The sequence below is a fragment of the Treponema pedis genome (genome assembly GCF_017161325.1).
Lineage (GTDB): Bacteria > Spirochaetota > Spirochaetia > Treponematales > Treponemataceae > Treponema_B > Treponema_B pedis.
Genome location: NZ_CP045670.1, coordinates 115,343 through 230,685 on the forward strand (window position 1 = coordinate 115,343; position 115,343 = coordinate 230,685).

Genomic DNA, 115,343 nt, shown 5'->3' on the forward strand with positions numbered 1-115,343 from the left:
TACTTAAACAATAATAAAGCAATATATTATTATGAAGATTATGAAATAAAGACGGGCGGTATTTTTATCTATGATAAAAATTTAAGTGCAATTAAACAAATAAGTTCTTTTCCATGTATTTACGGTGATGTTTTAACTTTTTCTAATGATTTTTTCTATACTATAGAACGGTTTAATGAAGGGGTTTTAGGGCTGTTTTGTTATGATATATATAGCGGTAAAAATTTATGGAAAAAAGAATTACAATCGTTTAAAAAAAAATTTGTAGAAGAGTATGAGCTCTATAAAATATGGTATGATGAAAAAAATAAATTTTTATATGCTAATTATCATTCATTACCGCATAAGTATGAGGAGGTTAACGAAGTATGTCAAATTATTTCAGTTGATTCTGATGAAATATTATATTCATCAAAAGGAAATTTTTTAATGGCAGCCAGCAATAGTAATTTTGATACGGTGTATTTAAACCGTGATTATAATTTATACAAATTACAGGTAAAAAATGGCGGTATAAGTGGAGTATCAGAGCCTATACGTATTTGGGATAAGAAAAATATAAAAACCTTGAGAAAGAATCAAAGATATATATTTATTGCTCCCGTTAAAGATAAATATATAATCGGCATAGAAACTATAAAAATTAACCTGTTTGCAAAATTTTTATTTGGATTTGGATACCATTACGGAAAATATGAATATTTTATTTGTGATAAAATAAATAATGAGTTGCATATAAAATTAAAATTTAGTACGAAATTACGAATATCTGATGTTAGATAATACAATATTATGAAAACAGAACTTTACATTTATTCACACCCAAACTATCTCTTATTTCGGACAGCGATTGAAACGGTACATGCAGTGAGGCAAAGCCGAACTTCCAGCCTAATCCTTTTTGCGGTGTGCTTAAGCAAATGCGGTTTTTGGAGCGGCAGCGTAAACGCTTGCGTAAAAACACCGCTTGAAAAAGCCCCGAGCAGCAAAAAGATTGCAAGCGGTATTGGTGCAGCAAGCCGATAGGCGTAGCTTCGAGTTTTGCCATTCGGCAAAACATTGTGGGGTAAATTTTTAAATTTACTAAACAACCCCACTGACAGGACTTTTGAAAATAGGCCGATGAAAAAGGTTCAGCCTTGTACCTTTTTCATCTCAGAGTTTTGCTTACGCAAAACTCTCAAGGCTAAAACCGCCTCCATCTATGGCGGGGAGAGAGAAAACTTAACCGCAGGCATATCTGGTATACGTTGAGGACACTTTTTTGCCGTGCGACGCAGTAATTGTCCGCCGTTTCAAAAGAGGACTCGGGACTGTATTATTATGGAGCTAGGTACTTAGACCCGAAATACAGTAGGTGGCTGTCAGGTGACCCTGCACTGAATGATTACATACCTAAAGCTCCGATAGACGATGAGGCCAAAAAGCACAACGAGAATTTACCTGGAATGGGTGGCATATACAACACTGTAAACTTGCACGTGTACCACTATGCAGGGAATAATCCGATTAAGTATATTGACCCTGATGGAAGGGTTCTAGATACACCATAGGTATAGGTATCCTTAAAGTCTTTGGTATGGCTTTAGGCAAAGCCGGAAGTCATTATTTTGAATATGCGGAATCAGCTTTCAAACGTGCAAAACTTATTCCCAGAAGTATGGTCGTCGGTATGATTTTATCCGGAATTAGAAATAAGGAGTTAGGTACTTTTTTTAAAGCTATGTCTATGCTTGGAATAAGTGCTGATACTATAAAAACTTCTTATGAAGAATATAAGCAATGGCGTGAAAAAAATAAAAATTTTGAGGAAAAATAAATTCCAAGGAATATAGATAATTTTTTTACAATTTTGTCGGTCTTGCCCGGACTTTATTGGGTTATATTGTATATTCTTTTATTGTTATATGTAATTGCTTCATGGTTAGGAAGATTGAACAAAAAAATGAAAAATATTATATTTGATAGTCCGGCAGTTGATACATGGTTCCATATTTTTAGGTATACAATACAGCCTTCAATAATATTAATTATTTTTACGATAATTTTAGGTAAAAGGATATATTATGGTAATATGGATTATCATTATGGTTCTATAAAAATTTTAATAATATTTATTGTAGGAATAATTTGGTTTTTAGGAATGTGTATTATATCAAGTATACAAAAGAAACGTGCAGAAAATGGTGATTTGGGATTTGCTTATAAAATAACAGCAATATTATCATGTATTTTATTTCCTCTAGTTGCATTAATTATTGTATTTTTTTTAGTGAAACAATAATAATGAAATTGAGGAGTAATAGGTACTAAAAACTATATTTTTATAGATAGTCTTGAAAATGATGTATGTAATTTTATTTAGAGAGAGGTATTACATGATGAAAAAAATTATCTTATTTTGGTTTACTTTGTTAATATTGTTTTCTTGTAATGATGAGAAATCTAATATCGATTCTAAAGAACTTGTAAAAGAAAAACCGGATTCCGGTATTCTTGGAATGAGCGATAAAAATAATCAAGACTCTCTTGAAGTCGATGAAAAAAGCTCAAACAAGCTCAGACAACCTGATTATGATCTTACATTGTCTTTAGAAGGTACTACTTCTTTATTTCCCACCGAGTCTGATTATCTTAAAAACGGTCCTAAATATAAAAGTTTGATTTCTCGAAAAAAATAGGCAAGAAAAGGGATAGAAAGGCAAATAGAATCACTACCGGCAGATGGCGATAATTGGGGGCGGGTATATACTCTTGATGATGTAGGTAAGATGGAATTAAAGATTGCAAAGCTGTTTAATGAAAACGGACAGGTTTTGATAGAACTGGAAGATGTGCCGTATATAAATATTTATCCTTGGATTATTAATGAATATGATAAAAAAAACCGTATAATCCGCACTAATTATTCAACATTGAATGTTGATATACCGCCCTTTACAGAAAATTTTTATAAAGAATTGGAATCAAAAAAAAGCCGTGGATATAGATTGTACGAATATATAGAGATTGACGGTGTAGAAGATAGATTGCTATGTTCAATATACGACCATGATTCTAAAGATAAAAAACTGGTTGAAGAAAATAAGCTTGTATATAAATACTCTTCATTGGATAAGCTTATAGAAAAAATGAAAATCGGAGAAGCTGTAAATATTCCGGACTTAGATTCAACCTTTTTATTTTATTTTAATGAAAAAGGTTTGTTGCAAGAAATAAAACCTAATGAATATAGAGGCTGGTCATGTTCGAATATTGAATATGACGACAATGATAGAATACTTGGTGCTGTCTTTGATTTTGGAAATCCGAATTATATTGAGTGTTATGTATTTACAAAACATGATAGTTATGAAAATTGGCTTGAAGCTGATGTGTATGTTAACGATGATGAAGAAGTATCATATACCATATTAAGAGAAATAGAATATTATTAAGTTATAGTGTTATAATAAATTTTTAGACTATTAGGAATATTATATATCTTGGAATGGGACTTTTCCTGAAAAAATGATGATGGTTATGAGTTGGAAAAAAGATTGTATGATGATACTATAATGCGAAAAGCGGTTAAAAATATAACAGTGAAAGGATTGTTATATTCTCTTGTTAGGAGAAAACTCGGAAAACAGCTAAATAAAATTCTAAAAAAAACAGGTTATAAAGAGCTTGATTCTGCAATAATAAGTAGCGGTGACAAATTCAATTGTCAAGATTGGATAGGCGCCGTAAAAGCTGAATACGATAAAATCTTTAAATCTTTACCTAAAGAAGAGTAAGAGAAAATAAAAAAGAATTAAAACTTAAAGAAAAGGAGATGTTTAATTAATGAAAAGATATGTAGTATTTTTTTGCATTATTTTTATAGTTTTTGTTACGCTAATACTTGATATTAGTAAAAATGAAAAACTTATATTCTATAACACTAATATAAATACCGTATATTTTGATTCTATAAAATTAGATGTAAAAGGTTCATCAGAGAGTATTAGGTTAAATAAAAATGAATATGATAATTCTATTTGGGATATTGGTTTTAATGTTTTAGAAGAAAATCTACCTGCAGATTTTAAATATAATGGGATTTTAAAACTAATGGTTTTTGATGAAAAGAGTAATCTAATTATGCTTAAAGAAATCACAGCCTTGGAGCATATTGTGTTTTCTGATAAAGACCTCTCAAACATTAAAATCGCTGCTTTTTGTAGAGATGTATTTAAAATTTCAGGTGATTATGTTGATTTAGTTTTATTAGTGGAACAGGAAGATAAGCAGCTATCCAATTATTCTGTTCGATGTTTTCTCGGTTCTATTGTAACACCATGATGATTTTAAAAAATAGTAAAGGTTTTAGTATTTTTTAAAATAAATTTATGAAATGAATTATATTATGCAAATTAATTATATTTATTCACCGCCTAACTGTCTTACCTTTCGGACAGCGATATCGGTGCAGCAAGCGAGAAGCAAGCGCGGTGCCGATACTTGTTTACTTTTATATTTTGTGCAATAATAAAAGCTATAAGGAAGCTTCAGGATTCTTAAGGGCAAGGCGCTTGCACCGGCCCTTAAGAAGCAATTTTGACGATAGGAGGAGGTATGAGCGGTTTTGCAAAAAATAATACACATAATGCTCCATTTGGTAGTTATGATATACTGGATAAGATTGACACACATCAAGATTTTGATTTGTTTCATAGACTTGAACCTATATAGTATGGGAGATTAAGAGATGTTAAAGAAAAGTATATATATTCCGGTTATTCTGATGTTTTTGTCTTCATGCAGAATTTCCGATGAACATATTATTCAATTTACAAATATGCACTTAGATAGTTATTATTATGTAGATAAGACGACAAAAACATTGCAATGTTACGGAGCAAATGCAAATATTATAACCTGTTATGATTTAATTGGAAAAGAAAAATTATGGGAATTCCCATCTGATAAACTTGCATATGATAGACTGCGAACGGTCAATTATATGTATAATTCGTTTGATGGAAATATTTTAATGTCATTAAGCTATCGGGAATTGGAAGAAAAAAACTCTAATATATGTATCGTAAATGTTTTTTCGGGAAAAGTATTGAAAAAATTGGGGATAACGGGATATGTGTATTATACGATTAAAGAAGGAAATTCTCTTTATGCAGTAATAGGTGTGAATGATGTCGGAATTGATAGAAATGGAATATCGGATGATGTTTTAATTATAAGAATAGATTTACTTTCTTTGAAGTGGTCTATTATTTTCAAACTTTCCGATACTGGACAATCGATGAAATATAAGTCGGAATATTTAAATATACATTTACCGCTTGTTATTATCGACGATATGATATTATTTTATACTCATTATCCGTATTGTGCATATAATAAGCATTATTTATATTCAATAAATAAGAATAACGGAGATATTTATTGGAAAAAGAATGTGCTATCTAACTTTGCAGTTGATAAAATTAATTGTTTTGTTTATTTTGTCAATGATAATTTTGTTTTAATTAAGAAAAATATCGGAACTGATGAAGAATTTGTCATTGCTGAATTTAAAAAGGAATTAAACGATTCCATACTCAATTATAATATAATGATAAATAATAATATTATTTTTATATATGATTATAATTGTAGTGAAGGATATATATACAATGATATGATGAAAAAAATAACAACATTTTCTGAATTAAAATTAGCAAGGCAAAATATATCGTTATTTGATAGAATGCAATCTGCATACTACATTTTATATGATGATGAAAATATTATATATTGGGACCAAAAAAATAAATCAATAAAAAAATATAATTTTTTAAAAAATACTGAGGTGGAAATATTAAAATTAGGTAAAAATAAAGATGTGGGATATTTTGAAAAGTATGATAATGGTGTTGTTTTTATAATATCAAGTCCAAATATGTCTTATACATTTGGGGCGGGAAGTCACGATGCTGTATATACTGTTCTTTTACCGAAAGATTGTTATGAATAAAATAATTAATACTAATTTAAACTTATTTCCGTTAGGAGAGATAAGGTATAGATAAAATGTGTGTGCTAGATGGATGGAATAAGTATTATTTAATATAAAAACCGATTTAATTTACAAAAGAATTTCTGGGTGAGTAAAAATTATATCCCAAAAGAAAACAATAAACCTTTGGAGAGTGAATAAATGACGGAAGGAGAATATTTTATTACCAATTTAATAAAAAATAATATGATTCAATTGTTTGATATAAATGGTAAGGATATGGAATTTGATTTTCAGCGACATATATGTTACAGTATAGCTGACATTTCTCTTAAAATAGGCAATAAGAAAGAAAGAATTGGATTTAGTATCTATTCAGCATTATACTTAGCAAAAGTATGGAAAGTACACATCGAAAAGTCGCAATACAAAAAGAAATTTATTTTATTAGTGCAAGTTGAAAATGAGTGGATATTAGGTAAACGAAATTCTGCTCCACCTTATGTTATATTAAATACTTTTGCAAAAGATAAAATATATAATTATAGTATTTTTTCTCGAATGTATGATGAAGATTTTATTACTAATTATAATTTGGATAAAATATTGAATGATATAAATTATGAACTATTTATGTCGGTTAATGGAGATATTCGTATTCTTTTATGTTATAAATGAGAATAGAAGTAATTTTTAGTGAAAACAAAATTTTGCATTTATTTACAACCTCACTATCTCATTCCTCGGACAGCAATTGAGGCGGAAATCGTTTTTGCGGAAAAATGCTGGTATTACCGCAGTGACCGTCTTGGAAGTGCACAATTTGTAATGTACCGGAGGGTAAATGGAGCTGCTGGTGCTATATCCGGAGTTATACAAACTCCATTAGAATTTACAGAGAAACAAGTAAAACAAATACTAACTGTTCCTGATGGATATTTATATAAAACAAATATTCAAAGAGAGATGTTAAGAGATATTGGAGCTACAATTCGCGATGAAGGTATTAATAATATACTTAATAAATACATAAAGGACTAGGATATTAAAATGAAAAAAATATTTGATATTATTTTTGAATTTCATGATAAAATAAATGGGCTGGTAGTTATAAGTTATTTACTGCTACTATATATCTTCGGAAAATCTGATAAAGTAATAACATTTGTAGTTAATATTACTTTAAATTTAAAATTAGATGTACCTATAAGGACAAAAGGTGTATATGTTTCAATATTTCTGATGTTTGGAACTTTATTTTTAATAGAGATATTAGTCGCTATTATAGCATTGTGCCGATATTTTATTAAGAATAGAGGGGAGATATAATACTGGGAATACATTGAAGCTGTGTTATTAAGGAAAAACGTTACTACTACCATAGTGACCATTTAGGAAGCGCACAATTCGTAACGGACTGGCGCGGTAAGCAATACGAATACATTGAATATACACCTTACGGGGAACTATGGACTTACAAGTCAAAAACAGCAAAGCTGTTTTTGACGACGTATAATAATTTCCTTGCAAAGCAGCCCGTAGGGCTGATAGAAGAGACTGCACCGGGAATAGATAAGTTACCGTTCAGGTTTACAGGGAAAGAGCTTGACGAAGAGACGGGACTGTATTATTATGGGGCTAGGTACCTTGACCCGAAGTATAGTAGGTGGTTGAGCGGCGACCCGTCGCTAAGCGACTATATACCGCAAGCACCGGTAAACGATGAAGCTAAAAAGCATAATGAAAATTTACCCGGAATGGGTGGTGTGTTTAATGTTGTAAACTTGCATGTATACCACTACGCGGGGAATAATCCGGTGAAATATATTGATCCGGATGGAAATTTTATTGCATCTTATTTTGCAAACACTAAATTAAATGATGCTTTTAGTTTTTTTATTGAGAAATATCAAAAAAAATTAAGTGCAATAAATAAGGCTAGTCAACTTTATCAGAAAATATATGATATACCTAAAAACACTGCTTTGGAAGATGCTATAGTATTTGATAAAGAACAAGCTGCCGATTATATTCCTGATGAAGCCGGAAAAAATGCAGAATAGATAGGATATGAAAAGAATTCTAAAGAATATAATAATTATGTAAAACAAGAAACAAAATTATATTCAAAACTTCAAGAGCTTGGAAAACAAAAGTATCCTGATGGTACTTATAAAAATGGACTTGTAGATAAGATATTAAATACGCCTTTGGATATATATAATAATAAATACCAAGAATGCATTTCGGAAGGCTTATCAAACAGTGAAGCTATGAAAAATGCTGATATTGCCGCAAATGAATATATAAATAACACTTTGGAGGATACCGGCTTATGATAAAAAGGTATATTTGTTTATTTTTTTGCATTATTTCTCTTCACATATGTATTTTCGGATAATGCATCAACAGGCTCCTGCGGTTTTCCTATAGATAAATATAAATATGGCAATGGAAATTTTAGAATTGATAATATAATGTCTTTAGCAGTAACTTATTGGATACAAGAAAATCCTTTCCCGAATTTAGATTATTCCAAATCGTATATTGTATTTACCCGGGAATTTATATTTCTTTCCGATTCTAAATTTCTCGTAATTGAAACTATGTGGACTGCATCATATTTGGAAACACTAAATGAATATATATTTGATCACTCCCTAAGCGGGGCTGTTAGGAGTATACTCTTATGAGCTAAATAAAGAAGGAAACATAGAAAATAAAGTTTATGTTATAAAGCTCAAAAATAATAAATTATTTGTATATGATAAAATAACGGAAAAAGAAACGGTGTATGTCTGTAGAGGTAAAGCATTTTTTTAGACAATGGGCGTATATATATTGAAGCGTAAGAAATATAAATTATAAATAAATAAGTTTATCCGTAATTAATGAAAGCATTTTCAAGTCGTGACTTATAAAAATATAGGCCTGATGATTTTTTTCTTTTATTTTCAATAAAAGCCGAATTATTTTTGCCTGTACGCTTGTATCAAGCATTGAGGTAGACTCATCGAAGATAATTATCGAAGGTTCCAACAAAAGGGTCCTTAATATTGAAAAACGTTGCAGCTGTCCGCCTGAAACTTCTTCAGGATAACGTTTAAGGAGATTGGTAGCCAATTGAAGCTCATTCATATTTTCAAGAATTTTTTTTTCAAATAATTTTTTTTCATGTGTTATCGGCATAAAATTTCTTATTTCATTTAAACTGTACGATAGCGTTTTGTTGGGGTCAAAAGAAGTTTCAGGATTTTGCATTACCAATTGAATACAGGTATGCAGTTTTTTATTTTGTTTTAAAATTTGAATGGACGTATTATTAAACAAAATAGTCCCGCTTTCCGGTTTTAAGAAACCTAAAATACACAGTGCTACCGTGCTCTTACCCGAACCGCTTTTTCCTGTGATACCGAGAATTTCGTTTTCGCGTAATTCAAAACTCATATCTTCGATTACCGGTTTTAATTTTTTATTATAACGGTAAGATATATTTTCAACCTTTAACATTCACAAACCCTCACAAAGTGATTATCATCTATTTTTATCATTTTTGACCGGTTGACTTCGGCAGTTTCTATTTCCCTCAGGTTTTGATTCAATAGAGAAAAACCGTCAAAGGCCTTCATTCCGTGAGAAGGAAGGGAGGCCAACAGATTTTTAAAATAAGGATGAAGGGGATTATTAAAAAGTTCTTTTGTCTTCCCCATTTCATAAATAAAACCTCCATGCATTACAATAAGCGTATCTGAAATTTCCTCCGCCAATTCCAAATCGTGAGTTACCAATACAATCGTCAATTTTTTTGTTTTATGGATATTTTGGATAAGCGCAATCGTGTCCTTGCGTAATGCATCGTCAAGGCCCTTAGTAGGCTCGTCAAGAAAAATGATTCCAGGAGAACCTATAATTCCCATGGCAATTAAAAATCTTTGTTTCATTCCGCCCGATAATTGAAAGGGATAGAGTTTAAGAATTTTTTGAGGAGGTTCCAATCTTACTTCTTTTAAAAGAGCACACAGGTTTTTATCGCTTACCTGCTTAGTTTTCCATGCGAGAAGAAGCTGCTGCTTGCAGGTAAGAAGAGGATTCAGAGCGGAGGCTGAATTTTGTAAAACAAAACCCATTTCATTTTTACGGATAGACCGCTTTTCCGCCTCTTTAAGTGCATAAAAATTTTCCCCCTTCCATGTTACCGTGCCTGAAATATGAGCATCAACCGGTAATAAACCGCTTATAGTATGCTCGGTAAGAGATTTGCCTGAACCCGTTTCACCGGTGATACAAAAAATTTCTCCTTTTTGGATAGTAAAGTTTAAATCCTTTAATATGGGTTCGGTTTGTGCGGAAAATCTTACAAAGACATTTTTAACTGTTATATATTCCATTTTTTTAATTTACAAAACAAGATGTTTTGCCCTCCTTTTTTCTCCGGCATATTTTATAGACTCGGACAATTGTGTAAACCAAAAAATGATACTGAATTGCAGTAACCCGGGACATAACACCGTCCATGGTGCAATATTCATATAGCGTATGGATTCCTGCATTATAAGCCCTATATCTGCATGGGGAGGCTTTACTCCGAAACCTAAAAACGAATATGCCGATATGGATAAGATAATATTTCCTAAAATCATACCGGTTTGCGGCAACATCAGCTTAAAACTTTGCGGTATTAAATGACAAAATATAATACGACTATTGCTTGAACCGAGTATTTTTAAATTTAAAATAAAATCGTTATTTTTAAATACAATAATTTCCGCCCGTATCAATCGGGTCAATGAAAAAGAACTTAAAACAATCATCATTATTACCATTGTTTCGGTCTTTGCACCGAAGACGGCGGCTAAAATAACAAGAGCTGTCATTATGGGAAAGCATAACAAAAAATTACTGATATGAAAAAATATTTCATCTGCAATACCTCCGTAATATGCCGCGGCGGTGCCGATATAAAGAGCAAGTATAAATGAAATGACAAAAATAGCCGACGCTAAAAAGAAAACGGAGATAAAACCTTGCACACTCCTTAAAAAAACATCACGTCCGAATTGGTCCGTTCCGAAAATGTGCTGCAATGAGGGGCTTTGAAATTGTATCTCCGGGTTGTATGCATTCGGGTCAAACTTCAAAGTTAAAATACCCATGATAACTAAGATTAAAATAGACAGAGATAACCGATATAGAAATTTTTTATTGTGCATATAGTTCATGGCATGCTCTCTTATCCATCTTTAAATAATAAATATCCGCAAGAAGATTTATCACAAGTACTATTGTGGCTGAAAATAACATTCCTCCCGACAGCAGAATATAGTCTTTATTGTTCGAGGCATTAAGCATTAAGAGGCCGAAGCCGGGTATCGAAAATATTCTTTCTATCAATACGGAGCCTCCTAAAAGTGCGATTACATTGATTGCCAAAACGGCAACACAGGGTGCGGAAATATTTTTTAACACATGTCCGAATAGAATTTTTTGTGAGGATAAGCCTTGAGCTTTGGCCAATTCTATATAGCCTTCCTGCAATATCAATGCGGTCTTACTCTTTACTATCTGTATAAAATATCCCGACCCCATTATGCCTAGTAAAACACCGGGGATTAGTAAGCTGTTCATTCCATGGTAACCTACTACAAAATGCAGCTTCAGTTTTGCAGTACATACCCATACAACAAGTAATGCAAGCCAAAAGAAAGGAATACTCATCGAACATATTCCCCAAACTTCAGTGAGCTTATTGAGGACGGGCTTGTTTTTCCATGCAGTATACATACCGCACGGAAAACTGAGACAAAGCTCCGTAAACAATGCGATAAAGCTGAGTAAAAGGGTTTTTGAAAAACTTGTTGTAATTTCGTTTACAACACTGTCCCCTGTGATAAGACTTTTTCCGAAATCTCCTCGGATAATTCCTTTTAACCAATTTAAATAGGCGTCCTTAAAAGGAAGGCTTAAATTCTGTTCGGCGGCATACTGTTCCGCTTGCGCTTCGCTTATAAATACACCGGATACCTTGTGTTTTAATATAATCATAGCCGTACTTTCTCCGGGTGCAAAGTACATCACGGAGAAAGAAAGGGCCGTAATTACCAATAAGTATGGGATAATAGTAACCAACTTTTTCAGTAAAAGCCGCCTCACTGCTATTTATCCCATTTGACGTCTGATAAATCTATTTTATACGCACTTTTTGAAAATTTAAAACCGCTTAACTCTTTTTTATAAAATGCCCTGCGTGTTTGCGTATAAACCGGAATAAAGAGATTCTCTTCCCATTGAATGTCCCAGTATTCGGCAGCTGCCGTTTTAAAGGTTTGTAAATCCGCCGCTTTCAATATCTTTTCGCCGGCCTTAACAGCATCGGAGTTAATACCGAATCCTATACCGAATTCGTTGTAGTCGGCATTAAGACCTCCGAAGTCCAACGAAGTTATTAAAGGCTCAAATAACGAGAGAGAAAAGCTCATATCCCATTCTCCTTTTTTCAGTTTTTCAACGGCAATGGGAGGATTTACCGCTTCGATATTTACTTCAATGCCTATTTCTTTTAAAGTATTTTGCACAAAAATGGCAATATCTTTTTGTTGCGGCTTCGTTGTCGAAACATAGGTTAGAGTAATTTTTTTACCGTCCTTTGTTAAAGCTCCGTTGTTCCAAGTATATCCCGCCTTTGTCAATATACTTTTTGCCTTTTCAAGGTCATATACAAAGGGCTTTTTGTTTTTAGGGCCGTCATCAAAGGCAGGATTAAAAAGATAACCGCAAGAATCCGCTTGTCCGAAAAAGAGTTCCTTTGTAAAGGCTTCTTTATTGATAACATACTGCAAGGCATGACGTAATGCTTTATCTTTTAAAAAGTCTTTTTTATAATTTAAACCTATTCCGAACACTATAGTATACGATTTAGGGTCTTGCAATAATTTTGTAAATTCTTTTGACTTACTGAGCTCATAGCTTACCGCCAGAGGAATAGTGCCTGCATAATGTTCCGTAATACCGATAACATCTACCTGTCCCGCTTGCAAAGCCAATTTACGGGCATCACCGTCCGGTATAACTTGCCAAATAAGAGTTTCTATCCTGTACGGCTTTTTATCCCAATAGTTAGGATTTTTAACCAGTACGGCTTTTACGTTTTTTTCATATTCTTTTTAAGAGGTAAGGACCGGAACCGATGTACTCCGTAATGGTACCGTCTTCCTGTAAGAATCTTGCAGGAATAAGTTGATTTTTTTCAAGTTCATCTAAAAGAAAAAGAAACGGTTCTTTCATTACAACCTTTACGGAAGTTGTATCTATAATATCGATTTTTTTCAGCTTGGATATATAACTTCTAAACTGCGTCTTGCCTATAACCTCAATTGATTTTTTTAAGTCCTCTGCGGTTGCCGCCGTACCGTCGGAGTAGGTAAGCCCTTTACGCAGATGAAGTACAAATTCGGTACTCTCTTTATTTACCGTCCAATTTTCAAGCGCCGCCGGCTGTACCTTTCTTTCCTCATCTAAAGTAACAAGAGTGTCGAAGATAAGGGTTCCTGCTTCTTGGTTTCCTTTAAAATCGGAAGCCGCCCCTAAAACAAGACGCTGTTCCCTCATTCCGAGGGAGCTTACATCGCTTTCTCCGCTTCCCATAGCAAAAACAGGCCATAAAAAAAAGCCGAACACAATACAATATACGATTAGTTTTTTCATTATATCCTCCAAAATATAAGTTAGATGCAGCTAATTTATATAAAAAGAATATGCCCGTCTAATCCGAATTTTGCGGAATAATCCGTTTTTTTACAAATTTATATTAAATTTATTTTTATACCTTGTAATTTACTTTACAGGAGCTTCCATTCTACGGAATTCTCCCGGAGAAAGCCCCATTGTTTTTTTAAAGGCTGCGGCAAATTTTCCGGGATTTTCATAACCTTGTTCGAGGGCTATGTCCAAGACGGTTCTGTCTGTATTTTTTAAAAGAGATGCCGCCTTATTCATTTTGTATTCTTGTCTGTAAAGGCTGGGAGAGATACCGTAAACCGATTTAAATATTTTTTGAAAAGAGTTGTAATTCATATTTGCCTGTAAAACGAGCTCGGTAATGGGAGCGGAAGTTTTCAGCATAGCGGCAGTTATTTTTTTTACGGTTTTAAGGGTGGTTTCAGCTATAAGCGTTTCGCATTTTTTAATTACACTTACTTCCGATGCCGCATAATAGATAAGTTCTAAAATTTTTAATTGCATGAGAGGTCGATTATTTCGGTCAAATAAATCATACAATTCCAAAAAAATTTTTTCCATTTTATTATTGGAATCTGCATAGTACCATTGTTCGTAAAGATTTAGCCGATAAATAATAAACTTAAAATCCATATCCCATGAGGCAAACAAGGCTTTAAGCCAGGCGTCAAATTTTTTATAAGAAAAAACAACGGATATACCCTCATACAGTTCGGCAGAAATTTCTGCCTCCGCAAGATTGCATAAAGACGAGGATAGTGTTATCTTTCCCATACCGCGGGAATAATATTTACCGTTTCCAAGCCGACCCTCAAACCTTCCGTACCTGCAATGATGTATCGACAGGTCTTCATTTACCGTATCGGCAGCGGAAGAATACTTCCATATCTTTCCGCCTTCGCAAAAATAATGTTCTATCATAACTCCGGGAAAAACTTCTATAATGTATTCGGAATAATTTTCCGTTTGATATTTTTTAATTTCAGTTGTCATAATGAGCTAACATTATATAAAAAAAATGAATGTTAGACAAGGAGATTGCAAAGACTCCGAATTTATTATAAGTTTTTAATGTACGGATAAAAATATCGCGAAATGAAAAAAATAATGTAATGCAATCTTAAAAATGTATAATGCGGCAATAAAATTATTACACCTTAAATTTTTTTACTTCAAATGCTAGATTTTCTATGTTTTGCTTATTTTTTTGTGTAATTTCGTTTATTTCTTGTACGGCATTGTTAATTTGAATTGCGCCTGTAGCCATTTCATTCATACTGTCTGTAATTGCCCGTGTTAAATCGCTTAATATCTGAGCCGCCTGTGCCGCATTTTTACCGCTTTTTAGCATTTCTCCCGAGCCTTCTTTTACTTCAAGAGTTACCGTATTTATATTTCGTATTGCAATAAGCATTTCATTGTTGCCGTTTTCCTGCTCATGCATTGCCGCGGTAATTTGTTCAATATGTTTTAACGCTTTTGCGGCCAACTCAAAAACTTCTACAAAAACATTTTCGGCCGCTCCTCCCGATTCGGTAAGATTTTCAATTATTTCGGTAGACTCTTTAAGCATTTCCGAAATTTGCTTTCCTTGCATATTCGATTCTTCCGCAAGTTTCCTGATTTCATCTGCTACTACCGCAAAACCTTTTCCCGTTTCACCTGCATGAGCGGCTTCAATAGCGGCGTTCATTGCCAAAAGATTTGTCTGACTTGCAATATTTTGAATTACTTGGCTTGCTTCCTGCAAAGCATTGGATTTTTCGGAAATTTTTGTAACATCTGCATTTGCGGCCGCAGCACCTTCCTTCCCTAAAATGGAGTGCTTATGCAAAGACTGCATTACCGATTTGTTTTCATCTAACATTTTTCCTATCGATGTAATATTTGCCGTCATTTCTTCTATAGAAGACGATGATTGTACAATACTTGCAGCTTGTGTTTCGATAGATGAATTCAATTGTTTTGTTGTGTACATCATTTTTTCTATTGAATCCGAAGTTTCACCTACACTTGCCGACTGCGCCAGAGCTTGCTGTTTTACGCCGTTTATGTTTGAATTTATTTGATGCATTGCGCTTGCCGTTTCCGTCATATTGGCGGCAAGTTGCTCTCCGAGGTTCGAGAGTACATCGCTGTTTTTTTGAATGGAGAAAATTAAATTCTTTATTTTTTCAAGCATAGCGTTAAAATTGCGTCCCATTTGTCCTATTTCATTTGAAGATTTTACTTCCATCTGATGCCTTAAATCTCCGTCACCCAGTTGTGAAAAAATTTGAGCCGTTTTTAAAATGGGACGTATTACGGAATTTGTTAAAAAGAATACAAAACATATTATGGAAATTGCCGTTGCACTTATAAAAATAGATGTAAGTAAAAGATATGTATCGGCTTCTTTATTTTCTTTTTCAATTATCGTCTTCATTCTTTCAGCAAGTTTATTACAAAAAGCGTTTATAAATCTCATAATTTTTTCCGTTTCCGATTGATATCCTTCATCATGCAAAATTCTTATTGCAAAGTCGTGATAAGACTCGTTTTCGTTTATACTTGCAGGACCTTTTACATATTTTTTTTGTTTTACCGTTTCGATTGCTTGTGTTTCAAAAGCTGCAAGCATATCTGAAAATTTTATAGCGGCATTAAGAAACGACAGTTCTTCTTCCGTACAGCCTAGTTCTCTAAATACATCATATTGATTTATCGTCTTTCCGGCATATAAAGAACATACGGCATTACCCGGTCGTTTAATTTTTCCGTTTCGCCAATTTATTATATCTATATATTCCAAGTTATATTTTTTTTCTCCGGTTACTGCGAACATGCGGCATAATCTTGTTAAGTCTTCCGATGACTGTTTAAGTTCATCTGCCGCTTCAAGCAAATTCTTTTCTTCAATCTGTATAGTCAATAAGGTCTTTTTTATGTGTTTGACCTCATTAAGCATAATTAGAGAGGCTGTAAGTAAACTTGCGATAATTAAAGCGAAGCCTATAAAAAGAGTTTTTATATTAACGGTTTTTAAAAATTTTCCATGGGGGGGGGGGTAATATACTTATTTTTTTTATCCATGTCAATAGGGCTCCTTTAAATTTCATATACTCATTATATATTATAAAACTGAAAAATGCAAGTGTAAAATCTTTTTATCTATAAAAAATTTTGAGTTTTATTACCTTTAAAGATAAAAACATGTCGGTTTTTATGAAATTTAAAAAAAAACGTTAAAAATCATAATTTACTCTTGACATAATATTATATTTTGAATAATATATAAATACTATAATATAGCCGATTAAATTATATTTTAGGAGGAATAATGCTTTTTTCTATAAATACGGGGCTTCTTGAAGCCTGCGTTTTAGCCCTGCTGAAAGTAGGGGATTCTTACGGATATAAACTTACACAGGACGTAAAAAGTTTGGTGCCCATTTCCGAATCTTCACTTTATCCCGTACTTAGGCGGCTTCAAACAAGCGGATATTTGGAAACTTACGATATTCAAGTGGACGGCAGAAACCGTAAGTATTATAAAATAACCCAAGCCGGTGTACGGCAATACGAACTTTTTACGGAAGAATGGAAATCCTATAAAAGTTTAATTGATAAAATTTTTAAGGGTACGGCCCTTTGATAAATAAGGAGAGTTTATGACGCGTGAACAATTTTTAACTGAGCTTGAAAAAAATCTATCTTCATTAAATAAGGAAGATAGAGAAAACACGATTCAATTTTATAAAGAATATTTTGAAGATGCCGGAAGTGAAAACGAACAAAACGTAATAGAAGAATTAGGCAGTCCTGAAAAACTCGCCGAAGAAATTTCGGCTTTTCATAAAGCCCCGTATACCGGCGGGAAAGCCCAAATTTGTAAAACCGTTGACGGTGTCGCCGAAGAAATGCAACTTGAGCTTACTTCTACAAATGTAGATATTTCGGAATCGGACGGTGATTTTATTGAATATAAAACCGAAAATATTTCCGAAGAAGATATAGCGGTAAGAATGGAAAACGGTAAATTATATATTGAAGAAAGGCCTCTTTTTTCTTTACATAAAAGAGCTTTTACCGAGTTTTTCAAAAACATTTCATTTAACAAGGTATACGATGAAACGGTAAAAAGAAGGCTTGAGATTTATGTTCCTAAAAAATTGTGTTTGGAAAAAGCGGAGCTTAATATCAAATTGGGGTCGGTAAAAATAAAAAATGTAAATTTCCGCCGTATAGAAGGATACATCGCTTGCGGCAGTCTTCAAGTTTTAAATGTTCCTTGCAGGAAAATTATTTTTAATGCCTCCGCGGGAGCCGTTATGCTTTCTTCTTTAAACCCTGAAGACATAAAAGTTCAATCTTCCGCCGGAAGCATTTCTTTAAAAAATGTAAAAGCTGAAAAAATTTCGGCTTCTACGGGAGCGGGGAGCATTCTGTTTAAGGACGTTTTTTCGGAACAAATATATGCAAACTCGGGAGCCGGAAGCATAAGTTCGTACAATCTGAAAACGAATAAGGGGAAATTTTCTACGGGTGCAGGAAAGATAAATTTTGAGGACACCGATTTAAAGAACGGCATTATAAGTACAGGTGCAGGCTCAATTGAATTTTGCGGTTCTTTAGAAGAACGTGCGGAGTTTCGTTCTTCCCTTGGAAAAATAGAGTTAAATTTAACGGACGGTTTGGACAATTATTTTATGAAAGTTTACTCAAGAACTTCTTTTACTTTAAACGGACAAACGGTTGAAATTCCGGATGATTTAAAATGTATTGGAAATCAGGATTCGGAAAACCGTATTAATGTTTATACAAATTTCGGAAAAATAAAAATAACGACAAAATAAGGAGATGATAAATGACACGAAATGAATTTATTTCCGAGTTAAGGGAGCGGTTAAAAAGATTGCCGGAACAAGACCGGTATGAGGCTGTAAAGTATTATGAAGAATACTTTGATGAAGCGGGGCCTGAACGGGAGAGGGAAGTAATTGAAGAACTGAGAAGTCCGGCACATCTTGCTTCGAAAATTCTTTCCGACTATGCGGTAAAAGAAGCTGCAATTGCAAAACATTCCGCAAAAGGAGGTATTCGTGCCCTATGGTTTACGATACTCGGAATATTTGCGGCCCCTATTGCAATTCCGTTTGCAATAGCTTTAACCCTTGTAGTTGTAATATTATGTATAGCCTTGTGCTTGGCTGTTTTTTCATTGATTTTAGGCGGAGGAGTTTTAGGTATTGTTGCAGCGGGTATGTTATTTGTCAGGCCCGCTTCGGCATTGATTCTTATAGGATTTCTTTTAATTGCAATAGGAATTACAAAGCTGTTATACCGCCTGATTACCGTAATTATTAACGGCATATCGTCGTTTGTAAAAAAGATATAATATTGGAGGCTTTATGATTACAGGACTTATAGTTTTCGGAATTATTTTTGCAATTGCAGGAATTATCTTGGGTGTTTTAGGCGGAATTATTGTGCTTGCATTTAAACTGGTGTTTGTTTTAATTCCGACTCTTTTTGTACTTGCAATCGTTATCGGAATTCCTGCCGTTGTTATCTTAGGAATTATAAAATTATTACGTTAATTTAATGGAGATGTTATTTATGAAAAAAAATTTTAAACCGTTTTTAATTATTGCTGTCGGAGCGTTTCTTATAGGCGCAGGTTATATATTGGGAGGAAGAATTAATTGCTTTATACATAAACCTGCACCGAATTCGCGTTTTGAAAGAGTGTGCAAAAACATACTGGGTAAAGACAGTTATGGAAATATTTTTGCAGATGAGGAGGAAGATATGGACGATTATGAGTATGGCGGTTATTTCGAAGGTAAAACGGAAAGTTTAAACGGTGTTACCGATGTATCTATTTATTTAAAGACTGCCGTAATTGAAGTGGATTTTGAATCGAATTTCGATTATGCGGAATATAAATTGGTAGATATGGAAAAAAAGTATTTTTCAATTAAAATTATAGACGGAAAAATAGAAATAGAAGATATGACTCCCCGGAACAAAAATTTATGGTTTAATTTCGGAATGAAAAAAAACTCACCCAAAATATTTTTGCATTTACCGAAAAAATTCGAATGTAAAAACTTTGTATTTAATGCAGGAGTTTCAAGGTCAAAATTATACGGAATAGCTGCCGATAATTTTGTTTTAAACAGCGGTGTAGGTGAAATTAAAATTAAAAATATGTATGCAAAGAAGTCTTGTATATTTAATACGGGTGTAGGCGAAGCTGAAATAGAAGAAAGTGAAATAAATAATCTTACTTTAAAAACCGGTGTCGGTGAAGTGTCGTTTTCAGGGAAGCTTTCGGGGAATACGGTTATCGAAGGCGGAATAGGAGAGATTAACTTTTCAATTAACGGCAGCGAAGATGACTACGATTTTGATTTAAGTGCAGGCTTGGGAGAGGTGCGCGTAAACGGACAAGGAGGTTCTTCATTTTTAGGCTCTCATAGAAGTAAGACAAGCTCCGCCGTTAATCATATTTCCGTAACGGGCGGTATCGGCGGCATATATTTAAAATTCAAAAATTAAAAATAATCTGTTTTTGTAAAATTTAAAGGCACGGCTAAAAGCCGTGCCTTTATAAGCCTGGTTTTAAATATTTATTACGGCAGCTCCCGTTTTTTTATCGTGCGGAAGCTGCTTTGTTTTTTCAGTATGTATTTTTACAAGAGTTCCGTCTTGATAAGTTTTAAGTTTTGCTTTAAACGAATTTTTTTCGGTTAAAAGTAAAAAGCCTTTTTCGGAACATGCATATCGTCCTATTTTCCCGTCTCGAAGTTTTATAATGTCGGAAGTTATTCTTGCTGTAAACCCGTCGCTGTCTTTTAAATTTTGACGGTATACGCTCTCTTCCCGTTTGTCTATTGTTTTATTAGGAGCTTTACAGTAAATAAAAGAAAGGCTCGCTCTTGATTTTTCCAAATTTGCCGTTTCCGAAGTCTTTACAAGGTTTAAAGGCGCTTCGTCCGTATAAAAAGAAAAGTGGCACCATTTATCAAAGGCAATAGGCATATTTTTATTTTCGGGTAAATATAATTTAGTTCCGGGGATAGGGCAAATGCCGTTATGCGGACAGGGAGTTTCAACATAAAATTTTTTTTCTAAAAAATTCTTACGCAGTTCCGAAATAAATTCTCCCGCAAGAGGAATGCCGGGTTCTATTATTAGAGCGGCACCTTTTTTATTAAGATAACGTAAAACGGTATTAACGGCTTTTTTTGCTTCTCCGTTAATTTTTGCCGAAGAATCCCAAAATATTTCGTTAAACATATTCGCGCTTACGAAAAAATCCATATCGGTTTTTAATGGAGTGCCGAAACTGCCTGTAACCTTTGTAATTTGCCACGGTGCGTATGGTATATCTTTGTCCTTTTCCGTGAATTCGCAAAGTGATTTAAAAATACTTTCTCCTGCGGAAAGGGCTTTTCCTGAAATATCCGCACAGTACCAATGAAGCCTCTTTTTTCTAAGCTCAGGTTTTGCAATCCAAAATGCACAGGCTAAGGTTAAAGGGCCTGACCCGAAATCGGCAATAATATTTCCGTCTTGTAAATCGAATTCCATATTTGAAATTAATTTTGAAATACGCACCAAATTCCACCACATATAATGATAAATATATGCGGTAAGTTTTACTGGATTATTTAAATAATTTACCTTACGCGAAGAGCGTTCATCAGTAAGCTCATGAAATAAACGTCTTATATCTTTCGGAATTAGAGCTTCCTGTTTTGAATTAAGTAAAAGCGCTTTTTTTACAATAATGCCGAAGGAATTTAAAAGATTCATTGTTTTATCGTCAAGAGGAGTAAATATCGATTTTTTTTCATTTTTTATTTTTGCAATAAATTCAGGCGTTTCCGTTTTTGTTTTATTAAAGCCTTCTTTTTTTTCGGATATTTTTTTTGTCTTATTTCCGTTTAAGGCGGATTCTTTTTTATTTTCCGTTTTTTTTATAAATTTTTCATAAAAAGGTTTTTTCTCCAATTCATTTGCCATATTTTCTTTCTCCTAAAATAAGTTGTAAGTTGTTTTAATATCTATCTTGTATATAAATATTCCAAGACCCGATAAATATCCGTTATTGTTTAAAAATATTTTTAAGTAAATTTTCGGTTTTATATTCCGAATTTTGAATTTTTTCGTATAAGTTTTTAAACATTTTGTTTATGTCTTCGATATTTTGTTGATTTACATCGGTATTTGCGAATTCAAAAAGGACTTCCAATAAAAGCGCATTTTCCGCACGCTCCTTATTAAACCAGCTTATTCCGTTCCATTCATTTACACAAAGATATTGTTTCATATTTTCATTTATAAACCAGTTTTGTATTATATCCGCCGGTTTTGTTTTTTTATGTCCGGCTCCGGCCTGACTGCAAAGTAAATCCTGTGTTGTTTCTTTTTCGGTTTTTTCTTTTAAAAAATGTAAAGAATGCAGGATAGATGTAATTTCGTAAAAATAAGAGGCGGTTTCGCTTAGATTTTCGTTATAAAAAATTTCGCCGATTTCTTCCGTAAGGCCTAAAGAAAAAATTGAATTGCCGGGAAGCGTTTTTAAAAGAGCCGCTTGGATAAGAGAAGCGAAATACGCCAAGGATACTCCGTTATTTGCGAAATCCGAAAGGTTTAAAGAGTTTTTAAAATTTAATGCTTCCTGAAAATAAAATAAAGAAATTCTTTGTAAGATTTTTAAAATTTTGTAAAACTTCATTTGCTTCTCTTTCGTATTCGCCGGATAAACTGTTTGCATAATGAATTGCCGATGTAAAAATATTTAAATACTCCGTTTCATTTTTATTTAAAAAACTTTGAATTAAATTCAGTTTTTCTTTTTGAGTTTTTGTTTTTTTACATTCGTTTTTAATTTTAATTAACCGTTCAAAATAATTTTTTGTAAAGAGTTTTTTTAAATCCGAGTATAAATCCTTTAATTTTATTTTTTGTAATCCGCGCCGAATATTTTGTATACCCTTTCCGTTCAGTGTTTTGTAAAGTTCCTCATAAGAACCGTCGATATCTTCCGTTTCGTAAATATTTAAAAAGACTTGAGTTTGATATCCGCTAAGCAAGGCAAAAAAACCGTTTAAGGCAATTTCGGAATTCTTACGTATAAAAAAAAGTTTTGAGCGTTGTTCCCGAAAGACGGTAAAATATTTTTCAGCATTTGTTAATTTTAAAGCATCTATCAATTCGCTCCGTATTAAGATTTTTTCGCCCTCTTCGGTTTTAAATGTAAATGCCGCTGAAGTTTTTATTGTGCCTGACGTACTTTCATAGGCATTGTTATAAAAGATAAGACTTCTTTCTCCGTTAAAAAAATTTGTCCATGCAAAAACATTTTCGTTTACTTTTCCGTTATTCCAAAAATCAAATAATCTGAAATTTTCCACACCTGAAAAAATACGGCGTTTGTGTAAAAGCGGAAAAATTTCTTCCTTATGCCTTTTAATGAGATAAGAGTTTTCTTCTTCGTTTTTGTATGCTTTTTTGAATTCCATTCCGTATTTTTCTTCAAAGCCTTCTATTTGGCCGTGCCCGAACATAGGTAAGCCAGGCATGGCACACATCATTGTGCATACGCCGAAGTATTTATCTCCCGAACCGAATTGCACTATTGCGGTTTCTTCATCGGGGTTATTCATAAAATTAACGTAGCGCTTTAAAACTTCGGGGTCGAATTCCAAAGTGTTTTTTACGGTTTCACGGTATTTTGCATTTTCTTCATTTTTAAGCATATTCATAAATGCGGAATTGTATACCCTGTGCATTCCGAGGGTTCGTACAAAGTACCCTTCCATCATCCAAAAGGCTTCCGCAAGTAATAGGGTTTCTGGAACTTCGTCGGCACAGCGGTCTACAACTTCGCGCCAAAATTCTTCAGGTATTTTTCTTTCAAATTCTTCAGGCTGCATGGAATACTCGGAGCGGCTTGCAATATCGCCTCCTTTTCCTGGTGCAGGATACCAAAGTCTGCGGATATGTTTTTTTGCTAAAACCATTGCCGCATCGAAGCGTATTATCGGGAAATTTTTTGCTACATAAATAATTTTTTGAATAACCGCTTCTCTGGCTTCGGCATTTAAAAAATCGATTTGCGCCGTATCATTCCAAGGCAGTCCCGTGCCGTCATTGCCGTGGTAGATATAGCTTACGGCTCCCGTATAATTGTCGATTCGCTTAAAAACTACGGAGCAATCCGTTTTGGAGTAATAGCCGTCTTCAAGGTAAACACTTATTCTTTTATCCTTTGAAAGATTTTCACCCGTAAAATTATAAGACGGAAAGGGAGGTTCGGCACATTGTAAAAAAAACTGAGGTTTTTCCGTTACCCATTTTGAATCAAGCCCCGTATGGTTGGGCACCATATCTGCGGCAAGTTTTATTCCGAAGCGGGCGGTTTGAGCTCTCAGTTTTTCCAAGGCTTCCCAACCGCCCAATTCTTTTGAAATGTTGTAATCATAAAGGCTGTATGCGCTTGCCGCCGCTTCTTTGTTACCGCAAATTTGTTTTATCCTTCGGCTTGCTTCCGAGCGCTCCCATATACCTATAAGCCAAAGAGCATTTATTCCCGCTTCCGCCAAAAATTTAAATTCTTTATCGGGAATTTGGTCAAGCCGTGTAATTGAAGCCGTATATTTTTTGCTTAATTGCCACAGCCAAACAAGTGTGCTTTTGGCAATTAAGACGGTATCGGGCATCCAATTTTTATCGGGTGTAAAGTGTTCATATTCATCTAAAAGGTTTTCAAAACTGTAAACGGGAATTTCAAAATTTTCAGATGGAGGTGCCCAGCCGCTTTTTTGTTCTTCACTTAATATGTCTTCGGCATTTAATATGTTTAAAAGAATATCTTTGATAAACGGGCTCCAATGTTGTTTTATAAATTCCAGCTGTCCTTTTAAACTGTAAGGTGCGTATTTTACGGGAGCTTCCAAAAACGAAATAAGGTCCGTTCCGTCTTCCGTAAACGGTTTATTTTTTTTTGACCGAATTTTCAATATTTTCCAAAAAGCGTTATATTCGGGTGTTTTTTTTAAGTTTCCGTCATAAGATAAAATCGAAAATTGACTGTTTGCAGGGTTTATGTTTATAAGGTTTAATAGTATAAGCTCTTCAAATGCCGTAAATTTATTTTTCAGGTGCGATACGGTATCGTTTTTTTTAAGCCGGTTTTTTGAAGTAAGTTCTTTTTTATAAACTTTTTCTGGAGAGAATTCCCGGCAAAAGGCTTCTAAAAGGCAATCCATGTTTTTAAGATTTTGTTTTTTAAATTCTTTATCTATAAATTTATATGTATTTGAAAAAAAATCTTTTTCCGTTTTTGTTATGTATAAATGTAAAATGTATTTAAAAATGCTTCTAAGCAAGACCGCCGCATTAAATTCTCCCGCATTTAAAACCTCTTTATCGCCGCCGAAAGAGCCGCTTTTTATAATATCGTTAAAATTAAATACAAACCGCCTTAATTCAAAAATATTTGCAAATTCTATATTTCCGGTTACGGAAATGTTTAGAGGTTTAAAAGTACATTTTTCCCGTGCGGTGCGGTTAACGGGATATTCCATTGTGTTTAAAAAGGCGGCTGCGCTCATAACGAAAATTATAACACGAAAAATAGACGGCGTCAAGCGGTAGGCCAAAAGTTTACCTTATTAAAACATATTTCAGCTTTGCCTACTTGACGACAGGTAATAGTTCAAGTAAACTGTAAATATGAGACGATTTCTACCCTTTATATTGTATGCTGCGGGGCTTGTTTGCGAAACCGCAAGAGCGGTTTTATCTGCATATTCACAAAAAAGTTTTTCTCCGGTTTTTTCCCTTTTTGATTTTACGGGGCTTGCTCTTATTTGTTTACCGGCAGTTTTTTTCTTTATGCTTTTAAGTAATGAAAAGGAATTTCATTCGCTGTTAAAAATAATCGCTCTCATTAAATTCTTTTGTATAATTGCAGCCTATTTATTTTTAATAAAAACCTCCGCAATGATAGGTTCGGATTCGGTTAAAATGGGGACTTTCAGATTTCAGTTTATTTTGACATGGATATTTTTACCGATTGATACCTTTATTTTGGTTTTCAGCCTATTGAGGGAGAGGTCGTTATGCAAATAATTCCGATAGCCAGCGGAAAAGGAGGCGTCGGAAAAAGCCTTTTTGCCGCAAATCTTGCAATTGCCTTAGGGCAGGCGGAAAAAAAAGTAGTGTTGGCCGATTTGGATTTGGGAGCTTCAAATCTTCATTTGGTTTTAGGCGTACAGGGGAAAAAAGACGGAATAGGCACATTTCTTACAAAATCTTCGGAATTTAAAGATATCATAATAGATACGGAATATGAAAATTTGCGCTTTATTCCCGGAGATTCCGAAATTCCCGGGTTTGCAGCTTTAAAAATTTATCAAAGAAACGCCTTGGTTAAAGAATTGCTGAAGCTTGAGACCGATTATCTTATTTTGGATTTGGGTGCAGGGACTCATCTCGGTATTTTAGACTTTTTTTTAATGTCTCCGAACGGAATTATTATTACCTCTCCGTCCGTAACTGCAACTTTGGACGCTTATGTATTTTTAAAAAATTCCGTTTTCAGAATGATGTGCGCTTCTTTTCCCGTTAAATCAAAGGGAGGTCTGTTTTTAGAAAATCTGAAAACGGACGCGAAAAGTATGCAGCGGCTTTATATTCCCTCCCTTACCGAAGAAGTTAATAAAATAGACCCGAAAAATACCGAAAAGTTTTTAAAAAAGTTTACCCGTTTTAAACCCCGTATAGTAATGAATATGATTGACGACCCTAAAGATGCGGAAAAGGCTTTAAAAATACGACGTTCGGCTAAACAGTATTTAAATATTGATATCGAACACTTAGGCATAATTTATAACGATTCCATTCAGGATACGGCTCTTTCTTCAAGACTTCCCGTGCTTGTATATAAACCGCAAGCAATGATTTCTCAAGCGATTTACCGGATTGCCGAAAAAATTCTTCAAGCGGAGGGCGATAACTATACCGAAGAAGAATTTGAAGAGTTCGCAAATTATTCTTTTTTATCTGCGGAAGCCGAAGCCGAAACCGACTTTAAATCCAAGATGAGTTATTTGGATGAGCTTATAGGCGGTGAGGTTTTATCTGCCGGCGAAATGAGCGAGATTATAAAATCACAGCAATTTGAAATTACGGCTTTAAAAAATGAAAATCTTTTATTAAAAAGTAAAATATTAAAGGCCGCTAAGGCGGGTTTTATCGTATAAGGTAAGAAATATGGGAATAAAAAATTGGGCAATACAAAAACATAAAAGTACGGGTAAATGGTTTTTAGTATTTTCGGAAAAGTTGATTTCTTCCGAAATGCCTTCTCCTGAAGAAATTTGTGAAGCTGCCGAAAAAGCTGGGCTTTCGCCGTATTCCATGATAGGAAAGGATGCGATATCGTCTTATTTGCAAAAAAATTCCGATTCGGCTGAAAAACCTATACCCCTTGCGCTTGAACTTTCTCCCGATTTTGATGCCAGGCTGATTGTCAACTCCGATAAGACGGAAGCAAAGTTGTATATAAGAAAGGCTGCAAATGCCGAACCTGCCGTAGACTTACAAATTATAAACAGGCTTCTTCAGCGCAGCAATATTATTAATCTTGATATGCAAAAAATAAAAAGCGGCATATCGGAATTTATAAATTCTCCGTCAATGGAGTTTTTACAAATAATTGCGGAAGGAACTCCTCCGAAGCGCGGTGCCGATAAAAAACTTGTAGCCCATTTTGAGCAAATTCCGCAGCATGAAGTTGTCCGTCTTGCCGACAGGTTAAAAAATCTTGAGCTGCGTTCTGCCGACGTTGAAAATCCTACAACCGACAAGGACTATCCCCTCTCCGAAGCGGAAACTCTTACAACCGTTCAAAAAGATGATTTACTCTATGAGCTTAAAGAATCCGATGCGGGAGAAGCCGGTTCCGATATTTACGGAAAAACTATTCCGGGCCTTCAGGGAAACGACCCTTTTTTGCTGGACCTTAGAAATATCGTACAATCCCATTCCGAATTAAGAGCTGGAGTTACGGGACTTTTACTGATTGCAAATACTGAAAGAGGCTTAAAATTGAGAATTGTTCCGTATAGGGACGCAAAAATCAGGGCTGTAGTAAGCATAGACAAAATGGAAGCCTCTCTAATTATAGAATCGGGACTGGGTGCAGGGGAGAGGCTTTCGATTATGGGTGTAAAAAAAGCCTTAAATGATGTAGGCCTTTTGGATACTATAACCGATGAAAAAATAACTGAAATTATCGAGGCTGCAAGAAAAAAAAGTGAAGAAGCGGAATTTGTTTTTTTACAGGGTATCCCTGCGGTAGCCGCAAATTCATATAAATTTGAATGGGCGGCGAATTTTGAAGAAGGGCAAAATACGGCGACTGTAGAAAAAGACGCTTTAATTTTAACGGCAACTCTTTCGGTAAAAGGGGAGGCGGGAAAAGATGTGTACGGTAAACCTATAGACCCTAAAAACGCTTATCCCGTTTTACTGCCTCAATATGACGATTCAATAAGATTTGTCGAAGAAGACGGCAAGGCTAAATTTTACGCCTCCGTTTCCGGGGAACTTACACGCTTTGATAATAAGCTCTTAATTTCCTCTTTAAAATCCATTCACAGCGACATTGATGAAAAAACGGGAGATATAATTTTTCCGGGTAATTTGATTATTACAGGCGATGTAAGGGACGGAAGAAAAATAAAGGCTTTAGGCGATTTAACCGTTACGGGGAATGCCGAAAAATCGCTTATTTACTCTGAAACTTCGGTTAATTTAAACGGAGGAATAAACGGAAAAGGCAGCGGTACCGTTTGGGCAAAAAACACGGCAAATCTTCATTATGCGGAAAATGCGAGGATTTTTTCAGGCAGCAATATAAAAATAGGAAATTATTGCTTTAAATGTCTTGTAAAAACAAACGGGAGCCTTTCGCTTACGGGTTCTCCGGGCGTACTTTTGGGCGGCAATATCCATGCGGCAAAGGGCTGCTCCGTAAAAGAATTGGGAGCAAAAAAAACCATACGTACAATAATTTCTTTCGGTCAGGATTATCTTATAAAAGATGAAATAGAAGTACGTGAAAAAGAAATGGCGGAAAATATTGCCGAGCTTAACGAAATCGATAAAAAATTAAAATCTTCTGAACCCAATTTAAATATAGAAGAACTTAGAACGCGTAAAGTAAAACTTATTAAGCGCAACAGTGCGCTTACAATCAGAATATTCAATTTAAAAGAAAATTTTGAAACTCATATTCCGTCCAAAATAGTAGTTTCAGGGGATGTTTATCCCGGAGTTGTTCTTGAAAGTCACGGAAGATATTTTGAAGTTATGGAAACTCATCATCATGTATTTTTTACGTTTGACGAAAAGACGGGACAAATTGTTTGTTCACCCCTGCATGACGAGTAAATAAAGTTTTTATGGGAGAAAAAAATGATTTTAGCAATTAAATATCCTCAGTGGCTTAAACCGGAAATTATACCCGGTTTTCCTTTGTTACGCTGGTACGGACTTATGTATCTTTTTGCATTTATGACGGCATACTTTTTATATCGTTATCAAGTGAAAAAAGGGGAATTTGAAAAATATTCAGGAAGCGTAAAAACAATGAGCCAAGAAGATGTGATAGATGTTTTCTTTTGGGGCATTGCGGGGCTCCTTTTGGGGGCAAGAATTTTCGGGACTCTTGTTTATAATTATGAAGAATACCTTCCGAGGCCGTGGCTTATTTTTTGGCCTTTTATGGAAGATGCTTCCGGTAAGTGGGTATTTACGGGCTTTCAGGGAATATCGTACCACGGCGGCTTTATAGGGGGCTTTTTAGGTGTTCTTTTATGGGCAAAAAAGAATAAATTCAATTTTGCCGCCGTTGCCGATTTAATGGCGGTATCAATACCCTTAGGCTATACCTTCGGCCGTTTCGGAAATTTTGCAAACGGAGAGCTTTACGGAAGAATTACTACAAGCGGGATAGGAATGATTTTTCCGCAGGTTCCCGAAAGCGATAAGTTTTTTTTAGGAGAAGAATGGGTTAGGGCCTTCGCCGAAAAAGCGGGGATTGCCGTTCAGGAAGGAGCTTCGATTATAAATTTACCGCGGCACCCGAGCCAGCTTTATGAAGCTTTTTTCGAAGGGATTGTTTTATGGGCTATTTTATGGTTTTTACGTAAAAAAAAGCCGTTTAACGGTTTTTTAGTTTGTGTTTATACGCTGGGCTACGGACTTTTTCGCTTTTTTATAGAATATTTTCGTCAACCGGATGCAAATATGGGTTATAAAATTTCCGCTTCGGGTTCTACAAATATTTATATTTATGAATCATGGAAAAACATTTCCACCGGTCAAATTTTTTGTTTTATAATGATTGCAGGCTCTATTATTGCAATGGCCGTTCTTGCGGTTTTAAATAAAAAGAGTAAAAATAATGGCTGAAAAAGTAAATTTCGATATTGAAGAATTGGGTTTTGTCAGAATTGCGGCGGCGTCTCCTTTTTGCACTGTTGCAGACATTGCAGTAAATACCGATGCCGTTTTATCGGAGATACGAAAGGCTGAGCAAAATAGAGTAAATATTATTTTATTTCCGCAATTGGTTTTAACCTCCGCTTCTTGCGGACACCTTTTTAAGCAAAAAAGCCTTCTTCAAGAGTCCTTTATAGCCGTTAAAACTATTGCGCGTAAAACCGCAGATTTAAAAATTATCGCCGTTGTAGGGTTTCCTATTTTGCATAAGGGAAACCTTTATTCTGCGGAAGCCGTAATACATAACGGACATATAGCTGCAATAGTTCCTATGCGGATTTCAAAAATGCTAACGCCTTTTTTTTCCGTACCGGATTTTCCCGATATGGATTATATCGGAGAAGAAAATATTCCGTTTTCATCGGGTTTTATATTTACTGCAAAACGGCTTTTTTCTTCTTTTTCTTTTACCGTAAACAGCTTGTATTATGAGGACGGCACGGAAGATACCTCCGTCCTCCCCCGAACGGATTTTATTTTAGCCCCGCTTGCCGAACCTTCTTATGCTTTTTCTTTTAAATTATTTAAAACAAAATATAAGGCCTTATCAAAACGAAAAAACATAGGTTTAATCGTTGCAAATTGCGGGGCGGGGGAGTCTACTACGGATTATGTTTTTGCGGGTGAAACGGGTATTTTTGAAGCCGGAAACGAATTGGAATCGGCTTCGGTTTTAACTGAACCTGCGGGAAATTTTTCCGTTTATTCCGTTTCCGATATGGATTTTGAATTTATCCGCAACTTGCAAACGGGAAACTCGAAACATCAAACACGAATAAAAACCGAACCCGGCCGCTTTATTCAATTTAATTTTGTAGAAATCAATGTAAAAGATTTAAATGCCGTAAGACGAAAAGAAAAAGTTAAGACTCTTTTGCGCAAAGTACATACAAATCCCGTTTTTGCCGGAATGCGATAAAGAGGACGAACCTGTTGTCTATAAAAATTACTGTTCTGAAATCATTGATTTTCAAGTTTTGTCATTGGCAAAGAGATTAAAGCATCTTAGCTGCACGAAATGCGTTTTAGGTATTTCAGGAGGCTCCGATTCCACTTTGGCTCTTCTTTCCGCATTAAAATGTTTTGACATATTAGGTATTCCGCATAAGAATTTATATGCCGTTAGTATGCCCTGTTTCGGTACTACGGAAAAAACAAAAAATAATGCTGTTGCCTTGGCCACTCTTTTGGATTGTACGGTTTTGGAAATCCCTATAAGAAAGGCGGTGGAACTGCATCTTGCCGATATCGGGCATAATGCGGAAAAACGGGATATAACTTATGAAAATGCGCAGGCAAGGGAACGTACGCAAGTTTTAATGGATAAGGCGAACCAAGTCGGAGGCATTATGTTGGGTACGGGAGACTTATCCGAAGCGGCTCTAGGTTGGACGACTTATAACGGAGACCATATTTCAATGTATGAGCTTAATTCTTCAATACCTAAAACTTTAATTAAGGTCTGTATTAATTTTTTTGCGGAAAATAAAATATTTTTTAAAGACGGAAAAAATGAAGAACTTTTAAAAAATATTCTTTCGGATATAATTTCAACACCGGTAAGCCCAGAGCTCCTTCCTCCGGAAGACGGAAAAATTTCACAAAAACCGAAAATATAATAGGAGCTTATGAGCTTCACGATTTTTTTCTTTATCATACGGTTAAAAACGCTTTTTCGGTTAAAAAAGTTTTTTTCTTGCAAGTACCGCTTTCAAGGATAAATATTCGCATCAGGAAATTTTAGACACTCTTAAAATTTTTATAAACGTTTTTTTCTCAGCAATTTAAGCGTTCATGTTCGGCCGACGGGGCTGATGTTATAGGTTTTAGCCTTTCACCGCGCAGCGCATGGGTTATGCCCTCCGATTCTTCTTCCGAAATATGGCTCGGAGAGCTTGAATTTTTAAGCAAAATAGTATAAAATTAAAATTATGCTTTTTGCAATCTTGAATTGGCTAGGTAACTATATAAGTTATTTTCCACTTGTCGTTTTTATAGGTCTTGTTTTGGGAGGTTTTAATCTTCCAATTCCCGAAGATGTATTGGTTATAATGTCTGCGGTTATGTGTCAACAGGAAAAAGCCTCCGTTCCTTCATTTTTAATTGCTCTTTACGCAGGTGCGGTTTTAAGCGATTATATGGTATATTTTTGGGGAAGGTTAATAGCCAAGGGTTCGTTTTCGATGGGGGTATTTTCTAAAGTCATTAAAAAAGATAATACTTACCGCCTTTTAGCCGCATTGCAAAAGTATGGAATTTTTACTTATATAATTTCGCGCTTTATACCTTTCGGAGTGCGTAATGTAGTTTCAATTACAAGCGGTTTTGTAAAATATCCTTTTTATAAATTTGCCGTTTACGATTTAATAGCCGCCTTATGTAATATTTCCGTTTTGTTCGGTCTTGTGTATTTTTTCGGTGCTACCGGAAGCCGTGTTATGAAGATTGCCGGTATTGTATTGTTTATAGTTTTTTTAGGTTTTGGAATTTATCTTATAAAGTCAGGAAAATTGTTTACTCTTGCCGATAAGAGATTGGAAAAGGCCGGAGGTAAAAAAGCAGTATAATTTTTGCGCGGAAAAAGTAAGATATGAATTAAGGAGGGTTAACCTGTGTCGGTTCTTTTACGTTTGATTTTTTCAGTATGTTTATTATTCCTATGTTTAGTATATGTGTTAATAAAACTTGCCGTAAACGGCAGGAAAATAAAAATATTGGAAAACGAGATAAAAAAGCTTAAGGTGCTGTACCGACAATTCAGCTCCGATTTAGGGAATTCCGCATATAATGAGCCTGCCGCCTGTAATACACGGGAGGAAAATGAAAAATTAAGTGCAAATAAGCGGACCGCCTTTGAAAACGATAAATCGAAGGTAAGTTATGAGGCTAATTCTTTTTATATGGGAAAAGAAAACTCAGAACCTGAAAAACGCCGTATTGAAAAAAAATCAAAAGCCGCTTCTTTTTTTAAAAATTTATTTTCAATAGAATCTATTATTTCCAAACTCGGAATTATCTTACTTTTAATCGGGATAGGTTATATTTTTAAACTCGGTTATAATAACGGCTATATTACGGAAAATGTAGCTTTAATGGCGGGTTGTGCAGGAGGAGCTCTTCTTGTTTCTTTGGGGTTATATGTAAACGGAAAAAAAAGAATAATTTTAAGTCAAGTCCTTTTAGGCGGAGGCATTGCGGTTTTTTATATTACGGCTTATGCCGCCTATTTACATTACGGAATATTGGGAGATGTTTGGGCCTTTGTATTTTTAAGCATTATTACGGCTTCGGCTTATTCGCTTTCAATGACTACCTCGTATCCCGCGATTGCAATTATAGCCCTTTCAGGAAGTTTAATTATACCCTTTGCAGTGGGATTAAACTTTTTAGGTTTAACCGGTTTCGGGTTTTATGTTTTTGCCGTTTCGGTTTTTTCTTCAATAATATATTTTTTTAAACGCTGGAGAATTTTACAGTTTTCATCGGTTGTTTCACTGTTTATAGCCTTATCAATACTTGTTATAAAATTTAATTTTAATATTGCGGAAGCAAGAATGTTTTTAACTCTTATTTGCGTTTTGTGGACAATAAATATTTTACCTGATTTTATTTTTCACTTATGCGGAAGCGAAAAACATTCGGATAAAATATATTCGGTTTTTGCAGCTGTTATAAATTATGTATTTACAATATTTTTCGTATTTAACCTTTCAAACTATAATCCCGTTCCGAACGGTATTGCATATTTTACGGCCGCCTCGGTTTATACGGCAACGGCATATATTTCAATAAATAAAAACCGCCTATCTAATTTAAGCTATACATATATTGCCCTTGCCTTAACTTCGGTTTATTGCGGCATATTGGATTGTTTGAGTTTCAGTATTCAGCCTGCCGCCGTTTTAGCGGTAAGTCTTTTTTTATATTGGCTTTGGAGAAAAAATCCGGAAAACAAATTGATGCTTCCGGTTCATATTATGTTTGCGGCAGGTTATACGGCGGCATTGATAAATTTACTGTGGAATTTTTATTCCGTTTCTTTTTCAAGATTGTTTTTTCAGTCGCTTTTATACTTTGTTCCTATGTTTTTAAGCGTGCCGTTTCAAAAAGAAAAATCTAAAAAACTTTTTCAAACTTTTGTTTTGCAAGTTTATATTTTTATTATAAGTTTACTTCACATTTATAATTCAGTAAAACCGAATAACTTTTTTATTTTCGGTTATGATATTTCAAAATATATGATATTGATATTTGCCGCTGTTACGGTTTTATTATTCGGCTTATATAATTTGCTTCATTATAAAACAAAAAATATATTTTATGAACAAAGTTTATATGCCTGTCCCATATCGGTAATATTTTTTTTATTGCTTGATATAAACAGATTAAACTTTTATTTTCAATATAATAATTTAACTCTTTCCGTTATACTTCAATTTATGATTGCTTTAGGAGTTATTTTGATTTCTTTATTTAAAGATAAAACATCTTTAAATAAATTTATGTATTTATTTTCATTTTATTTTATTGTATTAAAGTTTTTTTTATTCGATGTATTTAAGATAACTGGAGATGTGCGATACGGTATTTTACTTTCCGTACTGTTTATTTTGATAATCGATAAATTTTATAAGTTTAAAACAAATGAGGTATTGAAAACATTAAAGATAAGTAAAATTGCAGCTTTATTTTTGATTTCCGTATACTATGTATTTTTTTATTTTATCGGCATAAAAGAAGAGGAAGGAATAAATCTTTTTTCCGTATTACTTAATATTTGTAATTCCCTAATTTTTTTAAAGATAATTTTGGAATTTAAGATAAATAAAATCTTTTATTTTACTTCCGGAACTGTTATTTTTGTTTTTTTTAGTGTTATCGATATTTATCTTCCGTTACGAAACGGCGGCGTTCTTACCTTGCTTTGGGCTTTTTATTCCATATCGGTTTTTGTGTTTTATTTAGTAAGAGCCGATAAAAATATGGTGTACACCGCTCTTGTGCTTATAGTCATTGTAGCTGCAAAACTTATTTTTATCGATTTTTACACGATAAGCATATTTTTTAAAGTAATATCGTCTTTGATTTTCGGCTCCGCTCTTTTAGGGGTGAGCTATTTAATTCCGCCTTTAATTAAAAAGATTACAAAGCAGGAAAATGAAAAAGAAGATTAAGCATAAGGAGCCTTTTTAAGTTTAACTGAAGTTTTTAAAGATACCGATAAACTTAAAGCCGAAAATTATAGGCTCTTTTAAAATTTTCATAAATATTCATTTTAAATTCTTTAATTTCCGCTTCGGGAGGGGAAGCGGTTTTTAAACGTATTGTTGCGGCTTTTTTAACTACTTCTTTTATATCGGAGGGAAGAGAATAAGGTTCTCCCTTTAATGTCATATACGGGGAATCGGTTTCCGTAAGAAGTCTTTTTTGTTCGATATTGAGGCAGGCTTCCATTTGGGCTTTTTGTCCGCGTAATAATCCCTTTCCTATGCAAAAGTAAGCATTGACACCTTTTTTTAAAAAAGAAGCGGCTTCTATTTTTGAGCCTGCCCACCCGTGAAAAATCACCGATGATACCTTTTTTAAACCGGAGCATTCCTCGAAAAGAAGGTGCATGGCTTTACGGCAGTGAATAACCATAGGTAAGCCCGTTTTTTGTGCAAGTTTTAACTGTACCTTCCAAACTTTTATTTGAGATTGTACATTCGCCTTATATTTTTCTTCAAAAAAATCAAAACCGCATTCTCCTATGGCCGAAATACCTTTTTGTAAAATGAGCTCTTCCAAAAAAGGGATTTCTTCCGTAACCGGGTTTTGCGGGTGAATTCCGAAGGAAAGAATAAAATCGGAATTATTTTCACTGCAAATTTTTTTTTGAAGTTTAAACCGGCTTGCCGTATCGGCGGAAGCGCAAAATACGGAATCTTTACAAAAAACCGATTTTTCCGCATCCTTAATACCGCCGTTTATGAGCTGTTCAACCGTATCCAATATATGAATGTGAGCGTCCGTGTACATAACATTATTATATACTAAAGCTATTTTTTTGTATACCGAAAATGTATATAAGGAACCGCAAAAAAAAAGCGGATTTCTTTTAATACAATTTGCGGAGGCTACTATGAAATTATATGCAATAAAAAGCGCTCAAGGAGATTTTTCTTACTGTACAATTTTGCAGGAAAGCGAATCGGGATACATGATTAGAATTTGTATGGATAAAGCCGGGTATCAAAAGATAAGCGAAAACTTTATCGATAAGGAACTTTTTAACTTGTGTGTTAGAACGGGCTACATTAAAGAGCTTGCCGAAGAAGCCTCCGTTGTAGCATAGAAGTTTGATAAGGTTAAAATAAGCGGTTTAAATATCCGCCGCTTATTTTAACCTTAATTTTTTATTCTTTCCGTATATTTCCCGTATACTTCGGGAAACCGTCCGTTTCCGTTTATTCCTTTTTAAATAAGAGCTCTCTTATGATATGCCCCTTTTTTAAACCTTTTTGTTCAAATTTTGTTGTAGGCCGTATTTTTTGCGGTTCCGCAAAGTATTCATATTCCGATTTTAAATTCGGTGTATCCGAAAGCCGGCTGAATGCGTCATGTGCATAGTCTTCCCAATCGGTTACCATATAAATATAGCCGTTTTTCTTTAATTTTGAAGCAAGTAAATCCGTTCTGGGTCTTCTTATTAGGCGCCGTTTGTGATTGCGTTTTTTTTGCCAAGGGTCGGGAAAAAAGATATGAAACCCGGCTAAACTTTTATCGGGTATCATTTTTTCCAAAACTTCAATTGCATCGTGTTCTATAATGCGTAAATTTAAAAGTTTTTTGTTTTCTATTTCGCCCAATAATTTTCCGACTCCGGCTTTAAAGACTTCTATTCCGAGATAATTTTTATCCGGGTTTTCTTCCGCAATTTGTGAAGTTGCGCTTCCCATTCCGAAGCCTATTTCTATAATTACCGGATTGTCATTTTTAAATATGGAATTAAATTCTAAAAGTTTTTCATCGTAAGGCAAACACCATTTATCGTAAAATGCCGCATAATTTCGTTTTTGCGATTCTGTCATTCTGCCTGACCGCATTACAAAGGTTTTAATTGAACGGAATGTAAAGTCGCCTTCCGTCCGTTTATCGTTATTTAAATTGTTCATAATCAATATAGTTTATAAGGTTTTGTTAAATATGCAAAATTATTGTTTGCAAATTCCAGCATACATTGAATGTATCTTGCATCGCCGTATTCTTCTTTCAGCTGTAAAAGGTTACCGTTCATCTCGGCGGATAAATCAAGTTTTTTTGCGAATATAGGTTGTTTGTCGGCTCCGAGTAAAATAAGCGAAAACTCAAACAGTTCCGTATTTTCATGTGTTTGTACAGTCCAAGTGTTTTCCGTAATGTTAAAAGAGAAGGGTAAAGCTCTTTTTTCCTCCGTTTTATTTAAGCTAAAAGTTTTAATATCGCGATTTCCCGATAAATCTTCCGCAATTAGCGAGTATGTTCCTTCGGGAAAGCCTCCTGACGGCGGGGCTATTTTATTTGAGCCTGCATAAAGCTTTTTTTGTCCCGCATTTTCCGTGTTATCTACGGAAATAAAAAAAGAAGAATTGTTTCTGTTTAGTACCCAACTTAATCCGCTTTCAGTATGAATTACCGTAACGGAATTATAATCGTTTTTTCCGTCTTCGTCGGTATAAAGAGAAAATACGGAAAGGCGTTCCGCGAAATTTTCATTTTCGGTTTCCACCAATAAACGTTTGATTGAAAATTCCGAAATTACAGGCGGCTTAAACGAGCAGTTTATTTGTAAAAATATAAAAGCGATAAAGATAAAAAAAGAGTGATTTATTTTTTTCATATTCGATTAAAACATAAAAGACATATTCATAACCGTAAGGTCGGAATCTTCAAAACGACTTGCACTTGATTCAAAGCGGACGTTTACTTTTTCGCATGCATCGTTTAAGTAAGAAATATAATACATACCTAAGCCGGTATCTTCCGAACCTTCAGGTAGGGCCCTGTAAAAATCTATGAGCGAATTTTTATCTACATCTGCGGATTTGATATCATTAAAGTTTGCCCGTACGGCTTCGGATTTTTCATTTTTACTGTAAAGGGTTACCTGTATTTTTCCCTGAGTGCCTAAACCGGAGCCGCCTATTTTCCACGAAACGAATACAAGTTCCCGTTTGCGTTCAAGCTCGGCTACAAGTCTCCGCCTTATTGCAGGGTCAAAAAGGGCTTCCTGCGGGTCGCCCAATTCCGGAAATAAAATTTTCGCTTCCTTATGCAGGTTCATATTTTCAGCGCTTAAAATCAACTCCATAAGCATTAAAGCTATATATTCGGCAATTTTAGTTTTATCCATATATTCTACAAGACCTGTACGGATAGCCTTTAAAATTTGGTCGAAATCGGGGTTGGAGCGGAATTTGGTAATAATAAACCATGTAAATGGACGTAAATTGTTTAGAAATTTTTCACTTAAAAAAAGCTGGATATTTTTTTCTTCAGGAGAAAGAGAGTTGTTTTTCATTATAAAGGTAATAAGAGGATTAAGAATTTCATTTTTTGCATCATAAATTACTTTTTCATTTTTTTGTAAAATATTTGCTAAAAATCTTTCGTTAATATGAGTTTTTTCGTCCACAATACTTGCAGGGTTTTGCCTGTTCCATTTTTTTATGACGGGAGAAGCGAGAATTTGTTTAAAAATAAATTCGTCATATTGTTTGTATAAAACCGAATAAACAATGAGTTTTGAAAGGTCCATAACTTCTTGACGGGAAGAGACAAATTCAGGTTTTGAAATTTCTATTTTCGAGATATAGTCGGTTAAAAGAAGGCGTTGTATAGTTTCCGGAATAAATTTTTCGAGTGAAATACCGTATTCTTCAACATTACCCGCAAGTTTGAATTTTAACAGTTTTTTATTTCTTTTGATAAAAAATGTTGACCCTTCCTGCGTTAAAATGAGTTTCAGCGGTAATTCCAAGATACGCTTTTTTTCACCTGCGGCCATATTTTCTCCCTGCCTTAATAAGATACCGATGATAAAGTATAACATATATTAAAGATAAATGCTATAGGTATTGTGAATGGCCGATACGGCTATAAGACGGAATATTTTTATTGTGTCGGCTTAAGGGAATTAACACGAAAAAAAATGAAACGGTATGAAAAAATCTTTTAGGAACAGGGAGTTTAAAAGTTTCCGCCGCCGCTTAGTAATTTATTTTACCGTGAAACGGCGGAAACTTTTCGGAAAGCCTTACAGGCTGTATTCCTGCCCCGTTTATAAATTTAACGGTTTATGACTTATTTTTTATTTTTACGGTTATATTGCGTATGTTTTTCCACAACATAAAAACGATAAGTACCGCTCCGACATATCCGTTTATGACGTAAATAATGTTAATTAAAACTCTGAACGGGAGATAAAGACCGATAATCAAACCTAAAATGCCCAGTACGATTGTCAGTATTTTAAATTGATTTGACCCTTCTTTTGAAAAGCGCGCACACGGATTGTAAAGAAGGGGGACTGCTGTAGTGTAAATTCCTGCAAATACTACTACGGCAAATATTGAGGCAAACGGCTTCCATATATATTCTGCAAGAATTAAATTCGGTATATCGGCATTCCATACGAAAATATTTTTTGTATTTATACCTTCGGTATTTATATTTGCAATTTGTGCAAACATGATGACTATAATTGCAAGGCATATTGCCAGGGTGCCTATGTATATTCCGTACTCAATATCCTTTTTTTTATTTACTGCTCCAAGAGCGGCGGTAAAACTTGCAAACCATAACAATACAAAGCCCGCATAGGAAAGACCTGATATAATCCAATTGGGACCCGCATTTTTTATAGTTGAGTTTCCGGCTTCTGCAAAGTTTCCGTTTTTAAGAATTTCCAATCCTTCACCTATATTGACACCGTCTTTTATAATAGTTATACAGCCTATGGCAATACATAAAACTACTATAGCCGGGCCTACCAAACCTATTTTATCAACTAATGAGTTAAGCCCTCCTACAACGGTAACGATAGTAAGTACCGCAAGCAATACTCCGCCCGTCCATTTCGGGAATCCGTATTGTTGGTTAAGTGTGGAAGCGGCTCCGCCTACCATTACGAAAAACGACATGTAACAAAATAGTGTGGAGTAGTAATCCATAGCCGTTCCTATGTATTTTCCGCAATAAAATTTGTATATATCGTTTCCTTTTTCAAACTTTTCTTTTGCTCCTGCCGCGGCAAAATTGTAATTGTAATAAATAAAACATACGGCAAATAAAAGTACGGTAAGAAGCCCGTGTAATCCGTAGGCGGTGAAATATTGTATTATTTCCTGTCCCGTTGCAAAACCTGAACCTATAGTAAATGCTATAACGGCTCCTGCAAGTATAAATACACGTTTTAAACTAAAATCTTTACTCATATATTCCTCCTGACAGATATAAAATACGGCAAGTAAATTTACCTGCCGTATTATTTTTATATATCTTGAATTATTTTTCGAATACGGTTTGTCCGTCTACGGGTGTTTGAAGAGTTTTTAAAGCTCTTTTTACCATGGAAACCCTCAGTTTATAACTGTCCGTTTCGCCTTGTGGCGGGTCTCCGAGTGGATACGGTATTCCTATGCCGGGAATAATTCGGTTGGCCCCTATCGTAAGAGATATGGGAACTACCGTAGCCATATGAACAACCGGAATACCGTATTTTTCTATGCCTTTAACCATCGTTGCACCGCAACGCGTGCAAGTGCCTCACGTAGAAACAAGGATAACGGCGTCCACGTGCTCATCGATAAACATCTGACCGATTTCCTTTCCGAATTTTGCGGCTGAAGCGGTAGCCGTTCCCGTTCCCGTCGTGGAGCAAAAGTAATTTACCAACTCTCCGAATTCACCCGCTTTTTCAAGCTCTCTTAATGCGTCCAGAGGAACTACGACATTGGGATTTGCTATTGCGAATTGGCGGTCGTATCCTCCGTGAATGGAAGTAAACTTATCCGCCGAAAGTTTATCCATACCGCTGATATCGTACTTGCCCCATTTTGTTGCATTGGAAGATTCTATGTGATCCGGATTGCCGGTAGGTACAATACCTCCTGAAGTAACTATCGCTATCTTCGCCTTGCGTATATCTTTTACGGGGGCGGCGGGAGCAACCCTATCGAATTTGGGCATAGGCAGGTCGGTCTCAAACGGTTCGCCTTTTAATTTTTTAAGAAGCATTTTAATAGCTCTTTCGGAGCCTCTTTCTTCGGCAAAGTAATTTACCCGTATACCTCTTTCGATATAGCCTTCTTCTTTCGGCCCTAAAATTTCGGTTCCCGATACCAGTTTTTTACCTAAAGCCGCCATTACAGGTAATACTTTAGACATACCGGCTGCCGAGTTGGGGGTTTCCACTATAATTAAATCTTTACGGAACATATCCGTACCCGGATTTTCTACATACATACCGGTAACCGACGGTATGCCGAGCTGCTCTTCAACAGCTTTGCAAATTGTTCCGCAGGCAACTCCGTAGCGGCCCGCATTAAAAGCAGGCCCCGCTATGAAAAGTTGAGGGTTATATTTTTTTTACCATATCTATTACGGTTTTTGTAGCGGCTTCCAAATTTTCTCCGAAATAATTGTCGCCGCAAATTACGGTGGCGACGATTTCAAAATCGTTTCCGAGAGCGGTTTTAAGACCGGCTCCGGGGCCTACAATACCCTCTCGTATTTCGGGTAAATGGTCGGCTTTTTCTTCGCCGCCTATACCTGCAAAGAATTGATTGATATAATGAACTGCTTTATATTTAGCCATTTTAACCTCCCTTTTATCAATATCCTTTTGCCGCCAGCTTGTTAAAGCCGTTTGCAATTGTAGAAGCAATAATGATTTGAAGCTCCGCTTCAAAACTTCCGTCGGAGTTTACGCATCCGTCCCAACCGCCTATCTGCATTTCAATAAACTTTTGTGTTCCGATTACTTTTTTCATGGCGGGAAATTTAAGTGTTGCATTTCCCTGTCCGCATGAAGCCAGGGCATCGGCTTCTTCGCATATATCGGCAAGGGATTGCGATTTTCCGTCCTTACCGGGGAATTCGTCGGTTATAAGAACCACCTTGGTTCCCGCTTTTTCGACCTTTCGGCAATTCATCATCAAATCGGTATCGGGATTTCCGTATCCTTCTTCGGTGATAAGAACTCCGTCGAGTCCCATCCAGTTGCACAGTTTTGCAACCATATCGGAATGCCGCTCTTTATCTGCGAGAAAAACGTTTTCATTTGTCAATATAACGCCCATAAAATTAATGTCTTTTCCGTGATGTTTGTAGCAGTCTTCTATGACGGGATTGTGAAAGTGGTGATAGGTGGTAACCTTGTCGCAGGGAGCGACACAATTTCCTGAAACTATTGCTCCGTCCATAATTTCGGTAGGATACATAAATGTAGGAATGAACTGTTTTGCATCTACACCGTAATAATATGTGTCGTGCAGCAAGCCTTGCGATTGCAACATATGTATATATCCTATTTTCGGAAGATTGGGATACATAGCGGCCTGTTCAAATATAGGTTTGGTCTCGTATATTATAAGCTCATCAGGTTCCAAATTCCTTGCGGTTTCTCCCAGATATGCAGCTACTTTTAAACCTGCAATGCGGGCGGCTTTTTCATATACGTGAGTTTCAAGATTTTCCGCAGGTTCCACTACAACGCATAGGTTGACGGTTTTCGAAAACGGGCAGTATTCCGCAGCGGGTCCTGCCATATCGATAACACCTTCTTGGAATCCGACAATTTTACCTACGGTAACCACACAGCAGCCTTCCAGAACATGAGTTCTTCCCGAGCCTACTTGAGGACTTACCTTTCCGATAACTCCGGGAAATATTTCCCCTCCGGATATTTTTACTCTCGGCTCTATTACATCCTTAACGGGTGTAATTCTTGTTTGCTCACCCGGCGTCGCTATGTCAAGATGACAACCTATAAGTTTGTCATCTTCAAGTACAAGTTTTCTTACTTCATCTTGATTGACATATAAAATGCCGTTTTTTACGTGAGTTTTTTCGTCAAATCGGATATCTTTAATAAAGATTTTCCCCAATTCAAGCTTCATATCACATACCTCCATGATATATATTTATTTTTAATATGCGGTTTTTTCGGCATATCAGGAAAAGTTGTCGAAAAGAATCCGCATATATAAAAACCGACATAATGGCACAAATTTTTTATTCTATACTTTGAATTTTTTTACCTCGCTTACAAGATTTTCTATGCTTTGTTTATTTTTTTGACTTATTCCGTTTACTTCCTGTACGGCATTATTTATTTGTACCGCGCCGCAGGCCATTTCGTTCATACTTTCTGAGATAATACGGGTTAGTCCGTCGAGTTTACTCATTTCTTTTGCGACGTTTTCACCGCCTTTTAACATTTCTTCCGAGCCTGTTTTAACTTCCGCCGTTACGTTGTTGATATCGCGTATTGCGGTAAGTATTTCTTTACTGCCGTTTTGCTGCTCATACATAGCCTCCATAATTCGGCTGCTCATAGATTTAACATTTTCCGCTATGGAAAAAATAGCATTAAATTTTTCTTCAACCGTTTTGGAAGCGGCGGATAATATTTCTATTTCTCCGGATAAAGCTTTAAGTGTCGTAGTGATGGTTTTTCCCTGACTGCTGGATTCTTCCGCAAGTTTACGTATTTCGTCCGCAACAACGGCAAAGCCTTTTCCTGCTTCTCCCGCATGGGCAGCTTCAATAGCGGCATTCATTGCTAAAAGATTTGTTTGACTTGCAATATGTTGAATAACGCTTGAGGCTTCCAATAAACTTCCGGATTCTTCCGCAATTTTTTGTGTTACGCTGTTCGAGTTTAAAATAGTATCTTTTCCGTCCGCCGTAGCGGAAGTAAGCGTTTTAATAATTTCATCGGTTTTTTCCAGTGTTTGAGTAATGGACATTATATTTGCAGCCATTTGTTCAATTGCGGAAGAAGACTCCGCTACGCTTGATGCCTGCGTTTCTATACCTGAATTTAGTCTTTTAACCGTATTTATAATTTCTTCAATAGATAAAGCCGTTCCCGCAACACTTTCCGCTTGATTGAGTACTTGACGTTTTACGCTTTCGATGTTTGTACTTATTTGATGTATTGAACTTGCAGTTTCAGTCATATTGCTTGCAAGTTCATCTCCTATATTTTGCATAGAATCGGTATTATTGCTTACCGTTTGTATAGATGAACCTATTTTTTCGATTGTCTTATTAAAATATTCCGATAACTCGGTAATTTCATCGTTTCCGTTAATTATAAGTCTTGCCGTTAAGTCTCCTTCTCCCTCGGCTATATTTTTTAGCGCTTTAACGGCAATATTCAGAGGTTTTGTAATATGAAGTGCAAAAATTAAAGAAACGGTTAAAAATATAATTAATAATAAGATGCCTACGGTAAATATAGATTGTAAAACCTGATAGTATTCCGAAAAAACTTCGTCTTTTTCCATAAAAGCTATCAGCTTCCAGTTTAAAGTTTGTACTGTATATATTTCCGTAATCCATTTTTTACCGTCCATCTCTACGGTTATATTTCCCGAATCCGCTCCGCTTAAATCGCTAAAACCCTGAACATTTATTTCTTTTATATTTTTAAAATTAAAAGAGTTATTTTTGGGGTCCGCCAATATTGTTCCGTCGTTTTGTATCAGCATAATATAGCCCGTTTTTCCGATTGTAAGTTTTTTAAGCATTTCGGTTAATGTTTTTAAAGTTACTTCTATGCTTACGTTTCCGATGTGTTCATTTTGAAAAGAAAAGACGCTATGGGAAAGGCAGATTACCGTATCTCCCGCCGTGGAATTGTAAGCCTCGGTAATTATCGGTTTGTCGACGGACTTGGAAGCCGCTTCATACCATGGACGTTTTCTGGGGTCATACCCGCCGGATAGAGCCGTATCGCATGTTGATGTATATCCGCCCCATTCGGTACCCATAAAAACACACATATAATGAGGATAACTTTTATGTATATTTTTAAATAAATTAAATACTCTTTTTTCTTTTTCACTTTTTTCAATCGTATCTACATTGGATATTTCCGTCTTGGATATATACTTGTTAAAACTGTCATCGGCATTGCGCACGTCCGGGTGGTTCGACAGCATAGTCAGCATATATTTTGTATCATTAAAGAATATGTTTATTCCGTATTCTATTAATTTTATATTTTGCTGCATATTTTTACTGAAGCGTTCCATATCGGATTTTTTAATTTGAAATCCCAATACGGTAGAGATAAAAAATATAAGTGTTATAATGGAAACGGCAAAGATTGAAATTAACTTTTTTCTTATGGAAAATTTTATACGGTTTTTATTTTTTTGATTGGGGGGGGGGGGGGGGGATTGTATATACTTTATTCATTTTTGTCAATGCCTCCTGTTTTGCATAAATTACTGTAGCATACAACAAAAAAAAAGTCAATATAAATAAATGTTTGTTACGGATAAATTATAAATTTTAGGGTATAAAATCCGTTTTATTTAACATTTAACTTCAAATAAGGCTTTTTACTCTTATTTGCAACCGTACATGATACCGCCCCTCCTTTTTTTGCGGTACCGAACAAAATCATATCGGTAAGAGGCGTTACGAATTCATCTTCTACCAAACGAGCGGCATTTCTTGCTCCGAATTCCGGCGAATAACCTTTTTCCGCGAGCAACGGAATAACCTCATTTGAAAGCTCAAGTTCAATTTCTTTTTCGGCAAGGTGAGTTTTTATTTTTTCCACTTCTTTTTTAACGATTAAGCTCATTACCGGCATGGTAAGCGGACCGAATTTTATAACCGCATCGAGCCTGTTTCTGAATTCGGGTGTAAAAGTTTTTTCCACCGCTTCATCTATTGCGGATTCCGAAACGGTATCCCCTCCGAACCCGATAAGCGGTTTTCCGATTTCCGATGAACCCGCATTGCTTGTCATAATTAAAATAACATTATTAAAACTCGCTTTTCGGCCCTGGTTATCCGTAAGAGTGGCATAATCCATAATTTGTAAAAGAATATTATAAATATCCCTGTGAGCTTTTTCGATTTCGTCTAAAAGTAAAACGGAGTTGGGCTGTTTACGGACGGATTCGGTTAAAAGACCTCCGTCTTCAAAGCCGACATAGCCGGGCGGCGAACCTATTAGGCGGCTTACGGTATGTTTTTCCTGATACTCGCTCATATCAAAACGGAGAAGCGGAACACCGAGTTCTTCGGCAAGGGTTTTTGCAAGTTCCGTTTTGCCTACTCCGGTAGGTCCCACAAATAAAAAGTTTGCAACCGGTTTTTCTTTGGCCCTAAAGCCCGCTCTTGACCTTTTTACCGCCTTTGTTACGCCCGTAATTGCTTCCGCCTGTCCGAAAATCTTTTTGGAAAGAATTTCTTCAAAGTTTTTGAGCTTTTCCGTTTCGTTTACCGAAACCGCCTGTTCAGGGATTTTTGCGGTTTTTGCTACAATCTTATCTATATCCGAAACGCTTACTTGAGTAAAACCGTTTTCGGGGTTTACTGCTTCTTTCGCCTCCGTCTTTTGTAAAAGTTCTTCGGCGGTTTCCGTTTGCGGCACAGTTTTAAATCTTTCTTCCGACAGAGAATGCTCAAATTTATTTTTATCCGCCCTGATTTTTAAAAGAGCTCCCGCTTCATCTATTAAATCTATTGCCTTGTCCGGTAAAAATCTTTCGCGGATATGAAGTGCCGAAAGATGAACCGCAGCGCGCAAAACCTCATCGCTATAGCGTACGCGGTGAAAATCCTCATAAGAGCTGCGTAATCCTTGCAGAATTTTTAAAGCTTCGTCTTCCGACGGTTCTTCTATATCGACCTTTTGAAAGCGGCGTGCAAGGGCCTTATCTTTTAAAAAGTAACGTTCATATTCTTCATAAGTGGTAGCCCCTATACAGCGTATTTTTCCGCCGCTTAAAAGAGGTTTTAACAAATCCGGGGCTTCAATACCGCTGCCGCCGTTTGTATCTATTACAGTGTGAATTTCATCTATAAACATAATGGAATTTTTTTCAGCTGCAATTTCACGCGCTATATGTTTTAAGCGGTCTTCAAAATCTCCCCTAAATTTGGAACCTGCCATTAAATCGGACATACTTACAGCATAAATATTCGCATCTTTTAAAAAAGAAGGAACATTGCCTTCCGCAATTTTTTGAGCAAGACCTTCCGTTATTGCGGTTTTACCGACCCCCGCACTTCCCACATGAAGTACGTTATTTTTTTGCTTTCTGCATAAAATCTGAATCGTTCTTTCTATTTCTTCCGTTCTGCCTATAAGAGGAGAAAGTAATCCCTCTCTTGCTTTTTCCGTTAAATTTACGGTAAACCTTTCAAGAACCGTTTTAGTTTTTTTTCTTCCGCCGCTTTGTCTTGAAAAATTCATATCGTCATTTTTTCCGTTACTTTTACCGTTATTTTTTACTTGCCCTTGTATAAAATCCTGAAAGGCTCTTATACTGCGGTCGTTTTCGTGTATTCCTATACCGCCCTCTATAGTTTCAACTTCGACAAACAGCTGCCCTTCATTTTTTTGACTTGCACATTCAACATAGTTTACATCGGCTTCTCCGTCATCATAGAATTCATCCGTGCTTAAAAGCTGTAAAAGACGCAGGCGGTTTATTCCCCCCTGTCTCATAAAAAAAGAACAATGGTTTTTATCTTCGTCAAAGAGGCCTACGACAAGGTTGTTAAAACTTATTATTTTTTTCCCGGAATTTATACAATAATCCACGGCTCTGTCAAATACCGTTTGCAGCCCCAAACTTTGTACGGGCTCATCATTTTTATCTTGAGGAAAATAAGGGACTTTATTTTTAAGATAATCCATGGTGCTGTCATGCATATAACCTAAATCCGCACCCGAAAGAGTAAAAAGCTCCAATATTTTAGGGTGGAACATCATAGCCCACAACACATGTTCCGGCGTTACAAACTCATGTTTATGTTTTTTTGCTTCTAAAGTAGCTTCATTAAAAATGGTTTGAACCGTATCGCTTATCATTAATTTCATAGTTTTTCTATCCTGCATTGCAGCGGGAAGCCGTTATTTTTCGCCGCGGTTAATACTTGAAAGCATTTTGTGGTTGCTATATCGTAAACATAAACTCCTATAACGGCTTCTCCCGTGTTATGTACCTTCATCATAAGAATTTCCGCCTCTTCAGGAGATTTATTAAAAAGTTCTATAAGAATAGCTACTACAAAATCCATAGGTGTATAATCATCATTTATAAGAATGATTTTATAATTATCCGGTTCTTTTAATTTTTCCGAAATAATAGTACCTTTTTGAAGTTGTTTTTTTGCTTCCATACATATAAAGTACATCAAAAACGGATATTTTACAAGTAAAATTTAAAATTTATTTTAAAAAAAGTATGAAAAATATTGGATATTTTACTAAAACGTGATATAATGCTCCCTATGAAAGCTGTACAGCCTAATGTAAGCAAGCGCGAAAAAATTATTCCTCTAAGCATTAAAGAAAAAAATGCCGTTATGGAGCGTATTTTCGATATTATATTTTCCAAGCGTAATTTTTTACTTTTGGGGCACGAATACGCCGATGAGGATTGTATAGCCTCTCTTGTAGCCTTGGGGCTATTATTAAGGAAATTTTCTAAAGAAGTGTGTATATTTTTGGAAAAACCGATTCCGCCTCAGCTTAATTTTTTTGTAGGTATTTGTAATTATAACAAAATTAGAATTTTTACCGAAAAGCTGAAAAAAATAAAAATACCCGATGCCATTTTTATTTTGGATACTCCGAAGCCGGAAATGATTTCGGCCGGCGGGTACGGAAAGAAGCTTTTAGCTATGCCCGATATACCGAAAATAGAGTTGGACCATCATTTTACGGCAGATGCGGATTATTCGGGAGACCCCGATTATAGGCTGACTATGAGAGCCTCAAGTACATGTGAAATAATTGCCCAAATGTGTGTTAAATTGGAAGCCCGCCCTACAGTTTTAAAGCGATACGGAATTGAAAATCTTTATTCAAGAAATATTGTTCTTGCTATGCTTACGGGAATGATAGGAGATGCGAAATTCGGAAATTATCTTTCCGAACGGCGCGATAAGGCTTTTTACGATTATTTTTTAAAGAAATTCAATAAGATGTTATCCGATAAATTTTATAAAAACAGCGGTAATATAAGTTCCGTTGAAGAAATTTTAAAAGTTTTGGAGACCCTTTCTGCAGAAGAAAGCAAAATTTATAAAAAGATTATGGAGCTTTCTTATATTTTTAAAAATGTAGGTGTTATTGTTTTAAATAAAGAAAAATCTAATGATATAAATACCTTTATAGAATATACTCAGTTTGTCGGTGTCGTAAAAATGGCTACCGATGCCGTTGCCGATAAAGCTCACGGATTGGGGCTTTCGGTATATTTTGACCCTCCGGAAATTTCCGATAAAATTCAATTTAGGCTCAGAGCCTCGGAAGAAGTTAAGGGAATAGATTTACGACCGATTTTGACCGAATTGAAAATTATGGACGGAGGAGGGCACCCCGGAGCTATAGGCTTCAGGTTTTCGGTTTCCGAAATACCGGATTTGGATGCATATATTAAAGTTTTAACGGAAAAAGCCCAACTTCTTCTTTCAAATTCGCATATCAACAATGAACAATCAAAAAAATAATTTCGATAAGCAAATGCAAGACGTTATTTTAAATTTACCTCCGCGAGAAAACCCGTATTCCGTTCTTTTACATTCGTGCTGCGCTCCGTGCAGTTCTTCGGCTATATTGAAACTGGCCTGTTTTTTTAAAATAACGGTTTTTTATTATAACCCCAATATAGATACCGCCGAAGAATATTTTAAGCGGGCGGAAGAGCAAAAACATCTTATTTCGGTTTATAATAATGAAAAACAAATTTATAATAATAAATTTCCGATATCCGTAATTGAAGAAAAATATTTTCCCGAGGAATTTTTTGAAGTTTCAAAAGGCTTGGAAAATTGTGCCGAAGGAGGTGAAAGATGTATGCGCTGCTATTTTTTACGCATAAAAAAAACCGCAAAAAGAGCGGAGGCGGAAGGTTTTGACTTTTTTACTACAACTCTTTCTTTAAGCCCTTTAAAGAATGCCGAAAAAATAAATGCTATAGGTTTTTCTCTTTCAAGTGAAAAATCCCGTTGGCTTCCTTGCGATTTTAAAAAGCGTAACGGCTATCTTGATTCCGTTAAATTAAGTAAAGAACTAGGTTCTTTATCGTCAAGTATTATTGGCGGCTGTATTTACTTACCAAACCGCAAGAAAATTTTAAAGTGTGATTTTTATCGGAAAGCATTTGTAAGTATGGGAATTTTCCTCCTTCCATACTTATAATAAAAATTGGAAATATAAACGTATATACGGTTTATATATTTTTATAAAATGTTTAAAAACAATTATTATCTGAAATTTTGTATTCTCTTTTTCGTTGTATTATTTGCTGCGGGTTTTATAAAATCCTTTATTTTCGATGTAAAGCTCGTAAAAGGAAAGTCTATGGAGCCTGTTTTAAAAGACGGCGATTTTATTTTTATTTTTAAGGCCGCTTACGGAATAAAGTTGCCGTGGGGTAATTCTTATCTTTTGCGTTGGGCGGAACCCGCCATAAACGACCTTATTCTTTATGTAAAAGACGGTCATTTTACCGTCAAGCGTTGTGCGGGAACGGCCTATTTACCTATAGAATTTTATAAAGGTTTAGGGTATAATAACGAGCTTTTTTATACGGTAACTACGGGCGGGAAAACAATTGAGCTTACAGCCGTACAGTTCAGAAATTTAGGCGGTATGGCGGATAAGCAAAAGCAAGTTATTCCGAAAGGATATATTTTGGCGCTTGGCGATAATCTTGAAGCTTCTTACGATTCTCGGGATTACGGATTTATTTTTATCGGCAGCATTTACGGTAAGGTTTTATTATGGAAGTGAATAAATTTATTTCTAAGTACAGATTTTTATTTTTTATAACCTGTGTTGCTATTTTTATTGTGCTGCTTCTTTTTCAATTTGCAAAGTTTATGGTTATGCGGGAAGCTGAAACCGTTCTTCCTAAAATCATAACGGAGCGCGGAACAATTTACGACCGTAATCAAAAAATTCTTGCAGTGCAAACAACATTTTACAATCTTTATGCGGATAAAACTTTAATAAAAAATATTGCAGAATGTGCGGGTATTTTATCTCCCGTTTTACAACAACCTGAGTCCGACATTATAGATAAAATTCAAAACTCCAAATCAAATTTTTTATATTTGAAAAAACGTATGAGCGAAAGCGAAAAGGACGTGATAAAAACTGCCTTGGATTCCGCGAAAATCGAAGGACTCGGATTTGAGCCTTTGTTTAATCGTACTTATCCAGAAAATAAACTTGCTTCGACTGCGGTAGGTTTTTTGGGCGATGACGGCCGCGGAAAAACAGGCATTGAGTATTCGCTTCAAAATATCCTTTCTCCTCCTTCCGATACCGTAGGTTATACCGGTAAAGGCTATGATGTTTTTTTAAGCATAGACGGAAATATTCAATATATGCTTGAAAAAATTACGGCAAAAACTATGGAAGAAACCCGTGCCGAATCCGCTATGTTTATTGCTGCGGACGCAAAGACGGGAGAAATTCTTGCCTATGTTAATGAGCCTTCGGCTCCGCTTGCGACTTTTACCGAAAGTACGGCAACTGAAAGGTTTGACCGTCCTGCAAATTATGTATATGAGCCCGGCTCGGTTTTTAAGATTTTTCAATGGCGGCTTTTTTAGAATTAGGTTCGACTTATGACGGGGAACGTTTTACATGCGATGCCCGTTTTGAGTTTAATAAAGAAAATGTAAAGCCCATTACTTGTTTAAAAACACACGGTAATGTTACTCCGCGGGATATAATAAGTCTTTCATGTAATGACGGCACCGCTCAAATTGCTGATGTAACGGCTAAAGATGAGTTTTTCGGAAAAATACGCGAATTCGGTTTCGGCTCCAAAACGAATTTGGAGTTGCCCGGTGAAACTCAGGGCTTACTTTCCGAGCCTAAATATTGGTCCGTGCGTACAAAACATACTATAGCTATAGGGCAGGAAATAGGCGTTTCTTCATTGCAAATAGTAAAGGCTGCAACGGCTTTTACAAACGGAGGTTCCACCTTACAACTTTCCCTTATTTCCAAGATTACGGATAAAGAAGGAAATGCGGTTTATCTTCATAAACCTAAATATTTAAATAAGGTTATTTCGGAAAAAAATGCAAAACTTATTTTAAGTTATATGCAGACCGGCTCAATTGAAGGTATAGCATGGCGGGCATCGATTAACGGTGTTCCGATTGCGGTAAAAACCGGTACCGCCCAAATGGCAAATGAAAAAGGCGGAGGTTACAGTAAAACGGATTTTATTTCAAGCTGTATAGGTATATTTCCTGCCGATGACCCTAAAATAATTTTGTACGCCGTTATCGTAAAACCGGTAGGTCAAATTTACGGCTCTATTCTTGCCGCCCCTGCAATTTCTCAAGCTTCAAACGACATAATAGATTATTTGGGACTTGCACGCGAAAATGCTCCTACGGTAGAACATACGGGCCATGTTCCTATAAGCGAGACAAAACCTATAGTTTTAAAAGATTATATGCCCGATTTGATAGGAGTGCCGAAAAAGTTATTGTTGGATTTGGTTTTACAAACTCGGTATAACGTAAAAATAAACGGAGACGGTTATGTGGTTTCCCAAGACCCTCCCGCAGGAACTCCGCTTAAAAAAGGAATGAAAATAGAGCTTAACTTAAAATAAAAAATTTGCTATAATGTGCTTAAGTATTAAAACATGTAAGCCGAAAAGTATAAGGCATTTCCAAGCGGTAAAGACCGCTTATTTTACGGCGGATACAATCCGCTTTTAAAACTTTTTCAAGGAATAAACGTTTTCTTATAAAGGTTTTTATGGAGGATTTTTTATGAAATGTAAGTATTGCAATAAGGATGTAAAACCTGTAGGCAACAATTTGGAAACGGTAAACGGCGTGTATTGTGAAGCAAACACCACTCACAAACATGCTTTATTATCTGACGGTGTTCATTGTGTTTTTTGCGGACGTGAAACGAAAAAACTGGGAGACAGAATTGTTACTTCTTACGGAGTGCGCTGTCCGGCTTCTCCGTCCGGAAAACACGTTTTATAATTTTCCGCTGTAGAGATTACCCGCTTTGAAATTTTTATCGGCCGACTCGCATTTAAAAAAAAATCTTTTTGAAAACGCTTTTTTATTTTCAAAAAGATTTCCCGCGTTGGCAGATACTATGCATCTTAATTCCGAAAGCGGTATTGAAAACATAATTTCTCTTATTCCTGAAAATTATTCTTTACAAGAATCCAAACTTACTGTTCAAAACGGTCCCGTTTATACTGCATGTGTAAGCGGGAAATTTATTCACTCCAAATATAATCCCCTGCGGGAAGCCGAACAATCATTAGTTTCGGAGTTTTTTAAACATAAAGAAACGGAAACGTCTTGTGTTTTTTACGGATTGGGTTTAGGCTATCTTCCTGAAATTTATGCCGAACGAAGAAAGAATGCGGAGCTTGTTGTTATTGAACCGGATATATTTTTATTTTTGCTTTTTTTAGCGAGCCGACCTCTTACTTCTTTTTTTAATCATAAAAAACTTATTTTGATTATAGGTGCATATCCCAACGAAGTTGTAAATTTTTTTGAAAATTATTCAAACTCCCTCACTCCGGTTTTTATGCAATCTTCCGTTATGGAAGTAAATTCTTCATGGTTTTCGGAATTGGAAATTTTACAAAAACGTAATAAACAAAAAAATGAACTGAATAAAAATACGCTGAAAAAATTCGGAAAACTTTGGGCAAAAAATTTTTTTAAAAATTTACCGCAGCTTGAAAAATGTATAAACGTCTCGGAATTCAAAAACCGTTTTACGGATTGTTCGGCTTTAATTATTGCTGCTGGTCCCGGGTTAAACCGTATACTTGAGCTTATAAAAAAAAATGAAGATAAATTGCTCGTTATCGCCGCCGATACCGCCGTACGCGCATGTTTAAAGGCGGGTATTACTCCGGATTTTATTTTGCTCATGGACGGGCAATATTGGAACTATCTTCATCTTGCGGATATTGATATAAGTTCATCGATTTTGGTTACCGAACTTGCAGTTTATCCTGCGGTTTTTAGACTTAAAGTAAGGGCAACCGTTTTGGCAAGTTCGGTTTTCCCGCTTGCACAGCATATTGAAAAAGAAATAGGAAATATGGGAAAGATAATTACGGGAGGCTCCGTAGCTACGGCTTGTTGGGATTTTGCAAGAAATCTAGGCGTTAAAGAAATTATTTGTGCCGGACTGGACTTATCTTTTCCGGAATTTCAAACTCATTTTAAAGGAAGCCGTTTTGAAGAAGACAGCAATAAAAATTCCTTTAAATTAAAAACCGCAGAAGCGGCATCTCATTTTGCCGTTTATTCGGCAAAACCCGAATTAAATGAAGGTTATAACGGAAAAATTTTAACCGATATAAGAATGAAAATGTATGCATGGTGGTTTGAAAGTAAAATTGCGGAATTCCCTGAAATTAAAACCTTTAATCTTGCTCCTAAAGGTTTAAAAATTCCTAATATGCCCGCTATTTCAGAAAAAGAATTTTCCGAAAAAATTAAAACTTATCTTTGTTCTTTAAATTTAAAACAAAAAAGAATAGATAAGATTATACAAAGTGCAAGCTCCTTTGATGTTAAAGGTAAATTAAAAAATATTTTACGGAATTTACAAAATGAATTACTTGAAGTTGAGCATACGGTTTCCTGCGCTTCGTCACTTTATGCATTATGTACAAACGATTTGGAAAATAAAAAACACAATAATAATTCTAAAAATACGGATTCATATTTAAAAGAATTAAATTTGCTTAACGAAAAATTAAAAAATAACAAACTTAATAAGGTAATAGGTTTCGACCTTTTATTAAATGAAGGCGGTCAAAATGAAGTTTATTCGTATATTTTAGAAAGCATTAAAAATTTACAAAAAAGTTTAAAAGCGTTTTTCTAAAATAAAAAGATATTCCGATACGTGAATATCTCTTTGTCGTAAATTTCTGCTTCCTCTGAATGTGTTATACTCGATAGAAACCGTTTTTGTGTTACCGTATTTTTTAAGCATTAAAAGCATATCGTCGAAATCTATAAAACCTTCCGAATTGTATGAAATAATCAAATACTTTGAATCTATAGAAGAGACCGTTTTTTCCATAGCTTCCAAAGCGGTTTTCTTTTTATTAAAAACGGAACGGTTCCAATCTTCGGTTATACCGCTTACCTTACTGATAGGGGTATCCAATTTGTTTTTTAAAATTAAATTGAGCATAAAATAATTGGAACCGTAAGGATGCTGGTTATAAGGCGGGTCCAAATATGTAATGTCAATGTTCTTTAATTTTGGCGCCAATATAACGGTATCTTCGGTAAAAATTTCCGTTTCGGATTCAAAATTGCTGAACACCGGCTCTTTTAATTCTATTTTTCCCAAGATACGTGTAAGGGCATTTTTTCCCATTCCGCCGAAACAGCCTATTCCGGTTTTTTTGTCTTTATAAAAACCTTTAAAAACACCGCTTGTATTTACGTGTATTGACGCTTCGGTTATAAGAGGTGCTAAAAAAAATTTTTTTAAATTTTCTTCTGTAATGATTTCATCAATTAAATAACGGTAGGTATCCAATAAAAGAGCATTTTCTCTTGTATAAAACACCCTATCTTTTTCGGTAATTTTATCCGTTTGAGGTGCATAATTATTAGCTATAATTCCGGCAATCTTTTTTTCGCCGCATTTTTTTTCTATCAGTTTACGGTATTCCGTACATAAGCCGGCAGGATAATCTTTTTTATTTGTAAGATAGCACGCATTAAGCACAGCGGAATAATTTTCCAAATCGTTTACAATAAGTTTTTTACTGTGCTTTTTTAACATACGTGCAGTAATCCCCGAACCCGAAAAAATATCAGCGCAAATAATTTTTTTCTTATTAAGCAACGCCTTTATTTTTTCGACTTCGGGTTCGATATGATTTAATAACCGTCTTTTGTTTCCCAAATATGTAATTATCTGTTCGGTAAGAAATTGTTTATTTTCTAAAATCATATCGACTGAGAATCGGAAATTTTAAAAATTTATAAATTATTTTTTTATGGGCTCTTCTTTAGGGTGAGTAATGCTTACAAGTTCAATTTCAAAAATAAGCACCGCATTAGGCGGTATTATTTGTCTTGCTTGCTGTACAACCCCTTTTTCTCCGTAAGCGAGGTTTGCAGGCACATAAAATTTATATTTTGAACCTGTCGTCATTAGCTGTAAACCTTCCGCCCAGCCGGGAATAATACCTGAAAGAGGCATTTTTATGTGGCCGCCTGCTTGAGAAGAATCGTCAAATACTTCCCCGGAAAGTAAACTTCCCTTGTAATTTACCGATACGATATCGTCCTATCGTCGGATACACGGTACCGCTGCCTTTTTCTAAAATTTCATATTGCAACCCGGATTCCGTTACTGTAACGGTTTCCCGTTTTTTATTTTCTTCTAAAAATTTATTACCGGCTTCAAGGTTTTCAGCGGCTTTTTTGATATGAGCGTATTGCGAAGCCTGATTTAAAATCATTTGTGCATCGAGAAGCCCGCTTTTATCGAAATTGTCGGCACTGGCTTCATTAAAACCTTTCAGAATTTCTTTAGGATTTATCGGAAGGCCGGAATCCTTTACGGTTTGTGCGATAATAACACCGAAGGCATAGCCTACTTCTTCTCCGCTTACGATGTGCTCCGTTTCCTTTGTGTCTTCCGCTTTGGAATCGGTTCCGTCCGTCTTATTTTCGGTTCCGCTTTTTCCCTTACAACCTGCAAATAAAAACATAAACAGGATTGTACCGCAAATAAAAATTAATTTAATTTTTTTATTGTTTTTCATAAAGATTTCCTTATATTTAAATATGTAAAATAATTTTTTCGTTAAACCGCATAATTTAAGTTGACTACCCGCGGTTTTATAAAAAAACGGCTTTCGCATTATTTTGCAAAAGCCGCCCTTGCAAAAGAAACGCAAAATTATGCGTTTCTCGAATAGTATTCTACTACGTTTTGAATATTTCCGACAGGCTGAATATCTCCCGCGGCAGGTAAAATATTTACCTTTGCCGACAGTTTTTCATCGTCAATCGTAAGCCAAGCTCCTTTAACGGCTCTTGACGTACTTAGATTATGACGGATAAGGGATTCGATACCTTTTTTTGTTTTTGTCGTGATTACATCATTTACACTTATACACATCGAGGGAATATTTACGGGCTTTCCGTTTATAAAAAAATATGCGTGCGAAACCATCTGCCTTGCCTGAGCGCGGCTGATTGCAAAGCCCATTCGATAAATTGTATTGTCTAAACGCTGTTCCATTAAAGAAATCATGTTATCGCCTGTAACACCCGGCATTCTGCTTGCCTTTTTAAATAAATTTCTAAACTGGCGTTCGGAAATGCCGTAAGCAAACCTGAATTTTTGCTTTTCCTGTAATTGTTCGCCGTAAACAGACATCTTACCCCGTTTTCTTGCGCCGCGTTCTTTTCCGGGACTGTTAGGCTTTCTGTCCAAAAGCTTATCATACTTAGGATTCCCGTAAATGTTTAAACCGAGTCGTCTGACTGTTTTTCCCTTAGGCTGTCTAGTCGCCATCTTTCACCTCTTATTATAAAAATCAATATAAAAGTCTACCGCAACTTGTTTGTTTTGTCAAGTAAGCAAGACATTAAACTTGCGCCCGACACGATTCGAACGTGCGACCTGCGGATTCGAAGTCCGATGCTCTATCCAGCTGAGCTACAGGCGCAAAAGCAAAGAAAATTCGATAATCCTATAAAGATTATCGAATTTTAAGGGTGGGTGATGGGACTTGAACCCACGACAACCAGAACCACAATCTGGCGCTCTACCAACTGAACTACACCCACCGTGTTTTATAAAATGAAGCTGTATTATGCTGAAAAATACGAAAAATGTCAATAAGGTTAGGACTTTTTTTTAAAATTGAACGGCAATCGGCAGTGAAAACCGCCGATTACGGGTTTTTAAATTTATTCGATAATTGCGACTAAATCACTTGCTTTTAAAATCAAATGATCGGTACCGTCGATTTTGATTTGAGTTCCGGCATATTTGTCGTGAATAACTTTTTGCCCTACGGCAACTTTAATTTTTTCTTTATCATCGCCGATTGCAATTACAACACCTTGTTGCGTTTTTTCTTGTGCGGTATCGGGGATAATAATTCCTCCGGCAGTTTTTGTTTCAACTGCATCGGGTTTTACCAAAACTCTTTCTCCTAACGGTTTAACTTTCATCAAAAAACCTCCTGATAATTCTGTTTTTATGGAAAGAAGTTAAATTGTGCCGTTTTGGCACAGTTTTTTAATTTTTTTTACGGACTGTGTCATTTATGTACGACTTGTTCCGTATACGCTATAAATATACGAAAAACGGGGGATAAAGGCAAGCGGTGTCTTTTAATTTGATTATATATGTAAAAATCGGATAAGTCTATATTTTACAACCGGTTAGCGAATTTCATCTTGTTTTTTGAATAAAAAATAAATGATTTTTTTAGTTTGGCATAATTTTTGCTGGTATCTTATTAAGAGTTGCGGAGCAATTCTTAATTTACTGCAATTTAAAGAATCCGAGGATTTTATAATTTGCAATTTTATATGGGAGAACAGATATGTACAATAACAGAAAAAACCGTGATGCCGAAGCAAACACTTTGGCTACTTATTTAAAAGAAATAAATAAAATACCGCTTTTAACTCCCGAAGAAGAAACGGCCTATGCCGAACTTGCGGAAAAAGGCGATGAATATGCTAAAAGTATGCTTATAAATGCAAATTTACGCTTTGTTGTAAATGTTGCGAAAAAATACCAAAATCAGGGGCTCCCTCTTATGGATTTAATAAGCGAGGGCAATATAGGCCTTATGAATGCCGCCGACAGGTTTGACGCTTCAAAAGGATATAAATTTATTTCCTATGCTGTTTGGTGGATTAAACAATCGATTTTAAAGGCTATTTGCGAAAAATCGAGAATGATTAGACTGCCTCTTAACCGGGCCAACGAGCTGGTTCAAATTGAAAAAGCGAAAAAAGAAATTGAATTTACCGGCAACGAGAGTCGTGAATTGTCGGAAATTGCCGGTCTTTTAAATATGAACAATGATATGGTTAATACAATAGTAAATGCCGCACGAGAACCTATTTCAATAGATGCTCCGGTTTTTGATGAGCCCGGAAGTGCCAGCATAAATGATTTTTTACAGGACGAAACTCATCAAATGCCCGAGTCTTATGCTATGGATATGTGCTTGCGTGAAGAGGTTGATAAACTTTTAATGAATCTGAATGAAAGAGAAGCTGAAATTATTAAATATCGCTTCGGTTTGAACGGATATGAACAGCTTTCTTTAAAAGAAGTAGGCAGAATTTTTAATCTTACAAAAGAAAGAATAAGACAAATTGAAAAAAAAGCCATACAAACACTGCGTGTTCCGGCTGAAGCTCAAAAACTTTCGGCTTATGTCGCATAAATAATTTAAGGATTTACGGGGTAAACCGTAAATCCTTTTTTTATCGGTAGGTTATTGAAGCGGTTCTTGTAATTCTTTTTATCTTTCATTATAATCGGTTTATGAAGCATTCCGTTTTGACAAAGATACATTCCAATCTTTTAAGAATTTTTGCAAAGGCTGAAAAAACTTCCCCCTTAACGCTTTTGCTTGCGGTTTCGGGAGGAGCGGATTCTATCGGTATGCTTTATGCCGTTTCCGAATTACGGGAAAACTTAAATTGTAATCTTTTTGTCGTTACCGTAAACCATAATATACGCTCTAAAAATGAAAGTTTGGGTGATGTTCTGTTTGTATCCGATTTTTGTAAAAATTTAAAAATTCCTGTACAATGTTTTATTTCAGAATTTAAAGAAAATGAAGTTATGCTGACTGCAAGTATCAGAAATGGAGGCATTGAAGAAGCTGCAAGATTTTTACGTTATCGTGAATTTGAAAAGCTTTCGGAAAGGGTAGGAGCCGACTATATTTTGACGGCTCATAACAAAAACGATTATTATGAAACCGTATTAATGAGGCTTTTTCAAGGAGCCGATTCTCAATCGATTTCAGGTATTGCGGAAGAGAGAGGTAAATTTATACGGCCTATGCTGGATATAAGCCGAAGTGAAATTGAAGATTTTTTAAAATCAAACGGAATTGTTTGGCGTGAAGACCTTTCAAATTTTGACCAAGTTTATCTTCGCAATAGAATACGTCATAGCCTTATTCCGGCTCTTAACATGGTTTTTGACGGTTGGCAAACCGGACTCGGTACAACCTTAAAAAAATTAGATGAAGAAAGCCGATTTATTATGGCATGTTATGAGGAAAAAAAATCATCTTTAAATTCTTCATGGTCTTTTGAAAAAGAAAAAAATGAAGCCGTTGCCGATTTTTATTTTTTTAAAAATTTGGAAACCGTTTTTAAAATACGCTTTATCGAAGAAGGCCTTTTACTTGTCAAAGACACCGGAAGAATTCCATATGCGGTTATTAAAAAATTATCGGAAATAAATGAAACGGAAACGGAAATTTATTCAGGCGGATTTTACATCGAAAAAAAAGACTCAAAGATTAGGCTTTTAAAAAAATCGCAACCGAAAAAAGATAAAACGGTTCGTTCATATATGATTTGGATAGATAAGCCATGTACTTTTTTTTTACCTGAAATATCCGAAGAACCGTTTGAAATTTATTCAGAAAACGGAAAATTATTTTTAAGAAGCAATGCGGACGGAGGAAACAAAGTAGGTCCTTTTACACCGCCCTTTTGCATACGCTCAAGACAGGCTGGCGATGTAATAAAAACAAAGGGCGGCTCCGAAAAGCATATAAAAAAAATTCTTAATGATTGGCATATAGACTACGAAAAAAAGGACAGCTTGCCGATAATAGAAGAGAAAGGTGTTATACGCGGAATATACGGAGCCGTTATGGGTAAAAAAAATATGTATATTCCGGCAGATGAAAATTGATATTAGGCAGGTAGGCAATAATTATGATTTTTTTTAACAAAATTAAGACTTTTTTTATTTTCGGTTTATTTTTTTTATATTCTTTTTTTACAACGGCTCAGGACGTCCGGTCTGCCGAAACCTCTGCGGCAGGCTCGGTAAATATTGCAGCGGCAATTGCCTGCCTTAATAATTCTTCAAATTTATATTTTGAAGGAAAATGGGAAGAAGCCTTATTTGAAGCTCAACTCGGTGAAGTTTACGACCCGCAAACAGCCGATTTTTTATATATCGAGGCTCTTTGTGCTTTAAAACTGAATTACCCTTTTGCCGATGCCTTGGAAAAAGCCGAAGCCGCCTGTGCTTCCGGAATGGTCTGGAGGCTTTATGATTTAAATTCCGCACGTCTTTTATGTGCGGAAATAAACTGTAAAATAATGCGTTACGGTGAAGCCTTAAGTCTTATTAAACTTTTACCCTTTTCTTCCGCAAAAAGCGATTATATACGTGCCGCCGCATTTTACGGCTTCGGTAGAGATGAGGAGGCAAGGGCAGTTATAAACGAGGCGATGACAAGATGGACTTTTACGCCCGATTTTGCAAAGTTGTTTTTTATAATGGAGCGGGGGAAAAAAATTACAGGAGGAGCAAAACGTCTTGCAGAACACATAATAGAGCGCCTCTATATTTGGCAAGATGAAGACCCTTCTCTTTTAATTTTTGCAAGTCCTTTTGAAGCAAAGTCGGAAGAAAATATACGCCGCTTAAAAATTTACAGAAATATGTATTTGCCGTTTACAAGGCAGTACGGCTTGCAGGAATTGTATAACCATTCTTATTCAATCTTATTGTGCCTGCGTTACGGAATAATCGACGAGCAAACCGCCGTTACCGAATTTTTTAATTTAACATCTACATACTATAATCCCGTTTTAAAAACGGAAATAAAACTGCATACAATGTACGAAAGTCATTTGATAGAACTTATGCGCATTATCGGAAGTCCCGTCTTACGGGAAAAAATACGGGAAACTTTAAGTTCTTACGAAGGCTTACTTTTAGATGACGAAAACGGAGACCTTACGGTTGATTCAAAAATTTATTATAAAAACGGCAGGCCTCTTTATGCCGAATTTGATACCTTACAGGACGGATATCCTGAATACTCCGTAGAATGTGCTTTCGGCATACCGGTGAAAATTTACGGCAAACGTCGTGAATTTACGGTTACTTATGACGAGTATCCTTCGGTAAAAAATTTTGCTTCGGGAGAAAAACTTTATGTAATGCGTCCTCGAGATTTAAAATGGAAGCCGGTTCAATTAACGGAATTGAATTTACAGCTTTATAAAAAAAATGAAAAACAGGACGCTTTTTTTTCGCTTAAAATAAATAAAAGAACGGAAAAACTGCACGAACGTTATTTAACTTATTCTTCGGTTTATTCTGAAGAACCTTTCGCCTTAATTGAGGGCGGAATTAAAAAAGTTTTTTTTGATAAGGGCGTTCCTATAAAAGCTGAAATTACTTCAGGCGAAATTCTTTATTCCAAAACCGATTATAAAAAAGGTCTGCCGTTTCTTGAACTTATAGATAAAAACGGAGACGGTTATTTTGAAACCCTTTCCGACTATGATTCAAACGGAGAGTTGAGACAAATTTCCATTGATTCGGATAAAAACAAATTTTACGAATATATTGAAATATACAACAGAGATGATTCCGTCATAAAAACTTGGGACAGCGATGAAGACGGTAAAATAGAGATTACCCATATTCAATATAAGAACGGAAACAGCGTAACCTCGTGGATACACCCGCAGTCTAAGCAAAAAATATCCGTATATTTTGAAAACGGAATACCCGTTTCTCTTGAAGACGGAAGCATAAAACGCAAAATCGTAGTTTCAGGTGAGCAAAAGGTATATTGGCTTAAAAATATTCCGGACATTCCTCAAAATATAAATAAAAAAAATTGCCGAAATTTTTAACCAAAATGAACTTCCTGTAGTTTCATATATGTTTTCCGTGAACGAATTTGAAGTTTTTGCGGTAAGGTCCGGCGGTTTAATATTTGCAGAGATTACAGGTAACTGAAAAACGTTTTTTAACCTGTCTGAATTTTAAAATATATTTTTTTTTCAGTTTAAGTTATAAAATTAATTATATAGTTTTTATTTTCAACGGGAATGTTTTTGCTCCCTTTGTAAACACGCATTGACTAACCGTATAAGTTTTAGTAAAATGTTACAAAACCGTACTTAAGCGGTTTAATTGTATGAAATAATGGTAATAAGAGCATTATATTTTAATAAAGAAATAATTTTAAGATGAAAAAGTTTTATTTAAATTTTATAATTTCAGCCTGTTTTCTCTTTTTTTGTTGTAATACCGTACAACAGCCTCATTCATATGTGGATTACTCGAATATGTCGAGTATTTTATATCAAGTGGAATATGCGGAGCGTCTTTTGAATAAAGGCGAAATATCCGAAGCCCTGGTCCGTTCACGGATTTTGGACTTAAATACAAAAGACGTAAAAGAAGTTGCCGAGATAAAAAATAAATCGCTTGAAAAAGCGGAAGAAGCGTTTTTTTACAGCATAAAGGAAAAAGATTGGAATTCCGCTTTAAAATATTTCCGTTCGATTACCGCTTCAGGAAAAAGACTTGATGATTGGACGGAAGAGCGTATTTTTAATGAGCGTTCCGTATTATGGAAGACAAAGGGAGATACGCCTCTTTTAAATCTTGATGTGAAAAATACGGAGCATCTCGGAAAGTCCGATATGCAGGATATGATAAAAGGTACCGTTACCGTTTGGGTGGATAAGGGAACCAGAATTGAAAGGGGCTTGGGTTTTGCGGACGCATCTATAGGTTCAGGTTTTTTTATCGATAAAAGGGGCTATTTTATTACTAATTATCATGTTATTCAAAGCGAAGTGGACCCGAAATACGACGGATATTCAAAACTGTATATAAAATCCCCGAATGACCCTAATGTAAAAATTTCCGCCAAAGTAATAGGCTGGGACCCGCTTTTTGATTTGGCTCTGGTTAAGACGGAAATTTCGCCTGAAGCCGTTTTTAATTTAGGTTCTTCAAAGAATTTAAATGTGGGAAGTAAAATTTATGCAATGGGTTCTCCTGCGGGTTTGGATAAAACCTTAACTTCCGGTATTGTATCCGCCAAATACCGCCGCCTTTTTTCTATGGTAGATGTAATGCAAATAGATGCCGCAATAAACCACGGCAATTCCGGCGGGCCTATTGTAGATGAAGACGGGTTTGTTCAGGGTGTTGTTTTTGCCGGCCTTGAAAGAAACGAAGGTATAAATTTTGCAATTCCCGTTGAACTTTTAAAAGAGGTTCTTCCCGAGCTTTATGCGGGCGGAGAGGTAAAACACAGTTGGCTGGGCGGATACGGTAAAACCGAAAAAATAGATACAAAAACTTCAGGAGTAAAACTGGGATATATTCTTCCCGACGGCCCCTTATCCGTTTCAGGAGTTAAAGAAGGTTCCATTATAACCGAATTTAACGGAATGCCCGTAACTTCCGTGGAGGAAATACAGGCTCAGCTTTTGTCGGTTGCTCCGGATACTATAATTACGGTAAAAATAAAAGAGAAAGATTTTAACGGCTCTTATATTGCAAAGGAGCTTCCTGTTTTATGTAAAGCTCGTCCTATGTCGCCGGGCAGCATAGTTTTAAAAAAAGACAGCGATTGGAGAGCTGTGCTGCCGATTTTAGGCTTTTATCTGGAATTTTCAGGCAGAAGGAATTCTTATAGGGTAGCGGAAGTGATACCCGGCAGTACTGCCGATAAGGCAGGATTTACCGTAAATGATTATATAGAGTTTAACGGAAAATGGATAGATGACGATGATGAAGATATAGTTCACATCAGAATATATGCCAAAAAAGTAAAGGCGGGGTATGTGGACAGTTTTATGATTCTTTCGGCATACCTGGATAATCCGCAATTTTTTTAAAAACGGTATTTCGATAATTAAAAAATAAATTTTATATTGAATTTCAGACGGTATTATGAGAATTTAATAGATAAAATTTTATATTTTTCTCTCTAAAACGAACCTTTTTCGGATATAATATTGTAATTATTTCATGTTGTAATTGAAACTTTTCACCTATTGATTTTTTTTAAATTTTATGTATTATCAATGAAATAATATCAATTTGCGCATGAATTTGTTTCGGCAGTCTTGTTGCGGTTGGTATCTTATGTTTTTATTTTTAGTTTTTTGTAAAAAAGATACAAAAAGCTCGGGGTTGTTTTGCCTTTTTGAATTTTAAAGATAAAAATTAGGGGTGTGTATGAGGAAAAAACTTGAGTTTGTGTTATTTATATTTATTTTATTACGGGTTTATCCTAATGAAATTGAAATACCTGTAAAAGGAGGGAAGATATACGGGGAACTGTCCTTGCCTGAAGCGGCTAAAACTTTCCCCATTGTAATAATAGTTGCAGGGTCCGGGGCTACCGACCGCGATTGCAATAATCAGCCTTATCTTAAAACCGACGCTTATAAAAATACGGCGGAGCGGCTAAGTATTTCAGGAATTGCTTCTTTTCGTTACGATAAAAGAATGGTGGGAAAAAGTCAGTTTTCGGATTTTAAGGAAGATGATTTAAATTTTGAAATTTACGTTGACGACTTAATTCAAATTATAAGGTTTATAAAAAATATAAAAGGTGTATCCAAGGTATTTCTTTTAGGTCATAGCGAGGGTTCTCTTGTTTCAATTCTTGCTGCACAATCCGAAGAGGTTAACGGGTTAATTTCAGCGGCGGGGACAGGAAGAAACGCTGCCGATGTGCTTCAGGAGCAGATAAACAATAATCCAGATAGTCCGGAAATATTGCGTAAGGGTGTAGAGCGGGTTTTAAATGAGCTTCGTAACGGAAACAAGGTAAAAAATGCCGTAACAGCCTTATTGCCGGCGTTGTTTCGTCAAAGCGTTCAGCCGTATTTGATAAGCTGGTTTAAGTTTTCTCCGGATATTGAGATTCAAAAACTTTCGGTGCCGTGTTTAATTATACAGGGTTCCGCCGATATCCAAGTATCGGTTAATGACGCGAAATTGCTTTATTCAAAATGCAAATCGGGCGAGCTTTTAATTATAGAAAATATGACACATTCGTTAAAGGAAATAAGTTCGTCGGTCAGTCAAGAGGATACATATTCCAATCCGGATATTCCGGTTTCTAAAACATTTATAAATAATATAATCAGGTTTGCGGTAAAGTAAAGATTTGTATTAAATGTGAAATTTGTACGATATTAAGGAAGATTAAGATGAAACATAAGATTGCACTTATCGGTTGCGGGCGAATCAGTTTTAAACATATAGAAGCCTTTGTTTCTATGCAGGATACTGTAGAATTTGTTGCGGCTTGTGACCCCGTATCGGAGCGTGCTGAAGAAAAAAAATGTGAATATCAAAAATCGGTTGCCGACGCAAATGTAAAAGTGTTTGCCGATTACAAGGAGATGCTTAAGATTTGTAAACCTGAAATAGTTACTATTGCAACGGAATCCGGTAAACATAAAGATATCGCCGTGCATTGTTTAAAAAACGGTGCCCATGTGATTTGTGAAAAGCCTATGGCTCTTTCTACCGCCGATGCAAATGAGATGATTGATACGGCAAAGCAAAACGGAAAAAAACTTGCCGTGTGTTTTCAAAACCGCTTTAATGCTCCTGTGGTAAAGACCCGCGAAGCCTTGGAAAATGGCCGTTTCGGCAGAATGCTGCATGGAATGATTCAGATTCGCTGGAACCGTAATGAAAGTTATTATGAACAGGCAAAATGGCGCGGTACATGGGAGCAGGACGGCGGCACATTGATGAATCAATGTACACACGGTATTGACCTTTTGCAGTGGATGATGGGTGAAGATGCGGTGCGTGTACAGGCGCAAACAAGACGGTTTATGCGCCCGATTGAAGCTGAAGATTTCGGGTGTGCGATTGTTGAGTTTGCTTCCGGTGCTGTCGGTATAATTGAAGGAACTGCCGATATTTATCCTAAAAATTTAAATGAAACGTTAAGTCTTTTCGGAACCGACGGAAGTGTCGTTATAGGCGGTTTGGCGGTAAACAAAACGGAAACATGGCGTTTTGCCGATGCGGAAAAAATAGGTGATACGGAAGAAAAAATTTTAAATCCCAATGAAAAAGACCCCCCGACAGTTTACGGTTTCGGGCATACGGCCCTTTTTAGAGATTTTATAGTTGCCGTGGAGCAAAATCGTGAAGCGCTTGTATCGGGAGAAAAAGGTAAAAAAGCTTTGGAGATAATTTTAGCTATTTACAAATCGCAGAAAACGGGTATGCCGGTAGAACTTCCATGTAATTTTTCCACTCTGGAAATGGAAGGTGTTTTTAAATAAACTACAGGTTTTTTATAAATTAAATGGACAATTTAATTGTAGAAAAATTAAAATCTTTTTTTGACTTAAAGCCTGAAATTGTTTTGGTGATGCTTTACGGTTCATGTGCACGCGGAACGGAGCATAAAAACAGCGATGTGGATATTGCTGTCGCTGCACATGATGTTTTAACACTTGATGATAGATTGTCCCTGCAACTGGAGCTGTCAATCCTTTTAAAAAGAGAAATTGACCTTGTTGATATACGAAAAATTGACGGGCTGCTGCATTACAAAGTTTTTACGGAAGGTATTTGTATAAAGAAAATAAAAAAGCACGGTGAAGCGTTATTTCATAAAAATTTTATGAGTGCTTTATACTGGTACGAAGATTTTTATCCGATATATGAGCGCGGACGAAAATCTATTTTGGAGCATGCTTTCGGATAAATCTTTGCGGCAAATTAAAAATGGGTGTAGATAAAAACATAATTGCGGAAAAGTTAAAATCGCTTGAGCGTTGTTTGGAAAGAATAAAATTTCATACTCCGTTAAATGTCGATGGTTTAAAAAGCGATTTGGATAAACAAGATTTGATATGTCTTAATCTTCAAAGGGCTGTTCAGATTTCAGTGGATATTGCTTCTCATATTTTATCTGAAAAATTTCATGAACAGGCGGCAACCATGTCGGAAGTTTTTTTGGCACTTTCAAGAAAAGATATACTTGATGAGGCTTTAGCCGTAAGTTTAGCAAAATCTGTCGGATTTAGAAACATTGCCGTGCATGAATATAATGCGCTTGATATGGATATTGTATATTCAATTATTACAAACGAATTAAACTGTTTTTACAAATTTGCAAATACGGTTTTAAGTATAGTTAATAACCCGTAAATTTTTAAGGTGAGAAAATGAAAGTTCCTTTTTATACGTCAATTAGAGAATATAAAAATCTCAAATCCGAATTTGACTCTGCTGTGGCTTCCGTATTGGAAACCGGTGATTTTATTTTGGGAAAAGCCGTTTCCGAATTTGAAGAAGCCGTTAAGTATTATACGGGTGCAAAATATGCAGTAGGTGTTGCGAACGGCAGCGATGCTCTTGTGATTGCTTCGGATATTTTGGGCTTTAAGTCCGGTGCGGAAGTTTTAACGCCTGCTTTTACGTTTTTTGCTTCCGCTTCCTGTATTGCACGTTTGGGCGGAAGGCCTATATTTTGTGATGTCGATGAAGATACGTTTTGCATAAACATAAAAGATGCGGAAAATCGTATGACATCGAATACCGTCGGATTGCTTCCTGTTCATTTATTTTTGCAAACCTCCGATATGACGGCTTGTATGGATTTAGCTAAAAAACACAAACTCAAAGTATTGGAAGATGCCGCTGAGGCTTTCGGTATGAAAGATTTATATGACGGTGAATTGAAAACTGCCGGTACTATCGGAGATATGGGGGTTTACTCATTTTTTCCGACCAAAACCTTAGGCGGTTACGGAGACGGCGGTATGATTGTTACTGACAACGAGGATTACTATCTGAAAGCAAAGAGTCTTAGGGTTCACGGAGCTGTAAAAAAGTATCACCATGATTACATAGGATATAATTCCCGTTTGGATAGTTTGCAAGCTGCGGTTTTAAGTGTGAAGTTAAAATATATTGATAAGGCTATTCAAAAGCGGGCGGAGCATGCAAAACAGTATTGCAGTTTGCTTGAAAATATTAGCGAGGTCAGGGTGCCTCCGGTAAAAACAAAAGGTTTGCCTGTTTACTATGTATTTAATATACTTGCAGAAAATCGGGATGAACTTCAAAAATTTCTAACTGAAAAAGGGGTGGGTACTACCGTATACTATCCTAAGTGTTTACATGAACAAGAATGCTTTAAGTATCTCGGTTATAAGAAAGGTGATTTTCCGGTTGCGGAAAAACTTTGCGAGTCTGTACTTGCGTTGCCTATGTATCCTGAGCTTACTGCAGATGAGATAAATTACATTTGCGAATGTATTAAGGGCTTTTATAAGAAATAATATGCCGATTGTATCGACATATATATGTTGTTTTCATTAGCATATATATGTTGATTGTATTGACATATTTTAAAATATTGTTATAATTTAAAATATGTTAAAAGCAAGGCTGAAAGAAATATATTTAAGTCAAATAAAAGGTTTGGAGTTTGCCGATAACGGTGTATATCGTGATGCTTTAAACGATATGCCTAAGTTAAAGACGCATGCTCTCGTTATTAGCGGTGTGAGGCGTTGCGGAAAAAGTACGTTGCTTAGACAGTTTATAAAAAAGATAGGTTCTCCTTTTTTTTATTTGAATTTTGATGATTTGCGGCTTTTGGAATTTTCCGTTTCCGACTATGCTCTTTTAGACGAACTTATAGATGAAGCCGGCGTGCCGCTTATTTTTTTCGATGAAATTCAGGCTGCAAAAAATTGGGAGTTATATATACGACAAAAACTTGATGAAGGTTTTCAAGTTGTATTAACCGGTTCCAATGCATCGCTGTTAAGTCGAGAGCTTGGGACAAAACTTACGGGAAGACATATTGTAAAAGAGCTTTTTCCGTTTTCATATTCCGAATATTTGAGGTTTTCCAAGAGGAAAAATACTTATAAATCTTTTCAGGAGTACTTTCAATCGGGAGGGTTCCCTGAATATTTAAAACTGAAAGCTCCTGAAATTTTAACGCAGCTTCAAAAGGATATATTGTATCGTGATATAGCTGTGCGTTACGGTGTAAGCGATGAGCGTTCATTGCAAAGTCTTTATGTATTTCTTGCTTCAAATGTCGGCTCGCCGATTTCGCCGAGTAAACTTAAAACGGTAGCGGGGGTAAAATCGCACACTACGGTTCTTGAGTATTTTTCTTATTTTGAAAACTCGTATTTGCTTAGTATGGTGCCGAAATTTGCATGGTCGCAAAAGGCTCAAAGTTTAGCTCCAAAAAAGGTGTACTTAACTGATATAGGTTTTATACGGACGGCGGGTTTTTCATTTAGTGAAAATGCGGGTCATATTTTGGAAAATTTTGTTTTTAATGAATTGCGCAGAAAATACGGTGCTGCCGATGATAAGCAAATATATTATTTTACGGATAACGAATGCGAGTGCGATTTTGTAGTAAATCCTGCCTTTGCACCTCAGTGTATTCAGGTATGTGCAAAACTTGATAATGAAAACGGCGAGCGTGAAATATGCGGCGTGTTATGTGCAATGGAGTTTTTCGGTTTAACTGAAGGTCTTATACTTACCGAAAACTCTAACGACCTTTTTGTTCAAGATAAAAAGAAGGTGCGTATACTCCCCGTGTGGGAATATTTCGGGGTATAGGTGTTATTTATTACTGCGTTTTCAGATAAATTTGAAAGTGTAAAGTGATTTTATAAACATAAGGAATGTTTTAAGCTGCTATGAGTAATATATTTATACATGAATCAAGTTATGTTGATGAAGGTGCCGAAATAGGTGAAGGAACAAAAGTTTGGCACTTTAGCCACGTTATGAGCGGTGCGAAAGTCGGTTCAAAGTGTTCAATCGGGCAGAATGTAAATATAGGCGGTAAAGCTGTTATCGGTAACGGTGTAAAAATTCAAAACAATGTTTCATTGTATGATGATATAATAATAGAAGATGATGTGTTTTGCGGTCCTTCATGTGTTTTTACAAACGTAATAAACCCGCGTGCCTTTATTGAGCGTAAACACGAGTATAAAAAAACGATTGTAAAAAAAGGCGCTTCAATCGGAGCGAATGCAACAATTGTCTGCGGTGTAACAATCGGAGAATATGCCTTGATAGGAGCGGGGAGCGTGGTAACAAAAGACGTTCCGCCGTATGCTCTGGTGTATGGAAATCCTGCACGGGTACATGGTAAGGTAAATGAGGCGGGAGAGAAGGAGTGAAGAAGACAAAATCCGTTTCTTATGTTGCCGCGTGGAATATTACGGCTCGTTTTTTTTTGCAGGGAATTTCATTCTTATCGGCGCCTGTTTTTACTAGGCTTTTAACTACGGAAGATTATGGTAGAGTTGCTATTTATAGTGCATGGTTGGGAATATTGAATTTATTCATTGGATTGCAAACACACGGTTCAATTGCAAATGCAAGCATTAAATATGAGGGTAAAATGGATTCGTATCTCTCGTCAATTATGACTTTGTCATTTTTATCATTTGTATTTGTTCTTTGTGTGTTTGTAATTTTTCAAAAGTATTTATGTCGGTTGTTGGATATGCAGTGCTCTTTAATGTTTTTGCTGGTGGTGCATACATTTTTTTCTTTTGTTGTTAATTTTTATACGGCAAAATGGATTCAGTTTAGAGATGTTGAAAAGAATACAATAGTTTCAATTTTAATCAGCGGTGGAACTGTTGTTTTATCAATAATCTTTATATTATATCTTAATATTGAGAGTTATCGTGCAAAAATATATGGGATGGCTGTTCCTCAGATAATTTCTGGTTTTGTTTTTTTTATAATTTTATACTTTAAGGATAGGTGTTTTTATAATAATATTTATTGGAAATTTTGTTTGAAGTTAACGATACCGCTGATATTTCATTATGCTGGAGGAATTATACTTTCGCAAAGTGATAAAATTATGTTAAAAAAAATTGTGGGTTCAGATACAGCTGGGATATATAGTTTTGGATATACTGTAGCTCTTGTTATCTCTTCTATTTGGGCTGCATTTAATTCTACTTGGATACCTTTTTATTATGAATATAAGCGGGAGAACAAAAGAGAGGATATAATTATAAAATCAAATAATTATCTTTTTATTTTTTCAAGTATAACAATAGGTTTTATATTAGTTGTCCCAGAAGTATATAAAGTGTTGGCTCCTTCTAATTACTGGATTGGGATTCAATTAATGCCTCTAATTGCTTTGGCGTATTATTTTAACTTTTTATATTCTTTTCCGGGAAATCATGAGTTTTATAATGAAAAAACATTGTTTATTTCTATCGGTACATTAAGTGCTGCAGTTATTAATATTATTTGCAATTTATGGCTGATTCCTTTGTATGCAGGTATTGGTGCAGCTATTGCTACTGTTATTTCATATGTTTTTTTATTGGTATTTCATGATTTTATTGCACGATTTTTTGTAAAAAACTTTGAATATAATTTTGGATTTTATATAAAAGGCATGCTTCCTACAATGACAGTAGTTATTGCTTATTATTTTACTTTAAATTTTTGGCTTATAAGATGGTCGTTTGCTATGGTGGTAGGTTTTGTACTGTTAAGGCGAATTATCAGAAATAAAGCGTTATTTTAGTAAGGAGCCATATATGCAATTTAGTTTGGATGGATTTATTTCTAAATATGTAACGAAACGGCAGGACAGCCTTTTTTCGAGTGATGTTATTAACAATAAAAAAAAGTTATCGTCGATTATTAAAGATAACTCTATTCTCGTAATCGGCGGTGCTGGGAGCATAGGCAGTTCTTTTATTAAAGCGTGTTTGCCGTTTAAACCTAACTCATTGGTTGTGGTTGATATAAGCGAGAACGGTCTTGCTGAATTGACTCGCGATTTACGCAGCAGTTCTATTTTTATTCCGAATGATTATATTACGTATCCTATTAATTTTGCTGATACCGTTTTTGAAAAAATATTTAGAATAAGAGGCGGTTTTGATATTGTTGCAAATTTTTCCGCACATAAACATGTGCGGAGCGAAAAGGATGTTTTTTCGGTTGAAGCCCTTTTGCGAAATAATGTGCTTAATGCAAAAAAACTTTTGGATTTATTAAAAGAAATTCCACCGCAAACTTTTTTTTGCGTTTCAACGGATAAGGCGGCAAATCCTGTAAATGTAATGGGGGCAAGCAAGAAGATAATGGAAGACTTGATTTTTTCTTATTCGGATTATTTTCCAGTCAAAACAGCTCGTTTTGCAAATGTGGCGTTTTCAAACGGGTCTTTACCTGCAGGTTTTTTGGAACGAATTGCAAAATACCAGCCTATTTCCGCTCCTTTTGATGTAAAACGCTATTTTGTTTCTCCGAAAGAAAGCGGAGAGATATGTATGCTAGCCTGTATGTTAGGGAAAAATCGTGAAGTCTATTTTCCGAAATTGGAAAAAATTTCTACAATGACTTTTTCTGAAATTGCTGAGGCTCTTTTACACGAGTATGGGTATGAAGTTCTGCGGTGCGACTCGGAGGAGGAGGCTAAAAGCAAGGCTGCCGATTTATTTTTAGGTAGTAAAAAATATCCGGTTTATTTTTCTGCTTCTAATACAACTGGTGAGAAACCGTATGAAGAATTTTATACTGATTTTGAAACCGTTTCTATGAATCAGTTTGATTCGTTAGGAGTTATTACAAATATAGAAAAACGTCCTTATATTGAGATGATCGATTTTATGAAAAAATTGGATAGTTTATTTGATAAACCTTTTTGCGGAAAAGCTGATATTCTTCATTTATTAAAAGAATTTTTACCTAATTTTTATCATGAAGAAAAAAATCTTAATTTGGACGGTAAAATGTAATGAAAACGAAAGATATCATTTTGTTCATTAAGAATTTATATAAACAAGATTCAGTTCCTCTGCATGCACCTGTTTTTCTCGGTAATGAGAAGAAATATCTAAATGAATGTATTGACTCAACGTATGTTTCAAGTGTTGGTTCTTTTGTAGACCGCTTTGAACAAGATATTGCCGAATATACGGGGGTTAGCCGGGCTGTTGTTTGTGTGAACGGTACTAATGGGATTGCCGCCGCTTTAAGACTTGCCGGTGTCGAAATGCATGACGAGGTGATTACACAACCGCTTACTTTTATTGCAACGGCAAACGCAATTACCTATTGCAATGCACATCCCGTTTTTTTGGATGTGGATAAAGATACGATGGGGCTTTCACCGCAAAAGATGTCTGCTTGGCTGGATAAAAATGCGGTGCTGAACGGTGATGTTTGTATTAATAAAAAAACTAAGAGGAAAATCAAAGCCTGTGTTCCGATGCACTCTTTCGGACATCCGGTGAAAATAGACGAACTTTGTGAAGTATGCCGAAAGTGGAAGATTGAGTTAATTGAAGATGCTGCCGAAAGTATCGGCAGTTTTTATAAAGGTAAACACACCGGCTCATTCGGAAAAATCGGAGTATTAAGTTTTAACGGAAATAAAACAATTACCACGGGCGGTGGAGGAATGCTGTTGTTTCAGGATAAGCAATTGGGAGACTATGCAAAGCATTTGACAACGCAGGCAAAAATTCCTCACAGGTGGGAATTCCGCCACGATGAAATAGGTTATAATTACCGTATGCCGAATATAAATGCCGCATTGGGATGTGCTCAATTTGAATATATCGAAACAATTTTAAAAAACAAACGTGAGACTGCTATGCAGTATAAAGATTTTTTTAAAAACAGTGATATTCTTTTTTTTGATGAGCCTGAATACTCAAAATCGAATTTTTGGCTGAATGCTGTTATTTTTCCCGATCGAGAAAAACAGCAAGCTTTTTTACAAGAAACAAATGATGCAGGTGTAATGACGCGTCCGATATGGGAATTAATGAATCGGTTACCTATGTTTGTAAATTGTGAGTGCGGTGATTTAGCCAATGCCGAATGGTTTGCAGATAGGGTTGTCAATATTCCGAGCGGGGTGAGGATGTGAGGTGTTTCTTGTTTGTTAAGTCGGAGTTGAATTATGAAAAATTAAAGAGTAGCATCCTTATGTAAAATTACTTTGTTTTGGTTTAAATCTATAGAAAGCAATGCATATAAATTAAATTTGAAATTATCTGAGATAAATGTTGTTATCGGTGCAAACGGTTTAGGAAAGACAAATTTAATTTTGTTTTTAAACTGCTTAATAATATAATGATCGGTGCATTTCAAAATTATGTAGGTGTAAACGGTTCGGTTGAAAGTCTTTTGTATTTTGGATCAAAGCAAATATCTCTTATCAACTCTCGATTGGAATTCAAAACTGGATGCAATATTAATGTCTATGATATGAGTTTAGTAAAAGCTGTATTGTACTCTTTAATATTTTCAAAAGAGTCTATTGAGTGGAATGGAAAGGTATATGAATTTGTAAGCAGGCAAAAAGAAAGTTATTTGGTTTCAAATGATTTGAAATCTGTCAGTGAAAAAATTATCGGAATGATTTTATCAAACTGCAGGACATTTAAATTTCATGATACTTCTATGACTTCTCATATAAGAAGTTCTGCTCTGATCGATAATAATTGTTTTATTATGAGTGATGGTGGAAATATTGCAGCATATCTATATATGTTTAAAAATAGGTCTTCTGAATATAAAAAATATTATGAGAGAATTGTTGAATGGGCTCGGTTTGTTGTGTCACAGTTTTATGATTTTGTTCTTGAACCGCAGGTTCTTAATTCTCCATATATAAAGTTAGATTGGTTGGTAGTTGATAACAATGAATATATCTTTGATGCGGAACAATTTTCAGATGATTCAATTAGGTTTATTGCATTAGCAACACTATTCTTTCAGTCGCCTTAATTTTGCCGAATGTTATTATTGATGAACTTGAATTGGGCTTCACCCGCAAGCAAGTGATGTGCTGACTTCTATAATAAAAACAGCTGCCCGACATACTTAAATTATTGTTGCAGCACAGTCGGTTCGCCTAGTTGATAATTTCGATACATCGAAAATTATTGTTGCCGAATATGATTATCAAAATAGATTCAGCCTGTTTCAAAGATTTGATAACGATTATTTGAAAACATGGCTTGATGAATATTCTATTTCTGAGTTATGGGAGAGAAATATATTCGGAGGACAGTCGTGAAAAGCATCTTTGTAGTATGTGAGAGGCAGACTGAAGTTAGTTTTGTGAAAAATATACTTGTTCCTTATTGTTTATCACAAAACATGACTCTTATTCAGATAAGAATTCTTATAAAAAATGATAAAAGACTGGGGGGGATGTATAGAGGTGGTATGAGCAATTTTCAAAAAGCTGATTTTACGGTTAATGAATTTTTTGTCAAAGCAAAACATTAAGGTAATTTCGTTACAACGATGTTTGATTTTTATGGTCTCCCGAAAGATGTACCTACTATGACTAAAATAAATAATGTGAATAATCTCTATGAGAAAGTTGCTGTACTTGAAACAGCAATGCGAGATGAAAAAGATCATATAAAATATATATGTTCTATATATACAGTTGTATAAATTTGAAATACTTGTTTTTACCGATGTTATTGAAATTCAAAATGAATTTTTTGAATATGATATAACCTCAATTAAAGAGAGTACAGCAGTGTTTAAAAATTCTGAGTTTATTAATTGTGATATTGAAACATATCTGTCAAAGAGAGTCATTGCTTGTATCCCGGATTACGATAAAGTTATTTCAGATGTATCTATTTTGAAAAAATAGGAATGAATGTATTGTTATCTAAGTGTAAATATTTCTCTGAATGGATTTACAAGTTGGAAATATTATAGTATGAAAAAAACACATCTACATTATAACCGCTATGTATGAGAAATAGGCTGTTTTCGCAAAAATATGTATGCAAATAATAGGAGAGTAAAATTTTGAGAAAGATATGTGTTATTACAGGAACAAGAGCAGAATACGGTTTGTTGTACTGGATAATAAAAGAGATTGATACAGATCCTGAATTGGAATTGCAATTAATAGTTACCGGTATGCATCTGAGTAGTGAATTCGGTTTAACATATAAAGAAATAGAGAAGGAATTCAAAATTTCAAAAAAAATAGAAATTATTTTATCTTCGGATACTCCTGTTGGCATATCAAAATCAATGGGATTGGCAACTATATCATTTTCCGAAGCGTATGCAGAACTGTTTCCTGATATTATTGTTGTTCTTGGTGATAGATATGAAATATTTGCAGCAGTGAGTGCTGCTATGATTGCAAGAATACCTGTCGCTCATATTGCGGGGGGGGAAGCTACAGAGGGGCTTATTGATGAAGCAATTAGACATTGCCTTACAAAAATGAGTCAGTTGCATTTCACAGAAACGGAAGTGTATCGAAAAAGAGTTATTCAATTAGGAGAACAACCTAAAAATGTATTTTATGTTGGTGGTGCGATAACAGAAGCAAAAAAGCGATTACGCTTGCTTTCAAAGCAAGAACTTGAGCAACAGTTAAAATTCAAATTTTGGAATAGAACCATTTTGGTAACTTTTCATCCGCTAACTTTATCGTATACTACAAAAACAGAGTTTGAGAATTTGCTTTATATTTTAAATCAATATGGAGATTTGGGTATTATTTTTACAAAAGCAAATAGCGATACAGATGGTCGTGTCATAAATCAGTTAATTGACGAATATGTTTTTAACAATTCACATCGAGCTGTTGTTTTTGCTTCTTTAGGGCATTTGAGATATTTAAGTACACTCCAATATGTGGAAGCTGTTGTTGGTAACAGTTCTAGTGGGTTAACAGAAGTTCCGAGTTTTCAAATTGCGACCATAAATATTGGAGATCGGCAAAAAGGTCGTATAGCTGCAAGTAGTGTTATCAATTGCGATTCAAGTAGAGAAAGCATACAGGCTGCTTTCGATAAATTGAATAATGGTACTTTTAAAGAAACCTTAAAGTTGACTGTTAATCCATATGAAGGAGATTGTTTTCAAAGTAAGCAAATTATAAAAATATTAAAATCTGTCGATTTAGCGGATATAATAAAAAAACGATTTTATGATGCGGAGTTTTCAATATGAAAGTGCTTGTAATTGGAACTGTTCTTTTTTCATTAAGAGTATTAAATAAATTAATTGATTTAAATACAGATATAATCGGTGTTTGTACCAAAGAGGATTCTCATTATAACAGTGATTTTGCCGATTTAACTCCTTTGTGTATTGAAAAGAAAATTCCCTGTTTTTTGATTCAAAGTATTAACTCTCAAGACTGTATTGATTGGATAAAAAACTTACAACCGGATGTTATTTTATGTATTGGCTTATCCCAACTTATCGGGAAAGAAATTCTTTCTATACCTCCTCTTGGTGTAATTGGATATCATCCTACTTTATTACCAAAAAATCGAGGGCGACATCCCATTATTTGGGCATTGGCATTGGGATTGCCAGAGACGGGGTCTACATTTTTTTTTATGGATGAAGGAGCTGATAGTGGTGATATATTGTCACAAAAAGTAATTACAATTGATTATACAGATGATGCAAATACTTTATATACGAAATTGGAAGATTGTGCTTTGGAGCAAATTGAGAAATTTTTGCCGCAACTTTCAGATGGTTCGTATAAGCATGTTATTATAAAGCAAAAGGAGGCTGAATCGAATACATGGCGCAAGAGAGGAATTCTAGATGGGGTAGTAGATTTTAGAATGAGTTCTTTTGCTGTTTATAATTTGGTAAGAGCATTGACACATCCATATGTAGGTGCTCATATTTTATATAAGGATTCGATCGTTAAAATTTGGCGAGTAGAAGAAGTCGATTTAGAAGGTGAATTTTCAAATATTGAGCCGGGAAAAATTCTATTTGTTGCTCCCGATAAAATAATGGTAAAAACATACGATGGTGCTGTGAATATTTTGCAGCATGAATTTAAAATACTACCTAAAGTAGGTGAATATTTATGAAAGAAAACATATTAGTTATTGCAGTACATCCGGATGATGAAACATTGGGTTGTGGCGGAACCCTATTAAAGTATAAGTCATTAGGCGCAAAAATCCATTGGCTTATTATAACAGAAGATAAAGTGGAGAACGGAGCTTCGCAAAAGGAAATTGATGTTCGTAATCTTGAAATTGAAAAGGTTTCTTTTTTGTACGATTTTTCATCCGTGATAAATTTAAGACTCCCTACCAGGCGTGTTGATGAATATAGTATGTCGGAATTGATTGAAAAAGTTTCAAATGTTATAAAAAGTGTAAAACCAAATATAATCTATTTACCGTTCAAATCTGATGTTCATAGTGATCATAGAAAAGTGTTCGAAGCAGCCTATAGTTGTACAAAGATTTTTCGGTATCCATTCATAAAAAAAATATATATGATGGAAACAATAAGTGAAACGGAATTTGCTCCTAACACAAAAGAAGATGCGTTCGTACCAAATGTTTTTGTTGATATTTCAGATTTTATCGAAAGAAAAATAGAAATTATGAAAATTTTCAAAACAGAAATGTATGACTGTCCATTTCCACGAAATGAAAAAAATATACAAGCTCTGGCAACTTTTCGTGGTGCGACTGCGGGATGTAATTATGCTGAAAGTTTTATGTTACTTAAAGAAATTCAATAGTTTGTCTTATAGATGGGAACACAAAACGCTGTTAAAAAAGCAATGTTTGCTGTAAAAATGAAGTATTCCGATAAAAATTATTGGAGTGACGGAAATACAGTAGAGCAGATATATGAAATTTTGTATAAGTTATTTTGAAGGATCTATATGGTTACTATAAAAAATTGTATTGATGATTTGGAGATAGTCTACTATTTTTATTCAAAATAGATTGAAATAAAGAGTATATTAAATTATAATTTGTTAATATTGGTTATGTGAATTTGCTATATATAAAATAAATATTAAATTTAAGGAGTTTAATATGAAATACTGCTCAAAATGTGTAATGCCGGATACGCGACCGGGTATTAGTTTTGACGAAAATGGGGTTTGTTCTGCTTGTCAGTCTTTTGCTAAACGAAAAAATGTTGATTATCAAAAGCGATGGCGTGAATTGGAAGCTTTATGTGATAAATATCGGGGAATGCATGGTTCAAATGGGTATGATTGTATGATTGCCGTATCGGGCGGTAAAGATAGTCATTTTCAAACTTACCTTATGAAAGAAAAAATGAAAATGAATCCGTTACTTGTATCAGTTGAAGATAATTTTCCGATGACAAAAGCCGGAACTCATAATATAAAGAATATTTCAGAGGTTTTTGGATGTGATATTATTTCAATAAAACCGAATCTGCAGGCTCAAAAAGAAATTGGGCGATATACCTTTGAAAAATATGGAAAACCAACATATTTAATTGATAGATATATATATACATATCCATTGCACATGGCAGTTAAATTTAATCTTCCCTTGTTGGTTTATGGGGAAAATGTATCTTATGAATACGGTGGAGCTAATGCGATTGAGACATATTCTGCAAAAGATCAAATAAATAATGGTGTTGCGAGCGGTATAAGTATTGAAGATTTACTAGATATAGGTATTAATGCAAAGGCTTTAAATTTTTTTCTTCCTCCATCAGAGACTGAAATAAATAAATTAGAACCTATTTATCTTAGTTATTTTTTAGAATGGAATAGTTTTGATAATTACGAATTGGCAAAGCGATATGGTTTTCATGATTTAACACATGAGTGGGAAAGAACTCATCATGTCGAACAATTTGATCAAGTGGAATCACCGGCTTATTTAGTACATTCATGGCTGAAATATCCCAAATTTGGTCATGCAGCTGCAACTGATTATTGTTCTAGAATGATTCGATATGGAATGATTACAAGAGATGAGGCAATCAAATTGGTCAAAGAGCATGATCATGCGTTAGATCCAAGAAGTGTTAGGGAATTTTGTCAATTTTTTGGATACAGTGAAAAAAAATTTTGGGAAATTATTGATAGGCATTATAATAAAAGCATTTTTGATAAAAAAAGTAACGGTATGTGGATATTAAAAGAATCTGTTAAGTAAACTTATGTTAGAAAAATTGGATATAGTATTGATAGGTGCAGGTGGTCATTGTCTTTCCGCTATTGATATTATTGAGCAAGAGAATAGATATACTATTAAAGGAATATTAGATCCTGTAGGGATTGGTGGAAATATCCTTTCGTATCCTATATTAGGTGATGATTCTTTAATCCCGTCACTTGTTAATGATAAAACGGTTTTTCTGATAACAGTTGGGCAAATAAAATCTTCTGCGATACGCCAGCAAATTGCGGCTTTATTAACCGAGTATCACGCGAATATTGGAACGGTGATTTCTCCTCGTGCCTATGTTTCAAGGTATGCCCATATTGGAGCTGGAACACTGATTTGTCATGATGCAGTAATTAATGCAGGTGCGATTGTGGGCGAACATTGTATTATCAACACAAAGGCTGATATTGAGCACGGTGTTATCGTAAAAGATTTTTGCCATATTTCAACAGCAGCAGTCATAAATGGTGACTCTGTAATTAATCAAGGTGTTTTTATTGGAAGCAACGCGTGTGTAGCACAGGGTGTAACTGTGCAAGATAATTGCGTAATCAGTGCAGGAGCGTTTATAAAAAATGAAGACTTTTATTATTGCGGAAGCAGGTGTGAATCATAACGGCAAATTAGACATTGCATTAAAATTGTGCGATGAGGCAAAAAAAACAGGGGCGGACGCTGTTAAATTTCAAACATGGAAGACTGAGGCTCTTCTTACAAAAACCGTTGCCCAAGCCGACTATCAAGTGCGGAATACCAGAAAAACAAGTTCTCAGTTTGAGATGTTAAAGGCTTTGGAACTTTCTTATGAAGATTTTCAAAAGGTAAAAGAATATTGCAACTCTATCGGTATTATGTTTTTGTCAACAGCCTTTGAAAAGGAAAGTTTGGATTTTTTGATTGGCTTAAAAATGCCAATGATTAAAATCGGTTCGGGAGAAATAACCAACATTCCTTTTTTACGCTATGCGGGTTCAAAACATCTACCTATTATTTTAAGTACGGGAATGGGTTCTTTATCGAATACAGATGTTGCCTATAGAACGTTGAAGGCCGCGGGGGTAGAACATATTACGCTTTTGCACTGCACGACAAATTATCCTTGTCCAATGGATGCGGTGAATCTAACTGCAATGCAAACTCTGCATTCCGCTTTTCACTGTCCAGTAGGGTATTCGGATCACACTGTAGGTGATGAAGTTTCCATTGCAGCGGTTGCTCTTGGGGCTTCTGTTATTGAAAAACATTTTACGCTTGATATAACAATGGAAGGTCCAGATCATGCCGCAAGTACCAATCCGAAAGAGTTCTCGATAATGGTACAAAAAATTAGAAACATAGAAAAAGCATTAGGTAGTGGTATAAAGCTTCCGTCGCAAGCAGAAAGAAAAATATCTGAAGTTGTGTTAAAACGAATTGTTGCAAAAAAGAAAATTTCTTGCGGCGAAAAATTTTCAGACGATAATATAACCGTAAAACGAAGTTCTGACGGTGTTTCCGCTTCGCTTTGGGATACCGTTATTGGACTAAGTGCAAAAAAAGATTTTGCAGAAGATGAGGGAATTGAGTTATGAAATACACTGAAGAATATCTTTTTGTCATTCCCGCACGAGGCGGCAGTAAAGGTATACCTCATAAAAATATTAAGCCGCTGAATGGAAAGCCTTTAATTTGTTACTCAATAGATATTGCAAGAAGTTTCACTGATGATGAAAATATATGTCTTTCAACCGATGATAAAGATATTATTGCCGTTGCAAATAACTATGGATTAAAAGTTCCTTTTGTGAGACCTGATGAGTTTGCGACGGATACGGCAACAACGAATGATGTTTTACTTCATGCTCTTGAGTATTATGAGACTCTTGGACGAAAATATAAAGCGATAGTTTTATTACAGCCTACTTCTCCGCTTCGGTCTACGCAGGATGTATTAAATGCAATAGAACTATATATAGATGAGTTAGATATGGTTGTTTCCGTTAAAACATCCGATATCGCGGCAGTTATTTGCGAAGAAAACAGTAATGGATTCCTTGAAATGTCCTTCAGTAAAAATGCCACTCGGCGGCAAGATGTAAAACCGTATTATGAATATAATGGTGCCGTATATGTGATAAATCCGAAATCTTTAAAAGACAAGGGGATGTTCCATTTTACAAAAATCAAAAAAACGGTGATGGATACCATTCGCTCAATTGATATTGATACAAATTTTGATTGGCAGTTTGCTGAATTTATTTTACATCGTCAGGATGCTGGAGATTTAGCAAAATGAATGTACAGGTTTTGAATATTTATAAGATACATTACAGCTGTACGATTCTTGATGCTTTGACACAACTTAACATGGTTTCAGATAACGGCATGCTTACTTTATTTGTTGTTGATGACAACGATTGTGTGATAGGCTCGCTTACTGATGGAGATTGTCGTCGTGCTTTAATATCTGGTATTGCTTTGAATGAAGCGGTAGAATCGGTTATGCATAAAGATTTTACCTACATCATCACCGGCAGTAATTACTCAATAGAACTTATCAAACATATTCGTCAAAAGGGACTTAAGCTTGTACCGTATCTCAATGGAGATAAAACGATTCGAAAGATCTTAGATTTTTCCGATGGAAAATCATATTTACCGATAGATGCGGTTTTGATGGCAGGCGGAAAAGGGGAACGGCTTCGTCCGTTGACGCTTACAACGCCGAAACCGCTTTTGAAAGTAGGTGATAAACCGATTATTGATTATAATATTGATAACCTGATGCATTATGGTATTGACCATATACATGTTACGGTTAATTATTTAGCGGAACAGATTGAAGATCATTTTTCCAGTGAAAAAAACGGCGTAAAGATTAACTGTATCCGAGAGGGTGAAAAGTTTTTAGGAACCGTTGGCGGTGTTCAATATATTACTGAATGGTATAATGATGTTATTCTTTTAATGAATTCCGACCTTTTTACCAATATCAATTTAGAAGATTTTTATTTGCATTTTTTGAAGTATAAAGCGGATATGAGTGTGGCCGCTATGCCATATAATGTAAATATTCCGTACGGAATTCTTGAACTTGAGGATACACGAAATATTGTTGGAATAAAAGAAAAGCCGAATTATTATTATTATGCCAATGCAGGAATATATCTTTTCAAAAAAGAACTTCTTGATTTTATTCCTAAGGATAGGTACTATGATGCCACTGACTTTTTGATGGATTTAATTAAGCATAACCGCAAAGTTATTCGCTTTCCTATTTCTGGCTATTGGATTGATATTGGGAAACCGGCTGATTTTCAAAAAATTCAGGAAATTGCAGGACATTTAAAAAAATAGCTCTGTTGTATATGAGAAAATTGTTGGAAAATACTTTAGTTTTTATGGTTAGTAATATTTTTATAAAAGCTGAGGTTTTTATTATTACTGCTTTATACTCATTTAATATCTCCCGATGAGTATGGAGTGATACATTTTTTAGTTATTACTGCGAGTTTGTTAACGATACTTATTTCTTTTATGATATACAGAGGGCTTTCACGTTTTTATTTTACTTGTAAAAATGATGGTGAGATAAGTGTACTGTATACTGTTAGTATTAAATTTTCTTTTTTCACTACTACATTTTTCTATATAATTTTATATATAATTCTTGTTTTTATCAAAACTGAATGTACATTTTCAATAAAAACTTTTTTATATTGTACTTGTTATTTCATGGTTAGATATTTTTATAAATAACGCTATTGCAGTATTAACAGCACAAAATATGTTTTATTATTGACAATGATTATTTCTCTTATCTGTATACTACTAAATATTATATTTATTGTTAATTTTAAAAGTAGGGTATTAGCTTTTTTAGTGGATTTAATAAAAGAAAATTTTATATGCAATAGCATGTTTGTATTTAACAAAAAAAATATCTATTATGGAGATATTCGAAACATAAAAACTGCGTGAGATGATATGGTATTCATTTGTACGAATAGCTCTTGAATTGTCGGAACTTGTGACAACTTTTGTTGATCGTGTAATGATTTATAATCTGAAAGCAAGCTATGATGCTGGTATATATTTTATTGGCTATAAGATTGGGTCTATAGCAGATATTTTAATGATATCGGTAAATACAGCTATGGTGCCTAATATATTCGAAAAACATAGTGCAGAAAATTCAATCTATAGTGAAATTGAAAAAGTAAGTTCTATAGTTTTTATCTTTTTTATTTTATTATTTTTGAGATGTCTCTTATTATCAATGATATATTTGTTTTTTTAATGAAATATATACAATAGCGAATATTGTTGTGTTATTAGTTCTGTATAATTTTTATTTTAATGGTTTAAAATTAATTTTTAAAATATAAGTTGATTATAATCTTAGATTTACTAAATATAAATTTGTCTTGTGGGTTTGTATCACTATTTTAAATATTGGTTTTAATTTTATTTTTATTCTTCTTTTTTGGTATGAATGTGGTGTTTTTTGCTACTTTGTTATCATACATGGTTATACTTCCATTTATTATAGGTTTAGCATATAAAGTTTCTCTCGTTAGTTTTGATAGAAAACTTATTATAGGATTTTTAATAACTTTTTTAGGTAATGTATTTATTTTTATGCCAGCAACTACTTTTGTTTTATTTATGATAAAATGTTTTTATGTTTAGCATTTTTTTTTTTTTTTTTTTTTTTTGTTTATTTTTCTTTAACTTTAATATAAATTTATTAAAAGGCTTATTTTTAAAATATAATGATAGGGAGTTATTATGAAATTCTTCATTTTTATTTTCTATAAGTTTAGTTTTGATGAATAAATTTAAGAAATTTATTATAGAATCAGGTCGAAAGGTAAGATTTGAAACTTATGCTATGGGGTTTAATATTATTGAATTTTTAAAACAAAGAGAATAAATCAATAATGAGAAAAGAGTTGGTATTTATTATTCAGGTACGCTTATATATAAAAGGTGAACGAATGATGAAGATATCGATTTGATTTATAGAGATTTTGATTGTGGGGCTGGGAGACTTACAGAGTATGTCTATGATATCTATGCCATTATTATTATAATAAAAAAATAAGTTTTTTGTTTTGTGGATGAGACATCTCTTTATAAAATATATTATGTATTTAATAATACTTGTTTGCATATTTTAATTCATTTTATGTTTTGGCAAAAGTATTAAAAATTCATACAGTGAATTGGCGGGTTTTAATTGAAAAATGATTTCAACGCGGTGTTTTAAGTAACGAAACTATATTTTCTGATATATCATCTTCAGGGTAATGAGGTTGTGATGCATGATTTTGAAATAAATAGATTGTGTTGTTTTGCCTAAGAGCATTCTTTTATTATTGATATTTTAAGTAAAAATTTTAATGACTGTGTAGATTATCTTACTGAAAAATTATGAATATTAGTTCAAAAATTTCTAAATTGTATAATAAAGTTACTATAAATATGACTGCATGATTAGATTATCGAATGGTTTTAGCTTCTTTTATTTCAAGCGGTAAACAGTCTTCTTTACAATATGGAGTTGGAAATTCTTTCCTGGCTAATACTAAAACAGAAGACTTCAAGATTGTTAAATGTATTGCTAAAAAATATGGGTTACAATATGATATTATGTATTGGACAACACCTGGGGGAGTATAGATATTATTTTAAATTTACATCAGTACTTGGAGTATTTTGTAATATATGGTTGTAATATGAATATTTTAAAATTTTACTCTAAAGAGTTACCCTTATTTACTGACTTTGCAGAATTTGGATATTTTGGAGAATCATTTAGGAATGCGGATTATTTTGAGCATCTTGGTAGCAGTGCTGGCTTTCTGTTTGATGATGCTAGAGATAAATATCTGAATTATGATTAGAAAATATTTTATACACTTCCGATATATTTGATTTATGGAGAGAAAGCATTAAGAAGTATTTTTCAATGGATATTTTTAATAATAAAGTCACACAATAATTATTGACATCTCTATTAATAAAATATCGCAGAGGGGTTGATTTGTTGATGTAAATCTTTTTAAATCAATATTATGTATGGGGTCTCAATTATGGGAGATGTTTTTGTATTGGGTGTTGATGAATTTATGCCATTAACGTATAAAAATAATACTAAATTTATGATATCTGTTTTATTGAATACTAATAAATCAATTTTTGATTACCCTGTGTTTCTCTCTGTCGGTTTTGGAATTATAATAAAGTGAAAGGTGGATTAATAGAGCCTTATTTTGCTGTCTTAAAAATATGAATTACTGACAGTATAAGAAATACTGCTGTAGAATAGACCATGAGGAAATTTTACCATATGATTGCTCGAAAAAATAAATCTTACATTAAACAGCATTTAGTAAACAAAGTTAAAATAGTTTTTGATATTAACACGTTACATAGAGAGAATTTGAAACTTATTTTCCCTGATAAGTTTATGGGTGATTATAGATTTCTTTATGAATATTATTTGTATTTATTATTAATAAAGGTTGTGATTTTATAAGGTGTATTGTTATGAAAACAGATGTTATTGAAAAGGTGAAATATATTGAAACCAGCTATCCTGTTGAAACTATTGAATATGATGGTATAAAGCTGTGGCCGTTTCTGCGTTCAAATATATTCACGATTTATTATTATTCAGATGAACAGTCAGATTCTGTTGTAATGAAGAATGTTTCAGCAATTCGGCGTATATGGCAAGCAATTACAACAACATCTTTAAAAGTGATGTTCAAAAAAAATGCAGCCTTTGTATTTACGGATGATGTAGGTGTAAAAAAATATAATGGTGCCTATATTGATCGAATTATGTATGGAATTTTTACTGTAGAGGCTAAAACCATACCTTGTGTGGTAAAATTAATGTCGAGAAATATTACTGCAAAAGATAAATACATCAATTCAGATTTTATTATATTTATAGCCAAATTAATGGAAATATTTTATAAACCGAAGTTGACTAATATAAAAAATATATGCATTTTGGATGAAATTATTGAATACTTAAAAATTGATTTTAAATATTCAAAATATTTACGCTCAGTTAAAATTCTGTTAGATTTTTATACTTGGTATTTTAAACTAATAAAACCGATTAAAATATATGTAAATTGTTACTATGATTTTTGGCGACTGCCTGCTTTTTTTGTTGCTAAACAAATGCGTATACCTATAATTGAGATGCAGCATGGTTTAATAAATCTATCGAATATAGCATATATTGGATTTAAGAATATTACACCTAATCCATATCCCACACATTTGTTTGTTTTTGGTGATGCATTTAAATTGTCCGTAAATGAATTTATATATCCTAGTAAAAATATTTTTGTTGTAGGGAATTGTTATATAGATTTAATGTTGCGAGATAAAAATAGGAATTCGAAATTATTTAATAAAAAATATCCTAATATTAACAATAAGATAATTATCACTGTTGCCAGCCAATATGATATTGATAGGGAGATATTGGATTTTACAATGCAAACTGCCTCGATGGATGAACGTTTCTTTTTTATTTTTATTCCGAGGTTCATAAAGGATTATCATAAAAAATTTAAACATGCCAATATTTCAATTGAAACGGAGTTGGATGTATATCAGTGTATGCAAAATTCACATATTACATCGGCAGTTGTGTCAACATGTGCTGTTGAAAGCTTGGCTTTCGGTACGCCGACTGTCTTAATAAATATTGGAGGCCTTGCGGTATTCAATTATGCCGATTTTTTTTCAGAGATTCATTCGGTTTTATATGCTGATACACCGGACGAATATGTACAGCAAATATATAAAGCAATAGCATTTGATAGAGTCTCTGTAGCAGAAGAAGGCAAATTATTTTTTGCGGATAACTATTCTGAGAGATTAAAAGATGCAATTATAAAAATTGAAAGTAAATAAATTATTATTTAGGAAGGTTGTTTTATGTCTGAATTTAAGCGTTGTAATAGATGTATTATGGATAATATATCAGATACAAATATAAAATTTAATAATGAAGGCTATTGTAATTATTGTACGAATGCATTTGCAGTAAAACCGTTCTCTTATTTTCCAAATTCTGAAGGTTCTAAGAAGTTAAAGGAGCTGCTGACTGTATTAAAGAAAGACGGTGCAAGAAAAGAATATGATTGTTTAATGGGAATATCAGGTGGACTTGACTCTTCTTATCTTGCATATCTCGGTGCCGTAAAGTGGGGATTACGTATTCTTGCTGTTCATGTTGATGACGGGTTTGATACGGAGTTGGCTAAGGATAATATTAAGCATCTTGTAGAAAAAGCCGGTATAACTCTTATTACGATAACTCCTGATGAAGAGCAATTTTTGGATTTAACACGAGCTTTTTTTTATGCAGAAGTTCCCAATTTGGCTATACCGCAAGATAATGTTCTATTTGCAGCTTTATATGATTTTGCACGGAAGAAAAGAATAAAATACTTCCTTTCCGGACACAATTTTTCATTAGAATCCATTCTCCAATCTGATAATACACATTCTGCATATGATCTTAAACATATTAAGGCAATTCATAAACAATTCGGAACTAAACCGATTAACAAATTACCGTTGATTTCTTGGCAGAGGAGAATGATTGATAATAGGCTTTTACGTTTAAAAACCGTAACACCATTGAATTATATAGATTATAATAAGGAAGATGCGATAAAAGAATTACAAGAATTTTCCGGCTTTACATATTATGAGGCAAAGCATCTTGAGAATGTGCTTACAAAGGTAATTCAACTGATTTGGTTTAAAGAAAAATTTAAAGTCGATAAGCGTACATCTCATTTATCAAGTTTGATCGTTTCAGAGCAGTTAACACGGGATAAAGCATTGGAAATATATAACAGACCCGCTTATGACAGCGTTCAAATGGAAAAAGATATTTCATTTGTTTTAAATAAACTTAATATATCAAGAGATGAGTTTAATCTGATTTTAAAAAAGCCTCCTAAACAACACTCAGATTATAAAACATCATATTTTTTAGACTTATTTACTAATCCAAGTAAACTCGTATTGCTAAGAAAATTCAGACGTTTTTTACGTAAAACTTTTAAATCAAGATAGTCTTGTTTTATGCACATACTAACCGTAGTAGGCGCTCGTCCGCAGTTTATAAAGGCGGCTGTTTTAAGCCGCTATATAAAAGAAAATCCTCAATTGGGAGTAAAGGAAACATTAGTTCATACCGGGCAACATTATGATAAAAATATGAGCGATGTATTTTTTACCGAGATGGATATTCCTCAGCCCGATTATAATTTGAAAATAGGCTCCGGCTCTCATGGAAAGATGACCGGTTTGATGCTTGAAAAAATAGAAGGGCTATTGTTGAATCTTAAACCGGATATAATACTTGTATATGGTGATACAAATTCCACGTTAGCGGGAGCATTAGCGGCAAGTAAACTCCATATTCCTGTTGCACATATAGAGGCGGGGCTTCGTTCTTTTATGATGGAGATGCCCGAAGAACAAAACCGCAGACTTACGGATCATCTTTCCACATGGCTTTTTTGTCCTACTGATACTGCTGTTGAAAATTTAAAAAAAGAGGGAATGATAAATTCTTTCGGAAAAATATCGGCTGATAATAAAGCCGTGTATAAAACCGGCGATATTATGTATGACGCATCTTTATATTATAGGAAGAAAACGGCCGATATTGAAATACCTAAAGATTTTATTTTACTGACTATTCATCGTGCAGAAAATACCGATAATATTGAGCGGTTGAAAAATATAGTTGAAGCGGTAAATAACCTTTCTGAAAAAAAATTTATTTTTCCGATTCATCCCAGGACGAAAAAAATATTATCCGAAAGCGGGCTTTCCTTCGGTTCTAATGTTAAGCTGATTGAACCTGTAGGTTATTTGGAGATGCTTAAATACGAAGAAACTTGTTCTGCAGTACTTACGGATTCAGGCGGTGTCCAAAAGGAAGCTTTTTTCTTTCAAAAGCCGTGCATTACAATGCGTGACAGCACTGAGTGGATTGAGCTTGTAGATTCCGGCTGGAATATTCTTGCCGGTGCGGATACAAAAAAGATTATAACCGCTCTTACAAATATTAAAGTTCCTGATAAATATCCTGAGCTTTACGGTAATGGAAAAACCGCCTGTAGGATTATAAAACTCTTAAACATATAAAACTGAATTACCGATAGGAGATTATTTATGAGTAATTATGAAAATATAGTAAAAAAGATAAATGATAACACCGAGGTTGTCGGAGTTATCGGTTTAGGCTATGTAGGTCTTCCGCTGGCTGTTTCCTTTGCTAAAAAGAACGTCAGAGTTCTGGGATTTGAAAAAAGTATGAAGAAAGCGGAACTTGTAAATGGCGGCAAGAATTATATAGGTGATATTAAAGATGAGGAATTGTTTTCCGTAGTAAAAGAAACAAAACTGCTTTCCGCTACTACTGACTTTACCAGGATTAAAGAGTGCGATGCTGTAATTATTTGTGTGCCTACACCGTTAGACCACTTTAAAAAGCCCGATATGAAATTTATTGAACAATCTTGTATTGACATCGGTAAGAATATGAAAACTGGAACTTTTATTTCCCTTGAAAGTACAACCTATCCTACAACAACCGAAGAATTTATGAAACCTATTATCGAAAGAGAGTCGGGATTAAAGGAAGGAAAAGATTTTTGGTTATGTTTTAGCCCTGAACGGGTTGACCCGGGTAACAAAGATTATAAAACCGATAACACTCCGAAAGTGGTAGGAGCACTGGGAGAGGATGCTCAAAAGATAGCGGTTGCTCTATATGGTAAGGCTATACAACACTTATATCCGGTATCAAGTCCCCGTGTTGCCGAGATGGTAAAGATATTGGAAAATACGTATAGGTTAATAAATATTTCACTTATAAATGAACTTGCTCTTCTTTCGGGGAAAATGGATATAAATATTTGGGAAGTAATAGATGCCGCAAAGACAAAGCCCTACGGGTTTCAGGCATTTTATCCCGGACCCGGCATAGGCGGGCATTGTATACCTCTTGATCCGTTTTATCTTGAACACATCGCAAAGGGGTTTAATTTTGATCTAACGATGATAAACACAGCGGGAAATATAAACAACCAAATGCCGCATAAGATGATGAATAAGATAATGTATGCCCTTAACCGAAAACAAAAGGCAATGAACGGAGCAACTATTTTATTTTTGGGAGTTGCATATAAACCGGATATTGATGACCCTCGTGAAAGTCCCGCCTTACTTGTAATGGAAGAGTGTGCCAAAAAGAAAGCTGATGTTATATATCATGATCCTTATATAAGTGAGTGTATGGATGATAATGGCAAGAAGTGGGTAGGGGTAAAATTAACTGATGATCTTTTACAAAGAGCGGATTGTGTTGTCTTTACGACAAATCATTCGTGTTTTGATGTTGAACATATTGTTGAAAGAGCAGGTTTGGTGGTTGATTTACGAAATGCCGTAAAAACCGTTCATATCGAAAACGATAAGGTGTTTAAGTTGTAGGAAATGATATATGAAAAAAGGTCTGTATATTGTAAATTTCGATCATAAAATTACAGCAACTGAGTGGCGGAAGGACGGTGTTTTAAAAAAGATTGCTGGACAGATAAAAGCTTTTAAGAATGCAGGAATACAGATTGAATTGTTTAATGTTGGTGAAAAAAAAGTAAACTATTTTTTTAGATTTTTTTTTAGTTTATTTAATAAAAAACAGTATCTATTAGGGAAGATAGATAATTTAAAAGGGCTTGATTTTGTTTATATAAGGAATTTTGTACCTATAAACATAGGATGTATATTTTTGTTGAAATATCTCCATAGAATGGGAAGTAAAATTATTTATGAGTTTCCGACATATCCGTATGATGGGGAACATACGGGGTTTAAAGGTTTCTTTTTTTTGATTATAGATAGATTATTTCGTAGATTCTTAAAAAAATATGTAGATTATGTTTCTACATATTCAGATGATGATAAAATTTTTGGAATACCTACAATTAGGATGGTGAACGGTATTGATTGCTCTGATATTCATGTTATAAAATTGACTGAAAATAAATCCGGTTTAAATTTAATTGCTGTAGCTAATTTTAATCAATGGCATGGGTATGATAGATTGATAGAAGGTTTGAATGAGTACTGTAAAAGTAAATTATCTGGAAAAGTTTATATCAGCTTTGTTGGTGATGGTCCTGATTTGGAAAACTATAAGAGAAAAGTTATAGATTATGACTTGAGAGATTTTATTTTTTTTCATGGTTCGTTATCGGGTGAAGATTTAGATGCGGAATTTAATAAAGCTGATTTAGCTATATGCTCGCTGGGATGTCATCGTATAAATATTTTTAAAGGCTCTTTTTTAAAAAGTCGAGAATATTTGGCTCGAGGATTACCTATGATCTCTTCAACAAGGATAGATATTTTAGATACCTCGTTTCCGTATATACATTATGTACCGGAAAATGAAAGTCCTATTGATATAAATTCCATTATTAAATTTTATGATACATTAATACTAAAAGAAAGTCGTAGTGCCCAAATTAAAAATATTAGATGCTTTGCAGAGAAGTATTGTGATATAAAAATAACTATGCAGCCTATTATTCAGATTGTTTTAAGTGATTAAGTTGGTGATATAATGCCTATTTATGTTTTAATATTATTTTTTTTTGTATCGGCTTTTTTAAGTTGTAATAGAAAGTATTTTACTGAACTATCATATTTTATGATTTTGATGTCTTTGCTTATCTTTCCGATACTTATAGGTATAAATTCAGATAGGGCGGATTTTGGAAATTATTTATTATTTTTTCAAAATTCACCCGTTTCTATTTTTTCTGTTGATTTTTTTGAGTATGCACGTGAACAACACGCCGAATTAGGTTATAATTATTTTCAAGCTGTTATAAAATTTTTTGTAAATTCTGCAACATTTTTTTTTATAATATTTTGTTTTATTAGTCTTTTTATCCGCTATAGACATTATCGTTATTTTATCTCACTATCCGATTTGGCGATAGTTTTGTTTGCTTTTTTTGCACATGAATTTATTAGAAAAGATGCTGTACAAATACGTAATGGTATGGCCTCCTCTATTATTCTTTTTTCTTTAATTTTTTTATTTCAAAATAAAAGAATTAAATTTTTGTTTCTTGTTTTTCTTGCTTCAAGTTTCCATATGGTTGCTTTAGCGGCATTACCGCTTTTTTTTGTTAAATCTCATAAAATTTTTAGACACAATAGTTTTTTATTATACATATTTGTTTTTTCTTTAATTGCCAGTGTTTTTTTTCCGGTAAGAAAGGTGTTATCTATGGTATCGTTTGTTTTGCCTGCAGATGTTAATGCTTATTTAAACTGGACTGATTATTTAGTTCCTATGTCTTTTACCAATCCTATTTTATTAAAACAGATAATAATAACTATATATGTTTTTTTAAAACGGAAAAAATTATTTGGTAATACATTTATTTATTTTTTATTCAGAGTATATTTATTAAGTACTTGCTATTATTTAGTTTTTCGAGATTTTGAAATTATTTCTGCAAGACTGGGAAGTCTTTTTTATGCTGTGGAGGTTCCGCTTTTGATTTTAATAATAAATCACTCGAATAGAAATACAATAATCAAAAAATCTTTGTTGTGTCTGTTTTATTTTATGTTTTTGTTGATAAATATTTTTACATATAAATTTTTAGGGTTTGAGATTAATATATATTGATATATTAATTGTACTTAAGTTATTAAAAAAGGTGAGCTTATATGCAAGAACTTTCATTGAAAGAAATACAAGAAGAATCTTTAAAAATTTTAAAATTAGTTGATAATATTTGTAGAGAACAGGGCTTTACCTATTGCTTATTTTATGGCACTCTTATAGGAGCTGTTAGACATAATGGATTTATTCCTTGGGATGATGATATTGATATTGCTATGCCCAGGAATGACTATGAAAGACTAAAACAGTATTTTATTGTTAATAAAGATAAGCTAATGCCTTATGTTTATTTTGACCCTGACACTAATAAAGATTATCCTTATATGTTAGCGCGAATTTGCAATTTGGAGTTTAAAATAGAAACTCAAAATGAATATGATTCAGGCATGGGGGTGTTTATCGATATATATCCGTTAGATATAGTAAGTAATAATATCCTAAAGCGATTTCTTATTTCTTTGCAAGCTAGATTTTTTACGGCTTTGTATGTTGTAAAATCGAGAAAAGAAATGTTAAAAAAGAGAAAATGGTTTTATACTGTTTTACAATATCCTCTTTATTTTTTGAGCTTATTTTATTCCAAGGGAAAAATTTATAAAAAGCAAATGATACTTATAAGGCAAAGTTATAATAATAAGTCCAATACTCTTTCTTGTATAGTATGGTCTGGAGATGTTTTTAAGTATTTTTATGAAAAATCCGATATAGAAGATGTAATTGATTGGGAATTTGAAAAGTGTTTTTTTAAAATACCGAGAAATTATGATAAAATATTAACAAATGATTATGATGATTATATGCAGCTGCCTCCCGAAAAAGACCGTATAGCACATCATTTTTATAAAGTTTATCGTAAGGATATTGAAAAATGAGAAGGCTTTTGTTTTATTTTAAAAAATACGGAGGATTTCAATATTTAAAGAATTTGTTTTTTGAGAGATTGTTTTTTTATGCTGTTTTTCTTTTTTTTATACTACCTAAAAATATAGCCGGATTAAAACAATTTGAAGAAATATTAAGTAATAAACGTTTATTATTTTATAAACATAAATTTAAAAAATTATTTAAAACTTATAATTTTTCCGAAACTGTTAAATCGAGAGATAATAAAGCTGCAAAAACCATCTGGTTTTTGTGGCTGCAAGGATTGGAAAACGCTCCTCCGGTTGTAAGAATATGTTATAATAGTCTATTAAGTAAGCTTAAAGATTACAAACTTATTCTTTTAACATCGGAAAATATAAATAAGTATGCAGCTTTACCTGATTATATACTTGAGAAGTGGCATAAAGGATTTATAACAAATACTCATTTTTCAGATATTTTACGTTTGGAGTTATTAATTACTCATGGCGGGATTTGGTTGGATTCTACTGTTTTACTGATGCAAGATAGAATACCTAAGCAAATTGAAGATGCTGATTTATTTTATTTCCAGGTTTTACAGCCTGGTTATACGTCTGTGAATATGTCAAGTTGGTTTATGGTTTCTAAACCTAATAACAGATTGTTATGTTTTACCCGAGAGTGTCTATATACATATTGGCGGGAAAATAATAAATTATATAATTACTTTTTATTACATTATTGCATTATGTTAGCGGCGGAAAAATATCCTGAAGTTTACGAGAATGTCCCTAAATATTCCAGTGCTCCGCCTCATGTTTTACAGTCAGAACTTTTTGAACCTTATAATGAAGAACGGTTTGCTGAAATATCGGATATGTGCTTTGTTCAAAAACTTACATATAAATTTGATTATGATAGACAGAATATTGAAAATACATTTTATTATAATATTTTGCATTCGTTGTGTTTTGAAAAGTTGCTAAATTAAAATATCGTATATATAAGACTGATATTCATGTTGCAATTATAATTTTATCATAAATAATACTATAAGTATATATCCATATGTGTAATAATAAAATTTTATTAACTCGAAATTTAAAGATGTCGATTATAAACTCTCATAACTCATTTAATTTTATTCGTCTTGTCTGTTGTCTTATTGTTATATATGAACATACTCTTGTTTTAACTGATATACAGTTTATCAATTTAAATCTTCGTGGAATTGCCGTAAGTATATTTTTTGTACTGAGCGGTTTTTGGGTTACAAAAAGTTATATAAGCTCCGTATCCGTAAAGAATTTCTTTATAAAGAGGTGTAAACGCCTGTTGCCATTATATTATGGTGTAATAATAGTTACGGCAGCAGGTTTTGTTTTTTTTACTAACCTGTCAATTAAAGACTATTTTATGAATACGGGGTTTTTTAAATATCTTTTTGCAAATGCTATTTTTTTAAATTTTCTTGCGCCCAATCTTCCGGGTGTATTCGGCGGTTTGCCGATTAACGGTTCTTTATGGACATTAAAATTGGAAGTGGGGTTTTATCTTTTGTTGCCGGTTATAGTGCATATTTATAATAAACTAAATACTGTCTTTAAAAAGAATATGTTTTTATTAATAATATATCTTTCTTCATTTTTATATTTATTTGTGTTTATATCCGTTAAAAATCATTATAATTTGCCGCCCCAGCTGCTACATCAACTGCCGGCATATATGGCATATTTTATTTCCGGTATGCTATATTATTTTAATTGGGAATTCTTACGTAAACATGAGCGAAAACTTTTTGTGGTTTCTTTGGCGGTTTTCGGTATTACTTGGTTTATAAAATTTTTACTTATTGAAGTTTTGTTTCCTTTTGCTTTAGCATCATTTGTTATGTTTTTATCCGTCCATTTGAAAATATTTAATAGCATCGGTGCCGATATTGATTATTCTTACAGTATGTATTTATTGCATTATCCTATAATTAGGATTCTTGACAGTTTACAGTATTTCTCTTTAAAACCCGTAATTGCAATTATTGCCGTGTTTTCAATTACCTTCTTAATTGCTTTTTTGATTTATAGATTGAAATTTTTTTTATTAAGTTTAAAATAGGATTCATCTCATTATGATAACAGCTTCTATTGTTTTATATAATACGGATATTATGCAGTTGCGTGATATTATTAATTCTTATGCTCCGAATTCCGATAGATTGTTATATCTTATTGATAACTCTGTAAAAAATATAGCAATAGCAGAATTAGGAGTTGATGTAACTTATGTCCGGTATATATTTAATAATAAAAATGTAGGATATGGAGCCGGACACAATATAGCTATCCGTGAAGCTATAAAACTTAATTCAACTTATCATTTAGTTATGAATTCCGACTTAAGTTTGAGCCTGTTGTTTTAGATGAATTAAAGTCTTTTATGGATTCAAATGATGATGTTGTCTATTTGTTGCCTAAAATTGTATATCCCGATGGTAAGTTACAATATTTGTGTAAGTTGTTACCGAGTCCTTTTGATTTATTCTTAAGACGGTTTTTACCGAGATGGAAGATTTTACAAAAATATAATGATAGATATACTTTGAAACATTCAGGTTATGATAGGATTATCAATCCTCCGTGTTTATCAGGTTGTTTTATGTTTTTACGGATGGATACAATAAAGAAGCGCAATATCTTTTTTGATGAGTGCTTTTTTATGTATCTTGAAGATTTTGATATTATTCGCCGATTGCACAGATATGGAAAGACTGTTTTTTATCCGTATGTTACTGTCGTTCATGATCATGCACAAGAATCATATAGGTCAATGAAGATGTTGTTGTTGCATATACATTCTGTAATAAAGTATTTTAATAAATATGGCTGGTTTTTTGACAAGGAAAGGAAACTGATGAATAGTAATATATTATCTGAAATCAATAATCTTTTCTAACATAAAAAGGAGATTTCATATGAAATCCATAATCCTGGCCGGAGGTGCCGGCACTCGTTTGTATCCGCTTACCAAAGCGGTATCAAAACAAATTTTACCCATGTATGATAAACCTATGATTTATTATCCGCTTTCGGTTTTAATGCTGGCTGGTATCCGCGAAGTTTTAATAATTTCAACACCGCGTGATATAGTTCTTTTTAAGGAACTGTTCGGTTCAGGTGAGCACTTGGGTATGAAATTTGAATATGCAGTGCAGGATGCGCCGCGGGGTCTTGCCGATGCTTTTATTGTCGGAGAAAAATTTATCGGAACGGATTCTTGCGCTTTGGTGTTGGGCGATAATATTTTTTACGGCAGAGGTTTTTCAGGGATATTGGCGAATGCCGTTTCTACAATAAATTCTGAAGGCGGTGCCGTTATTTTCGGTTATTATGTAAAAGACCCTACCGCGTATGGGGTGGTTGAATTCGATGAAGGCGGGAAGGCATTAAATATAGAGGAAAAACCTAAAAACCCGAAATCGAATTATGCCGTTCCCGGATTATATTTTTATGATAATAAGGTTATAGAAATTGCAAAGAATGTCAGGCCGTCTGCACGGGGCGAAATTGAAATCACTTCCGTAAATAATGCTTATCTTAAAGACGGTAAATTAAAGGTTGAAAAATTGGGCAGAGGAATGGCCTGGCTTGATACGGGTACTTATGACGGATTGTTGGAAGCTTCAAACTTTATCGCAACAATTCAAAAACGGCAGGGAATGTATGTTTCATGTATTGAAGAGATTGCATATTTAAAAAAATGGATAACACAAGAACAGCTTTTTAATTTGGCTTTAGAATATAAAAACGAATACGGCGAATACCTTAAATACATTGCGGAGAATTATTGATGCCTTGTACAATTACGAAATGTTCTATTGAAGGGCTTTATGAAATACAGCCTAAAATATTTTCGGACAACCGCGGATATTTTTTTGAAAGTTGGTCAAAACGTGATTTTGAAAATGCCGGAATACACTACGATTTTGTGCAAGATAATCAATCGAAGTCGGTTAAAGGAGTATTGCGCGGTATTCATTTTCAAAAAAAATATCCGCAAGGCAAATTAGTTCGGGTATTGAGCGGTGAAGTATTTGATGTTGCCGTTGATATTAGGCCTTATTCTCGGACATTCGGAAAATGTCATACGGTTATTCTTTCCGCTGAAAAACAAAATCAGTTTTTTATCTCACCGGGTTTTGCACACGGTTTTTTAGTTTTAAGCGATGAAGCCGTTTTTGCATACAAGTGTACTGATTTTTATCATCCCGAAGATGAAGGAGGGATTATGTGGAATGACCCTGCACTCGGTATTACATGGCCTAAGCTGGATATTCCATATATCTTATCGGAAAAAGATACTAAGTATAATGCTTTTTCCGAGGAGTTTTAAATGGTCTGGTTAATAGGCGCAAAGGGAATGCTCGCTTTTGAAATTGCGTCATTACTCAATAAAAATAATATCGAATGGGTCGGTTCCGATATCAATGCGGACATTACCGATAAAAAATCTTTAGAAAGATTTTGTGAAAGTAATTTTTTTAAAAACACATGCGATTGGATTATTAATTGTGCAGCCTATACTGCCGTAGATAAAGCCGAAAACGAATCGGAAAAGGCTATGTTGATTAATGCAGATGCCTTATGTAATATTTCCGAAATTGTAAAACGGTGTAATGCCCGTCTTATTCACATTTCTACCGATTATGTATTTGACGGCAGTTCTTCAATCCCATATATCGAAACCGATAAAACTAATCCGCAAAGTGTTTACGGCAAAACGAAGTTGCAAGGTGAATTAAATATTCAAAATAATTTAACCGAATTTTATATTATCCGGACTGCGTGGCTTTACGGAAAAAACGGACAAAATTTTGTTTCTACTATGATACGGCTTATGAATGAACGGTCGGAACTGTCGGTTGTGAATGATCAAATCGGAAGTCCCACCTATGCAAATGATTTAGCTAAAGTGATTGTAACCGTAATACGGGCAAATAAAAAAGAATATGGGATATATCATTATTCAAATGAAGGGCATATTTCTTGGTATGATTTTGCTTGTGAAATATATAAGCAGGGAAAAGAAATGGGGTTAATCAAAAACGATTGTTTGATTAAGTCTTGCACGAGTGCCGAATTCGTTCAAAAGGCAAAACGTCCTTCCTTTTCCTTATTGAATAAAACAAAAATAAAAACGGTTTTCTCTCTTTCCGTTCCCGATTGGAAGGAAAGTTTATCCGGTTATTTAAAGGAGTTGGTCTAATGCGGAATTTAAAAAATATTCTTATTACGGGAGGAGCCGGTTTTATCGGTTCTAATTTTATCCGAACCCTTTTAAAAGATAAAAAAGAATTTTCAGGTCGCGTTATAAATCTTGATGCTCTTACCTATGCGGGAAATGCGTCAAGTCTTTCGGATATTGAAAAAGAATTCGGTTCATCGTCCGGGCATAACCGCTATGTTTTTATACACGGAAATATCTGCGATAAAGAAGTCGTAGATAAAATATTCGGTGAATACAATATTGATACGGTTGTACATTTTGCGGCTGAAAGCCATGTTGACCGCTCCATTTTGGGGCCGGAAGTTTTTTTAAAAACAAACGTGTTCGGAACCTTTACGCTGCTTGAAACGGCAAAAAAATATTGGCAGCGTGAAGACGGTTTTATAAAAGACGGTGTGCTTTTTCATCATATCAGTACCGATGAAGTATACGGCTCTCTCGGTGCGGAAGGCTATTTTGAAGAAACGACCGCTTATGAGCCGCGCTCTCCGTATTCTGCAAGCAAGGCCTCAAGCGACCATTTGGTAAAAGCTTACTTTCATACTTACGGACTTCCCGTTACGGTTTCCAATTGTTCTAATAATTACGGCCCTTTTCAATTTCCTGAAAAATTAATTCCTTTAATGATTTTAAATATGCTTGACGGGAAAAATCTTCCTGTGTACGGGGACGGTAAACAAATCCGCGATTGGATTCATGTAAAAGACCATAATGAGGCGGTGTACTTAATTTTACAAAAGGGAAGGGCGGGAGAAACATATAATATCGGCGGCGAAAATGAATGGGAAAATATTAGACTTTTGGATAAACTTATTGAAATTGTTTGTTTAAAAGCTCATCTTAATGCAGCTGACGTAAAAAAAACGATTACGCATGTAACCGATAGGCTCGGGCACGACCGCCGCTATGCAATAGACTGTACAAAAATAAAAAAGGAACTCGGCTGGACACGTTCTTTTAATTTTGAAGCCGGTCTTGCAGATACGGTAGATTGGTATTTACAAAATAAAACTTGGATTGAAAATGTCCGCTCAGGTGAATATCGTAACTGGATTGAAAAGAACTATACAAAACGGTAAATGCTTCCCGGCAATTTTCTTACCTTGGATATGTTGTTCAAGTCCTTAATCCTTCCGTTTTTTGGCTGAAAAAATATAATTATAATCATATAAAAAAGGCGGCTTTGATTGTTATGTCAAAGCCGCCTTTTTTTATTCTATGTTCTTATCTGTCTTCTAACTGCTGCAAAACTTTTTCGTTTTCCAAGGTTTTCGGAATATCGCTGTAAATTTCCGGAGTAAAAAGCGAGCGCGGTTTTACAATATTTTGAATATTTGCATAAGCAAGGTTTACCGCTTTTGAGCGAATCATTGTTTCGGGATTTCTGTTTAATGCGTCCCACGCTCTCGTAGATTCTCCCAATAAAGAAATAGCCCTTCCGTTTTTATTGGAATCTCCGTTTTGTACGGCAATCCTATTTAAAACCACTCCTAAATTATTTGCAGTTTGCATATAGTTTTCTACAAATTCCGCATGGTCAACCCGCGATTGCGGAAAAACAATTCCTTTTCTGATGCGCTCCGCCTCAAGCAATTCCATAAGTCTTTCATAATAAGCTTGAGAAGCAAAATAATTTCCGCGTTTAAAAAGCACATTTCCGAATCCGTATAAAAGATTTCTGTCATTAGGTTTTTCGGTATATGCCAAGGTCATTGCAGTCATTGCGTCTATATAATTTTCTTTTTGGTAATGAATATAACCTATCCTGTATTGAATGGACGGTGTATTATTTAATTCCTGACTTGCCTTTTCATACGCGTTTAAGGCGGAATCGTAATCGCCAGATACAAAATATGAAATGTCTCCGTAATCGGCATAAAGTTTTCCGATTATACTGCTGGGATAAATCCGTTTTTGAGCGGTGTAATCTTCATATTTTGAAAGAGCCTTTGCATAAATTTCTTGTGCCTCGTTATAGCGTTTATCGTTTGAAAGAAGCTCTCCGTAAAGCCGCATAGAGTCAAGCTCGCGTATTACTCTTTTTGGAGTCATTTTTATACTGTCTTGATAAAGTTTAACTGCCGTTTCCAAATATATCTTTGCGGCTTCCGGTTTATAATTATGAATAAAAAATCTTCCTAGATTATAATTTGCTTCAGGGCTTTCAGGAGCCGTTTTTATTGCTTTCTCTAAAAGTTCTCTAAGGTCTTCGATTTGACTTCTAAGTTTATCGGAATCCGACGGTTTAGGCTCGTATCGTTTTTCCAAAAGATAGCCGCTTAATTCTATTAACTCATTTTTATCAAATTTTGTATTAAGAAAGTGTTCTTTTAACGGTAAGACTTCAGCTAAATTATCCGTGCGGATAAAGTACCGCATCATTCTTCCTAATATGGTATTGTTTTCTCCGTACATATTTATAATTGAAACAAAGGTTTTTCTTGCATTTTCATACTTTTCAGAGTCTTCATCTGCCCAATCTAAATAAACATCGCCTAATGCAAGAAGTGCATTTTTATCGTTTATGTGATAGTCAAGTACACCTCGTTTTAAAACTTCTTCCGCTTTTTCATAATTTCTTAAATCGGTACTTAACATATCCGCATATTCAATTCCGCCTTGTACATCGTGATTAAAATCGAAAAGAAGCCTTTTATAAATCGCTTCGGCGGAAAGAAATTGTTTTTTTGCGCGGAAAGCGTTTGCAAATTTAAAATACCAGCTTCTTTTTTTCTTATATGTTCCCGCTTCATCGAAAAGTTTAATTGCATTTTCATATTGTTCGTTTTCAATACCTGCAAATCCGTTTTTATAAATTCCTTCTGCAGTTACCGGTTTATAAATAAACTGCCAGACAAGCACAAGTATTGAAAAAATCAAAATAGTCGTCATTGCGGTTAAAATTGCAGCAGGAAGAATTTTATGCATAAAGCGGTATTTAAAACTCTTCTTTTCTTTTTCATATTCATCGTAAGATTTTTTATCAAAACCTTTAGGAATTGTAATCGATTTTTCTAAAATGCCTTCGAGTTTAGCAGCAATTTTTTTAAGAGAAACACCGCTTATAATAAGGTGAACAATTTCCATCTTATTAAGTTCCGTGTCATCTCCGTTTGCAAGGTAGTCTTCAATTTCAAGCCGCACATTTAACGGGAATGAAGAAATGCGCTCTATAAGTTTCTCGTAATCGGCTTCGCTTATTGAAAGGGGAATTTTGCCTTCATATTCTTCTTCATTGATTGTCTTTTTTGAATCGAAGAATTTAAAACCCTTATCCGGTGAAAACTGTGTAAAACTTTCGGGAACGGAAAATTCATCCATTCCGCCGCCCATGTCGGTATTTAATACATCATCGTCTATTGCAAAGGCTGTATGCTCATCTAAATCGGGAATATCTATTCCGCTGAAATCCGGAGGAGCCGTTTGACTTGCGTTATAAGTTTCATTTTCGCTTGCAAGACTTCCTTCCGTTTCGGTATCCGAATAGTCCGTTTCTATTGAAGGAGTAAGGTCGCCTATATCGAAGTTTTCAAGCTGCACCGATGAAGGTTCGCCGCTTTTAAAATTTCCGCTTGTATCGGAAGAGTCCGTATCGGGCATTTCGAAGTCTTCCAATCCGGACTCGCTTATATCGGGCACAGTAAAATTGCCTATGTCCGTATCTTCGGCAGTCGGGGAGGAAATTTCTTCAACGTCGAGGTCTTCCAATCCCGAATCGGAAATATCGGGCATATCAAAACCGCTCGGTTCGGAAGTTTCGACATTACTGTAGACGTAATCTTCAGGTTCAATATCCGTAGGCGGTAAATAATCTTCAGTTTCAGATACGGAAGTTAGGCTTTCGTCATCTTCTTCTTTAAGTTCTTCCGGTTCGTCGGCATCGCTTAGAGTTTCTATTTCAGGAATGTCTTTTTCGCCGAAGTCCGACTTTGTGTTTATAGGCTCATCTATGCTGAAATCCGGAAATGAGGAGTCTTCTTTATCGGGGTTTTTTCGGGCTTCTTCCACCATTTCGCCGAAGCCTGAAAGCAGAGCTTCAGGTACATCGGGAACATCGCTGTCCAAATCCGCCGTATTGTTTTTTTCATCTGCGGGATTTTTTTGATTTTCCTGTTCGCCGAAAGAGTCAAGGTTTAAACCTGAAACCATATCGTTAAATTTACCCGTATCCGGCTCGTCTTCTTCATCTCTTTCTTCCATAAAAAGAGAAATTTCCTGCATTTGATTATCTTTAGATTCCGAAGGACTTTCTATTGTTTCGCCGTTTTTTGAAAAAGCGTCAAAGGACGGCATTTCAAAGGTATTTGAAAGGTCGGGGGTATCGGCCGGGCTGTCTAAGTTCGACGTTTCACGTATTTCAGGTATATCTTGTGATAAAACGGTGTCCTGTGAAAAATCGCCGATATTATCCAAATCGGTTAAATCGGGCAAACTTTCCGTATCGGTGTTCCGAATATCTTCGTTTTCTATATTATTAAAATCCGTTGGATTGTCTAAATCCGCAACTTTTTCTTTATCCGCCGCTTTATCTTCCTGTTTATCAAGATTGTCAAGAACTATGCCTCCTAATAAGTCGTCTACATTTACATCAGGAACGGGAGCTTCTTTCGGGAGCGGAATTTCTTCATATTTTTCGCCCCAATTAGCCATAATTTCAGGCTCATTTGCTATTCCCCTGAGTTCGTTTTTGAATTTTTCAAGCTCTTTTATACCTGGCATATTTTATACCGACACCTCTCATAATATTTTCGGCGTATTTTTATAGGACTTGACAGTTATAACATAAATCCTTCGATTTTTCAACAGAATCCGTGCGTACATAACCTCAAGTTCGGCGCTTATTTTTCTTTTAGATTAAGGTCGTTTTTAAAAGTGATTTTATAAGTGCGGGAAAAATCCGTAATTGCATTGACGGTTCGGGCTGAGTGTAATTTATTTTATTCCGAAAATCTTTTTTTGAAGCATTTTTCCCGTAGGCGAGCAGGCGAGCCCTCCTTCCGCGGTTTCACGTAAGGAAGCGGGCATTGAATCTCCTACTTTTTTCATCGTAAGAATTACTTCATCAACCGGTATGACGCTTTTTATTCCCGCAAGCGCAAGTTCCGCTGCGGTAAAGGCAAGGCTTACTCCGGAAGCGTTCCGTTTTACGCAGGGAACTTCAACCAAGCCGGCTACGGGGTCGCAGACCAGACCTAAAATACATTTAATTGCAATTGCCGCCGCATTTGATACCATTTCGGGATTTCCCCCGCAAAGTTCCACTACGGCTCCTGCCGCCATTGCGGAAGCCGAACCGCATTCGGCTTGACAGCCTCCTTCCGCCCCTGAGATTGATGCCGAATTCGCAATTACCATGCCTATAGCTCCTGCCGTAAAAAGCGACATAACCGCATCTTCTTTTTTTACGTCTTTTGTTTTCAGTACGGCTCCTATTGCTCCCGGTAATATACCGCAAGAACCTGCCGTAGGGGCGGCTACGATTTTTCCCATTGAAGCGTTTAATTCCGAAACCGCCATTGCCATTCGTATTCCGTTTGCCAAAAGCGGGCCGCAAAGGGCTGTCCCGTTTTCGGAGCGTTCGTAAATTTTATATGCATCGCCGCCCGTTAATCCGCTTGTAGAGCGTATATCGGGATTCGTTCCTTTTTCTATTGAATCAAGCATTACGTTTAAATGTTCTTTCATTCTGTCAAAACATTTTTCTTTCGTTTCTTCGAGGGAGGCGCTTTGGTCGTCTAAGATTATATCCGAAATCCGTACGTTCTTTTTTACGGCAAGGTTTACAAGTTCCTGTATAGTTTTATATTCCATTTGTGTATATACTCCATATTCTTGTCAAAAAAGTTATCTTAAAGATTTTTAAACGGGCTGGATAAGTATGGCATCGTAAACATTATCTATTTTAAGTATATCTTCCTTAACGGTGCTGTCCACGCTTAGTCCGTCCATCTGAAGGCACATAGTTGCGGTTCCGCCGCGGTAATCTCTTCCGATATGAATTTGCGAAATGTTTATCCTGTGTCGGGCGGTTATCGAAGTTATAGCGGCAATTCTTCCGGGAATATCGCTGTATTCCACTACCAGAGTCGGGCTTTTTCCGGTAATTTCGACTTGTTTTCCGTTAATTTCGGTAATAATAATATTTCCGCCGCCTATGGAAGAGCCTTTAACGGACAGTTTTTTTCCGTCTATTCCTTTAACTTCTATAAAAGCGGTGTTGGGGTGAGCGTTTGAAAGCTCTATTGTTTCAAATTTTATATTTAAACCCTGCTCTTTTGCAAGAGTAAGGCTGTTTCTTATACGTTCATTGTCGGGCTTCATTCCCATAATACCTGCGGCTATGGCTCTATCGGTGCCGTGTCCCTTATATGTATGAGCAAAGGAGCCGTGCAGATAAACACGGGCTTCTACGGCAGGTTCGGCCAATAACATGCGCGTTAAGTATCCTATACGCACCGCTCCCGCCGTATGCGAGCTTGAAGGACCTATCATAACAGGTCCGATGATATCGAAAATATCCATAAGTAAAAAATATTATATTTAAAAAAAATATGCAAGTCAAGCGGTGAATTATTTAATTAACGAAGAGGGGAGATAGTTTTGTTTTTTTATTATAAGGCTCTTTTTTTTTTTATAAAGAATGATATAATTTGCCTCTGTCTTTTAATTTATGTAAAGATAATCGAATTAAAGATGAGGAATTGTAATTATGAATAAAAAAACGGGAGATGTAATCGTTATAGGATTTGCTCTGTTTGCAATGTTTTTAGGTGCGGGAAACCTGATTTTTCCGCCTACTTTAGGACACCTTGCAGGAACCGAATGGTTTTTTGCTTTATTGGGCTTTTTGGTAACCGGTGTAGGAATGCCTGTTTTGGGTATTATTTCTATGGGAAAATGCGGCGGCAGTCTTTCGGATTTTACTAAAAATATAAATAACGTTTTCGGAACCTTTTTTATAATTTTTGTTATGCTTATAATAGGGCCTCTTTTTGCAATTCCGAGAACGGCCGCAACTACTTATGAAATTGCGGTTAGACCTATGAATTTCGGAATAAGCTCGGTTACCTCATCATTTATATTTTTTGCAATAACGCTTTTTTTCGTTTTGACGCCGAATAATGTTATAGACCGTGTAGGTAAATTTTTAACACCGGCTCTTATTTTAGTTTTAGCTCTTTTGGTAATAAAGGGTATTATTACTCCTATCGCGGACCCTGCAAGCCCCTCTATCGATAAAATCTTTTTACGGGGTTTTAAAGAAGGTTATCAAACTATGGACGCCTTGGGGTCTATGATTTTAGCTACCATAGTTATTTCAGGGATAACTTCAAAGGGGTATACGGAAAAAAAAGACCTTTTAAAAATGACGGTTTATACCGGATTTTTAGCCTGTTTGGGGCTGGGACTGGTTTACGGCGGGCTTGTTTATGTCGGGGCTACGGGAAGCTCCGTTTTACCCGAACAGCTTTCAAGGACGGAAATTGTTGTAAAATCAAGCGAATTGCTTTGGGGAAATGCGGGCCGAGTAGTGCTCGGGCTTGCAATAGGGCTTGCATGTTTAACTACCTCAATCGGCTTAACCGCTACGGCCGGAGAATATTTTGCAAACCGCTTTAAAGACGATATAAGCTATAGGGCAACCGTAATAATTATTTGCGTCGTAAGTTTTTTTCTTTCAAATTTCGGTGTGGATAATATTATTGCAATTGCAGGCCCTATTCTTGAAGTGGTTTATCCCGTAGCTATAGTTCTTATAATTTTAAATTTATTTATCGATTATATTCCGAATAGATATTTTTACAGCGGTGCGGTTATAGGAACCCTTTGTATAAGCGTTTTACAGGGCCTGGTGGCGGCTAAAGAGTTAATAAATAACCTGCTTATTAAAATCGGGGCGGTTCCTTCGATGAATACGGAAGCCCTAAGTTTTAATACTACAATCAGGGTTTTAAAACACCTTCCGTTTGAAGGTATAGGCTTCCCATGGCTTTTACCCGCAATCGGAATGTCTTTGTTGTTCGGTTTCGGATATATTTTATCCGAAATAACTAAAAAAGCTCCTTCAATGAAAAATAAATAAGGATAATGTAAATGTCTCAAATAGAAAAGATAGATTTATTGGATTTAGATGAAGAAGATTACGATACCGTACTTGCTTCGGATATTTATTTTAGCGGAAAAATAGAATGTAAAAAACCTTTTATGATAAAAGGTTATGTAGAGGGAAATTTGTTTTCTACAAGCGATGTTACGATAGACGAAAATTCTTCGGTTAAGGCGAATATAAAAGCCGACAGGGTTGTTATAAAAGGCTCCGTTGAAGGCGATGTTACCGCCGAAACTATGGTGCATGTTTTTTCGTGCGGAAAACTTATAGGCGATGTAACGGCTCCGGAAGTGGTTTTGGAAAGCGGCTGCGTTTTTAACGGAATTTGTACAATGACAAAGGATTCTCAAATTGGCAGATAAGAGGTTTACAATAAATTTAAACGGTATAAGTTATCTTTTTTTTCTGCTTTTTTCACTTTCTTTATATGCTCAAGAAAAGCCCGATGCCCTTATTTTGTATAAAGACGGAAAATATGCGGAAGCCGTTTCGATATGTGAAGCCGAAATAAGGCAGAATCCTTCAAATTTGGACAGCTACGTAGTTATGGCATGGGCCTTGCTTGCGGACGGACAATATAAGCGCTCTTATGATATGGCTTCGGAGGGGCGTAAAATAGTCCAAAACGACCCGCGTTTAATTGAAACCCAAGCGGAAGCCTGTTTTTATTTAGGTAAAAATATCGAAGCGTTGAACCTTTTTCAGGATTATATTTTTTATGCCCCGCAGGGAGTACGTATTCCGGCTTCTTACTATTTTATGGGTGAAATATATTTGCGTATGTCAAAATACAGGCATGCCGATATTGCCTTTTCCGTAGCCGTTACCCTTGATTCCTTTAACAGTTTTTGGTGGGTAAGATTGGGCTATGCCCGCGAGCAGACAAGGGATTTCCGCTATTCGCTTGAGGCCTACGAAAAAGCTCTTTCGCTTAATAAAAATCTTGTAGATGCGCAAAGGGGAAAAGAGCGGGTTTTAAAAAAAATTTTAAATTATGAATATACAATTTTCGGTGCGTATAGAAACGCTGGGCTGCCGATTAAATCAAGTGGAATCGGAAGCCCTTGCCGTGCGTTTTGCTGAAGCCGGTTTTAAAATATTTTCAAAAGACGTTGCATTTTCCGATAAAAATCGGGTAAAATTATGTTTTATAAACACTTGCACGGTTACGGGCAAGGCCGAGCAAAAAGCGAGGCGGCTTATAAGGCTTCTTTTAAAAACTCACCCGGAAGCCGTCGTAGTGGTTACGGGCTGCTATGCGGAACTTGAAGCCGAATTTATCGAAAGTATTTCTCCGCGCGTTGAGGCATTTTCGGGGAAGCGCAAAGATGAGCTTTACACAATACCGGAATTTTTAAAAGAATCGTTAGCCTTAACCGATTTTTACGATACGGAAAGCATAAAGAAAATTATTTCCGAATTTAAAACAAAGGTTTATGCAAAAAAAGACTTTAAGTTCAGCTCTTCCAAAATGTTTAAACTCAGCTCTCCGGTTTTTATGTTTCATTCAAGGGCAAGTTTAAAAGTTCAGGACGGCTGTAATAATGCCTGTTCTTATTGCAGAATAAGACTTGCACGGGGAGGCTCCATTTCTCTTCCCGCCGAAGAAGCCGTAAACCGCCTAAGGCAAATCGAAAAAAACGGTGCCGGTGAAGTTGTTTTGTCGGGCGTTAATCTTTCGCAATATTATGATGAAAAAACTGGAGGCTTTGCAAATTTACTTTCCCTTCTTTTAAAAGAAAGCGGGCATATACGCATACGTATTTCAAGTCTTTACCCCGAAACGATTGATGAGGCAATTTTACCCGTTTTACGTAACGGAAGGGTATGTCCCCATTTTCATCTTTCGATTCAATCGGGAAGCGATAAAATATTAAAGGCGATGAACAGGCAATATTGCCGTGAGGATATTTTTAAAGCCGTAAACCGTTTAAGAGAGGTAAAAGATAAGCCCTTTATCGGCTGCGATATTATTACGGGGTTTCCTTCCGAAACGGAGGAAGATTTTGAAGAAACCTTTTCTCTTTGTAAGGATTTAAAAATCCCGGGCGTACATGTATTTCCTTTTTCGGCAAGGCCCGGAACAGGGGCTTTTTTAATGAAAAGTAAAATCCCGGAGCGCGAGGCGGGTTTACGGGCGGAAAAACTTTCGGCTCTTTCCGAAAAAAATTACACCGAATATTTAAAGGCCTGTAACGGAAAAGTGTTTTTTGCCGTTGTGGAAAAACCCGTAAAAGCTAAGCCCTTGGAGGTTGTAACCGAAAACTATCTTTCTCTTCCTTTAAAAATTGACTTTTTTGCCGATAAATATAAGGGCGGGGAGGGCGTTTTTGTAAAAATTAACGGTAATACCGCCGAGCTTTTGCCTTAAAGTTTTTTGAATAAGATATCGGGGTTTAAATATAAGGCGGGCAGGGGTTTTAAATAAAACTTGAGTTGAAAACTTTCAGGTTTATATGTATAATATTGTAAACGAAGAAAGGTTCGGCGTTTTTAAGGATTATTTATCTTTTTTTACAAATAACCTATGTGTTAAAACTTTAAATATTTATAAGTATCCGATTCGGCCGTTTTAATCGGTAATCCTTAGGAGGATAAAGTTGAAGAAAATTGTTATCGGTTTATATATTTCGCTTTTATGTATGTTTTCGGGCTTTGCACAGCAGGCGGTGCCCGCTCCGGTTAAGCCTAAAGTAGTATCTCCGCGGATTAGCGGCTTGGGAGCCCCGTATACAACCTTGGAAGCGGGGATTGATACTCTTTTTACAAATCCCGCCGCCTTCGCTTTTTTAAACCGCCGCTGGTCGGCTTCGAAAATAGGATTATCCATAACCGCCGACGCTTTTTCGCTTGCGGGTGCGGTATTTGACAATAATAAACTTGAAGATTTTGCGGAAGCTCTTTTTGAAAAAGATAAAAGCCGCTCGGAGATTTTTCTTACAGGCCCCTTGGCTTTGGCAATTACGGGTAAGAATTTCGGTGCGGGAATTTTTAACGGCGCAACGGTTATTGCGGATATGAATGCTGGTATTGCAAATAAGTTTTTACTCGGCGGGGAAATCTTTTTAACGGGAGGTTACGGCGGAAGAGTTTTCGATGACGGCTCAAATTCCGTGTCGCTGGGTATACAAATGAAAGGCTTTTTTCAAACTTTCAGTTATGCTCTTTCCGCCAATAGGCTTTATATGAAGCATGCCGCCGACAATAAACTTAAAAGTTTAAATATTGTTCTTGCCAACGGTATAGGTATAGATTTAGGTTTTTTGTATAAGTACGAAAACGGGTTTTCTTTAGGCATTACCTGCCGCGACGCTTATACCGCCGTATTTTCAACGCCTTATGCCGACTTTGAAAGCTATAAAAGTGCCAAACCGTCCGGAAAAACTCAATATAAATATGTTTTACCCGATATAAGTGTCGGAATAGGGACAATGCCCGTTTGTAACGATATTTGGGAAACGGTTTCGACTTGGGCTTTTTATTTCGATTACCGCGACATTCTTTCTACGGCTTTAAAGAAAAAACACGCCTTGCTTAATTTGGCTGCCGGAACCGAAATAGTTTTTCATAAGGTGCTTTCTTTTCGTTTGGGGTTAAACGAGTGTTATCCCCATTTAGGCTGCGGTTTGGATTTTACGTATTTTCAATTTAATATTGCCGCTTATGCAACCGAATACGGGAATAAACCTTGGGAAAAACCCGTTATAAATTTGGATTTTGCCCTTTCGTTTGAATATTAAAAACATTTATGAAAAATAAAGGTTCTTATCTTACGCGTGAAGAAATTTTTGCGCGGCTTGCACTTTTTATTGCGACCGTTTTATGGGGAAGTACCTTTACGGCTGTAAGCGGCACGGGCGATTTTTTTAAACCCAATTTTTTGCTGGCAATGAGGTTTTTGCCCGCCTGTTTAATTTTATGCCTTGTTTTTATCGTGCGTTTAAAATCGTTTAATTTAAGGTATGTTAAAACGGGAGCTTTTTTGGGGCTTATAATGTTTGCAGGTTATGCTCTTCAAACCGTTGCAATTACTCAGGCAGGCGGGCTTCCGGGAAGGAGCGCCTTTTTAACGGCAACTTATTGCGTTTTAGTTCCTTTTGTGAACGCGGCGGTTTGTAAACAAAGGCCCGATAAATATAATATTTTTGCCGCATTTTTATGCCTTGCCGGGGTTGCTTCAATTTCGATGCCGGAATTACTTGCCGAAAAGGCTGCCGGTATAAATCGGGGCGATGTGCTTTCGTTAATAAGCGCTGCCGTATTTGCCTTTTATATTGTGCTTTTACCGCGTTTTATTAAAGATATCGATTCCGTTTTAATTACGATTTCTCAATTTGCTTTTGCGGGAACTTATGCCTTAATTTTTTCGCTATTGTTTGAAGATAATTCGAAAACCGTGTGGAACGGGACTTCCGTTTTTGTTTTAGCCTATCTTACGGTTTTGTGTACCGCCCTGTGCGTGCTTTTGCAAGCGGCGGGACAAAAAAAAACGCCGCCTTCGACGGCAGCCTTAATATTTTCGCTTGAATCGGTTTTCGGTATTTTGTTTTCGGCAGTGTTTACGGGCGAAAAGTTTACATCAGCTTCGGCTGCGGGCTGTTTTTGTATTTTTTCTTCGATAGTTATATCCGAAACGAAGCCTAAAATAAAAAGGCTTATTCGGCTTACTATAGGGCACCTTTAAAAAACTTGAAGTTTTTAGAAAGTGCCCTTAAAAAAAAAGAAATTTTATTTACTTCTTGTACCCGAGCTCGCGGAGCCTTTGCTGGGTTTTTACCGATAATGTTGTCATAGGAAAGTATGCATCCTTGTCGATTTTAATACCGTCGGGGAAGGTAATTTCTTTTAAATCAAAGCACCCGCTAAAGCCGCTGTGTTTAGGAATTTCTTTAATATGCTCCGGAATAACCGCCGTTGTAAATGTTCCGTAAACGTACCTTCCCAATTCGGTTACGGATTCGGGAACAACGAATTCTTCCAAGTGTTCAAACTCATAGCTGTCGGGAAACTGCACGTTTTTTCCCAATATAAGTTTTTTTGTGGAAATAATCGGCTTGTAATTATACCCAGGCTCTGACGGAACGGTAACCCCATCGGGAATAATAACCGAATCGAATTTTGAAGAAAGATCGTTATAGGTGTATATGAGTTTTACGGGAAGACCTTCAATTTCGGAAGGAATGTTTAAAACTGAAAATGTACGTCTCAGGTACCCATTGCCGTCCTTTTCGGTAAACTCGTCGTACACTTTTCTCGAAAAGCCTTGTATTACTATTCCTTTACCGTCATCGGTAAGAGTGTAAGAAAAACAGTCCGCAGGCAAGGGTTTAGCCGAAGAAGCGCCTTCTTTTCCCGTGCATGACGCGCCTACAAATACCATTGCCGTCAGGCAAGCCATAAATAAAATTTTTTTCATTTTTAATCCTCCTATATAAATCGATTAGTTATGAAAAAATCGTTAAGGCGCTTTTTATGCCCCGCGCCTTGATAGGGCTTTTTTACTTTTTTTCTTCCGACTTCTTTTATTTTTTTAAGCACGGCTTTTTTTTTTATTTTTTTAAGCCTGCTTAAAGAGGGCTTAAAAAACTTAAAAAAAAAGAAATTTTATTTAAAAACTATCATCCGAAGATGTAAGTTTGCGAATCTTTTGCCGGGTTTTTATGCTGAATTTACCATAGACTTTTGCTCTGTAAGCAATGTAGACATTGTCGTGGAATATAATGTCTGTTAAATTAGCTCCTCCAATGCCTCCGCGAATTACGTTAATA

General features: G+C 35.0%; 106 protein-coding genes, 2 tRNA genes and 5 pseudogenes (2 of these 113 running past the window's edge). 79 read left to right on the forward strand and 34 right to left on the reverse strand.

What is annotated here, in order from left to right:
• Positions 1 to 783: the 3' portion of a hypothetical protein gene (locus DYQ05_RS00530; protein ID WP_206183631.1), read on the forward strand. 189 nt of this gene lie to the left of the window's left edge; 783 of the gene's 972 nt are visible here — the last part of the coding sequence; its start codon lies beyond the left edge, outside the window; its stop codon occupies positions 781 to 783.
• A 7-nt stretch (positions 784 to 790) separates the two neighbouring features.
• Here the strand turns inward: DYQ05_RS00530 and DYQ05_RS00535 are convergent, their stop codons facing one another.
• Entirely contained in the window at positions 791 to 1,048 is a 258-nt protein-coding gene (locus DYQ05_RS00535; protein ID WP_206183632.1) for a hypothetical protein, read from the reverse strand.
• Between the two features lie 253 nt (positions 1,049 to 1,301).
• On the opposite strand from DYQ05_RS00535, the pseudogene DYQ05_RS00540 reads away from it, so the two are divergent.
• The 12 genes and pseudogenes from DYQ05_RS00540 to DYQ05_RS14420 all read left to right on the forward strand — a co-directional run.
• Positions 1,302 to 1,544 (forward strand): annotated as a pseudogene (locus DYQ05_RS00540) (RHS repeat-associated core domain-containing protein); the annotation flags it as partial.
• 35 nt (positions 1,545 to 1,579) lie between these two features.
• Positions 1,580 to 1,819 carry a hypothetical protein gene (locus tag DYQ05_RS00545; RefSeq protein WP_020963915.1) on the forward strand — a complete coding sequence of 80 codons (240 nt, stop codon included), beginning with the start codon at positions 1,580 to 1,582 and terminating at the stop codon, positions 1,817 to 1,819.
• A 126-nt stretch (positions 1,820 to 1,945) separates the two neighbouring features.
• The gene (locus DYQ05_RS00550; RefSeq protein ID WP_225969237.1) at positions 1,946 to 2,284 is read left to right on the forward strand and encodes a hypothetical protein; all 339 of its coding nucleotides are present in this window, start codon (positions 1,946 to 1,948) and stop codon (positions 2,282 to 2,284) included.
• Between the two features lie 94 nt (positions 2,285 to 2,378).
• A complete protein-coding gene (locus DYQ05_RS00555; RefSeq protein WP_020963917.1) occupies positions 2,379 to 2,681 on the forward strand; it encodes a hypothetical protein in 303 nt (100 codons plus the stop codon).
• Positions 2,682 to 2,771: 90 nt separating this feature from the next.
• Positions 2,772 to 3,437: a hypothetical protein gene (locus tag DYQ05_RS00560; protein WP_020963918.1), complete on the forward strand. Its 666-nt coding sequence runs from the start codon at positions 2,772 to 2,774 to the stop codon at positions 3,435 to 3,437.
• 90 nt (positions 3,438 to 3,527) lie between these two features.
• Positions 3,528 to 3,779: a hypothetical protein gene (locus DYQ05_RS00565; RefSeq protein ID WP_144299176.1), complete on the forward strand. Its 252-nt coding sequence runs from the start codon at positions 3,528 to 3,530 to the stop codon at positions 3,777 to 3,779.
• A 49-nt stretch (positions 3,780 to 3,828) separates the two neighbouring features.
• Complete coding sequence (locus DYQ05_RS00570) at positions 3,829 to 4,326, forward strand: hypothetical protein (RefSeq protein ID WP_020963920.1); 498 nt, start codon at positions 3,829 to 3,831, stop codon at positions 4,324 to 4,326.
• A gap of 406 nt (positions 4,327 to 4,732) precedes the next feature.
• Positions 4,733 to 5,998, forward strand: coding sequence for a hypothetical protein (locus tag DYQ05_RS00575; RefSeq protein WP_020963922.1), 1,266 nt, complete (start codon positions 4,733 to 4,735; stop codon positions 5,996 to 5,998).
• Positions 5,999 to 6,181: 183 nt separating this feature from the next.
• Positions 6,182 to 6,658 (forward strand): hypothetical protein, encoded by a 477-nt coding sequence (locus DYQ05_RS00580; protein WP_020963923.1) that lies wholly within the window; start codon positions 6,182 to 6,184, stop codon positions 6,656 to 6,658.
• A gap of 18 nt (positions 6,659 to 6,676) precedes the next feature.
• Positions 6,677 to 7,021 carry a hypothetical protein gene (locus DYQ05_RS00585; RefSeq protein WP_024465768.1) on the forward strand — a complete coding sequence of 115 codons (345 nt, stop codon included), beginning with the start codon at positions 6,677 to 6,679 and terminating at the stop codon, positions 7,019 to 7,021.
• A gap of 9 nt (positions 7,022 to 7,030) precedes the next feature.
• On the forward strand, positions 7,031 to 7,309 hold the full coding sequence (locus tag DYQ05_RS00590; protein WP_024465767.1) for a hypothetical protein: 279 nt from the start codon (positions 7,031 to 7,033) through the stop codon (positions 7,307 to 7,309).
• A gap of 29 nt (positions 7,310 to 7,338) precedes the next feature.
• A pseudogene (locus DYQ05_RS14420) lies at positions 7,339 to 7,833 on the forward strand (RHS repeat domain-containing protein); the annotation flags it as partial.
• Between the two features lie 1,009 nt (positions 7,834 to 8,842).
• On the opposite strand, the gene DYQ05_RS00600 reads toward DYQ05_RS14420, so the two are convergent.
• From DYQ05_RS00600 to DYQ05_RS00630, 8 genes are all read right to left on the reverse strand, one after another.
• Entirely contained in the window at positions 8,843 to 9,490 is a 648-nt protein-coding gene (locus DYQ05_RS00600; protein WP_206183633.1) for an ABC transporter ATP-binding protein, read from the reverse strand.
• Positions 9,484 to 10,368, reverse strand: a complete 885-nt coding sequence (locus tag DYQ05_RS00605) for an ATP-binding cassette domain-containing protein (RefSeq protein WP_206183634.1) — start codon at positions 10,366 to 10,368, stop codon at positions 9,484 to 9,486. Before DYQ05_RS00605 ends, DYQ05_RS00600 begins: the two co-directional genes overlap by 7 nt.
• 9 nt (positions 10,369 to 10,377) lie before the next feature.
• On the reverse strand, positions 10,378 to 11,010 hold the full coding sequence (locus DYQ05_RS00610; protein WP_252723434.1) for an ABC transporter permease: 633 nt from the start codon (positions 11,008 to 11,010) through the stop codon (positions 10,378 to 10,380).
• A gap of 169 nt (positions 11,011 to 11,179) precedes the next feature.
• The gene (locus DYQ05_RS00615; RefSeq protein WP_252723435.1) at positions 11,180 to 12,022 is read right to left on the reverse strand and encodes an ABC transporter permease; all 843 of its coding nucleotides are present in this window, start codon (positions 12,020 to 12,022) and stop codon (positions 11,180 to 11,182) included.
• A 110-nt stretch (positions 12,023 to 12,132) separates the two neighbouring features.
• Positions 12,133 to 13,110: an ABC transporter substrate-binding protein gene (locus DYQ05_RS13395; protein WP_252723539.1), complete on the reverse strand. Its 978-nt coding sequence runs from the start codon at positions 13,108 to 13,110 to the stop codon at positions 12,133 to 12,135.
• Positions 13,111 to 13,129: 19 nt separating this feature from the next.
• Complete coding sequence (locus DYQ05_RS13400) at positions 13,130 to 13,681, reverse strand: ABC transporter substrate-binding protein (RefSeq protein WP_252723436.1); 552 nt, start codon at positions 13,679 to 13,681, stop codon at positions 13,130 to 13,132.
• Between the two features lie 129 nt (positions 13,682 to 13,810).
• Positions 13,811 to 14,707 (reverse strand): helix-turn-helix domain-containing protein, encoded by an 897-nt coding sequence (locus tag DYQ05_RS00625; protein ID WP_206183637.1) that lies wholly within the window; start codon positions 14,705 to 14,707, stop codon positions 13,811 to 13,813.
• Positions 14,708 to 14,864: 157 nt separating this feature from the next.
• Positions 14,865 to 16,625: a methyl-accepting chemotaxis protein gene (locus DYQ05_RS00630; protein WP_252723437.1), complete on the reverse strand. Its 1,761-nt coding sequence runs from the start codon at positions 16,623 to 16,625 to the stop codon at positions 14,865 to 14,867.
• 408 nt (positions 16,626 to 17,033) lie between these two features.
• On the opposite strand from DYQ05_RS00630, the gene DYQ05_RS00635 reads away from it, so the two are divergent.
• From DYQ05_RS00635 to DYQ05_RS00655, 5 genes are read left to right on the forward strand one after another with little or no spacing between them, the layout of a single operon-like run.
• The gene (locus DYQ05_RS00635) at positions 17,034 to 17,348 is read left to right on the forward strand and encodes a PadR family transcriptional regulator (protein WP_020963934.1); all 315 of its coding nucleotides are present in this window, start codon (positions 17,034 to 17,036) and stop codon (positions 17,346 to 17,348) included.
• Between the two features lie 16 nt (positions 17,349 to 17,364).
• Positions 17,365 to 18,549 (forward strand): DUF4097 family beta strand repeat-containing protein, encoded by a 1,185-nt coding sequence (locus DYQ05_RS00640; RefSeq protein WP_020963935.1) that lies wholly within the window; start codon positions 17,365 to 17,367, stop codon positions 18,547 to 18,549.
• Between the two features lie 11 nt (positions 18,550 to 18,560).
• Entirely contained in the window at positions 18,561 to 19,091 is a 531-nt protein-coding gene (locus DYQ05_RS00645) for a DUF1700 domain-containing protein (RefSeq protein WP_020963936.1), read from the forward strand.
• A gap of 13 nt (positions 19,092 to 19,104) precedes the next feature.
• Positions 19,105 to 19,293, forward strand: coding sequence for a hypothetical protein (locus DYQ05_RS00650; protein ID WP_206183639.1), 189 nt, complete (start codon positions 19,105 to 19,107; stop codon positions 19,291 to 19,293).
• Between the two features lie 19 nt (positions 19,294 to 19,312).
• Positions 19,313 to 20,257 (forward strand): DUF4097 family beta strand repeat-containing protein, encoded by a 945-nt coding sequence (locus tag DYQ05_RS00655; RefSeq protein ID WP_206183640.1) that lies wholly within the window; start codon positions 19,313 to 19,315, stop codon positions 20,255 to 20,257.
• 63 nt (positions 20,258 to 20,320) lie between these two features.
• Here the strand turns inward: DYQ05_RS00655 and DYQ05_RS00660 are convergent, their stop codons facing one another.
• From DYQ05_RS00660 to DYQ05_RS00670, 3 genes and pseudogenes are all read right to left on the reverse strand, one after another.
• Positions 20,321 to 21,727 carry a small ribosomal subunit Rsm22 family protein gene (locus DYQ05_RS00660; protein ID WP_206183641.1) on the reverse strand — a complete coding sequence of 469 codons (1,407 nt, stop codon included), beginning with the start codon at positions 21,725 to 21,727 and terminating at the stop codon, positions 20,321 to 20,323.
• Between the two features lie 82 nt (positions 21,728 to 21,809).
• Positions 21,810 to 22,442, reverse strand: coding sequence for a hypothetical protein (locus DYQ05_RS00665; protein WP_206183642.1), 633 nt, complete (start codon positions 22,440 to 22,442; stop codon positions 21,810 to 21,812).
• Positions 22,387 to 25,323, reverse strand: a pseudogene (locus DYQ05_RS00670) (alpha-amylase family glycosyl hydrolase); the annotation flags it as partial. The pseudogene DYQ05_RS00670 and the gene DYQ05_RS00665, both read right to left, overlap by 56 nt.
• Positions 25,324 to 25,444: 121 nt before the next feature.
• On the opposite strand from DYQ05_RS00670, the gene DYQ05_RS00675 reads away from it, so the two are divergent.
• From DYQ05_RS00675 to DYQ05_RS00705, 8 genes are all read left to right on the forward strand, one after another.
• On the forward strand, positions 25,445 to 25,843 hold the full coding sequence (locus DYQ05_RS00675; RefSeq protein ID WP_194077141.1) for a hypothetical protein: 399 nt from the start codon (positions 25,445 to 25,447) through the stop codon (positions 25,841 to 25,843).
• Positions 25,834 to 26,976 carry a nucleotide-binding protein gene (locus DYQ05_RS00680; RefSeq protein WP_020963942.1) on the forward strand — a complete coding sequence of 381 codons (1,143 nt, stop codon included), beginning with the start codon at positions 25,834 to 25,836 and terminating at the stop codon, positions 26,974 to 26,976. The genes DYQ05_RS00675 and DYQ05_RS00680 overlap by 10 nt, the downstream gene beginning before the upstream one ends.
• A gap of 10 nt (positions 26,977 to 26,986) precedes the next feature.
• The gene (locus DYQ05_RS00685; protein ID WP_020963943.1) at positions 26,987 to 29,170 is read left to right on the forward strand and encodes a FapA family protein; all 2,184 of its coding nucleotides are present in this window, start codon (positions 26,987 to 26,989) and stop codon (positions 29,168 to 29,170) included.
• A 24-nt stretch (positions 29,171 to 29,194) separates the two neighbouring features.
• Positions 29,195 to 30,193, forward strand: a complete 999-nt coding sequence (gene lgt, locus DYQ05_RS00690; RefSeq protein ID WP_029409786.1) for a prolipoprotein diacylglyceryl transferase — start codon at positions 29,195 to 29,197, stop codon at positions 30,191 to 30,193.
• Complete coding sequence (locus tag DYQ05_RS13405; RefSeq protein ID WP_252723438.1) at positions 30,186 to 31,202, forward strand: hypothetical protein; 1,017 nt, start codon at positions 30,186 to 30,188, stop codon at positions 31,200 to 31,202. Before lgt ends, DYQ05_RS13405 begins: the two co-directional genes overlap by 8 nt.
• A 64-nt stretch (positions 31,203 to 31,266) precedes the next feature.
• On the forward strand, positions 31,267 to 31,902 hold the full coding sequence (nadE, locus tag DYQ05_RS13410; RefSeq protein ID WP_252723439.1) for an NAD(+) synthase: 636 nt from the start codon (positions 31,267 to 31,269) through the stop codon (positions 31,900 to 31,902).
• A gap of 312 nt (positions 31,903 to 32,214) precedes the next feature.
• A complete protein-coding gene (locus DYQ05_RS00700; protein WP_020963946.1) occupies positions 32,215 to 32,850 on the forward strand; it encodes a DedA family protein in 636 nt (211 codons plus the stop codon).
• A gap of 45 nt (positions 32,851 to 32,895) precedes the next feature.
• Positions 32,896 to 35,457, forward strand: a complete 2,562-nt coding sequence (locus tag DYQ05_RS00705; protein ID WP_206183644.1) for a DUF2339 domain-containing protein — start codon at positions 32,896 to 32,898, stop codon at positions 35,455 to 35,457.
• A gap of 52 nt (positions 35,458 to 35,509) precedes the next feature.
• Here the strand turns inward: DYQ05_RS00705 and DYQ05_RS00710 are convergent, their stop codons facing one another.
• A complete protein-coding gene (locus DYQ05_RS00710; protein ID WP_029410206.1) occupies positions 35,510 to 36,301 on the reverse strand; it encodes a TatD family hydrolase in 792 nt (263 codons plus the stop codon).
• A 103-nt stretch (positions 36,302 to 36,404) separates the two neighbouring features.
• On the opposite strand from DYQ05_RS00710, the gene DYQ05_RS00715 reads away from it, so the two are divergent.
• Complete coding sequence (locus DYQ05_RS00715; protein ID WP_020963949.1) at positions 36,405 to 36,617, forward strand: hypothetical protein; 213 nt, start codon at positions 36,405 to 36,407, stop codon at positions 36,615 to 36,617.
• 112 nt (positions 36,618 to 36,729) lie between these two features.
• Here the strand turns inward: DYQ05_RS00715 and trmB are convergent, their stop codons facing one another.
• The 9 genes and pseudogenes from trmB to DYQ05_RS00770 all read right to left on the reverse strand — a co-directional run bounded on the left by trmB (position 36,730) and on the right by DYQ05_RS00770 (position 48,682).
• A complete protein-coding gene (gene trmB / locus DYQ05_RS00720) occupies positions 36,730 to 37,353 on the reverse strand; it encodes a tRNA (guanosine(46)-N7)-methyltransferase TrmB (RefSeq protein WP_024468133.1) in 624 nt (207 codons plus the stop codon).
• Between the two features lie 86 nt (positions 37,354 to 37,439).
• Entirely contained in the window at positions 37,440 to 38,141 is a 702-nt protein-coding gene (locus DYQ05_RS00725) for a hypothetical protein (protein WP_206183645.1), read from the reverse strand.
• A 6-nt stretch (positions 38,142 to 38,147) separates the two neighbouring features.
• The gene (locus DYQ05_RS00730) at positions 38,148 to 39,308 is read right to left on the reverse strand and encodes a DUF8084 family protein (RefSeq protein ID WP_024465162.1); all 1,161 of its coding nucleotides are present in this window, start codon (positions 39,306 to 39,308) and stop codon (positions 38,148 to 38,150) included.
• A 289-nt stretch (positions 39,309 to 39,597) separates the two neighbouring features.
• Positions 39,598 to 40,737: a YkvI family membrane protein gene (locus DYQ05_RS00735; RefSeq protein ID WP_206183646.1), complete on the reverse strand. Its 1,140-nt coding sequence runs from the start codon at positions 40,735 to 40,737 to the stop codon at positions 39,598 to 39,600.
• A 70-nt stretch (positions 40,738 to 40,807) separates the two neighbouring features.
• Positions 40,808 to 42,119 (reverse strand): annotated as a pseudogene (gene grdF / locus DYQ05_RS13415) (sarcosine reductase complex component B subunit beta).
• Positions 42,120 to 42,135: 16 nt separating this feature from the next.
• On the reverse strand, positions 42,136 to 43,422 hold the full coding sequence (grdG, locus tag DYQ05_RS00755) for a sarcosine reductase complex component B subunit alpha (protein ID WP_206183648.1): 1,287 nt from the start codon (positions 43,420 to 43,422) through the stop codon (positions 42,136 to 42,138).
• 120 nt (positions 43,423 to 43,542) lie between these two features.
• Positions 43,543 to 45,675, reverse strand: coding sequence for a methyl-accepting chemotaxis protein (locus DYQ05_RS00760; RefSeq protein ID WP_435372826.1), 2,133 nt, complete (start codon positions 45,673 to 45,675; stop codon positions 43,543 to 43,545).
• Between the two features lie 173 nt (positions 45,676 to 45,848).
• On the reverse strand, positions 45,849 to 48,380 hold the full coding sequence (clpA, locus tag DYQ05_RS00765) for an ATP-dependent Clp protease ATP-binding subunit ClpA (RefSeq protein ID WP_206183649.1): 2,532 nt from the start codon (positions 48,378 to 48,380) through the stop codon (positions 45,849 to 45,851).
• A complete protein-coding gene (locus DYQ05_RS00770) occupies positions 48,377 to 48,682 on the reverse strand; it encodes an ATP-dependent Clp protease adaptor ClpS (protein WP_020963960.1) in 306 nt (101 codons plus the stop codon). The genes clpA and DYQ05_RS00770 overlap by 4 nt, the downstream gene beginning before the upstream one ends.
• Before the next feature lie 75 nt (positions 48,683 to 48,757).
• Between DYQ05_RS00770 and DYQ05_RS00775 the strand changes: the two genes are divergently transcribed.
• The 6 genes and pseudogenes from DYQ05_RS00775 to DYQ05_RS00800 all read left to right on the forward strand — a co-directional run bounded on the left by DYQ05_RS00775 (position 48,758) and on the right by DYQ05_RS00800 (position 55,424).
• Positions 48,758 to 50,017: a DHH family phosphoesterase gene (locus tag DYQ05_RS00775; RefSeq protein ID WP_252723440.1), complete on the forward strand. Its 1,260-nt coding sequence runs from the start codon at positions 48,758 to 48,760 to the stop codon at positions 50,015 to 50,017.
• The gene (locus DYQ05_RS00780) at positions 49,998 to 50,708 is read left to right on the forward strand and encodes an epoxyqueuosine reductase QueH (RefSeq protein WP_206183650.1); all 711 of its coding nucleotides are present in this window, start codon (positions 49,998 to 50,000) and stop codon (positions 50,706 to 50,708) included. Before DYQ05_RS00775 ends, DYQ05_RS00780 begins: the two co-directional genes overlap by 20 nt.
• Before the next feature lie 48 nt (positions 50,709 to 50,756).
• Positions 50,757 to 51,302: a signal peptidase I gene (gene lepB / locus DYQ05_RS00785; RefSeq protein ID WP_206183651.1), complete on the forward strand. Its 546-nt coding sequence runs from the start codon at positions 50,757 to 50,759 to the stop codon at positions 51,300 to 51,302.
• A pseudogene (locus DYQ05_RS14425) lies at positions 51,290 to 53,151 on the forward strand (penicillin-binding protein). Before lepB ends, DYQ05_RS14425 begins: the two are co-directional and overlap by 13 nt.
• A 163-nt stretch (positions 53,152 to 53,314) precedes the next feature.
• Positions 53,315 to 53,539 carry a hypothetical protein gene (locus DYQ05_RS00795; protein WP_020963965.1) on the forward strand — a complete coding sequence of 75 codons (225 nt, stop codon included), beginning with the start codon at positions 53,315 to 53,317 and terminating at the stop codon, positions 53,537 to 53,539.
• A gap of 106 nt (positions 53,540 to 53,645) precedes the next feature.
• Entirely contained in the window at positions 53,646 to 55,424 is a 1,779-nt protein-coding gene (locus DYQ05_RS00800; RefSeq protein WP_252723443.1) for a motility associated factor glycosyltransferase family protein, read from the forward strand.
• Here the strand turns inward: DYQ05_RS00800 and DYQ05_RS00805 are convergent.
• From DYQ05_RS00805 to DYQ05_RS00835, 7 genes are all read right to left on the reverse strand, one after another.
• Positions 55,407 to 56,513, reverse strand: a complete 1,107-nt coding sequence (locus DYQ05_RS00805) for a DNA adenine methylase (RefSeq protein ID WP_206183652.1) — start codon at positions 56,511 to 56,513, stop codon at positions 55,407 to 55,409. The two genes, DYQ05_RS00800 and DYQ05_RS00805, sit on opposite strands and share 18 nt — an antisense overlap.
• 36 nt (positions 56,514 to 56,549) lie before the next feature.
• Complete coding sequence (locus DYQ05_RS00810) at positions 56,550 to 56,846, reverse strand: FKBP-type peptidyl-prolyl cis-trans isomerase (RefSeq protein ID WP_206184079.1); 297 nt, start codon at positions 56,844 to 56,846, stop codon at positions 56,550 to 56,552.
• Entirely contained in the window at positions 56,797 to 57,333 is a 537-nt protein-coding gene (locus DYQ05_RS00815) for an FKBP-type peptidyl-prolyl cis-trans isomerase N-terminal domain-containing protein (protein ID WP_206183653.1), read from the reverse strand. The genes DYQ05_RS00810 and DYQ05_RS00815 overlap by 50 nt, the downstream gene beginning before the upstream one ends.
• Before the next feature lie 137 nt (positions 57,334 to 57,470).
• Positions 57,471 to 58,091, reverse strand: a complete 621-nt coding sequence (gene rpsD, locus DYQ05_RS00820; RefSeq protein ID WP_206183654.1) for a 30S ribosomal protein S4 — start codon at positions 58,089 to 58,091, stop codon at positions 57,471 to 57,473.
• Between the two features lie 80 nt (positions 58,092 to 58,171).
• Positions 58,172 to 58,245, reverse strand: a tRNA-Arg gene (locus tag DYQ05_RS00825).
• Positions 58,246 to 58,293: 48 nt separating this feature from the next.
• Positions 58,294 to 58,366: transfer RNA gene (locus tag DYQ05_RS00830), tRNA-His, on the reverse strand.
• A 123-nt stretch (positions 58,367 to 58,489) separates the two neighbouring features.
• The gene (locus DYQ05_RS00835) at positions 58,490 to 58,756 is read right to left on the reverse strand and encodes a co-chaperone GroES (protein WP_020963970.1); all 267 of its coding nucleotides are present in this window, start codon (positions 58,754 to 58,756) and stop codon (positions 58,490 to 58,492) included.
• 377 nt (positions 58,757 to 59,133) lie between these two features.
• Between DYQ05_RS00835 and DYQ05_RS00840 the strand changes: the two genes are divergently transcribed.
• The 40 genes from DYQ05_RS00840 (at position 59,134) to rfbB (ending at position 102,544) form a co-directional block, all read left to right on the forward strand.
• Complete coding sequence (locus DYQ05_RS00840) at positions 59,134 to 59,991, forward strand: sigma-70 family RNA polymerase sigma factor (RefSeq protein ID WP_020963972.1); 858 nt, start codon at positions 59,134 to 59,136, stop codon at positions 59,989 to 59,991.
• 116 nt (positions 59,992 to 60,107) lie between these two features.
• A complete protein-coding gene (gene tilS, locus DYQ05_RS00845) occupies positions 60,108 to 61,487 on the forward strand; it encodes a tRNA lysidine(34) synthetase TilS (protein WP_252723444.1) in 1,380 nt (459 codons plus the stop codon).
• Between the two features lie 23 nt (positions 61,488 to 61,510).
• A complete protein-coding gene (locus DYQ05_RS00850; RefSeq protein WP_206183656.1) occupies positions 61,511 to 63,457 on the forward strand; it encodes a tetratricopeptide repeat protein in 1,947 nt (648 codons plus the stop codon).
• 438 nt (positions 63,458 to 63,895) lie between these two features.
• Positions 63,896 to 65,464 carry a trypsin-like peptidase domain-containing protein gene (locus DYQ05_RS00855; RefSeq protein WP_225969420.1) on the forward strand — a complete coding sequence of 523 codons (1,569 nt, stop codon included), beginning with the start codon at positions 63,896 to 63,898 and terminating at the stop codon, positions 65,462 to 65,464.
• Positions 65,465 to 65,807: 343 nt separating this feature from the next.
• Positions 65,808 to 66,743 carry an alpha/beta hydrolase gene (locus DYQ05_RS00860; protein WP_206183657.1) on the forward strand — a complete coding sequence of 312 codons (936 nt, stop codon included), beginning with the start codon at positions 65,808 to 65,810 and terminating at the stop codon, positions 66,741 to 66,743.
• A 47-nt stretch (positions 66,744 to 66,790) separates the two neighbouring features.
• A complete protein-coding gene (locus tag DYQ05_RS00865; protein WP_020963979.1) occupies positions 66,791 to 67,888 on the forward strand; it encodes a Gfo/Idh/MocA family protein in 1,098 nt (365 codons plus the stop codon).
• A gap of 23 nt (positions 67,889 to 67,911) precedes the next feature.
• Positions 67,912 to 68,316, forward strand: coding sequence for a type VII toxin-antitoxin system MntA family adenylyltransferase antitoxin (mntA, locus tag DYQ05_RS00870; protein ID WP_020963980.1), 405 nt, complete (start codon positions 67,912 to 67,914; stop codon positions 68,314 to 68,316).
• A gap of 20 nt (positions 68,317 to 68,336) precedes the next feature.
• Complete coding sequence (gene hepT / locus DYQ05_RS00875) at positions 68,337 to 68,762, forward strand: type VII toxin-antitoxin system HepT family RNase toxin (protein ID WP_020963981.1); 426 nt, start codon at positions 68,337 to 68,339, stop codon at positions 68,760 to 68,762.
• Between the two features lie 17 nt (positions 68,763 to 68,779).
• A complete protein-coding gene (locus DYQ05_RS00880) occupies positions 68,780 to 69,898 on the forward strand; it encodes a DegT/DnrJ/EryC1/StrS family aminotransferase (RefSeq protein WP_206183658.1) in 1,119 nt (372 codons plus the stop codon).
• A gap of 94 nt (positions 69,899 to 69,992) precedes the next feature.
• Complete coding sequence (locus DYQ05_RS00885; RefSeq protein ID WP_206183659.1) at positions 69,993 to 71,213, forward strand: ATP-binding protein; 1,221 nt, start codon at positions 69,993 to 69,995, stop codon at positions 71,211 to 71,213.
• A gap of 80 nt (positions 71,214 to 71,293) precedes the next feature.
• Positions 71,294 to 71,785: an acyltransferase gene (locus tag DYQ05_RS00890; protein ID WP_206183660.1), complete on the forward strand. Its 492-nt coding sequence runs from the start codon at positions 71,294 to 71,296 to the stop codon at positions 71,783 to 71,785.
• Positions 71,782 to 73,167 (forward strand): oligosaccharide flippase family protein, encoded by a 1,386-nt coding sequence (locus DYQ05_RS00895; RefSeq protein WP_020963985.1) that lies wholly within the window; start codon positions 71,782 to 71,784, stop codon positions 73,165 to 73,167. The genes DYQ05_RS00890 and DYQ05_RS00895 overlap by 4 nt, the downstream gene beginning before the upstream one ends.
• 13 nt (positions 73,168 to 73,180) lie before the next feature.
• Entirely contained in the window at positions 73,181 to 74,389 is a 1,209-nt protein-coding gene (locus DYQ05_RS00900; protein WP_024465713.1) for a polysaccharide biosynthesis protein, read from the forward strand.
• Positions 74,389 to 75,528, forward strand: a complete 1,140-nt coding sequence (locus DYQ05_RS00905; RefSeq protein WP_024465714.1) for a LegC family aminotransferase — start codon at positions 74,389 to 74,391, stop codon at positions 75,526 to 75,528. The genes DYQ05_RS00900 and DYQ05_RS00905 overlap by 1 nt, the downstream gene beginning before the upstream one ends.
• Positions 75,529 to 75,734: 206 nt before the next feature.
• Complete coding sequence (locus DYQ05_RS00910; protein WP_020963989.1) at positions 75,735 to 76,391, forward strand: AAA family ATPase; 657 nt, start codon at positions 75,735 to 75,737, stop codon at positions 76,389 to 76,391.
• Between the two features lie 336 nt (positions 76,392 to 76,727).
• Positions 76,728 to 76,898 carry a hypothetical protein gene (locus DYQ05_RS00915; RefSeq protein WP_206183661.1) on the forward strand — a complete coding sequence of 57 codons (171 nt, stop codon included), beginning with the start codon at positions 76,728 to 76,730 and terminating at the stop codon, positions 76,896 to 76,898.
• Positions 76,899 to 77,441: 543 nt separating this feature from the next.
• Positions 77,442 to 78,605 (forward strand): UDP-N-acetylglucosamine 2-epimerase, encoded by a 1,164-nt coding sequence (gene neuC / locus DYQ05_RS00920; protein ID WP_020963991.1) that lies wholly within the window; start codon positions 77,442 to 77,444, stop codon positions 78,603 to 78,605.
• Entirely contained in the window at positions 78,602 to 79,495 is an 894-nt protein-coding gene (locus DYQ05_RS00925; RefSeq protein WP_020963992.1) for a formyltransferase family protein, read from the forward strand. The genes neuC and DYQ05_RS00925 overlap by 4 nt, the downstream gene beginning before the upstream one ends.
• Positions 79,492 to 80,163, forward strand: a complete 672-nt coding sequence (locus DYQ05_RS00930; RefSeq protein ID WP_020963993.1) for a PIG-L deacetylase family protein — start codon at positions 79,492 to 79,494, stop codon at positions 80,161 to 80,163. The genes DYQ05_RS00925 and DYQ05_RS00930 overlap by 4 nt, the downstream gene beginning before the upstream one ends.
• 304 nt (positions 80,164 to 80,467) lie before the next feature.
• Complete coding sequence (locus DYQ05_RS00935) at positions 80,468 to 81,577, forward strand: N-acetyl sugar amidotransferase (protein WP_020963995.1); 1,110 nt, start codon at positions 80,468 to 80,470, stop codon at positions 81,575 to 81,577.
• A 4-nt stretch (positions 81,578 to 81,581) separates the two neighbouring features.
• Complete coding sequence (locus DYQ05_RS00940; protein WP_020963996.1) at positions 81,582 to 82,205, forward strand: NeuD/PglB/VioB family sugar acetyltransferase; 624 nt, start codon at positions 81,582 to 81,584, stop codon at positions 82,203 to 82,205.
• Positions 82,165 to 83,160 carry an N-acetylneuraminate synthase gene (gene neuB, locus DYQ05_RS00945; RefSeq protein WP_024465661.1) on the forward strand — a complete coding sequence of 332 codons (996 nt, stop codon included), beginning with the start codon at positions 82,165 to 82,167 and terminating at the stop codon, positions 83,158 to 83,160. Before DYQ05_RS00940 ends, neuB begins: the two co-directional genes overlap by 41 nt.
• On the forward strand, positions 83,157 to 83,864 hold the full coding sequence (locus DYQ05_RS00950; RefSeq protein WP_020963998.1) for an acylneuraminate cytidylyltransferase family protein: 708 nt from the start codon (positions 83,157 to 83,159) through the stop codon (positions 83,862 to 83,864). The genes neuB and DYQ05_RS00950 overlap by 4 nt, the downstream gene beginning before the upstream one ends.
• On the forward strand, positions 83,861 to 84,925 hold the full coding sequence (locus DYQ05_RS00955; protein ID WP_144299178.1) for a nucleotidyltransferase family protein: 1,065 nt from the start codon (positions 83,861 to 83,863) through the stop codon (positions 84,923 to 84,925). The genes DYQ05_RS00950 and DYQ05_RS00955 overlap by 4 nt, the downstream gene beginning before the upstream one ends.
• 2,384 nt (positions 84,926 to 87,309) lie before the next feature.
• Entirely contained in the window at positions 87,310 to 87,477 is a 168-nt protein-coding gene (locus DYQ05_RS00960; protein WP_187289352.1) for a hypothetical protein, read from the forward strand.
• Between the two features lie 189 nt (positions 87,478 to 87,666).
• Entirely contained in the window at positions 87,667 to 87,822 is a 156-nt protein-coding gene (locus DYQ05_RS00965; protein WP_187289353.1) for a hypothetical protein, read from the forward strand.
• 301 nt (positions 87,823 to 88,123) lie between these two features.
• The gene (locus tag DYQ05_RS00970) at positions 88,124 to 89,515 is read left to right on the forward strand and encodes a hypothetical protein (protein ID WP_020964001.1); all 1,392 of its coding nucleotides are present in this window, start codon (positions 88,124 to 88,126) and stop codon (positions 89,513 to 89,515) included.
• A 24-nt stretch (positions 89,516 to 89,539) separates the two neighbouring features.
• Positions 89,540 to 90,691 carry an N-acetyl sugar amidotransferase gene (locus tag DYQ05_RS00975; protein WP_024465241.1) on the forward strand — a complete coding sequence of 384 codons (1,152 nt, stop codon included), beginning with the start codon at positions 89,540 to 89,542 and terminating at the stop codon, positions 90,689 to 90,691.
• 9 nt (positions 90,692 to 90,700) lie between these two features.
• On the forward strand, positions 90,701 to 91,774 hold the full coding sequence (gene wecB / locus DYQ05_RS00980; RefSeq protein WP_020964003.1) for a non-hydrolyzing UDP-N-acetylglucosamine 2-epimerase: 1,074 nt from the start codon (positions 90,701 to 90,703) through the stop codon (positions 91,772 to 91,774).
• A gap of 27 nt (positions 91,775 to 91,801) precedes the next feature.
• Positions 91,802 to 93,124 carry a nucleotide sugar dehydrogenase gene (locus tag DYQ05_RS00985; protein WP_020964004.1) on the forward strand — a complete coding sequence of 441 codons (1,323 nt, stop codon included), beginning with the start codon at positions 91,802 to 91,804 and terminating at the stop codon, positions 93,122 to 93,124.
• 10 nt (positions 93,125 to 93,134) lie between these two features.
• Positions 93,135 to 94,247, forward strand: a complete 1,113-nt coding sequence (locus DYQ05_RS00990; protein ID WP_020964005.1) for a glycosyltransferase — start codon at positions 93,135 to 93,137, stop codon at positions 94,245 to 94,247.
• Between the two features lie 12 nt (positions 94,248 to 94,259).
• The gene (locus DYQ05_RS00995) at positions 94,260 to 95,342 is read left to right on the forward strand and encodes an EpsG family protein (protein WP_041610109.1); all 1,083 of its coding nucleotides are present in this window, start codon (positions 94,260 to 94,262) and stop codon (positions 95,340 to 95,342) included.
• Positions 95,343 to 95,383: 41 nt separating this feature from the next.
• Positions 95,384 to 96,211 (forward strand): LicD family protein, encoded by an 828-nt coding sequence (locus DYQ05_RS01000; RefSeq protein ID WP_020964007.1) that lies wholly within the window; start codon positions 95,384 to 95,386, stop codon positions 96,209 to 96,211.
• 8 nt (positions 96,212 to 96,219) lie between these two features.
• Positions 96,220 to 97,176, forward strand: a complete 957-nt coding sequence (locus tag DYQ05_RS01005) for a capsular polysaccharide synthesis protein (protein ID WP_187289354.1) — start codon at positions 96,220 to 96,222, stop codon at positions 97,174 to 97,176.
• Between the two features lie 116 nt (positions 97,177 to 97,292).
• Positions 97,293 to 98,297 (forward strand): acyltransferase family protein, encoded by a 1,005-nt coding sequence (locus DYQ05_RS01010; RefSeq protein ID WP_206183662.1) that lies wholly within the window; start codon positions 97,293 to 97,295, stop codon positions 98,295 to 98,297.
• A 13-nt stretch (positions 98,298 to 98,310) separates the two neighbouring features.
• Positions 98,311 to 98,601, forward strand: coding sequence for a glycosyltransferase family protein (locus DYQ05_RS13430; RefSeq protein ID WP_252723445.1), 291 nt, complete (start codon positions 98,311 to 98,313; stop codon positions 98,599 to 98,601).
• A 552-nt stretch (positions 98,602 to 99,153) separates the two neighbouring features.
• Positions 99,154 to 100,029, forward strand: a complete 876-nt coding sequence (gene rfbA / locus DYQ05_RS01020) for a glucose-1-phosphate thymidylyltransferase RfbA (RefSeq protein ID WP_206183663.1) — start codon at positions 99,154 to 99,156, stop codon at positions 100,027 to 100,029.
• On the forward strand, positions 100,029 to 100,571 hold the full coding sequence (gene rfbC, locus DYQ05_RS01025; protein ID WP_020964012.1) for a dTDP-4-dehydrorhamnose 3,5-epimerase: 543 nt from the start codon (positions 100,029 to 100,031) through the stop codon (positions 100,569 to 100,571). Before rfbA ends, rfbC begins: the two co-directional genes overlap by 1 nt.
• A complete protein-coding gene (gene rfbD, locus DYQ05_RS01030; protein WP_024470178.1) occupies positions 100,572 to 101,444 on the forward strand; it encodes a dTDP-4-dehydrorhamnose reductase in 873 nt (290 codons plus the stop codon). It begins immediately after the preceding gene.
• The gene (gene rfbB / locus DYQ05_RS01035) at positions 101,444 to 102,544 is read left to right on the forward strand and encodes a dTDP-glucose 4,6-dehydratase (protein WP_206183664.1); all 1,101 of its coding nucleotides are present in this window, start codon (positions 101,444 to 101,446) and stop codon (positions 102,542 to 102,544) included. Before rfbD ends, rfbB begins: the two co-directional genes overlap by 1 nt.
• Before the next feature lie 145 nt (positions 102,545 to 102,689).
• Here rfbB and flcA read toward each other — a convergent pair whose 3' ends face one another.
• The 3 genes from flcA to sdaAB form a co-directional block, all read right to left on the reverse strand.
• Entirely contained in the window at positions 102,690 to 106,184 is a 3,495-nt protein-coding gene (gene flcA / locus DYQ05_RS01040; RefSeq protein WP_206183665.1) for a periplasmic flagellar collar protein FlcA, read from the reverse strand.
• Between the two features lie 213 nt (positions 106,185 to 106,397).
• Positions 106,398 to 107,276 carry an L-serine ammonia-lyase, iron-sulfur-dependent, subunit alpha gene (sdaAA, locus tag DYQ05_RS01045; RefSeq protein WP_020964017.1) on the reverse strand — a complete coding sequence of 293 codons (879 nt, stop codon included), beginning with the start codon at positions 107,274 to 107,276 and terminating at the stop codon, positions 106,398 to 106,400.
• 48 nt (positions 107,277 to 107,324) lie between these two features.
• Positions 107,325 to 107,987, reverse strand: a complete 663-nt coding sequence (sdaAB, locus tag DYQ05_RS01050) for an L-serine ammonia-lyase, iron-sulfur-dependent subunit beta (RefSeq protein WP_020964018.1) — start codon at positions 107,985 to 107,987, stop codon at positions 107,325 to 107,327.
• Between the two features lie 187 nt (positions 107,988 to 108,174).
• On the opposite strand from sdaAB, the gene brnQ reads away from it, so the two are divergent.
• The 6 genes from brnQ to DYQ05_RS01080 all read left to right on the forward strand — a co-directional run bounded on the left by brnQ (position 108,175) and on the right by DYQ05_RS01080 (position 114,259).
• Complete coding sequence (gene brnQ / locus DYQ05_RS01055; RefSeq protein ID WP_024466838.1) at positions 108,175 to 109,548, forward strand: branched-chain amino acid transport system II carrier protein; 1,374 nt, start codon at positions 108,175 to 108,177, stop codon at positions 109,546 to 109,548.
• A gap of 11 nt (positions 109,549 to 109,559) precedes the next feature.
• On the forward strand, positions 109,560 to 109,937 hold the full coding sequence (locus DYQ05_RS01060) for a bactofilin family protein (RefSeq protein ID WP_024466839.1): 378 nt from the start codon (positions 109,560 to 109,562) through the stop codon (positions 109,935 to 109,937).
• Between the two features lie 10 nt (positions 109,938 to 109,947).
• The gene (locus DYQ05_RS01065; protein ID WP_353934591.1) at positions 109,948 to 110,658 is read left to right on the forward strand and encodes a tetratricopeptide repeat protein; all 711 of its coding nucleotides are present in this window, start codon (positions 109,948 to 109,950) and stop codon (positions 110,656 to 110,658) included.
• Positions 110,570 to 111,946, forward strand: a complete 1,377-nt coding sequence (mtaB, locus tag DYQ05_RS01070) for a tRNA (N(6)-L-threonylcarbamoyladenosine(37)-C(2))-methylthiotransferase MtaB (RefSeq protein ID WP_206183666.1) — start codon at positions 110,570 to 110,572, stop codon at positions 111,944 to 111,946. Before DYQ05_RS01065 ends, mtaB begins: the two co-directional genes overlap by 89 nt.
• A 229-nt stretch (positions 111,947 to 112,175) precedes the next feature.
• Positions 112,176 to 113,315, forward strand: coding sequence for a hypothetical protein (locus DYQ05_RS01075; RefSeq protein ID WP_206183667.1), 1,140 nt, complete (start codon positions 112,176 to 112,178; stop codon positions 113,313 to 113,315).
• Between the two features lie 8 nt (positions 113,316 to 113,323).
• The gene (locus DYQ05_RS01080) at positions 113,324 to 114,259 is read left to right on the forward strand and encodes a DMT family transporter (RefSeq protein ID WP_206183668.1); all 936 of its coding nucleotides are present in this window, start codon (positions 113,324 to 113,326) and stop codon (positions 114,257 to 114,259) included.
• Positions 114,260 to 114,307: 48 nt separating this feature from the next.
• On the opposite strand, the gene DYQ05_RS01085 is transcribed toward DYQ05_RS01080, so the two are convergent.
• Both DYQ05_RS01085 and DYQ05_RS01090 read right to left on the reverse strand, forming a co-directional pair.
• On the reverse strand, positions 114,308 to 114,991 hold the full coding sequence (locus DYQ05_RS01085; protein WP_206183669.1) for a leucine-rich repeat protein: 684 nt from the start codon (positions 114,989 to 114,991) through the stop codon (positions 114,308 to 114,310).
• Between the two features lie 192 nt (positions 114,992 to 115,183).
• On the reverse strand, positions 115,184 to 115,343 hold the end of the coding sequence (locus tag DYQ05_RS01090; protein WP_206183670.1) for a hypothetical protein. It continues 524 nt past the right edge of the window; 160 of the gene's 684 nt are visible here — the last part of the coding sequence; its start codon lies off the right edge, out of view; its stop codon occupies positions 115,184 to 115,186.

Coding starts and splice junctions, on each gene's coding strand:
- DYQ05_RS13405 (WP_252723438.1), top strand. CDS start 30,186: ATGGCTGAAAAAGTAAATTTCGATATTGAAGAATTGGGTTTTGTCAGA.
- DYQ05_RS00795 (WP_020963965.1), top strand. CDS start 53,315: ATGAAATGTAAGTATTGCAATAAGGATGTAAAACCTGTAGGCAACAAT.
- rfbB (WP_206183664.1), top strand. CDS start 101,444: ATGCGGAATTTAAAAAATATTCTTATTACGGGAGGAGCCGGTTTTATC.
- rfbC (WP_020964012.1), top strand. CDS start 100,029: ATGCCTTGTACAATTACGAAATGTTCTATTGAAGGGCTTTATGAAATA.
- DYQ05_RS00570 (WP_020963920.1), top strand. CDS start 3,829: ATGAAAAGATATGTAGTATTTTTTTGCATTATTTTTATAGTTTTTGTT.
- DYQ05_RS00865 (WP_020963979.1), top strand. CDS start 66,791: ATGAAACATAAGATTGCACTTATCGGTTGCGGGCGAATCAGTTTTAAA.
- DYQ05_RS01000 (WP_020964007.1), top strand. CDS start 95,384: ATGCAAGAACTTTCATTGAAAGAAATACAAGAAGAATCTTTAAAAATT.
- DYQ05_RS00950 (WP_020963998.1), top strand. CDS start 83,157: ATGAAATACACTGAAGAATATCTTTTTGTCATTCCCGCACGAGGCGGC.
- DYQ05_RS00815 (WP_206183653.1), bottom strand. CDS start 57,333: ATGAAAAACAATAAAAAAATTAAATTAATTTTTATTTGCGGTACAATC.
- DYQ05_RS00650 (WP_206183639.1), top strand. CDS start 19,105: ATGATTACAGGACTTATAGTTTTCGGAATTATTTTTGCAATTGCAGGA.
- clpA (WP_206183649.1), bottom strand. CDS start 48,380: ATGAAATTAATGATAAGCGATACGGTTCAAACCATTTTTAATGAAGCT.
- DYQ05_RS00910 (WP_020963989.1), top strand. CDS start 75,735: ATGATCGGTGCATTTCAAAATTATGTAGGTGTAAACGGTTCGGTTGAA.
- DYQ05_RS00635 (WP_020963934.1), top strand. CDS start 17,034: ATGCTTTTTTCTATAAATACGGGGCTTCTTGAAGCCTGCGTTTTAGCC.
- DYQ05_RS00905 (WP_024465714.1), top strand. CDS start 74,389: ATGAAAACGAAAGATATCATTTTGTTCATTAAGAATTTATATAAACAA.
- DYQ05_RS00985 (WP_020964004.1), top strand. CDS start 91,802: ATGAGTAATTATGAAAATATAGTAAAAAAGATAAATGATAACACCGAG.
- DYQ05_RS13430 (WP_252723445.1), top strand. CDS start 98,311: ATGATAACAGCTTCTATTGTTTTATATAATACGGATATTATGCAGTTG.
- DYQ05_RS00840 (WP_020963972.1), top strand. CDS start 59,134: ATGTACAATAACAGAAAAAACCGTGATGCCGAAGCAAACACTTTGGCT.
- DYQ05_RS00975 (WP_024465241.1), top strand. CDS start 89,540: ATGTCTGAATTTAAGCGTTGTAATAGATGTATTATGGATAATATATCA.
- DYQ05_RS00955 (WP_144299178.1), top strand. CDS start 83,861: ATGAATGTACAGGTTTTGAATATTTATAAGATACATTACAGCTGTACG.
- DYQ05_RS00575 (WP_020963922.1), top strand. CDS start 4,733: ATGTTAAAGAAAAGTATATATATTCCGGTTATTCTGATGTTTTTGTCT.
- sdaAB (WP_020964018.1), bottom strand. CDS start 107,987: ATGGATATTTTCGATATCATCGGACCTGTTATGATAGGTCCTTCAAGC.
- DYQ05_RS00700 (WP_020963946.1), top strand. CDS start 32,215: ATGCTTTTTGCAATCTTGAATTGGCTAGGTAACTATATAAGTTATTTT.
- DYQ05_RS00645 (WP_020963936.1), top strand. CDS start 18,561: ATGACACGAAATGAATTTATTTCCGAGTTAAGGGAGCGGTTAAAAAGA.
- hepT (WP_020963981.1), top strand. CDS start 68,337: ATGGGTGTAGATAAAAACATAATTGCGGAAAAGTTAAAATCGCTTGAG.
- DYQ05_RS00735 (WP_206183646.1), bottom strand. CDS start 40,737: ATGAGTAAAGATTTTAGTTTAAAACGTGTATTTATACTTGCAGGAGCC.
- DYQ05_RS00855 (WP_225969420.1), top strand. CDS start 63,896: ATGTCGAGTATTTTATATCAAGTGGAATATGCGGAGCGTCTTTTGAAT.
- DYQ05_RS00805 (WP_206183652.1), bottom strand. CDS start 56,513: ATGATTTTAGAAAATAAACAATTTCTTACCGAACAGATAATTACATAT.
- DYQ05_RS00730 (WP_024465162.1), bottom strand. CDS start 39,308: ATGGCCGCAGGTGAAAAAAAGCGTATCTTGGAATTACCGCTGAAACTC.
- DYQ05_RS00665 (WP_206183642.1), bottom strand. CDS start 22,442: ATGAAGTTTTACAAAATTTTAAAAATCTTACAAAGAATTTCTTTATTT.
- rpsD (WP_206183654.1), bottom strand. CDS start 58,091: ATGGCGACTAGACAGCCTAAGGGAAAAACAGTCAGACGACTCGGTTTA.
- lgt (WP_029409786.1), top strand. CDS start 29,195: ATGATTTTAGCAATTAAATATCCTCAGTGGCTTAAACCGGAAATTATA.
- mtaB (WP_206183666.1), top strand. CDS start 110,570: ATGAATATACAATTTTCGGTGCGTATAGAAACGCTGGGCTGCCGATTA.
- DYQ05_RS01060 (WP_024466839.1), top strand. CDS start 109,560: ATGTCTCAAATAGAAAAGATAGATTTATTGGATTTAGATGAAGAAGAT.
- DYQ05_RS00640 (WP_020963935.1), top strand. CDS start 17,365: ATGACGCGTGAACAATTTTTAACTGAGCTTGAAAAAAATCTATCTTCA.
- trmB (WP_024468133.1), bottom strand. CDS start 37,353: ATGACAGAATCGCAAAAACGAAATTATGCGGCATTTTACGATAAATGG.
- DYQ05_RS13400 (WP_252723436.1), bottom strand. CDS start 13,681: ATGAAAAAACTAATCGTATATTGTATTGTGTTCGGCTTTTTTTTATGG.
- DYQ05_RS01085 (WP_206183669.1), bottom strand. CDS start 114,991: ATGAAAAAAATTTTATTTATGGCTTGCCTGACGGCAATGGTATTTGTA.
- rfbD (WP_024470178.1), top strand. CDS start 100,572: ATGGTCTGGTTAATAGGCGCAAAGGGAATGCTCGCTTTTGAAATTGCG.
- DYQ05_RS00590 (WP_024465767.1), top strand. CDS start 7,031: ATGAAAAAAATATTTGATATTATTTTTGAATTTCATGATAAAATAAAT.
- DYQ05_RS00600 (WP_206183633.1), bottom strand. CDS start 9,490: ATGTTAAAGGTTGAAAATATATCTTACCGTTATAATAAAAAATTAAAA.
- grdG (WP_206183648.1), bottom strand. CDS start 43,422: ATGAAGCTTGAATTGGGGAAAATCTTTATTAAAGATATCCGATTTGAC.
- DYQ05_RS00725 (WP_206183645.1), bottom strand. CDS start 38,141: ATGAAAAAAATAAATCACTCTTTTTTTATCTTTATCGCTTTTATATTT.
- DYQ05_RS00990 (WP_020964005.1), top strand. CDS start 93,135: ATGAAAAAAGGTCTGTATATTGTAAATTTCGATCATAAAATTACAGCA.
- DYQ05_RS00970 (WP_020964001.1), top strand. CDS start 88,124: ATGAAAACAGATGTTATTGAAAAGGTGAAATATATTGAAACCAGCTAT.
- DYQ05_RS00660 (WP_206183641.1), bottom strand. CDS start 21,727: ATGGCAAATGAATTGGAGAAAAAACCTTTTTATGAAAAATTTATAAAA.
- DYQ05_RS00710 (WP_029410206.1), bottom strand. CDS start 36,301: ATGTACACGGACGCTCACATTCATATATTGGATACGGTTGAACAGCTC.
- rfbA (WP_206183663.1), top strand. CDS start 99,154: ATGAAATCCATAATCCTGGCCGGAGGTGCCGGCACTCGTTTGTATCCG.
- DYQ05_RS00850 (WP_206183656.1), top strand. CDS start 61,511: ATGATTTTTTTTAACAAAATTAAGACTTTTTTTATTTTCGGTTTATTT.
- wecB (WP_020964003.1), top strand. CDS start 90,701: ATGCACATACTAACCGTAGTAGGCGCTCGTCCGCAGTTTATAAAGGCG.
- DYQ05_RS00560 (WP_020963918.1), top strand. CDS start 2,772: ATGGAATTAAAGATTGCAAAGCTGTTTAATGAAAACGGACAGGTTTTG.
- DYQ05_RS00555 (WP_020963917.1), top strand. CDS start 2,379: ATGATGAAAAAAATTATCTTATTTTGGTTTACTTTGTTAATATTGTTT.
- DYQ05_RS00535 (WP_206183632.1), bottom strand. CDS start 1,048: ATGGCAAAACTCGAAGCTACGCCTATCGGCTTGCTGCACCAATACCGC.
- lepB (WP_206183651.1), top strand. CDS start 50,757: ATGTTTAAAAACAATTATTATCTGAAATTTTGTATTCTCTTTTTCGTT.
- DYQ05_RS00995 (WP_041610109.1), top strand. CDS start 94,260: ATGCCTATTTATGTTTTAATATTATTTTTTTTTGTATCGGCTTTTTTA.
- DYQ05_RS00940 (WP_020963996.1), top strand. CDS start 81,582: ATGTTAGAAAAATTGGATATAGTATTGATAGGTGCAGGTGGTCATTGT.
- neuB (WP_024465661.1), top strand. CDS start 82,165: ATGAAGACTTTTATTATTGCGGAAGCAGGTGTGAATCATAACGGCAAA.
- DYQ05_RS00900 (WP_024465713.1), top strand. CDS start 73,181: ATGCAATTTAGTTTGGATGGATTTATTTCTAAATATGTAACGAAACGG.
- DYQ05_RS01010 (WP_206183662.1), top strand. CDS start 97,293: ATGTCGATTATAAACTCTCATAACTCATTTAATTTTATTCGTCTTGTC.
- DYQ05_RS00960 (WP_187289352.1), top strand. CDS start 87,310: ATGAATATTTTAAAATTTTACTCTAAAGAGTTACCCTTATTTACTGAC.
- DYQ05_RS00545 (WP_020963915.1), top strand. CDS start 1,580: ATGGCTTTAGGCAAAGCCGGAAGTCATTATTTTGAATATGCGGAATCA.
- brnQ (WP_024466838.1), top strand. CDS start 108,175: ATGAATAAAAAAACGGGAGATGTAATCGTTATAGGATTTGCTCTGTTT.
- DYQ05_RS00605 (WP_206183634.1), bottom strand. CDS start 10,368: ATGGAATATATAACAGTTAAAAATGTCTTTGTAAGATTTTCCGCACAA.
- DYQ05_RS00860 (WP_206183657.1), top strand. CDS start 65,808: ATGAGGAAAAAACTTGAGTTTGTGTTATTTATATTTATTTTATTACGG.
- mntA (WP_020963980.1), top strand. CDS start 67,912: ATGGACAATTTAATTGTAGAAAAATTAAAATCTTTTTTTGACTTAAAG.
- DYQ05_RS00675 (WP_194077141.1), top strand. CDS start 25,445: ATGAGACGATTTCTACCCTTTATATTGTATGCTGCGGGGCTTGTTTGC.
- DYQ05_RS00770 (WP_020963960.1), bottom strand. CDS start 48,682: ATGGAAGCAAAAAAACAACTTCAAAAAGGTACTATTATTTCGGAAAAA.
- DYQ05_RS00935 (WP_020963995.1), top strand. CDS start 80,468: ATGAAATACTGCTCAAAATGTGTAATGCCGGATACGCGACCGGGTATT.
- DYQ05_RS00965 (WP_187289353.1), top strand. CDS start 87,667: ATGGGAGATGTTTTTGTATTGGGTGTTGATGAATTTATGCCATTAACG.
- DYQ05_RS00880 (WP_206183658.1), top strand. CDS start 68,780: ATGAAAGTTCCTTTTTATACGTCAATTAGAGAATATAAAAATCTCAAA.
- DYQ05_RS00625 (WP_206183637.1), bottom strand. CDS start 14,707: ATGACAACTGAAATTAAAAAATATCAAACGGAAAATTATTCCGAATAC.
- DYQ05_RS00655 (WP_206183640.1), top strand. CDS start 19,313: ATGAAAAAAAATTTTAAACCGTTTTTAATTATTGCTGTCGGAGCGTTT.
- sdaAA (WP_020964017.1), bottom strand. CDS start 107,276: ATGGAATATAAAACTATACAGGAACTTGTAAACCTTGCCGTAAAAAAG.
- DYQ05_RS00580 (WP_020963923.1), top strand. CDS start 6,182: ATGACGGAAGGAGAATATTTTATTACCAATTTAATAAAAAATAATATG.
- DYQ05_RS00930 (WP_020963993.1), top strand. CDS start 79,492: ATGAAAGAAAACATATTAGTTATTGCAGTACATCCGGATGATGAAACA.
- DYQ05_RS00680 (WP_020963942.1), top strand. CDS start 25,834: ATGCAAATAATTCCGATAGCCAGCGGAAAAGGAGGCGTCGGAAAAAGC.
- DYQ05_RS01080 (WP_206183668.1), top strand. CDS start 113,324: ATGAAAAATAAAGGTTCTTATCTTACGCGTGAAGAAATTTTTGCGCGG.
- flcA (WP_206183665.1), bottom strand. CDS start 106,184: ATGCCAGGTATAAAAGAGCTTGAAAAATTCAAAAACGAACTCAGGGGA.
- DYQ05_RS00835 (WP_020963970.1), bottom strand. CDS start 58,756: ATGAAAGTTAAACCGTTAGGAGAAAGAGTTTTGGTAAAACCCGATGCA.
- DYQ05_RS00715 (WP_020963949.1), top strand. CDS start 36,405: ATGAAATTATATGCAATAAAAAGCGCTCAAGGAGATTTTTCTTACTGT.
- DYQ05_RS00780 (WP_206183650.1), top strand. CDS start 49,998: ATGAACAATCAAAAAAATAATTTCGATAAGCAAATGCAAGACGTTATT.
- DYQ05_RS00890 (WP_206183660.1), top strand. CDS start 71,294: ATGAGTAATATATTTATACATGAATCAAGTTATGTTGATGAAGGTGCC.
- DYQ05_RS00925 (WP_020963992.1), top strand. CDS start 78,602: ATGAAAGTGCTTGTAATTGGAACTGTTCTTTTTTCATTAAGAGTATTA.
- DYQ05_RS00550 (WP_225969237.1), top strand. CDS start 1,946: ATGAAAAATATTATATTTGATAGTCCGGCAGTTGATACATGGTTCCAT.
- DYQ05_RS00685 (WP_020963943.1), top strand. CDS start 26,987: ATGGGAATAAAAAATTGGGCAATACAAAAACATAAAAGTACGGGTAAA.
- DYQ05_RS00615 (WP_252723435.1), bottom strand. CDS start 12,022: ATGATTATATTAAAACACAAGGTATCCGGTGTATTTATAAGCGAAGCG.
- DYQ05_RS00885 (WP_206183659.1), top strand. CDS start 69,993: ATGTTAAAAGCAAGGCTGAAAGAAATATATTTAAGTCAAATAAAAGGT.